Annotated in this window: 82 protein-coding genes, 1 tRNA gene and 1 pseudogene (1 of these 84 running past the window's edge); 32 read left to right on the plus strand and 52 right to left on the minus strand. The window is 45.9% G+C overall.

Going from position 1 to position 115343, the window contains the following annotated elements:
• Positions 1-197 precede the first annotated feature (197 nt).
• The 5 genes from IC229_RS14455 to IC229_RS14475 form a co-directional block, all read right to left on the minus strand.
• Positions 198-6038, minus strand: coding sequence for a putative Ig domain-containing protein (locus IC229_RS14455; protein ID WP_190887705.1), 5841 nt, complete (start codon positions 6036-6038; stop codon positions 198-200).
• Between the two features lie 979 nt (positions 6039-7017).
• Positions 7018-7875 carry an IS982 family transposase gene (locus IC229_RS14460; RefSeq protein ID WP_190887706.1) on the minus strand — a complete coding sequence of 286 codons (858 nt, stop codon included), beginning with the start codon at positions 7873-7875 and terminating at the stop codon, positions 7018-7020.
• A 346-nt stretch (positions 7876-8221) separates the two neighbouring features.
• Entirely contained in the window at positions 8222-8374 is a 153-nt protein-coding gene (locus IC229_RS36110) for an IS3 family transposase (RefSeq protein WP_394355945.1), read from the minus strand.
• The gene (locus IC229_RS14470; protein WP_190887708.1) at positions 8304-9038 is read right to left on the minus strand and encodes an IS3 family transposase; all 735 of its coding nucleotides are present in this window, start codon (positions 9036-9038) and stop codon (positions 8304-8306) included. Before IC229_RS14470 ends, IC229_RS36110 begins: the two co-directional genes overlap by 71 nt.
• 2 nt (positions 9039-9040) lie before the next feature.
• A complete protein-coding gene (locus IC229_RS14475; protein ID WP_190887709.1) occupies positions 9041-9334 on the minus strand; it encodes a transposase in 294 nt (97 codons plus the stop codon).
• 63 nt (positions 9335-9397) lie between these two features.
• Here IC229_RS14475 and IC229_RS14480 point away from each other — a divergent pair, with 63 nt between their 5' ends.
• Complete coding sequence (locus IC229_RS14480) at positions 9398-9808, plus strand: hypothetical protein (RefSeq protein WP_190887710.1); 411 nt, start codon at positions 9398-9400, stop codon at positions 9806-9808.
• 311 nt (positions 9809-10119) lie between these two features.
• Here the strand turns inward: IC229_RS14480 and IC229_RS14485 are convergent, their stop codons facing one another.
• Complete coding sequence (locus tag IC229_RS14485) at positions 10120-10626, minus strand: hypothetical protein (protein WP_190887711.1); 507 nt, start codon at positions 10624-10626, stop codon at positions 10120-10122.
• Between the two features lie 465 nt (positions 10627-11091).
• Here IC229_RS14485 and IC229_RS14490 point away from each other — a divergent pair, with 465 nt between their 5' ends.
• The 4 genes from IC229_RS14490 (at position 11092) to IC229_RS14505 (ending at position 15135) form a co-directional block, all read left to right on the plus strand.
• Positions 11092-11880: a hypothetical protein gene (locus IC229_RS14490; protein ID WP_190887712.1), complete on the plus strand. Its 789-nt coding sequence runs from the start codon at positions 11092-11094 to the stop codon at positions 11878-11880.
• A 160-nt stretch (positions 11881-12040) separates the two neighbouring features.
• Positions 12041-13765 (plus strand): PD-(D/E)XK nuclease domain-containing protein, encoded by a 1725-nt coding sequence (locus tag IC229_RS14495; RefSeq protein WP_190887713.1) that lies wholly within the window; start codon positions 12041-12043, stop codon positions 13763-13765.
• A gap of 192 nt (positions 13766-13957) precedes the next feature.
• A complete protein-coding gene (locus tag IC229_RS14500; RefSeq protein ID WP_190887714.1) occupies positions 13958-14443 on the plus strand; it encodes an SRPBCC family protein in 486 nt (161 codons plus the stop codon).
• 122 nt (positions 14444-14565) lie between these two features.
• Positions 14566-15135, plus strand: coding sequence for a hypothetical protein (locus IC229_RS14505; protein WP_190887715.1), 570 nt, complete (start codon positions 14566-14568; stop codon positions 15133-15135).
• Between the two features lie 70 nt (positions 15136-15205).
• Here IC229_RS14505 and IC229_RS14510 read toward each other — a convergent pair whose 3' ends face one another.
• From IC229_RS14510 to IC229_RS14520, 3 genes are all read right to left on the minus strand, one after another.
• The gene (locus IC229_RS14510) at positions 15206-15505 is read right to left on the minus strand and encodes a hypothetical protein (protein WP_190887716.1); all 300 of its coding nucleotides are present in this window, start codon (positions 15503-15505) and stop codon (positions 15206-15208) included.
• A 160-nt stretch (positions 15506-15665) separates the two neighbouring features.
• A complete protein-coding gene (locus IC229_RS14515) occupies positions 15666-16280 on the minus strand; it encodes an outer membrane beta-barrel protein (RefSeq protein ID WP_190887717.1) in 615 nt (204 codons plus the stop codon).
• Between the two features lie 127 nt (positions 16281-16407).
• Positions 16408-17394, minus strand: coding sequence for a DUF3871 family protein (locus tag IC229_RS14520; protein ID WP_223833997.1), 987 nt, complete (start codon positions 17392-17394; stop codon positions 16408-16410).
• Between the two features lie 814 nt (positions 17395-18208).
• Here IC229_RS14520 and IC229_RS14525 point away from each other — a divergent pair.
• A complete protein-coding gene (locus IC229_RS14525) occupies positions 18209-22495 on the plus strand; it encodes a DUF7619 domain-containing protein (RefSeq protein WP_190887718.1) in 4287 nt (1428 codons plus the stop codon).
• Between the two features lie 694 nt (positions 22496-23189).
• On the opposite strand, the gene IC229_RS14530 is transcribed toward IC229_RS14525, so the two are convergent.
• On the minus strand, positions 23190-25196 hold the full coding sequence (locus tag IC229_RS14530) for a serine hydrolase (RefSeq protein ID WP_190887719.1): 2007 nt from the start codon (positions 25194-25196) through the stop codon (positions 23190-23192).
• A gap of 666 nt (positions 25197-25862) precedes the next feature.
• Positions 25863-27323: a hypothetical protein gene (locus tag IC229_RS14535; RefSeq protein ID WP_190887720.1), complete on the minus strand. Its 1461-nt coding sequence runs from the start codon at positions 27321-27323 to the stop codon at positions 25863-25865.
• 521 nt (positions 27324-27844) lie between these two features.
• On the opposite strand from IC229_RS14535, the gene IC229_RS14540 reads away from it, so the two are divergent.
• Complete coding sequence (locus IC229_RS14540) at positions 27845-33058, plus strand: NHL domain-containing protein (protein WP_190887721.1); 5214 nt, start codon at positions 27845-27847, stop codon at positions 33056-33058.
• Between the two features lie 1067 nt (positions 33059-34125).
• On the opposite strand, the gene IC229_RS14545 is transcribed toward IC229_RS14540, so the two are convergent.
• The 5 genes from IC229_RS14545 to IC229_RS14565 all read right to left on the minus strand — a co-directional run bounded on the left by IC229_RS14545 (position 34126) and on the right by IC229_RS14565 (position 42775).
• On the minus strand, positions 34126-35916 hold the full coding sequence (locus IC229_RS14545) for an autotransporter outer membrane beta-barrel domain-containing protein (RefSeq protein ID WP_223833998.1): 1791 nt from the start codon (positions 35914-35916) through the stop codon (positions 34126-34128).
• A gap of 194 nt (positions 35917-36110) precedes the next feature.
• Positions 36111-37640 carry an autotransporter outer membrane beta-barrel domain-containing protein gene (locus IC229_RS14550; RefSeq protein WP_223833999.1) on the minus strand — a complete coding sequence of 510 codons (1530 nt, stop codon included), beginning with the start codon at positions 37638-37640 and terminating at the stop codon, positions 36111-36113.
• Between the two features lie 2 nt (positions 37641-37642).
• Positions 37643-39235 (minus strand): M12 family metallo-peptidase, encoded by a 1593-nt coding sequence (locus IC229_RS14555; protein WP_190887722.1) that lies wholly within the window; start codon positions 39233-39235, stop codon positions 37643-37645.
• Positions 39236-39489: 254 nt separating this feature from the next.
• Complete coding sequence (locus IC229_RS14560; RefSeq protein WP_190887723.1) at positions 39490-40935, minus strand: hypothetical protein; 1446 nt, start codon at positions 40933-40935, stop codon at positions 39490-39492.
• Positions 40936-41113: 178 nt separating this feature from the next.
• Positions 41114-42775: a hypothetical protein gene (locus tag IC229_RS14565; protein ID WP_190887724.1), complete on the minus strand. Its 1662-nt coding sequence runs from the start codon at positions 42773-42775 to the stop codon at positions 41114-41116.
• 725 nt (positions 42776-43500) lie between these two features.
• Here IC229_RS14565 and IC229_RS14570 point away from each other — a divergent pair.
• Both IC229_RS14570 and IC229_RS14575 read left to right on the plus strand, forming a co-directional pair.
• The gene (locus IC229_RS14570) at positions 43501-45651 is read left to right on the plus strand and encodes a tetratricopeptide repeat-containing sensor histidine kinase (protein WP_190887725.1); all 2151 of its coding nucleotides are present in this window, start codon (positions 43501-43503) and stop codon (positions 45649-45651) included.
• Entirely contained in the window at positions 45623-46255 is a 633-nt protein-coding gene (locus IC229_RS14575; protein ID WP_190887726.1) for a response regulator, read from the plus strand. The genes IC229_RS14570 and IC229_RS14575 overlap by 29 nt, the downstream gene beginning before the upstream one ends.
• 350 nt (positions 46256-46605) lie before the next feature.
• Here the strand turns inward: IC229_RS14575 and IC229_RS14580 are convergent, their stop codons facing one another.
• The 5 genes from IC229_RS14580 to IC229_RS14600 form a co-directional block, all read right to left on the minus strand.
• The gene (locus tag IC229_RS14580) at positions 46606-47784 is read right to left on the minus strand and encodes a TlpA disulfide reductase family protein (RefSeq protein WP_190887727.1); all 1179 of its coding nucleotides are present in this window, start codon (positions 47782-47784) and stop codon (positions 46606-46608) included.
• Positions 47785-49116: 1332 nt separating this feature from the next.
• On the minus strand, positions 49117-50067 hold the full coding sequence (locus IC229_RS14585; protein ID WP_190887728.1) for a VapE domain-containing protein: 951 nt from the start codon (positions 50065-50067) through the stop codon (positions 49117-49119).
• Between the two features lie 320 nt (positions 50068-50387).
• Positions 50388-50837 (minus strand): helix-turn-helix domain-containing protein, encoded by a 450-nt coding sequence (locus tag IC229_RS36115; RefSeq protein ID WP_394355948.1) that lies wholly within the window; start codon positions 50835-50837, stop codon positions 50388-50390.
• A gap of 30 nt (positions 50838-50867) precedes the next feature.
• Positions 50868-51767, minus strand: coding sequence for a hypothetical protein (locus tag IC229_RS14595; RefSeq protein ID WP_190887730.1), 900 nt, complete (start codon positions 51765-51767; stop codon positions 50868-50870).
• A gap of 5 nt (positions 51768-51772) precedes the next feature.
• On the minus strand, positions 51773-52570 hold the full coding sequence (locus IC229_RS14600) for a site-specific integrase (protein ID WP_190887731.1): 798 nt from the start codon (positions 52568-52570) through the stop codon (positions 51773-51775).
• A 225-nt stretch (positions 52571-52795) separates the two neighbouring features.
• On the opposite strand from IC229_RS14600, the gene IC229_RS14605 reads away from it, so the two are divergent.
• On the plus strand, positions 52796-53686 hold the full coding sequence (locus IC229_RS14605) for a hypothetical protein (protein ID WP_190887732.1): 891 nt from the start codon (positions 52796-52798) through the stop codon (positions 53684-53686).
• 192 nt (positions 53687-53878) lie between these two features.
• A pseudogene (locus tag IC229_RS36120) lies at positions 53879-54649 on the plus strand (recombinase family protein); the annotation flags it as partial.
• A gap of 739 nt (positions 54650-55388) precedes the next feature.
• Here IC229_RS36120 and IC229_RS14615 read toward each other — a convergent pair.
• Both IC229_RS14615 and IC229_RS14620 read right to left on the minus strand, forming a co-directional pair.
• A tRNA-Leu gene (locus IC229_RS14615) sits at positions 55389-55475 on the minus strand.
• A gap of 127 nt (positions 55476-55602) precedes the next feature.
• Positions 55603-56841 (minus strand): ABC transporter permease, encoded by a 1239-nt coding sequence (locus IC229_RS14620; protein ID WP_190887733.1) that lies wholly within the window; start codon positions 56839-56841, stop codon positions 55603-55605.
• A 161-nt stretch (positions 56842-57002) separates the two neighbouring features.
• On the opposite strand from IC229_RS14620, the gene IC229_RS14625 reads away from it, so the two are divergent.
• Positions 57003-58265, plus strand: coding sequence for an asparagine synthetase B (locus IC229_RS14625; protein ID WP_190887734.1), 1263 nt, complete (start codon positions 57003-57005; stop codon positions 58263-58265).
• Between the two features lie 59 nt (positions 58266-58324).
• Here the strand turns inward: IC229_RS14625 and IC229_RS14630 are convergent, their stop codons facing one another.
• Complete coding sequence (locus tag IC229_RS14630) at positions 58325-59383, minus strand: DNA/RNA non-specific endonuclease (RefSeq protein ID WP_190887735.1); 1059 nt, start codon at positions 59381-59383, stop codon at positions 58325-58327.
• Positions 59384-59463: 80 nt separating this feature from the next.
• Between IC229_RS14630 and IC229_RS14635 the strand changes: the two genes are divergently transcribed.
• Positions 59464-60723 (plus strand): BaiN/RdsA family NAD(P)/FAD-dependent oxidoreductase, encoded by a 1260-nt coding sequence (locus IC229_RS14635; RefSeq protein ID WP_190887736.1) that lies wholly within the window; start codon positions 59464-59466, stop codon positions 60721-60723.
• On the opposite strand, the gene IC229_RS14640 is transcribed toward IC229_RS14635, so the two are convergent.
• The 9 genes from IC229_RS14640 to corA all read right to left on the minus strand — a co-directional run bounded on the left by IC229_RS14640 (position 60720) and on the right by corA (position 69232).
• Positions 60720-61691, minus strand: coding sequence for a bifunctional riboflavin kinase/FAD synthetase (locus tag IC229_RS14640; RefSeq protein WP_190887737.1), 972 nt, complete (start codon positions 61689-61691; stop codon positions 60720-60722). The genes IC229_RS14635 and IC229_RS14640 overlap by 4 nt on opposite strands.
• A 60-nt stretch (positions 61692-61751) precedes the next feature.
• Positions 61752-62474 (minus strand): tRNA pseudouridine(55) synthase TruB, encoded by a 723-nt coding sequence (gene truB / locus IC229_RS14645; RefSeq protein ID WP_190887738.1) that lies wholly within the window; start codon positions 62472-62474, stop codon positions 61752-61754.
• A gap of 84 nt (positions 62475-62558) precedes the next feature.
• Positions 62559-63404: an undecaprenyl-diphosphate phosphatase gene (locus IC229_RS14650; protein ID WP_190887739.1), complete on the minus strand. Its 846-nt coding sequence runs from the start codon at positions 63402-63404 to the stop codon at positions 62559-62561.
• Between the two features lie 70 nt (positions 63405-63474).
• A complete protein-coding gene (locus IC229_RS14655) occupies positions 63475-63819 on the minus strand; it encodes a DUF3098 domain-containing protein (protein ID WP_190887740.1) in 345 nt (114 codons plus the stop codon).
• A gap of 107 nt (positions 63820-63926) precedes the next feature.
• On the minus strand, positions 63927-64808 hold the full coding sequence (locus IC229_RS14660) for a cell division protein FtsX (protein ID WP_190887741.1): 882 nt from the start codon (positions 64806-64808) through the stop codon (positions 63927-63929).
• Between the two features lie 203 nt (positions 64809-65011).
• Positions 65012-65773 carry a tRNA pseudouridine(38-40) synthase TruA gene (gene truA / locus IC229_RS14665; protein ID WP_190887742.1) on the minus strand — a complete coding sequence of 254 codons (762 nt, stop codon included), beginning with the start codon at positions 65771-65773 and terminating at the stop codon, positions 65012-65014.
• Between the two features lie 79 nt (positions 65774-65852).
• On the minus strand, positions 65853-67196 hold the full coding sequence (locus IC229_RS14670; RefSeq protein WP_190887743.1) for a DUF6600 domain-containing protein: 1344 nt from the start codon (positions 67194-67196) through the stop codon (positions 65853-65855).
• A gap of 178 nt (positions 67197-67374) precedes the next feature.
• The gene (locus IC229_RS14675) at positions 67375-68223 is read right to left on the minus strand and encodes a mechanosensitive ion channel family protein (RefSeq protein WP_317171575.1); all 849 of its coding nucleotides are present in this window, start codon (positions 68221-68223) and stop codon (positions 67375-67377) included.
• 58 nt (positions 68224-68281) lie between these two features.
• The gene (gene corA, locus IC229_RS14680; protein ID WP_190887744.1) at positions 68282-69232 is read right to left on the minus strand and encodes a magnesium/cobalt transporter CorA; all 951 of its coding nucleotides are present in this window, start codon (positions 69230-69232) and stop codon (positions 68282-68284) included.
• Positions 69233-69413: 181 nt separating this feature from the next.
• Between corA and IC229_RS14685 the strand changes: the two genes are divergently transcribed.
• Complete coding sequence (locus IC229_RS14685; protein WP_190887745.1) at positions 69414-70730, plus strand: isochorismate synthase; 1317 nt, start codon at positions 69414-69416, stop codon at positions 70728-70730.
• Between the two features lie 35 nt (positions 70731-70765).
• Here IC229_RS14685 and IC229_RS14690 read toward each other — a convergent pair whose 3' ends face one another.
• Both IC229_RS14690 and IC229_RS14695 read right to left on the minus strand, forming a co-directional pair.
• On the minus strand, positions 70766-70942 hold the full coding sequence (locus IC229_RS14690; protein WP_190887746.1) for a hypothetical protein: 177 nt from the start codon (positions 70940-70942) through the stop codon (positions 70766-70768).
• Positions 70943-71028: 86 nt separating this feature from the next.
• Positions 71029-71289, minus strand: a complete 261-nt coding sequence (locus IC229_RS14695) for an adhesin (protein ID WP_190887747.1) — start codon at positions 71287-71289, stop codon at positions 71029-71031.
• Between the two features lie 214 nt (positions 71290-71503).
• Here IC229_RS14695 and IC229_RS14700 point away from each other — a divergent pair, with 214 nt between their 5' ends.
• Both IC229_RS14700 and IC229_RS14705 read left to right on the plus strand, forming a co-directional pair.
• Positions 71504-72562: a glycoside hydrolase family 130 protein gene (locus tag IC229_RS14700; protein ID WP_190887748.1), complete on the plus strand. Its 1059-nt coding sequence runs from the start codon at positions 71504-71506 to the stop codon at positions 72560-72562.
• A gap of 50 nt (positions 72563-72612) precedes the next feature.
• Positions 72613-75426, plus strand: coding sequence for an ABC transporter permease (locus IC229_RS14705; protein WP_190887749.1), 2814 nt, complete (start codon positions 72613-72615; stop codon positions 75424-75426).
• 5 nt (positions 75427-75431) lie between these two features.
• On the opposite strand, the gene IC229_RS14710 is transcribed toward IC229_RS14705, so the two are convergent.
• Positions 75432-76073 carry a DUF6624 domain-containing protein gene (locus IC229_RS14710; protein ID WP_190887750.1) on the minus strand — a complete coding sequence of 214 codons (642 nt, stop codon included), beginning with the start codon at positions 76071-76073 and terminating at the stop codon, positions 75432-75434.
• Between the two features lie 109 nt (positions 76074-76182).
• Between IC229_RS14710 and IC229_RS14715 the strand changes: the two genes are divergently transcribed.
• Positions 76183-79200, plus strand: a complete 3018-nt coding sequence (locus IC229_RS14715; RefSeq protein WP_190887751.1) for a S9 family peptidase — start codon at positions 76183-76185, stop codon at positions 79198-79200.
• 92 nt (positions 79201-79292) lie between these two features.
• On the plus strand, positions 79293-79670 hold the full coding sequence (locus tag IC229_RS14720) for a pepsin/retropepsin-like aspartic protease family protein (RefSeq protein ID WP_190887752.1): 378 nt from the start codon (positions 79293-79295) through the stop codon (positions 79668-79670).
• 67 nt (positions 79671-79737) lie between these two features.
• On the opposite strand, the gene IC229_RS14725 is transcribed toward IC229_RS14720, so the two are convergent.
• A complete protein-coding gene (locus IC229_RS14725; RefSeq protein ID WP_190887753.1) occupies positions 79738-80130 on the minus strand; it encodes a DUF1573 domain-containing protein in 393 nt (130 codons plus the stop codon).
• Between the two features lie 319 nt (positions 80131-80449).
• On the opposite strand from IC229_RS14725, the gene IC229_RS14730 reads away from it, so the two are divergent.
• The 4 genes from IC229_RS14730 to IC229_RS36125 all read left to right on the plus strand — a co-directional run bounded on the left by IC229_RS14730 (position 80450) and on the right by IC229_RS36125 (position 84387).
• On the plus strand, positions 80450-81739 hold the full coding sequence (locus tag IC229_RS14730) for a sensor histidine kinase (RefSeq protein WP_317171576.1): 1290 nt from the start codon (positions 80450-80452) through the stop codon (positions 81737-81739).
• Positions 81736-82410, plus strand: coding sequence for a response regulator transcription factor (locus tag IC229_RS14735; protein WP_223834000.1), 675 nt, complete (start codon positions 81736-81738; stop codon positions 82408-82410). Before IC229_RS14730 ends, IC229_RS14735 begins: the two co-directional genes overlap by 4 nt.
• A 66-nt stretch (positions 82411-82476) precedes the next feature.
• Complete coding sequence (locus IC229_RS14740; RefSeq protein ID WP_190887755.1) at positions 82477-83592, plus strand: hypothetical protein; 1116 nt, start codon at positions 82477-82479, stop codon at positions 83590-83592.
• Positions 83593-84102: 510 nt separating this feature from the next.
• Complete coding sequence (locus tag IC229_RS36125; protein ID WP_394355949.1) at positions 84103-84387, plus strand: carboxypeptidase-like regulatory domain-containing protein; 285 nt, start codon at positions 84103-84105, stop codon at positions 84385-84387.
• 121 nt (positions 84388-84508) lie between these two features.
• Here the strand turns inward: IC229_RS36125 and IC229_RS14750 are convergent, their stop codons facing one another.
• Positions 84509-85696, minus strand: a complete 1188-nt coding sequence (locus IC229_RS14750) for an alpha/beta hydrolase family protein (RefSeq protein WP_190887756.1) — start codon at positions 85694-85696, stop codon at positions 84509-84511.
• A 416-nt stretch (positions 85697-86112) separates the two neighbouring features.
• Between IC229_RS14750 and IC229_RS14755 the strand changes: the two genes are divergently transcribed.
• From IC229_RS14755 to IC229_RS14780, 6 genes are all read left to right on the plus strand, one after another.
• Positions 86113-86817 carry an OmpA family protein gene (locus IC229_RS14755; RefSeq protein ID WP_190887757.1) on the plus strand — a complete coding sequence of 235 codons (705 nt, stop codon included), beginning with the start codon at positions 86113-86115 and terminating at the stop codon, positions 86815-86817.
• 70 nt (positions 86818-86887) lie between these two features.
• Entirely contained in the window at positions 86888-87100 is a 213-nt protein-coding gene (locus tag IC229_RS14760; RefSeq protein ID WP_190887758.1) for a hypervirulence associated TUDOR domain-containing protein, read from the plus strand.
• A 7-nt stretch (positions 87101-87107) separates the two neighbouring features.
• A complete protein-coding gene (locus tag IC229_RS14765; protein ID WP_190887759.1) occupies positions 87108-87455 on the plus strand; it encodes a DUF3140 domain-containing protein in 348 nt (115 codons plus the stop codon).
• A 108-nt stretch (positions 87456-87563) separates the two neighbouring features.
• A complete protein-coding gene (locus IC229_RS14770) occupies positions 87564-88019 on the plus strand; it encodes a ferritin-like domain-containing protein (protein WP_190887760.1) in 456 nt (151 codons plus the stop codon).
• A gap of 179 nt (positions 88020-88198) precedes the next feature.
• On the plus strand, positions 88199-90328 hold the full coding sequence (gene glgX, locus IC229_RS14775; protein ID WP_190887761.1) for a glycogen debranching protein GlgX: 2130 nt from the start codon (positions 88199-88201) through the stop codon (positions 90326-90328).
• 203 nt (positions 90329-90531) lie between these two features.
• Complete coding sequence (locus tag IC229_RS14780) at positions 90532-90993, plus strand: ligand-binding sensor domain-containing protein (RefSeq protein ID WP_190887762.1); 462 nt, start codon at positions 90532-90534, stop codon at positions 90991-90993.
• An 87-nt stretch (positions 90994-91080) separates the two neighbouring features.
• Here the strand turns inward: IC229_RS14780 and IC229_RS14785 are convergent, their stop codons facing one another.
• The 8 genes from IC229_RS14785 to IC229_RS14820 all read right to left on the minus strand — a co-directional run bounded on the left by IC229_RS14785 (position 91081) and on the right by IC229_RS14820 (position 104502).
• The gene (locus IC229_RS14785; protein WP_190887763.1) at positions 91081-92637 is read right to left on the minus strand and encodes an MBL fold metallo-hydrolase; all 1557 of its coding nucleotides are present in this window, start codon (positions 92635-92637) and stop codon (positions 91081-91083) included.
• A 12-nt stretch (positions 92638-92649) separates the two neighbouring features.
• Positions 92650-94689 carry a gluzincin family metallopeptidase gene (locus IC229_RS14790; protein WP_190887764.1) on the minus strand — a complete coding sequence of 680 codons (2040 nt, stop codon included), beginning with the start codon at positions 94687-94689 and terminating at the stop codon, positions 92650-92652.
• A 260-nt stretch (positions 94690-94949) separates the two neighbouring features.
• Positions 94950-96581, minus strand: a complete 1632-nt coding sequence (locus tag IC229_RS14795) for an ABC-F family ATP-binding cassette domain-containing protein (protein WP_190887765.1) — start codon at positions 96579-96581, stop codon at positions 94950-94952.
• Between the two features lie 115 nt (positions 96582-96696).
• Positions 96697-97914, minus strand: coding sequence for a helix-turn-helix domain-containing protein (locus IC229_RS14800; RefSeq protein WP_190887766.1), 1218 nt, complete (start codon positions 97912-97914; stop codon positions 96697-96699).
• A gap of 88 nt (positions 97915-98002) precedes the next feature.
• Positions 98003-98407 carry a T9SS type A sorting domain-containing protein gene (locus tag IC229_RS14805; protein ID WP_190887767.1) on the minus strand — a complete coding sequence of 135 codons (405 nt, stop codon included), beginning with the start codon at positions 98405-98407 and terminating at the stop codon, positions 98003-98005.
• 869 nt (positions 98408-99276) lie between these two features.
• Complete coding sequence (locus IC229_RS14810; RefSeq protein WP_190887768.1) at positions 99277-99792, minus strand: hypothetical protein; 516 nt, start codon at positions 99790-99792, stop codon at positions 99277-99279.
• A gap of 29 nt (positions 99793-99821) precedes the next feature.
• Positions 99822-101285 (minus strand): SusD/RagB family nutrient-binding outer membrane lipoprotein, encoded by a 1464-nt coding sequence (locus IC229_RS14815; protein WP_190887769.1) that lies wholly within the window; start codon positions 101283-101285, stop codon positions 99822-99824.
• A 22-nt stretch (positions 101286-101307) separates the two neighbouring features.
• Positions 101308-104502: a SusC/RagA family TonB-linked outer membrane protein gene (locus tag IC229_RS14820; protein WP_190887770.1), complete on the minus strand. Its 3195-nt coding sequence runs from the start codon at positions 104500-104502 to the stop codon at positions 101308-101310.
• Positions 104503-104902: 400 nt separating this feature from the next.
• Here IC229_RS14820 and IC229_RS14825 point away from each other — a divergent pair, with 400 nt between their 5' ends.
• Genes IC229_RS14825 through IC229_RS14840 form a run of 4 tightly spaced genes read left to right on the plus strand, consistent with a single transcriptional unit; the run spans position 104903 to position 109190 of the window.
• Complete coding sequence (locus IC229_RS14825; RefSeq protein WP_190887771.1) at positions 104903-106777, plus strand: TM1802 family CRISPR-associated protein; 1875 nt, start codon at positions 104903-104905, stop codon at positions 106775-106777.
• A 2-nt stretch (positions 106778-106779) separates the two neighbouring features.
• Positions 106780-107754, plus strand: a complete 975-nt coding sequence (gene cas7b, locus IC229_RS14830) for a type I-B CRISPR-associated protein Cas7/Csh2 (RefSeq protein WP_190887772.1) — start codon at positions 106780-106782, stop codon at positions 107752-107754.
• The gene (gene cas5b, locus IC229_RS14835; RefSeq protein WP_190887773.1) at positions 107751-108464 is read left to right on the plus strand and encodes a type I-B CRISPR-associated protein Cas5b; all 714 of its coding nucleotides are present in this window, start codon (positions 107751-107753) and stop codon (positions 108462-108464) included. The genes cas7b and cas5b overlap by 4 nt, the downstream gene beginning before the upstream one ends.
• Before the next feature lie 21 nt (positions 108465-108485).
• The gene (locus tag IC229_RS14840; RefSeq protein WP_190887774.1) at positions 108486-109190 is read left to right on the plus strand and encodes a CRISPR-associated endonuclease Cas6; all 705 of its coding nucleotides are present in this window, start codon (positions 108486-108488) and stop codon (positions 109188-109190) included.
• 431 nt (positions 109191-109621) lie between these two features.
• On the opposite strand, the gene IC229_RS14845 is transcribed toward IC229_RS14840, so the two are convergent.
• From IC229_RS14845 to IC229_RS14870, 6 genes are all read right to left on the minus strand, one after another.
• Positions 109622-110335, minus strand: coding sequence for a head GIN domain-containing protein (locus tag IC229_RS14845; RefSeq protein WP_190887775.1), 714 nt, complete (start codon positions 110333-110335; stop codon positions 109622-109624).
• 206 nt (positions 110336-110541) lie between these two features.
• Positions 110542-112335, minus strand: a complete 1794-nt coding sequence (locus IC229_RS14850; RefSeq protein WP_223834001.1) for an STN and carboxypeptidase regulatory-like domain-containing protein — start codon at positions 112333-112335, stop codon at positions 110542-110544.
• 105 nt (positions 112336-112440) lie between these two features.
• Positions 112441-113493, minus strand: coding sequence for a FecR family protein (locus IC229_RS14855; RefSeq protein WP_190887777.1), 1053 nt, complete (start codon positions 113491-113493; stop codon positions 112441-112443).
• Positions 113494-114135, minus strand: a complete 642-nt coding sequence (locus IC229_RS14860; protein WP_317171577.1) for an RNA polymerase sigma-70 factor — start codon at positions 114133-114135, stop codon at positions 113494-113496.
• 211 nt (positions 114136-114346) lie between these two features.
• Complete coding sequence (murI, locus tag IC229_RS14865) at positions 114347-115177, minus strand: glutamate racemase (RefSeq protein WP_190887779.1); 831 nt, start codon at positions 115175-115177, stop codon at positions 114347-114349.
• Positions 115174-115343: the final stretch of an amidohydrolase family protein gene (locus tag IC229_RS14870; protein ID WP_190887780.1), read on the minus strand. Its footprint extends 1255 nt past the window's final position; 170 of the gene's 1425 nt are visible here — the last part of the coding sequence; its start codon lies beyond the right edge, outside the window; the stop codon is at positions 115174-115176. The genes murI and IC229_RS14870 overlap by 4 nt, the downstream gene beginning before the upstream one ends.

Raw genomic sequence — 115343 nt, forward strand, 5'->3', positions numbered from 1 at the left:
GGCCAGCAGCCAGCTTACCTGGGGCTGACTATCGGGGCGGTGGGCTTTTAAGTGAGGAGTTGACTTCATCAGCAAAGCAGGAGTTAATAGAACGTAATTAGTGGTAAGGCTTACGGAGCCAGTATGGGTTGGCGGTGTACTGTAGCTGTAGGAGAACTAGGTTTGATTTGTACGCTACAGTACACGTATTGCAAAGGTTAATTGGCGCCCAGCCTTAACCGACTGCTAGCGCCAAACAAAAGTCGACCGGTGGCACCGTAGATCACCCGCATGGCCTGTGCCTGATACGTAGCTGGCAAACTTACAGCATGGTTGAGTGTTACTACGTCAGTTATCAATGGCACCCGGTCACACGACCACACGCTGGCGTTATTCCAGTCGCCTGCCTTCAGGGTAAACATACTCCCACAGCCGCCTGGATTCACTACGCTTAGAGGCAGAATGGTCGATACTGACCCACCTGCCGGATCGGTTGCCGTAATCGTCACACTGTAGAAAGCGCTGGTCGAGGCCGAAACAGTACCCGTAACGGTAGCAGGAGCAACAAAACTCAATCCCTGTGGCAGGCCAACCACTGATAAGCTGAGGCTGTTGGGCGTCTCGGCATCGGTGAACGTATTAGACGGGATAGTATAACTAAATGCCTGCCCCACTGTGGCCGATTGGGGTGGGATAGAGTTTTCCACTCTCGGATTCCCATTGGCACAAAAAGCCAGCCAGTTGTAACTAAAGGTAGCTTCACCAAGTGTGCCCTGTTGACTAGCTTTGAAGACAATCACCGGATTGTCGGTGTACACGGTTAACTGATACGGCTCATTGATGGCGACAGTCCTAGCTTCATTGACGACCGACAAACTGATGGGCTGACCGTAGGTAGTTTCAAAACTGACCGTGAAGTTGATCCGCCGTTCAAAGTAACTGATATGATTGCAGTCCAGCATCGTTACGCCAGTGATATCGAAACTGCGTTGTTGCACATTCAGCAAAAAGCTGGTAGAAGCCGATAAACCACCCGGATCAGTAGCCACCACTGTCACCGTAAATGGTGAACCTACTGTTGTGGAAGGTATACCGGTGATGGTGTTGGGGGAAACAAAGCTCAGTCCAGCGGGCAAGCCACTTACCGTCAGGGTTAGCGAATTCGGCGTTTCGGCATCGGTGAAGGTGTTAGGCGAAATAGTATAGCTAAATACGTTAGCTGCCACAGCCGATTGTGATGGAATGTTATTAATCAGTGTTGGTGCACAGTTCTGGTAAATCACGTTGGTATTAGCCGTCGATGTACACCCATTCGCTCCAGTGAGCGTCACTGAATACGTACCTGCCACACTGACAGAAATACTGGACGTAGTAGCACCCGTGTTCCAACGTAGTGAACCAGTTCCTATCGCCGATAGACTCACGGTTGGATTAGTGCAAGTTAACGTAGCACTAGAAGGACTAACTGTAAGTGAAGGTGGGGTATTGTTCAGCGTAATGGTAGTTGACGAAACAGCAGTACAGCTGTTGGCTCCGGTCAACGTAACGGAATAGGTACCAGCGTTAGTCACGCTGATTAACGACGTTGTGGCCCCTGTATTCCAGTGATACGTTCCACTTCCGCTTCCTACTGCCGACAGACTTATTGACGTAGTCGAACAGGTCAACGTAGCACCAGTCGGCGTTCCGACAGATGGAATAATACCGACAGTTGGCGGAGTATTATCGAGAGAGATGCTCGTAGAAGCAGAAGCGGTGCAACCATTGGTAGCCGTCAACGTAACGGAATATGATCCGCCAGTAGTAGCACTGATGGTGGACGTAGTGGCCCCCGTACTCCACCGATACGTACCACTGCCAACGGCACTTAAACTTACCACAGGGGTAACGCAGGTCAACGTAGCACTGGTAGGATTGATACTGACTAAAGGCGGTGTCTGATCCAGAATCACCTGGGCGGAAGCGGATACGCTACAACCATTCGCGCCGGTCAACGTAACGGAATACGTGTCAGCAATGGACGTACTGATGACCGGCGTAGCGGCCCCCGTACTCCAGCGATAGTTACCCGTACCAATAGCGGACAGACTCACTACCGGATTGGTACAGGTTAACGTGGCACTCGCCGGTGAAATCGTGAGAGAAGGTGGCGTTTGATCGATACTGATGCTAGCACTGGTCGTCGATGTACACCCATTCGCTCCGGTGAGCGTCACTGAATACGTATCGGCCACACTGACAGAAATACTGGACGTAGTAGCCCCGGTGTTCCAGCGATAGGTACCGCTGCCCACCGCCGACAGACTTACAATTGGACTGGTACAAGTTAACGTAGCGCTGCTAGGGCTGATACTCACTGTAGGTGCAGCGTTATCCTGACCTACCACCACACTCGCACTGGCAGTACAACCGTTCGTACCCGTCAGTGTCACCGAGTAAGTAGTAGCAGTGCTGACGGCAATAGTCTGAGTGATTGCCCCCGTGTTCCACCGATATGTACCACTACCGGTAGCAGATAGACTCACCGACGGACTGGAGCAGGTTAATGTAGTACTGGCAGGAGAAATGCTCACCACAGGAAGAGTCGTATTCTGATCCACCGTTAGGGTAGAACTGCTGGAACAGCCGCTGGCACTGGTAACGGTGAGCGAATAAAGGCCGCCTGCATTCACTAGCGCCGTGCCGGAGGTTGGGTTTTGGTTCACAATACCTGAACCACTAAAGAGGTAGGACGAACCGCCCCCGGCGGTGAGCGTTACGCTGGTCTGAGTACAGGTGATGGTGCCACTGGCAACAAGGCTAGGCGTAGGCAGGGGATTGACACTTAGGCTGAAGGCGGTCGAAGTAACACTACTACAACTATTGGCAACAATTACCGAGTAGCTGCCGGCCTGGGCCGTCGTAACGTTGGGCAGCGTGAGAGTCGCACTCTGCTGGGTAGCGCCCAACGAGATGCCATCTTTATACCACTGGTAGGTAGGACTACTACCACTGACTGAAATGGTCACGGTAACGGTAGCCCCTGCACAGATAGCCGTGCCACTGGGCGGCTGTTGAGTGATACCCAGACTGGCCGACGGAACCTGTAACTCATAAGCGCCCATGTCGATGAGGCCATTCTGGTAGAAACGAGGGTTTCCTGCCAGATCGGTAGATGGAGCACTAACGGCCGTGTAGGCACTGGTGCTGCCGGTGTTGATGGCTGGTGAGCAGGCGTTGAGCTGTGTATTAGTCGTAGACACGAAGGGCGAGACGGTAGTGGTTAGATTGCCTGGTCCACTGACATAACCCGTTACGTCTGGTTCAAAAAGGCTATAGGTTCCCGTTACTGTAGCATTACCTGGAGAGTTATGGATGGAATTGCTTCCTCCATTGTTAAAGAACACACAGTTAGTTAGTTGCGTATTGCTGTTACCAGGAAATGAAGAATATGATCCCTGGCTCCAGATCGCCCCCCCCTGGGCAGCAGAATTGTTGAGAAAGGAACAGTTCGTTAGTTGTGGGTTGGCATTACCCCTATCGAAACCATCATTTGTTATGGCACCACCAATGCTAGTAGAAATATTAGCCACAAAAGAGCAGTTGATAAACTGTGGGCTGCTGCTGGCATTAAAAGCATTCCCAGCATTCCAGATTGCTCCACCACCGTTAGCTGATGAATTGTTCATAAAGGAACAGTTGATGAATTGAGGGCTACTGATACTGGAATTACTACGCGCATAATTGTAGACTGCTCCTCCTCTGTTAGATGCAAAATTATTTAGAAACAAGCAGTTACGGACGATAGGATTGCAAACACCTCCAGCTCCGTTGTTAAACATTCCTCCGCCATCGATACTGGGCTCACTTCCAGCATTGGCATTCCCGCCGGTAATAATAAAGCCATCCAGTACGCCAGTAGTAAGGCCTATGGGGTTAGAAATGACATGGTAACTGTTGTTGGTTAAAGCGCCATCATTGTCAATGTCACCAGATAGAATTGTGCTGTAGCTGGTGGGCTGCCGCTCGGCTAATGTTGGGTTGCCACTGGCTGGAAACCCTCCATAAATGGCAACTCCATTTTTCATCGAAAAACTTATGTTCCGGACAGCAGTTGCCGTAGGCTTGTAGGTGCCAGCCGCCACCCAAACCTGTTCGACACCCACGGCGTTAATCATAGCCTGTACATCGCCACTGGCATTGGCCCAACTAGTACCGCTACCACTGGCCCCAGCTCGTACGTAGCGAATAGGTATAATCTCATGAACAACCAAATTGTAAACCGCGCTGGTACCCACGCAACCGTTGGCGTCGGTGGCCTGCACCGTTATGGAATAGCTGCTATTCTCTGTAGCCGTACCTGATAATGTACCCGTAGTGCTGCTCAGACTTAGTCCAGTTGGCAAAATCCCACTTATCAGACTGTAGCTATAAGGACTACTACCACCCGATGCGGTGAAACTCTGAAAAAAGTTAACTCCCTGAACTGCCGTAGTCGTCGTAGGATTGCTCACCAGTACGTTGGCGGTTAGGCTAGTCACGGTCGTGCTGGTGGTGCTGATACAGCCACTGGCATTGGTCACTGTCACCGAATACGTACCGGGGGTGGTCACGGTTCGCGTGTTGCCGGATCCCGCCAACACCGTCCCGTTACTGTTGACAAAGGTAAACGACGTACCACCCGAAGCCGTCAGTGTTACGTTGGTAAGGGTGCAACTCAGTGGACCATTGTTTGACAAAACTGCGGTGGCTGAGTTATTGACTGTTACGTTGGCTGTTGCGCTGGCTGACTGGCCATTATCGCTGACCGTCAGGGTGAAGTTCTGGCTTCCCGAGCCACTGGTAGTCAGAACTTGGCTGAGTACCGTGGTGGACGTAGTGCCCGTAGTGGTACTGGAGCCATTGGTGAGGGTGAAGTCATAGGCCCCCGTTACGTTGCCAATGGTGGCCGTGAACGTAACCGGACTCCCTGAACATACCGGATCAGGAGTTGCTGCAAAGCTCCCAATAGTAGGCGTTGGTAAAATCGCTTCAGTTGAAGAAGCCAGAACACCCAAAAAGAAAACATCACCGACTGAAGTTGCCGCAACCGTGAACGAATTTGCACCTTGAGTGACACTACCGGTAATATCAATAATGTCTAAGTCGATTCCAGACATACTACCGGCTGTTCCAGTGAGTCGGGGTAAGTCACCTACTACGCTAGCGGCTACGCCATCGGTACTCCGGGTACCGTTAAAAAAGTTATTGGCTGGGTTGAGATCATTCGTTTGTATCGTTCCATTTACAGAAAGTGCATCACCAACGCCCGTATTATCCCCTTCATAAGCAACAATACCTAACCTGACTGTTCCATTAATTACACCTAGGTCCGAATAGGTCGCCGAGTAGGGAGTAGCTGATGATACCCCCTGGAGACCAGCGTTTAGCGATAGTACCCGATATGGTTCTGAACTAGATTCGTAAAACACAACCATCGACCAGCCACCGAAAAGATTTGAGTTATTCAAATTCGCAAGTGCAATACAGGGAACACCCGATACAGTGTATGTACCACTCCCTTCAGCCTGTACGATAGCCGTAATGTCTTTTATCGCCTGGTAGCTATTGTTTGGACCAGTTACGTGATAATCAGAGATTAGACCGTTGTTGGTTGAATTGCCGTATTGAATGCTCACGGAAAAAGGCCCAGTGGGAGGAGCGGATAAAGTACCTGCCCAAACCAAATACGCTTTTTTGACGACTGCTCCGACCGGAATGTTTAGTTGAGCTGCCGTACGGGCGTTGGCTGCCGTAATGCTGGTGTTCGCTTCGGCCTGGCCAGCAGAGGGAGAATCCGAACGCCAGAAGACATCGGGAGACGAGTCGGCAGTGTTAGCGCCAGTTGCTCCTACAGTTCCGGTAAGAGGAGTGGGTGTACCAGCCGCAGCTTCCTGCCCCACCGGGCTGCCAATCAGAATAAAATTTCCTCTGTAGACGTCAGTATACCTCAGTGGAAGGGTTTGTCCATAAGCGCCATATAGAAGACTACAAAAGAGTTGAATTACCAGTAGTCTGTTCAATAAAGTAAAGAAATTCATACGTATTGGTTTTAAGTTGTCTACCTCAACAAAAAAGGTTTAAGCAGTAAATGCTTACATGCACAGACGAGTAACCCGACATTCCAGTTGAACACATAAACGATCTGATTGAGGCCGAAGCGATGAAACCATGTTTAGATTGTGTGGTTGAATCTCCCTATATTTAGATATATCAATGTGTGTAAAAATTGGGTTATACCGAATCCAGAACGTCTGTTGACAGAGTTAACATTGGTTTCTTTCCCAGCGGGTTCAGAAAATAGGCTAACAAATCAGAAGCTTGAGTAGAATTTATTTGATAGGTAAAGGAAACGGAGTCTATCATGTTATGAAGGAAGGATGAAATATACTGAATAAGGTAACACATTATTTACAATAATATCTGAATGGTAATAACACAAAAAGGCTAACATCTACTATAAATACTTACTCACGGCCTTTTATTCGAGCTAGGCTTCGACTCAACATCCCACAATCAGCAACCTTATAATTATAAGGGCATTACCGGCTGGCTTAAGGTAGAAGTGGGTCCGTTTCACTTTGATGGCTATGCCACTTCCACCATAACGGAGAACGATCTGCGCTTTCTGATGTGATTAATTGATTATCAGGAAAACGATACGACTTCGTTTTATTTAAGCCATTTGAATTAGTTACTCTGCCTTCGCCTTTTAGGAACCAGCTAATAGAGCCACTTTTCTTTGAAGGGCCGGGGGAAGTCACTGGTTTTGGGAGGGGGTATTTCTGCCTGGGTTCTCTGTCTTATACGCCTACTACGCATTCATTGAATACAATTCGCATCTTTGTAATACCTACTTAGTTTTCAAGGATCTCATTCCAGGACTAACAGAAGCTTGTGCCATTAAGTGTCCACCGTCCATTCGCCCTAATAAAACTTGTGGACGGACAACGATGGCTATTGTTCCTGATGATGGATTACCATCAGTTAACAAGATAATAGAGAACCTAAGTTGTGTGGTTAGACATAGAACAAAATGTTGTGGGTCATCACAAAACCCACTACTTTGAGCAAAAAGCCCTTCGCCGTCACCGCATGAATACGCCGGGGCCAATGACTCACCAACTGACTGATGTCGGTTTCAACGTGACGACGAGCCTGCTGGCGTAGCCAGTTGGTGCAATAATCATTGTCGCTTTGGCGGGAGTTACTGCGCCGGATGGGTTGAAAAGCTATTCCGGCGGCCTGGGCCAGCAACTCTTCCTGAGCATGATGGTTATAGGCTTTATCAGCATAGACGACACTGTCGGCGGCTAACTCAAAGTTGAGCAGTTCAAAGGCGATCTGGTCATGACAACTGCCCGGTGTAAAATCGAACTCGACAATACGTCCATCAGCCGCCGTGATCAGATGTACTTTGTAGCCATAAAAGTACTCACGCTTACTGGCGTTGTAGCCGCGAAATGCTTCGCCCTGGACTAACTGGCAACGGCTGATGCGGATGTTTTTACAGACAGGCAAGGGGCAGGAGTCAAGAGCAAACTGGGTATTTTCCGTTTTTGCCCACTGGCTCAGCAGCGCCAAAAGCTCGCATAAACGGTCCTGCAACTTATGGACTCGGCGGTTGAATTGAGAACGACTGAGCTTTTGGGTGATGTTGCGAGCGCGTTTCATGGCGCGCATAGCTTGCTGGCAGTTGCCACCATGGTCTAAGCAACCGATTAGGAAGACAAACAATACTTCGGCATCGGTCAACTTGGGCGGCTGGCCGTTGGCGGCAGCGCCCGTGGAGGTAGCATGATTGCAAGTCTTGAGATAGTCGTCTATCATTGCATACACGAAAACATCACGCAGGTCGTCCGTGTCGAAGTGGAGCATGGTCGGTAGTTTAGGTTTGGCGACTCAAAACTATTCAAACCATGCTTTTTTTGTTGGTTCACATCATACCACACAACTTAGGTTAGAGAGTAATATCACGTAGACCAAGACTGCCTCAGGGAGGATTTAATTGGTTAGGGAAAGAGGCGCAAATGGGTGTTTACTACAACCGTATAACTCACTTTGTAAACCTCATAGATACCACTACAGCAGTAAACTCAATGCTGAATTGGGGTGGTCCAGTTTTGCCGGATAGTCAACTATGCAAATTTTGATTAAAAGTTAAGTAATACTGTCTCTCAAATTGTTCAGGGCTCACATAGCCCAGTGATGAGTGCCGCCGTCTTCAATTGTAATAGCATTCAATGTAATCGAATAACTCAATTCGAGCATCTTCTAACGAGCGGAACGCACCGTTCTCCACCAGTTCAGCCTTTAGTCTCGACCAACAAGATTCCGCACCGGCGGCCCGGCATAAAGGCATTGTCATAGGGATCATCTGGCCGACTCATGCTTTGCTGTATTGCGTTGTCAAATAATGTCATTCGGAATGACTTGCCAATATACTGACCACCCCGGTCGGAATGCACAATGGCATTCTTAGTTAATTTTCTGCGCATAAGTGCTTTTTTCAGCGCATCATGCACCAACGATTCTTCCATATGTAGCTCAAGCTGCCATCCAGCGATCAGCCGGGAATATAAATCCATCCAGGCGGCTAAGTAGGCCCAGCCGCCATTGGCTAAGGGCAGATAAGTAATGTCGCCGACTAGTACCTGAGCTGGAGCTGTTGGCAGTGGCATGCCCAGCAATAAGTTAGGACTGAAGGGGCCATTATGGCAGCTGTCAGTTGTTGGAGGCACAAAACTACGCGGTTGAATGGCGACTAAACCTTCCTGGTACATGAGCCGTCGTACCTGATGGCGCCCGACCGAATAGCCCTGCTCTTGTAACTCAGGTGTTAATCGACGACTGCCGTATCGACGACGGTGATCAGCAAAACTATCCTGCATGGCCGTAATGAGCATTCTTTTCTCTTCGGATACTTGATAGCTCCGTCCTTGCCGATAAGCATAGTAAGCACTTCTACTGATATCCAATGTGTTACAAATTAGTTGAATGGGGTGTTGGGTACTCAGTTCAGTAACTAGCTTATACACCACAGTCAGGTCATCCAGCTGAAAATGGCCAATGCTTTTTTTAAGATCTCGCGCTCTTGTTCAACACGACGAAGCTGCTCTCGAAGCCGCTCGTATTCTTCTGTAGACACGGTACTGCCCTGTGGGCTGCTTGCTTTTTCATTCCCTTTCCAACGGTAGAGCAGGTTCTCGGAGATACCCAGTGAACGGGCGACATCAGCTAGGGTCCGATTTCCAGAGGTGGCTAGACGGACAGTTTCTTTTTTGAAATCCTCATCATACTTTCGACGGGATACCGACAGAGTTTGTTTTTTACCCATGATACGACTAAGTTAAGCACTTAGACTGTCCGGCAAAACTGGACCATCTCAGCTGGCAAGCGGATGAAGCAGAACATTGATAAAAGTATCAGAAATCGATTACAGGCCGATTTTGGCTATAATCCGGACACCAACCATATCCGTATCGAAAATCATTACAAATGGCCTGAAAATCGCTTTAAACAGCATCTTACGGTTGCGGATTTAGTAAATGTTGATTTTCAGAATACTGTTAAAGAAGACCTTATTAGAACTTATCAATCTATTGTGAAGACACCGACCTTGCTTTCATCAGTCAACATTAATAAACCTTCAACATCAGACTTGTACTTAATATGTGCGAAAGAAATCGCAATGGCTTATGGAATGAATTTGGAAGTATTATTTAAGCGTAGGCTTCAATCATCTAGCAATAATTCAATATTCAAATCATGGTTTATTCTTAATAGAAAGTTAGTTTCCGCTTTATCTTAAAAAAGAAACAGTAGTATCATCATCTAATTCACGAAATTCAATACCAGTTATACCTTCATTTTTTAAAGCTTGCATTAATGGTAGACTTACAAACTGAATAAGTGATTTATTTTTTATAAAAAAATCATATTTTTCAGCAAAAACATAGTTTTGTATTGATAGATCTTTATCCTTTTTCTTAGAGAAATTTCTCTGTGTATAATAATCATCAATATTTGAGATGCTAAGTTCCTTTGCACTAGCAATTCTTACTTCTTGTTCATCAGCAGATGGCTTATAATCTGCTTTATTAGTAGGTTGACAAGTAGATTCTAAAGAAAAATATTATCCGATTCTTCAGTAATAGTTTGAATTTTATAAGTAGATTCAGCAAAGTCGGGTATACTTTCTTCGCCCATTCTAAAAAGGTAATATCTTAATTTATTGCCTTTATACATTAAAAAAGCCGGATAAAACTTATGGTGCGGTACTTTAAATGATTCGAAAATATTTTTAAACTTTTCGGACACTAATAATCCATCATTAATAATTAGAAAAGTTTTTGACAATGCAGTTGAATAAACATCTAGCAGAATCCAGTCATATTTACGCTTACGATCTGCATATAGTTGTTTTAAAACGAAATAGTCAAACACTGGCACATTATCGGGTAGGTAATATGGTCTAAACTTATTGCTATTTTCCGCTTCGCTGTCATTATCAACCTTATGCAAGAATTCATAACCTTGCATACCTATTTCAAGATAAGCAGAAGGGTAAGTTTTCCTGTTTGTATCACCTTGCCGCCAAAGTTCTTTTTTTATTTGATAGAACATCATCTATATCAACAGTTATCGACTTATTGATTTGAATGGCCTTTTCATATATATCTGCTTAACCTTTAAAGTGATTGAAAACATCAAACTATCAGATAATTTAAAAATGTTTCAGTAAGGTTTCAGTGAAAAGAAAAAATCCCTTGTAAATGACTGATAAACAAATCATTACAAGGGATTAAGGTACCCCTAACCGTCGAAAACTCGAACAAACTAGTGGAAGGATTGCGGAGAATCTATGAACTGAAAGCAGTCATTGAGCCTGAACTTAGCCAATAATCACGGATAGAAAGCGGCGATAATCGGGGCACTCACATAAGTATTGAACCAGTTAGTTTGCCAGGCGGTATTCTGTAGTTCGAAATATTTTGTCACTTTCCAAGATAACTTTATACAACAATAATATATATTACGGACCTATAACGTTCTGTTCACTAAAGAGAAACTTTTACTAATTGACTTACCACGATGGGACATGAGCGCATTAGCCGTTTACCAGGCACTAAGAAATGGCGCAACATCGTGGATGAACTGACCGAGTTCTCATCAAAGAATAATAATGTAGGCTCTCTTGCTGATAAAACCGTCCGAAATGTAGCGGGTCAAATAGAGCGGATGAATCAGGACAAAGGAGTACTCGCCTCTTTTTCATACCTGCTTGTCCTGTTACATGCTTCGAAACAACGCGACCCACATGCTTTCCTACAACAGAATGGTATCTCGCTCTCCCCTTCTTTCTCCCTCTTTGAGTTAGCTCGGTCCATCAAGCAATTCAATCAGGCCAATTGCGATAATACAGAATATGCAACAATAGCATCGCAGGCCCTAATTGATACGGTCAGCACTTGGACTAAACGCGATCAAGAACAGACGGCGCTATTTTTCGGAGGAGAAGCAGATCCTTTTGAGCCTTGGCGGCAAGCAGCTGATGGTGGAGGATTCAGCGAAATATCCCGTATCTACTTTTCTAACTTTCTTGGACGCTATCTAAAGTATTTCCTCGAACGGGAAGCATCAGCATCTTTTAAGAATCTATTCGACCATAGCGACTTCGCCAAACGGCTCGATTCACATTTAAATGAAATATCAAAAAGCGCTTTTGAAACCACTAAAGTAACTCAGCAGTTTGCTGCTGGCTGGTACAATAAGAATGCGGCCAAGCAATTCCCAGACGCATCTGACATTCAAGGATTTGTCGGGTACGCATTAAAAAAGCTGAAGAATAACCTCGTGTTCAATCTCGATGCAGAAGACTGATACACGATACATCATACTTTGCGACGGTGTGGCTTTACCAGAACCGTTGGTTGGCGTATTACCTGATCACCGTATTACACGCCTAGCCAATCGAGAGGGACTACCTGGTCGGAACATGACTGTTAAGATATATGACTTTGCTTCACGGTTGATACCCAGAATGCCAGATCGAACTCGCGATCTTATCGAGATGGCCGCATTTATCTACGCTGCGGACCGGCTCATAACCCGTGGCAGACCTAACCAGGTAGAGTTTGAAAATTGGGCGCGTGAGCTAACATTCTGCATACCTGTGCGTGACTTAACTTATTGGCAACAGGATGAGGTTGTAAAGAGCTTAGCAAGTGCTTTGACTTTTGTGTCGGGTGACAAATCCTATAGTTTCTATTTTACAAAACGTATAAGTACAGATCCACCCACAAGCTTATTTCATGATGCCGATACGGCACCTGACTCGGTTGACCTAAAAAGTGGCTATCCAGTCGCCTTATTCTCGGGAGGATTAGACTTCCTGGCGGGAGTCGTTTCTTTACTGGCGACAACTGATAAAAAGGTTGTCATTACAAGCCACCGATCTAATCCTTCAACAGTCAAGGTTCAAAAGAGAGTCTACGAAGCACTCAACCGCGCCTATCCCGGACGTTTACTTTATCACCCACTTGAATGCAGTCTAACGGGAGTCAGAGCCAGCGAAGAAACTCAGCGAACTCGCTTTTTTCTATACACTGCCGTTGGTTTTGCGCTTGCTCAAGCTTATGGACAGGATGAGTTAAACATCTTTGAGAATGGCATCACCTCGATAAACTTAAGTAAGCGCCAGGATTTGATGAATGGACGAGCCAGTAGAACTACTCATCCCAAAACACTGGGTCTGCTTCAAAAAGTCTTTGCAGGTGTGCTTAATCATCCATTTATAATTAGGCATCCATTCATTCACCTGACGAAAACCGAAGTCGTCTCAGTACTTAAGCAATACAATCAACCCGATTTAATTGGTTCAACTCTTACTTGTACAAAAACATTTGAGAAATTCAATAATCGTACAAGTGCCTCACACTGTGGCTATTGCTCTCAATGCGTTGACCGACGTTTCGCGATGTATGCTGCGAAACTAGAGAAGTATGACACCGTCTACGATTTCGACTTAGCAACTGAAGCGTTTCCAAAAAAAGACGCTCAAACGCATGTCATCGACTATATGCGCCATGCGCATACATTCGCTACAACTCACTTTGATGAATTTTACAACGATTACTTAGATCCTTTATCTGATCTCATCGAATTCATACCAAATGAACACATAGAGGAGGAAGTAACAAATCTGCACCAACTTTATCTTAGACATGCTGGAGCAGTTGAGCGAGCTTATAGACGGATGGTCGATATGCATGATTCTATCTTCAAGCCGCCGTTAGCTAACTCGATTTATGAAGTCGTAAATGCTCGTCGTTTTCAACGTGACCGCGCTGAATGTTTAGCTGCTGACATTGCGCGGATGCTCAATACAACTATACCTATTGCGCTGGCAAGCATAACTGTAGGACATGAAAACGCTCTTAATGACCAAATTCAAGCTTTGTTAAGGCGGGACAGCGAAACCTATGAACGGGAATATCCAGCCGTTCGCTTCTCGTTTGCTACAGTTGTGCCTGACCATTCCTCAACAAGTGCCGATGCTGACCTTTTTATTGAAGCCAAGTTTCTTCGTAAGAAAACTCCCCCTAGTGTAATCACCGATCAGATTGCTGCTGATTTAATGAAGTATCCTGACGGAGCCTATAAGTTGTTTGTGATCTATGACCCCGAACGGCGTATCAAAGAAGATAACCGATTTAAGCGTGATTTTGAAATAAGGAGTAACTGTACAATCTGTATTATTCGTTAACTGGCAGACATCTTTTGAGTCCGTTTTACCGGCACCCAACCCAATGTATTGCTGTTCAATACGTTCGTCTACATAACCTTTCGACTAGACGATTTAACTCTGCTGTGGTTGCAGGTTGATAAAAGTAAACCTCTGATTGACTACTAGCAGTCTATAGTTTAAATGACTAATAAATGCATGAAATAGTAGGGAATGTCTGTTCTGTTGCTCGAGACGGCTATTAAGGCCAAGCCTGAAGTCTGTTATAAACTCTCATTGAGCGTTGATTTGCATCAACTTTCGACCCAGAAAACCGGGGAGCACATTGTGGGTGGTGTTCGGCAAGGCATTATGAGGGTAGGCGACACGGTGACCTGGAAAGCTAAACACTTTGGCGTATGGCAAACGCTAACTACTCAAATCACTGACGAAAAACCCTTTGATCACTTTGTTGACGAGATGCTACAGGGAGCCTTCAAATCCATGAAACACGAGCATTACTTTGTCGAAACGAACTATGGAACGTTGATGAGGGATGTGTTTAGGTTTGAGTCGCCATTGGGCCTGTTAGGTAGGTTCTTCAACCTGATCATCCTTGAGAATTACATGAAGCGCTTTTTACTTGAACGCAATCAGACTATCAGAGAGATTGCCGAATCAGGCCAGTGGAGGAGTTTTATCCCGGACGTCGCTTTATAGTCAGGTTAGCCTCAAACTGACAGACCACACAACTCAATAGGCAGGCTTTTGCTTGAAATTCGCTTGACACATGAATCGCCACGCTTATGAATTGTTATACAAATAAGTAATGCAATAATAAAATGACGTTCCGAGATCTCAGAGATGCCTATCTTAGTTTGCTTGAGGATTCAGCACTTGCAGAGCTCCTTTTAGAAACAGTTGACATTCCATTTCATAGGCGCACGTACATTAGAACCATCTTTGCCAGCATTGAGGGAAGCATCTGGTTAATGAAACAGGTATGTCTGGTCGCGGAAAAATCACCCGATTCCCCTGAAATGCCTGTAAGTGAGTATCTACTGTTATCCGAAACTGATTATTCGCTTAAGAGTAATGGAGATGTAAGACAACAAGCGAAGTTTCTTCCGCTGACCGATAATTTGCAGTTTGTAGCGAAAGTGCTTAACTATCGACATAGTGCAGGTATCAACTTAGGTGTAGGCACAAAGGGATGGGAGAATTTTCAAGAAGCTATCAAGATTCGCAATCGAATTACGCACCCTAAAAGCAGCGATGATTATGCTATAACTGATACCGAAATGCAACTTTGTATAAAGGTAAGCCACTGGTTTAACGACCTAACAAAAACTTTCCTCACTCGTCTGCTGATAAACGCAGGGCTTGATTCTACTAATGAGCAAACTGTTTAGGATAGTCTTCCAGTAATTAATTAAACCTGACCAGGATGGATGCAGTCAATTAAGCGACGGTAAACAAACGTTACAGCCCAGCATCGTAAACACCCTTCTGTAAGTCTTCCTCCAACTCCTGCTGTGTTTCTTCGATTTTACGCTGAATGGCAGGTAGTGGTTCAGGACTCAAATCGGTATCCAGAAGCTCTTGTTTCTCTCGCCCTAGGAGTAGTTTAGCTACCGCATTCAGCAGTGTAAAAAGAATAAGTAAAATTTGGGTTACTAGTTGGGTCTGATAAAGTTGACCAGCGTATATCCTTTGGAGAAGTTGCTTCTCAGAGAGGCTTTCGTACTGCTTAAGCGTACGTAATTGATTAATATAAAGCATATACAAATTTACCCACTAATCCATTGATAATCAATTTTGTACTTTTCTATTAGTACATCATAAACTGCATAAATTTTAGGTATTTTCAGTGACATGTTATACTAAAATAAAAGTATTAAACAGCCGATAAACGAGTACCGGCTGTATACAACGAAACTCACTAAAATCTCATTGATAATCCTAAACCAAATCTATACTGCCGCTTTTCGTAGAACTTATCAATCTTTTTGTTCTGGTCTACATCTGCTGTGGTATTAGCCAGACCAAGGTTGTATTCCACAAAGGCTCCGATATGGTTGGTAATCAGGTAGCGAAAACCAACAGGCAGATACAGAGTTACCCCGTCATAGCTTCGATTCCCCTGACTGGTGGACGGCCCAAAGCCGAAATTACTATCCTCTTTGCCATTCACCATAATCTTCCCTACCGATAAGCCGATGTAAGGATCAAATTGCTGGTAGTCCTCAGCCAGAAAGTAATTCACATGAAAGTTAGCCCGTAGCCCCACAAAAGTCGACCTAAACGTACTGGTATACCCCAACGTTTGGCCTCCTACGGTAATCTGATTACTTAGGGTCTGCCAAGAATGATAACCCTGAAGCCCCACACTAAACGCATCGGAAATAAAGTATTCTGCCGAAGCGGCTAAAGGGGTTCGTCCTTCATCGAAGGTAACGCCAGCATTGATACCGATTGCGCCTTTTTGAGCGAATAAGCCATGCTGAACTAAAACTAAGCCGAGAACTAAAACGGAGGTTATGATTGATTTGAACATGATTGTACGCTTATGTAAAGGTGAGAAAAACAAAGCGCGTAGGTCGTCACTGGTTCGCAAGGAGAGCAATACCAAGTAACGCCTACGCGCTGTAATCGAAGAATTGAATGAATCTGAGTAGAGGAGATTACTGCAAATACCAGTTCCTACCACTACCCTCCTGCACCGCATGAAGCAACGATTGACTAAACTGAAAACTGTTCACATTCCGGTCCAGGAACGTATCGACGTAGCTGCTCTTGACGGCTCCAGTGAACAGATTATACACGTTCCACAAGCTAATCGTCCCGTCCTCACTCCGGCAGAATGATTGATCCCGATAATAATCCCTTGCAATGGTGTTGATCTGCGAATCACCCAGTAGTAGCGGTTCAATCTCTTTTCGCTGTGCTGGGGGTAAATACTGATACAAGCGGCACCGACCAATAAGCTGAGCAAACTGGTGTTCAGTCAGGTAATAGCGAGTCAAATCCTGCATGGCTCTGAGGTGCTGACTGGCTCGGTACTGCTGAAAGAGCCGCTGAATGGATTGGACTAGTTGGCCTACTGATTTCACCCGAACATCAGCCATAAACCCGTCAGTCCAGATGCACAAATTCGTACACACTTTGTTTTGAAAGCCAATGAAGATCTTGAAGTGCTCGTCAGATCCTTTACGATTATGCATACTATCGAGGTTATACGCTTTCACCCCGCCAATGGTTAGGGATAGCGTATTGTCGCCTACTTGCTCTTGTATCGTGGGTATTTCAATTACAAAAGCAGCTCGTTCATAGTAGAGCGTCTTTTCCCACTCTGCGAGGTCTTTAGCGGCCTTATTACGCGCCGATGGTATTCTGCCTTTGATGGGGTGAGAAACCCGCACAGAGGGCTCTAAAATAGCCTCCTGAGGGAAGTAATTAAAGACGGTTTGATAGGCAGCTTCAATGAAATCGGCATGGGAAATCAGCGGCTCGTTGTCCTTGCTGTAGACGGGAATGATGTGCTGCTCACGAATCTCGTGAAGCGAAGTGGGCAGGGTGTTAGCTAAGATAAAGGCATTCTCAGACGAGGTTTCCAGCACTGGGTTAGCTTCGAGTTCTGGTGATGGCAAATAAAGCATGGAGGTTTGCATGATTGTGTTTGATTTAATTGGTTTTGAGAATTGATTAATGAGATGGTAATGGAAGGCCAGATAATGGCTTTCTGAGGGCAATAGCAGTAGCTAAGCAGCTCAAGGGCTGCGGTTTTGGGTTCGCATGAAATGGATTGGTCAAGTGAAACAAAAGGGCAATGAGGAAGCTGTCATCTGCGGGTGGCGGATGAAACGAAGGTCCAAGAAATCAGCGCAACAGAATTCCGGGGTGATGGCAGGCTTAGGAAGGTAAAGCCAGGAAAAGTCGTAGCTATCCAGCGTGATTTATTGCTGGATTAATTCGGAGCGGCTGGCTGATTTTAAGTCGAAGGGGGGGGTATTTTGTTTCTATTCGACCACCGGGGGGACGTCAACTTCCAAATGAGAGGGGTGGAGTCGTTTTAAACGCCTTACTGTCTTATCACACACGTTATAGTTTAGAAGTATAGGGGATATGCTGACAAAAGCTCAAGGATTAAATGTGCTATGATGGTTTATTGTATGAATGAAGACTGGTCCGTCAAGCGAAACCCCGTATTGGTTAAGGGAAAACGGCAGTTGGTCAAGACATAACCCAACCATTCTTTATTTTAACTAACTTCCCACTATTTACGACATTTTTGGCTCTATGCGATTCCTTTTACTTGTTTACTTAGTGGTGTGTCATTTGAAAACCTGGTCTGGCTTTGTCCGACCCAATGCAATCAATCCATCTTATTCATTTATACTACTCTGGTTTATAGCTAGTAACACATTTTGCTTAGCACAAACACTTGATCGAGTTACCTACACTCCATTAGGTAATGTTAGCGATATGGCTTACAGTGATCGATATGGCCTTTTTGTTGTCGGTGAATTTGGGCAGTGGGGTATTAACGCCGGAGCAGCAGCTTTATTAACCCAAACCAATGATACACCTGATAAGGACTTTCCTCGCATTTATGAAAATGTAGTCGATGCCGTTGAGGATGGTGTCAATGGATGGTATATCGCAGGGTCAACATTCACTTCCGTCAATGAATACGATAGTGTAACTTATTCCTATACTGGCCTGATTCACATTGGAGCTAATAAGAGAATTGATCCCAACTTCCGGATTCGAAGTGCTACTGTAGATTGGCAGCGGAGCAGTATTCGAAAGATCGCACGCTGGCGAAATACAATCTTTGTTACTGGCTATCTAAGTTTTTTCAGTGGTCCAGCAACCGCGCTGTTGGCCTTTAACGCCACAACGGGCGAGCAAATCTCCATACCGATTGTCACGACAAGTCTATCTGATAATTATTTAACTAATTGCCTGGTGTATGGTAATAGCTTGTACTTGGCAGGTACTATAACAGGCTTTAATGGCACAGCCATTGAGCGTAGTGTGCTGGCGATTGATTTGACGACCAACACGCTCAAAAATTGGGGTAGTTTTCAAAATAACTCAACGCAAAGCTGGGGAGGAAGTCAGAATATAGTAGCTAGTAGCGGGAAAATGTTGATTGGCACTACCTTAAACGGTTATCGAGGCATTGCCGCTTTTGACACCCTCACGGCCACAGCGCCTATTTGGCAGGCATTTGTGAATGCAAGCGTATTCTGTGCAAATGCTCAGTATATATTCTTTCCTACGTCTAATCCACCTTATGACGGTAGTTTTATTATTCGCTCCCTTGATATCAATACTGGACAAGATAACCCGAACTGGTCATCCTCTGCCTATTCGTTCAAGCGTACCACCTGCACCCAATGCGCCACCAATGCCTTTAATATCGCCTGTACAGCTAATACGGTATATGTACAGGGGAATTTTGATAAGATTAATAATATCATTTCCCAAAAACTGGTTGCCGCTATTACGATTAGCACGAACACGTTGTCAACCTGGCATCCTAAGCCCTCTGAAGGGCTCTCTGGCTTTTATCGAATTTCGGGAAATAGCATTTTGTCGTTAGGCAGTAATGGGGTGTATTATAAAACACAATCTCGAAATAAAGCCGCCCTACTTAATCCGGTTACCGGCGAGTTAGTTAACCGTACGTTTGACTACCTACCCGTTGATAGCGATCTAATTACGGAATATAGATCCATCATTCGAGCGGCTGCTTTTCAAGGTGACACTGTCTGGATCGGTGGTCAGCTAGCCAACCTATGGGGACTTTCGGCGCATTCAATACAACGAGGAGATACCTTGCTGAAAAAGCCCGTGCAATTTTACTCGTTCAATTATGTAGGTAGTGTTCGGCAGGAGTTATTAACGAATATAGTCGATAAACTAATCGCCGTGGATTCAGTGGTCTACGTCGCTGGACACTTTGATAAAATAAATACAACCTATCGGCAGGCCTTAGCCGCAATTTCCCTAAAGGGGAATGTGCAATCCTTTTCGCTAACGGTAAATTCAAATCAAATCAACGACTTTAAAATAGTAGGAGATCTGATTTATCTATGCGGAGGTTTCACAACCGTAAATGGTGTTGCCCGTAAGTATTTGGCTTGCGTGAATCGGTTCACCGGTCAACTAACGAACTGGAACCCGGATCCGGATCAACCAATTACTAGTATTGAGGTGTCAGATCGCCATATTATCTTCTCCGCAGCCGTTTCCCGAGTGGGTTCATTTACCAACACGCAAGGGGGGCGGTTGCGTAACTTTGCCATTGATATGGTTACTGGCCAGGTGGTACGGGCCTGGGGGAATCAAGAGAGCATTTTTACAGCCGTTGTTAACACTCAATATTTATTTACCAGTTTCAATGCCGATGCTCCCTGCGGCACAGGCACGATCGGTCTATCATACTATGATTTGCAGTACGGTAAATATGCCAGAAACTGTATCATTCGGGATCGGTTTACCGCGAGTAAGATGATCTTCGCTGGCCAGCGACTCTTCTTTCTGCCTAAAAAGATTTACTATAATGCTGCTATCGATTTCAATCAAAAACTGATGCAGGTACGCTTTCCTGCTGGCTTCTTCAACGATGAAATAACCATCTTCCCGAAGGTAGGCACAAATGGGGGTGATGTTACCCTAAATTTTTATGGTTATCAATTTGGATATGGTACCAAAATCCGGCTCTTGAAGGCTGGCCAGCCTCCAATTATTGTAGCCGATTCGCTAGTGGGCTTTCCTGAACCGTTTAGTTTACAAGCTATTTTTGATCTTCGCGGTAAAGCGATTGGCAAATGGACGATAGAAATTACGTTGGCCAACGGTCAGAAAAAACTAATAGCTGATGGCTTTGACATTAAGCAGGCCTCCCCAGCGGATGTTGTGGCTAAACTTGTGTTTCCGCCCACGATACGCTTTGGCGCTCCGGCCAAATTTGTGATTAGCGTCCGCAACCGAGGAGAAACAGACGCCCATGGGGTGCCTCTATGGATCTATGTCCCTGATAAAACAACGGTTAAGTTATCCATGAGGGTTATTGGAGATAGCACCTTTAGTCCAGTAGACTCCTTATTTTTCATCCCCATTGACACCCTTAACCGTCAGCCATTTAAAGGGAAAGCGTGTTGGCTTTTTATTCCGCTAGTTAAAGCTGGTGATATCCTGGAAATCACCGGCCAACTTCAATATGTTGGTACTGCCAGCTCATTTAAGATGAATGTGTGGACGGGTGAACCCCTATATGGCTCGCCAATTAAGCCGTATGCTTGGAATTGCATTGGCGCGCTGGCTAAAAACCTTGTAGGTGAAATACTAGCTGAGATTACCAATGCCGATGACGTAAAAGAGTGCATATCGGGTCTATTCGACTTAACGACTGGTTTAATTGACTCAGGTGTAGATGGCAAAAAAGAACGAAAGAAAGGAGAGGCTATTTTGGGCGATATGAGCTGGGTCATTTATAAATATTTTGTGAAGTGTGCCCAGGCGGCTGGCGCTTTTATTCCCGTTACACGGGCCGGTAAAATAGTTTATACTGTAATGAAGGTTTTATTAAAAGCTATTGATGGGCTAGATCGAATTCAGGGAGCGCAGGAAATGGAAAATGCTTGTGAACCAATCGTTCCCCAGGCTAAGCGAGAAAATCCGGTTAATGTGCCTATTGTAAGCGCTCAGGACCCGAATGATAAATTAGGGCCTATCGGTGTGAACGCATCCCATTACATCAGTGCGAAAGACCCCATTAGTTATCTGATTCGATTTGAGAATTATGCTACCGCTACCGCAGATGCCCAATATGTACAAATACTGGATACACTGGATCGTACCAAGTTCGATTTCGCTACGTTTCAATTTGGCTATTTTAATGTAGCGGATACTAATTTTTATGCCCCTCCTGGCCGCAAACACTATGTACGGGATTGGGATTTACGACCCGCCAAAAACTTAATTCTGCGGATGGAAACCGCCTTTAATGATTCAACGGGTATTTTAAAAGCAATGTATACAGCTTTAGATCCACAGACGATGGAGTGGACGACAGACCCCATCCTGGGCTTTCTACCCCCGAATCATAGGGCCCCTGAAGGCGAAGGAGGGATTTTCTTCACAGTTGCTCCAAAGGCCGATCTACCTGATAATACAACTATTGCGAATCGATCATCAATCGTTTTTGATTATAATCCCCCTATTGCGACTCCTGTTTGGAGTAATGCAGTGGATAAAACTATACCGACGAGTCAAGTAGTGCCTTTACCAGCGACTGTACAAAGTAATACATTTACGGTCCAGTGGAGTGGGCAGGATATAGGCTCGGGCGTTCGTCTGTATAATCTTTACGTAGCCACAAATAATGGTGTCTATAAGCTGGTGGCCCAAAATACGACGCTATCCAGTCTAACCTTTACAGGGCAACCAGATTCAACGTACCGTTTTTATACGGTTGCTGTTGATAGCGTTGGAAATGAAGAAGCGACTCCAGTAGCATTCGATACGCAAACTACGGTACGTTTGCCGGGCTTAATTGAATCAATTCAAAATGGGGATTGGAATTCAACAACTACTTGGTCATGTGGTTGTATTCCTGATGTTATGTCTACCGTTACAATTGGCCATATAGTTATAATACCATCCAACAAACAGGTTCGTATCGGAAAAGTAAAATATAAGGCTAATGGCCGAGTGAAATTTGGTGGAGGGGCTGGTTTGCGATTTAGCAGTAACTAAGAAACCCATTGTTATCAAGTATCCGCCTGTCCGCGCTACTTAGTAATTATGGCGGACGAGCAATAGGTAGCAACTATTGAGTCAGGTTTAGTATAGGCTTTCATGGGTTCTAGAATGAGTAGATTGCTTGGTATGCTATAGTTAGTATGAGAGGTAAATAGGTGCATTCCACTACCCTTATCATACACATTTAACCCATTCAAGGATAATAATTAGTGGTTGTGTGGTCTCCGCCACAGAAGAAACTCAATGCTACTTACCTGTGTAATGGAAAGCTATCTATACCTGTGCTGGAGAACCCAAAGCAGGTTATTCAAGTATTGGATCATTAGCTATAGCCGTGATGGATGAAAGCCACTGAAAGCTCTATAAGTGTAACAATTACACTTATAGTTAGGGCTTGAATTGCGTCTAAAATGGAGATACATAGCTACCTCATCTGATCCGCACTTTAAGCGATACTGGTACTATATGGTTCTGGAAATAGGGACTTAAGCTAATTAATCCGTGACGGATAAACCCATAGCTCACCCAATACTCACCGTTTCTGTGACTGTCCGTCCGCCAATTCCATTAAGAGAAGCGGACAGACGGATAAGAAAATCGTTTAGTTCTTTGACATTGAAATTGACTGAGTTGGACTACTCAACGGAAAGTTAATTTAAGAAATTCAATCAGTTTGATGAGCAATCTTCTAGAATAAATCATACTCAGGCCATTGACTAATAAGCGATTGTATTTGCCAACCTAACTGATCCAAATCTATCCAATAATTATCGCCACAATCGATGCATCCGGAATTTGTAATAATAGCCCAAGAAAAACCGTTGTTGGCGCGCACTATTTCTGAAGAGGTTCCTTGTATTGATCCGGTATGCCACCAGTTATTAGACGAATTTACAGACCACCCCAGCGAGTAACCAGCCGTCGCATTATATTTGGTCATCGTATTGATGGTTTCTGGTTTAAGAATATCAGCCTTTCCAGCAAAACCGTCGACACGCGTTAATAATTTTACCAGATCGATGCTGGAGGCAATCAGACCACCGTGCGAGTCCATCCGGGCGACATTAATTCCATATGGATTGTATTTTGAGTTGTAATAAATAACCTCATTGGGTTTACGGGTATTAATTGTGTTGCCTGTAACCTGGATGGTTGAAATCCCTGAAGGTGTAAATATATTCTCTTGTAGGTAATTAATATAACTAGTTCCAGACACCTTTTCGATAATTCGGCCTAATACACAATAGCCAAAGTTAGAATAGGAATACTTAGTACCTGGCGTCGCTAAGAGTGCCCTGGTTCTAACAGTATTGTCAATAACTTGATCTTGCGTAAGATCAAAAGCACTTATACCCATTGGATCATTACTATCATTAGTCGCCAATCCACTAGTATGTTCCAAGATTTGCTTTACTGTGATCGATTCGTATCCGGAAAGATAGGGGGCTGCCCCATACTTGGTTCCAAAAATAGACCCAGCTCCAAAGACTTTACTATCCAGTGAGAGTTTTCCCTCCTCGATTAGTTTCATGATAGCAATCGCCGTAATCGGCTTTGAAACACTGGCAACTCTAAAGAGAGAGTTCACATTAACGGCTTCGTTAGTGCTTTTATCAGCCAAACCATATCCTTTCGAATAGACTAAGCGTTCATTTCTTGTCATTGAAAAGGATAAGCCTGTTACACTATATTGTGTCATAAATTTCTGGAGTAAATTATCGATGGTTTGATCAATACTTATTCCAGTCACTTCATAGTCTTTCGTAGTTTTATCTTCGGCGATGACTCTGTACAGAACAGGTTTGCTAAGATCTATTGCCGATTGCCCACTTGATTGGTTTTGGCCGTTTACTTGAACAGTCGCTTTGTCTGAGATCGTAAACGTTGGCTTAACGTTCTGAATGTTGGTATTAGGTGGCAGAAAAAGGCTAATTTTTTGGGCTGAAATTTTACCAGTAGATTCTATTTCTTTGCTGGAGAAGCTTTTGAAAATAAGCGAAAAATTAAGTAAATCTTTGGCCGCAGATAAGACAGGCACTTGCACAGTTACTGTTGCCGTATAATCAGTACTGCTACCATCCTCTGCCGTCACCCGGTAAGTTAAGGGGGTCGAAAAATCATTCGAGGTCATTCCATTTTCCTGTTTTGCCCCATTCACAGTTACAATGGCTAAAGGGGAAACTGTAAAGGATGCCTTTAAGCCAATAGCTTTCTGACCCACTGGTAAAACCGCGGCAAATTGAGTGCCATTAATTGTAAAAGAAATATCGGAGGGTAACTCTGGATTAGCTGACTTAAGAAATGAGAAAGCAGTGATTAGTTTCTCCCCTGATTTAGCTACTGCCACTTTGACAGAATAATCCACTGTACTACCATCTTCGGCAGTGATCCGGTAAATAACTGGAGATGTAAAATCATTACTGGTCACACCACTTTCTTGACGCATTCCGCCAATAGAAACCGTAGATAGGGGTGAACTACTAAAAGTGGCTTTCAAAGCATTCACCTTCGTACCGGCAGGTAACATAATTGTTACCTGTGAACCTGAAATCATACCAGATACATCCGCAATCAGGGACGGATTAGCGGATTTGGTGAAGGAAAAGCTTAGTAATGCTTTTTGATCCGATTGGACTTCATTCTTTTTGCATGCAGTCGCTAAAGCAAGAAAAAGTAATAAAAGGTAACGAAACATAAGCTGAATTTAATGGAGTGAAACTGTAAGAAATTTACTAGGAAAACTATGAAAAATTCATTCAATCTACAACTGGGGTTTTGGTAAAATGATTAAATGGTAGATTTTGAAGGAGTTAAAAGAAAGCAGTCCATATTGGTCTACGGTAGAAGAGTTGCTACATAGTTTGCTTTTTACTTCTCGAAAACTCTTCCGTTCAGTTCGGATACGTTGGCATTTTAGGTGGCGAACAATTGAGTATTCTATAGGCAGTTAAGCCTTTCATTGGGCGAGGTAGCCAACTCATTCAGCAAAGCCAGGGGTGTGTTTAAAGGAGAGGCCAGTTGTCATGCACACGTGGTTAAAGTGTATGGTTCTCGTTTTCCTGATACCTACTCGGTGTACCGGTGTCTCTTTCCTGGACCAGCAGAAACCTGATTTGTTAAGTGTCCACCGTCTACAACGCCTAGTGAATCTGGTGGACGGAAAAATGAGGGCGTGGTCTTCCCCGTTACGATGAATTGCTGGTCATAAGCCAATATTGTCTGCACTTCGTCATGGAATACTCAGGCATACCAACGCCCTGAAGCATAGAATCGTCAAATGATTTATATGGGAATTTATGGATTAAAGCAAAAAGGCCCACCCCTCAATAGTGGAGCGAGCCTTTGCATGGTCGATTCGCTATTATTTCTTTTCTAGCACCAGTTTCATCAGTCGCTCCAGTTCATCAATACGGTTCTGTTGTTGCTGAACCGATGATTCTAATTGCTCTATTTTCTGCTGTTTGGCTTGATCCGTCTTTTCCAGTTGAATGCTGTACAGCGTCAACTCTTCAATCTTTTCCAGCAATGTAGCATTCATTTTAACCAAGTCAATCCCTTCTTTCACTATGTACTCCGCCGAGGGTACGTTGGGTAAATGGCCATGCACTGAAACGTAATGTTCCACCTCGCTCAATGACGGCAAATGATACGTTGCCGTAAAGACTTTATCGCTCCACTGATTGGTGTTGTCGATACGTAGCCGGTAGCGGGCTAGTACTGTTTCACCCTGCTCATTGACCGTTAGAAACTGATCTGTCGCTCCCTGGTGTATAGAATTAGAGAGGTGTGCAAACTTGATCCGGCCATTGTTGCGCAGATTAATTGTACCTCGCACGTCCAGAGGGAACTGAGGTGAATCGGTACCGATACCTACAGCGATGCTGGTATTAGTAGGGTCGCCTAAAACGATGGCGTTGTTAAGGGCTACCTTGGCGTTGGCTCCAATGGCGACGGTGTTTATCAGACTACCACTGAGTGGCTGGGCCAGGACTCCAATTGCTACGTTAAAATTCCCGACTGTATTGTTTTTCCCTGCTTCGAGTCCTAAATAGACATTATTAGACCCACTACTATTATTGTTTCCTGTATTAAACCCAAAAAAACTGTTTCCTGCCCCGCTAATACTATTGACTGCTGAACTTCCCCCTACATACGTATTGTAGCTACCCGTTGTATTAGTGTTGCCAGCACTCATCCCTACAAACGTATTGTTATTACCCAAATTGATTTGCCCGGCGAAGGCTCCTATGAATGTACCACTAGTAGCAGTTGTGTTATTAGTCCCTGACAAATATCCCATAAATGTATTGTTGCTACCCGTTGTATTGGAAAACCCAGAATATCTTCCAATATTAATATTTGAGTTCCCTGATGTATTATAGTAACCCGCTGCGACTCCTATATACACATTGCTTTCTCCGGTCGTATTACTGTATCCAGAGCCTGTACCCATAAATGAGTTATACGAACCCGTGTTATTTAGGCTTCCCGAAAACGCCCCTACAAACGTGTTTTCCTTACCGCTTGACGTAGCATTTCCTGCCAGATACCCCAGAAATGAATTTTGCGAGCCCGTTGTATTGGCAGCACCCGCGAATCCTCCAATAAATGTTCCATAAGTGGCTGTTGTGTTGTTCACTCCCGCGTTAGTGCCTATCAATACATTATTAGTGCCTGTCATTGTCGTATTACCTGCACCTGGCCCCAATATTGTATTATTGGTGCCAGGTGTAGTTGAGTTAGGGGCGCGTACCACATAATTCGTCTGAGCCACTAACGGACCACTGACTAATACTAAGAGAAATAGGATAATTGCTTTCATGAGGATTGAGGTTTAGTTTTATCAAATCTAACAGACAACTGGTATTCTCCTGATTCACTTTACTTTCCGGTAGGATTTAAGGGGCAAAAATACTACGACCAACAGGAAGGGGGTACGTCAAAAGTTTTACAAAGGGCAGGGGTGTTTTTAGATAGGTCTATCCGTTACACGCATTTCGAAAATTCAGCTTATAATATCCTTTTCTCTTTTTTCCTTCCTTGAGAGGCTACCATAACTCCGTCACAGAAAAATACTGCTTTTTAGTGTTTTTCTTTCAACTTCTCTGGAAATTTTGATGCATGGGTACTGGTAGTGGCTACTATCAATAGCAAATAGGGATGGCTTCAGAAATTACTCAGGTATTTTAGAGCAAATATCCTTAAATTATAGTTTTGCTTGTAAAGTCCGTTTTTAGTAATTTTACTGAATTGTATAAACTCATAGCAGCCTAACAATTAAGGCGTTATTCATTTTAATAGATCATTATCAAATTCCTTTATTTATTCACACCGTTAACTCTTATGAGCATTTCTCTACTTAGTCGCACCATATCGGTGCTTTGTTCGCTTCTTTTTGTAGTCTCTTCCCTCCAGGCTCAGATAATCTCAACAGTGGCTGGTCGTCTAAACACAGGCGACGGCGGGCCGGCTACTCTGGCAACCGTGAATGCGCCGGAAGGCGTAGTAATGGATGCATCGGGGAATGTTTATTTCACCGAATCTCAGGGTAACGTTATACGCAAAATTAATGCGGCTGGGATAATTACAACGATAGCTGGCACAACTGCCGGGCCGGGTTTTTCAGGTGATGGTGGTCCTGCTACCAGCGCTCGGGTCAATTATCCAACCAGTCTGGCTATTGATGCTTCAGGCAATTTATATTTCGCCGATTATTACAACAATCGTATCCGAAAAATCAGTACGTCTGGAATAATCACCACCTTTGCCGGAACAGGAGTTTATAATTATTCAGGTGATGGCGGACAGGCAACAGCCGCTACGTTCAGGGATCCGTACGGTGTTCAGGTTGATGCCAGTGGCAACATTTATATTGCCGAGCGGTATAATCATTGCATCCGCAAAGTAGGCACTAACGGCATTATTACCACTATTGCTGGTACGGGTATTGCAGGTTTTAGTGGAGATGGGGGGCTTGCTAAGTCGGCTCAATTGAGAGATCCTACAGGAATAGCCATAGATGCAAGTGGTAATATATACATTGGAGATCGGGGTAACTGGCGTATTCGTAAGATTAATACATCCGGTATAATCACCACTATTGCCGGAACTGGCACACAGGGTTTAACGGGCGACGGCGGACAAGCCATTAGTGCTCAATTAAGCTTTTTCGCCGCTCCAACGCTGGACGTATCTGGTAACCTTTACTTTGCAGATGCTTATTACAATCGGGTTCGCAAAATCAGTACCAGTGGGATTATTACATCTGTTGCCGGTTCTAACAACAATGGCGGCTATGGGGGCGATGGTGGGGCGGCCACATCAGCGTTATTATTGGGTCCACAGGGTTTGTTTTTGCAGCCTAATGGAGCAATGCTCATTGGGGACCGGAATAATAACCGAATTCGCCAAGTTAATACGTCTGGGATTATAAGTACAATCGCCGGTCCAAACAATGGCGGTTTCGGAGGTGATGGCAACTTAGCAACTTCAGCCAGACTTAATAATCCAGTAGATGTAAAAGGAGATGGCAATGGCAATTTCTATATAGCTGAAACTGCTATTGGGCGGATTCGGAAAGTAGACGTGAATGGTATTATTACATCGGTTGCTGGTACGACGGCAGCCGGTTATTCAGGTGATGGCGGACCAGCAACAGCCGCTAAACTTGCGGTTCCATACGCCATATTGCCCGATGGCAGTGGTAATCTCTACATCGCTGATACGTATAACCACCGCATTCGAAAAGTTGATACGGCTGGAGTCATAACTACGATTGCCGGAACTGGTATAGGCGGTTTCAGTGGTGATAACGGCCCCGCTATTAATGCGCAACTAAAATTTCCCTACAACCTAGCACTTGATAAAGTGGGTAACCTCTATATCGCCGATATAGATAACCACCGCATTCGAAAAGTTAGTACAACCGGGGTAATCATCACCGTTGTGGGTACAGGTATTGCTGGATATGGTGGCGATGGAAGCAGTGCTTTATCGGCTCAACTGAACGCTCCAGTGGGCATTGTCCTTGATACCGCTAATAACCTCTACATTGCCGATTACCTAAATCACCGTATTCGTCGAGTAACACCTGGTGGGATTATTTCAACAATAGCAGGAACGGGTGTACTGGGCTATAGTGGCAGCAATGGGCCAGCTATTTCGGCACAGATAGGCTACCCATTTGGTATTGCAGTTTCAGCTAACGGCGCTATTTATTTCTCAGATATTAATAGTGGGCGAGTGCGTAGAGTAGGTAACGACGGTATCCTGACAGATGTAGCTGGTACTAATATACGTGGTTTCTTAGGCGATGGTGGCCCAGCGAGCCAGGCCCAGCTCAATAATCCATATGGTATTGGGCTTGATGGATATGGTAATCTGCTCATTGCTGACCAGAGGAACGCCCGAATCCGCAAAGTTGCCTGTATTGACCCACCAACTGTAAGTTTAACAGCCAGTTCGACCAATGTTTGTACAGGCGATGTCGTAAGTCTAACAATTGGAGGTTATAACACTAGCAATCTAACGTATCAGGTTTTGGGTAATGTCGCATCAGCCTACGGCAACACTGTTTCAGTTAGTACTGTGGCTGGCCTTAATTCATACACAATTGTGGCTTCGACACCGACGGGTTGTTCAGTAAGCGCATCGATTAAACTCCAAGCTGGAAGTTTATATTCTACCAAATCAGGAAACTGGAATGATCCTTCGGCTTGGTCATGTGGGCGAGTGCCGCTAGCTAAAGACATTCCAACCATTAGCAATAATCATTCGATGTCCCTTACAGGTGTTGGGGTAGCGAAGAATGTACTTTTTAATGGACAATTAAGTTACGGGCCAAATGGAAAACTCTATTTAGGTAGCACCGATTTAGGAAAACTTACGATTGCAGCACGAAAGGATGTTGCCTCGCAAATGATTCCGACCACAGGAGGCACTCTCATTGTGAACAATATTGATCCAACCTTAAATGGACTTAAGATTCAAGTGCCGAATAAAGCGTATACAGCAAATAAAGCCTTTAAGGTATCTTATGCGCCAATTATTAAGCATGATATTGGGCCGGATTTCAACCCACTTACTCCGCTCATTCATATTGAAAACGGAGGAGGATATGCTGATTCGATGATGACGTTGACAATACCGATAAATCTACCGCCGAATCATTATGCAATTGCTATGATGTATAGTAAAGAAAAAGGTTTCGAATTGCTGCCTACTATATCCTCATCCAATACTGAAATAAAAGTAAAGACAAATCATTTGGACTTTGAACAATTATCGACTAAAGGAATAAACTCGCACAACCTGCACGGCAAAGGGGCACAAGCAGCAACGGGCTCAGCAGTGCTAGCAGAGGGGGTCAACATCGCCGTTAGTTCAATCTATTTACCAGACCTTTTTCTTGGAAAAAACCCAACGACCGCTTTTGAGCCTGGCCACGACGACTGGGAATTTATTAACCTTGGCTCATATCCCCAAAAAGCAAGAATTGGAATTTGCTCAGGAATGTCGGTAACAGCTATGTGGTACTATGAAAACATTAAATGGAATTTTAATAATATGGGAGCGGTAAGAAGTCAGCTTTTTGCTAACTCAAATTTTCAAGAAAGGTTTAGTCCAGGAATGCCCCCTTTTGCTGACAATTTATGGATGGACAATCTAAAAGGAATGAGATTTGCAACAGCCGCACAAATTGCAACAGATTTTAGGGTCCGTAACGTCCTAAAAACATTCTCAATAGAGCACAAACTGGAGAATGATAGAGCAATTATGAACGAGTTAAGGTATTTTTTCAGAATAACAAAGCGTCCATTCTATCTAGGGATGAAGAAGGATAACGATGATATTGGCCATGCTGTAGTAGTTTATGGTATAAACGATCAGGGATTGTTAATAGCTGATCCTAACAAGCCAGGCAAAAAAAGTACTACTGTGCCTTATTATCCTGGTCAAGGATTATCTTATCTTACAAGAGCACGAGCAGATAAACCTGTTCATGAGTTTTCTTACTTCTACTGCATTCCTCCTAGCTTTCTTAATTCTGAGAGTAGTTTATATGAAATGTGGCAAAAATCAGAGGCTGGTACCTTAGGAGATGAAGATTTCCCTCCGCAAGTCTTTGCAATAAATAGCGACCCTAATCTCATAATAGAGAAAGATATCGAATTGTCAGTTGCTGGCTCTTTTTCAATAACACAACTTACTGACTGCCCTGACTGTACGATAAATCTACTGAACGAGCTTGGTGATAATTACCCCAGTGTTAATGGCACTTATACACTTCCCCCCGGAAACAATAAAGTAGGATTTTACGTGAAACGCAATGGGGAATGGTACGATTTTAAATGGTTAACCATAAAACTACCATCACCTATTACTACCCACCAAGTTTCTAGCGTAACAGCTACTTCCGCACAAGTAAAGGGTATTATTCAGAATTATTCGGCGGATCATATTATCAAATTCGGTGTATGCTATTCAACTACAGCAACGCAACCAAACCACAACGATATGTTTGCTGGGACCCCAACCGTAGACGCTAGTTCGTCAAATAGCCTAACATATACTTCAAGCTTAACAGAGCTTATTCCTAACAAAAAATACTATGTGAGGACCTGGGCTGTAACAGCGGATTACGAATTAATCTATGGCAATGTATTGTCATTTACTACGTCCAATTCCACTTTATATAGTGATGGCATTACAGTAGCTGGAGGGAATGGGACGGGACAGGCAGCAAACAAACTTGATAGCCCAACTAATGTATTCGTCATAGGGGCAGGCGACATTTATATAGCTGATAATAGAAATGGTCGTATTCAAAAATGGATAGCTGGAGCCTCAAGCGGTACTACAGTAGCTGGAGGAAATCTAGGCGGTATGCCTTTTCCAGAAGACTTATTTGTTACTGAATCAGGTGCAATCTATGTAACTGACTATAACAATCAATCTATTAGTAAATGGATATCTGGAACCACGAGTCGTACAATAGTTGCTGGAGGTAATGGTCAAGGTCCTGATGCCAATCGACTCAGCAACCCAACTGGTGTATTCGTCGACGGCTCTGGGGCGATTTATATAGCTGACAATGGCAATCTCCGTGCTATGAAGTGGTTACCTGGGGCTACAAGCGGCACCATGTTAGCACAAACATTTTCGCATGGCTTATATGACGTTTTTGTAGATGCATCTGGAGCATTATATATACCTGATAATAGAAATTATCGTATTCAGAAATGGCTACCTGGAGCGACAAGTGGAATCACGGTAGCAGGGGGAAATGGTCCAGGCTCTGCTGCCAACACGTTCGACAGGATGACTTGTGTATTTGTTGATGGCTCTGGGGCGATTTATGTTGCTGATATGAACAATCACCGTATTCAGAAATGGTTACCTGGAGCGATAAGTGGAATCACGGTAGCAGGGGGAAATGGAGCAGGTTCCGCCTCCAATCAACTCAACAACCCAACTGGTGTGTTTGTCGATGGAGCAGGGGTTGTTTATGTTGCGGATAGAGACAATCACCGTATTCAGAAGTTCATTCCTCGCTAGAGTCTTTATTTGGCGCTGTTTCAAGTTATCATCAGAATGGAATTTGCCGACTGGTTTTGTAATAATTCTCTAATCGATGTCAGGTACTTCTGGAAGAAGTATTCTTGCGAGACGAAATAGATTACTCTTATATCTGTTAGCCAATGGAGTTGCACTATAGTAATAGTCGGCACTAGACTGGAACAAATCAAAATCTGTATGAGTTGACGGTGCTAATCACGAATCTCGGAGAGACTAAGCTACTGAATTGCGGAGGGGGTACGTAGCTGGCCTTATGGGAGCCTGGGGTGTAATTCAGTCAGGTTCCATCCGTCACGCACATGAATGAAATTCACGGGGTATGGGTCTCGTTATTCGCTACGTCTGATTGGTGTTTCGGGGTGAGATCTTGGGTAGTTCCAGTACCATCAGAGACACAATATTCCTAAGTGTCCGTCTGTCCACAATCCCTAGTAATTCTAGTGGACGGACAACAGATCGTGTCGAGTAATCCTACTCAGCATAGGCTTTCATTGGTTATGGAATGAGCAGATCACTGGGTATGCTATAGTTACTCTGATTGAAAATAGGGACAGATAGGTGTTTTCCGTCACCAGTCTAGTTCAGATCGGTAATCACATGATCTCCTGCACAGAAGAAACCCAATACTACTAATAGCTGGTTTTACCTGTGCTGGAGAATCCCTAGTTCCACATAGTTAGGGATTTTAGCTATTGGATATTTCCGTGACGGAATCAACTTAATGCAGCTTATTCAAGAAACGAAGAGCTAGTTATATCTGTGGCGGAGTTAACCCTTATAAGTGTAACAATTACACTTAACCTAAGGCGCTGTTATAGACCAATTCTGATAATGCTCGTTAAGCGATACTGGTACTATGGGTTCTGGAAATTAGCACGGACTTACGCTGATGAATGCTGTGGCGGAATAATCCATAACCTCCCTCAATCCACAGACTCTCATACTGTCCGTCCGCTAGTTCTACTAAGGGTAATGGACAGACGGACAAGGCAAAAAGAAAGCCCAGTAGTTAGCTGGGCTGTGAAGTGTTAATTAGAAAGCACTAACTATTTCTTCTCCAAAAGCTGTTTGACGAGTTGTTCGAGTTGCACGACTTTGACTTGCTGTTTCTCTAACTCTGCAACCCTATCTTTCAACGTCTGATTTTCCTTCTGTTGACGCTCCACCCTTTTATCTTGCTCAATACTATACAACGTCAACTCCTCTATTTTCTCCAGCAGCTTAGCGTCCGTTTGATGAAGGTCGTTGCCCTTTTCCACCATTTCTTTAGCCGAGGGAACTCCCGGCAGGTGAGAATGAGCTTGAATGTACTGTTCAACTTCAGATAGTGGCTTCATGCTATATCCCTTATCAAACACCTTATCACTCCAATCACTCGTATTCTTCACGGCCACTTTCACTTTCTCAGTTAAGATACCCTCTTCTACAAAGAGCTTATAACCCGATGGGGTACGTGCTACGTTGGTGCCAATGATAACCGCATCGTTCTGAGTACTTTGCAAAAACGAGCCTTTCCGCTGCCATAAGGTTTCACTCACCCCTTCCCGAGTCGAGCTGCTTGTACTCACCAGAATAACATCCCCGTTTTCATTGACCGACAGTACTTTGGTTTGATTCGTCGCTGAAGCGGTGTTCGAGCTCTTCAGGTTAGTGAAGCGCAGACCTGACTGCCCAGAAGTGCCATGGGTAATCTCCAGCTTGTTATTCGGCGCTGTATTGCCAATGCCTACTTTCCAGAGCGGATTGGGAGCCCCTAACACAATCGAATTGTCGGCCGACACCTGAGCCGCCACCCCGATGGCGGTCGAGTTATTGACCACGGCACCTGGTGAGACTGCCGCATTCTGGCCAATGAAGGTGTTACTTTGACCAGCCCCATTGCCGGTGAAGCCAGCCCCATTACCAATGTAGGTATTGTTCTGGCCGGTGATATTGCTGAAGCCCGTTTTATAGCCAATGAACACGTTATTGCTTGCGGTGGTGTTTCTGAAACCGGTTGCAGATCCCATAAATACATTGAAAGAGCCGGTGGTGCAAGCGCTACCAGCTGAATTTCCGGTAAACACATTGTCTTCACCTGTGGTATTGAAGTACCCAGCTTGTGGTCCAGTAAACACGTTATTACTTCCTGTGGTATTGTTGTACCCCGCATAATGTCCAGTAAACACGTTCTTATCACCATCGGTATTATTACCGCCCGCTTCAGCTCCAGTAAATACATTGTAATCACCTTGAGTGTTGAAGTACCCTGCTCCAGCTCCAGTAAATACATTATCGACACCAGTAGTATTGCTGTACCCTGCTGCATTTCCCGTAAACACATTGTCATAACCTATGGTATTGCTGCGCCCCGCACTTCTCCCCACAAACGTATTATAGCTTCCTGTGGTGTTATTTAAACCCGCATAACTTCCCAAAAATGAATTTGCGCCACCATTTACATTCGAATTGCCTGATTGATAACCAACAAATACGTTTTCCTCTCCTGCATCGTTGTTTCTGCCTGCATCACCTCCTAAGAATACATTGCGTCTTCCAATGGTATTTACCGTTCCTGAATTAACGCCGATAAATACATTCAATTCTCCCGATGTATTAGCACTACCAGCAGCATACCCTGAAAATACATTGAAACTACCTGAAGTATTGGCGTTACCTGCTGCATAACCAGTAAACAGATTTGACGACCCACTCATCGTTGTGTTTCCTGCATTTGGACCCAGAATGACGTTGAAATTACTGGGTGTAGGAGAATTTGCCGCTCGAACTACGTAATTAGTCTGCGCTAATACTGGACTACTGACCAATACCAATAGAAATAGGATGAGTGTTTTCATAAGATCAGAAGTTTAGTTTCATCAAAGCTAGTAGATAGAACCTATTGTCTAGATTCACTTTAGTTTCCGGTAGGACTTTAGAAAACAACCGGTTGGATGGAGAGGGCAGGGTAATTTTACTGTGCCAGTTGATTCATTTCGTAAAAAAGCAGACGAGCACAACCCGTTTGCTTTTTAAAAAGAGTAGCCGTTGCTCATTTCTTCTCCAAAACCTGTTTCATTAAGGCTTTGAGCTCAGTCATTTCATCTTTTAATGATTTCACTTCCTGTTGGTGCTTCGCTTTTTCGGATTGGACTTCTTTTTCCAGTTGAATGCTATACAACGTCAGTTCTTCAATCTTTTCCAGAAGTTTAGCATCCATTCTGGCTACGTCAACCCCCTTCTCAACAACTTCCTTCGCAGAGGGTATGCCCGGCAGGTGCTCATGCTTCTGGATATATTGCTCGACCTCAGCCAACGGTTTGAGCGAATAACCAGCTTTGAATACGTAGTCACTCCAGTCCGAGGTGTTCTTCACGGCTACTTTCACTTTCTCAGTCAGGATACCCTGTTCAACGAACAGCTTGTAACCCGCTGGAGTACGTGCTACGTTGGTGCCAATGATAACCGCATCGTTCTGAGTACTTTGCAAAAACGAGCCTTTCCGCTGCCATAAGGTTTCACTCACCCCTTCACGGGTTGAACCATTGGTACTGACCAGAATAACATCCCCGTTCTCATTGACCGACAGTACTTTGGTTTGATTCGTCGCTGAAGCGGTGTTCGAGCTCTTCAGGTTAGTGAAGCGTAGACCCGACTGACCAGCCGTACCGTGGGTAATCTCCAGTTTATTGGCGGGAGCTGTGTTACCAATACCTACTTTCCAAAGTGGATTGGGAACACCCAGAATAATCGAATTGTCGGCTGAAACCTGAGCCGCCACTCCAATGGCAGTTGAGTTATTGACGACGGCTCCCGGTGATACCCCCGCATTTTGGCCGATGAAGGTGTTACTTTGACCAGCCCCATTGCCGGTGAAGCCAGCCCCATTACCGATATAGGTATTGTTCTGGCCGGTGGTATTGCCATAGCCCGAGCCATTGCCAATGAAGGTGTTGCCTCCACCTGAGGTTGTTTGTTGCCCCGATGAGTTGCCGATGAACAGGTTGTAGCTGCCGTTGCTGCTGTAGCCAGCGAGTTGACCCATAAATAGGTTGCCGATGCCACTAGTGTTATTGTAACCTGTCTGGTAACCGATGAAAACGTTGGCACTAGCAGTCGTATTGGAGTAGCCAGCCTGGTACCCTAGAAAGGTATTCTTGGAGCCTTCGGTGTTTTGAAGCCCAGCTGTCTTCCCTAAGAAGACGTTATAGCCTCCTGTCTTATTATAATAACCTGCTTGATAACCAACATATACATTGTCTGGTCCTGAGGTGTTCCCTTCACCGGCTAGGCTACCCAGAAAAGTATTGAAGGAGGCCGTGTTGAGATAGCCAGCATTGGCTCCAAAAAAAGCGTTGAAAACACCCGTAGTGTTTGAACCTCCCGCACTGAATCCCACGAACGTATTATGAGATACACCTGAATTAGCGATGGAATTACCAGCCTGAAAACCAATATATAAGCTGGCATTGCTTGACGTGTGCAGAATACGGTTACCGCCGAATCTTATTGTTTGTCCACTGATAGGCGTCAAACTGGTAACTGAATATAGGACAGCTATTATAAGCAGAGATGATCTCATGGTTAGTTGTTAACGTTAAGAGATGAACTGGAAATAGATAGATTGAGGTCACCATTGATGTTTACTTCTTTGGTGTCTCCGCTGGTATTTAAGTCGACCGTGTGACCTCCACTCACCGTTATATTTCGCATAACGGTTGGTGTTAAGCCACAAGCCCAAGTTGAGGCTGAAGACCAATTGCCTGTTACAATTGACTCCACAATGCCATCGGAAGTGGTAGTTGGTAGGTTGGCACTGGCAATGACACTTAGAATTTTATTGCGGGGAAGTGGGCCAAAGCCTTTCGTAAAATCTTTAGAATTACCTGGTATAATATCACAATAACTCATAATAGTGCCTCCCCCAACAGGTGGAGGACCAGGTGGACAAGGACTTTGCCCCTCAAGGGCTTCAGTGGGAGCACAATTATCAATAGCACCTAAAACGCCTGGAGAAACCTCCCAACCGCACCAATGTGTGTGTTGGGAACCAAGACTATGTCCTAGTTCATGAGTTAGTGCACCGACTTGATACGTATAGGTCGGATAGGGTTGAACAGTATTTGGGGAAATATAAGCGCACATCCCATAGGCATATGGTCTGATAGTGAGTCCTCCTAGGTAGGCTCGACCACCGGCGTCGCTAAATGTTCGACTCGTTAGCACAAAGGCAACCTGCCCAAGAAAATTGTCGTTATTCCCATTCCAATGAATCCGGAATTTATCAAGTAATTCACTTGTATTTGTTGTACTGGATGGAATTGTTGCCCCAGAATATGGGTCAGGAGAATTCCAAATGTATAGTTGACTCAATTGGACATAGATGCCATCATTCCGGAAAAGGGTAATAACTTGATCAAAGAGAAATAACGTTTTAGTTGTTAACTCATTAGTATTTCCGCTATAAAGCTGGTAGAGTGCATAATCAAGCTCTACGTATACCCCAACGTACTTTACACAGGTGGTGGAATTAGTTGTATGAGTCAGTGTATCTTTTGTTGGATTCTCTTTAAGAGGAGTTCTAGCTGGACCACTATTAATCGTGCCACATGCAAAAGTTGGTTTTTGGGTAGTTACAGCATTTTCATTATAGAAAGCATACTCAGTAGCCGATTTTTCATTTCTTTTAGCTAGTACCCTGTTACCTGTTTGATCAGAAATTGTTCCTACTATTGAATTCTCTGAAATGCCCACCATTGCAATGGAATTGGGATTATTTTTTATGATTCCATTATAGTATTGAAACTTGGTAATATCTAAGGTGAAATTAGGGTCAGGTACAGCCGTTACCATCTTGAAGCCGGGGGCGAAAATAGTGGCAGGGACCAATTCTAATTCCAGAGAACCTTCGGCTGTCGGCAAGGAGATTTCTAGTAGCTGGTGTTTCTGACTGCTGATGGATTCAAGAACTGTAGGATTAAGCGTTAGCTGGTGTATAAATTGAGTCGCATCAAGCGCATTAGTAACAGCTTTTGTTGAGCCATTTGCTGTAAATAGATTTGAAAATGAGTCAACTTTACCAGAGGCTTTGGCATTGCTAACGGCTTTGGCAAGAGGCTTTTCTTGCGTCCACCCCACAGAGGGCAGCAGGAATAGGTATATAAATAGTAGTCTCATACGGCTATATTGGATTGGTGAAAAGACTTTAGTGGGGTTCGTTTTATAAATGACTTAAAGTCACCCTACTTCCGATAATAGGACGAATTTGGGTTATCGCTGCTATTACTTTAGGAGTCTATGTACAATTGCTTTACATTAGTAAAGTGCCTTTTTTGTTTACAAACCTGTGGGTATAACCAATGCTGCTCCCGCACTCTTTGCATCAGAAGGGCTTATAAGGGCTGGTTGCTGAGGAGATTAGATACTGCTGGTTATTTCTTCCCCAGAAGTTGTTTGACAAGTTGCTCTAACTGATCGAGCCGGTTCTGTTGTCGTTGATTGATTACTTTTTGCTCCCGATTATCCTTCTCAAGCTGGATGCTATATAGCGTGAGTTCCTCAATCTTCTCCAATAGCTTGGCATCCATTTGGGCCGGATCAACACCTTCCTTTACTACCTGCTCAGCCGAAGGAACCCCCGGTAAGTGGCCGTGTTCCCGAATAAACGAGGCCACAGAAGCTAATGGACGTAGTGAGTACGCTGGCTCAAATACCTTATCACTCCATTGATTCACGTTATCAATACGTAGTCGATGCCTAGCTAGTACGGTTTCTCCGTTCTCGTTGACGGTCAAGAATTGGTCGGTAAAGCCATTCTGGAGGTTGGAGTTGATCAGATGCGTGAATTTAATAGTGCCCGAGTTACGTAGGCGAATAATACCACGAACGTCCAAGGGGAATTGCGGTGAATCGGTGCCGATACCCACGGCGATGCTGGTATTGGTCGGATCTCCTAAGATGATAGCATTGCTTAAGGCAACTGTGGCATTGGTACCGATAGCAATAGCGTTTTGAAGCGTACCACTAACTGGTTGAGTATTGTAGCCAAGCATAATGTTGTTAGTGCCACCAGTGTTATTTTCCCCCGCTTTGGTGCCAATAAATACATTTTTACTGCCGAAATTAGCAAAACCTGCTCGTGAGCCAACGCAAACTATATCACTTGCACTATAACTGGTTGCCCCTGCCCCAGCACCTATATATGTATTGTTTCCGCCAAAGACATTTCCACTGCCAGTACCAGTACCAACAAATGTATTACTCCCCCCAACATCAGTTAAACGACCTGAGTTGTAGCCAATCAAGACATTAGAACCTGCTGCATTTAAATAAGAACCAGCCCCGCTACCTATTACAACATTGTAAGAACTTCTGCTATCAAACGTGGAAGCTCCACTATTATTACCAATGAAGCAATTGTCAGTGCCAGTCGAGTTTTTAAAACCAGCTCTGTTACCAAGAAAAGTATTATTAGATCCTGTTGTATTTGAATAACCTGCTTCTGCCCCAATAAAGGTACCGTTACTTGCTGTCGTACTACTAAGGCCAGAATAAAAACCCATAAAAACATTGTTTTGCCCAGACGTATTGTTATATCCCGAGCCAGGGCCTACGAACGTATTCTGAAATCCTTGGTTATTAGAATAACCCGCAAATGACCCTAAGAAAGTGTTGTCGTATCCGGATGCATTCAAAAAGCCAGCAGAAACCCCGAAGTACGTATTACGCTCACCCGTCATGGTCGTATTGCCTGTACCAGGGCCTACCAGCGTGTTGTTGTTACTGGGGGTGGGTGAATTAGCTGTTTGGGCTACGTAATTATTCTGAGCCATTAGTGGGCCACTGATTAATAGAAAAAGCAGGAAATATGTTCGCATAGAATTATGAAGTTAAGGTTCTGTTTATCAAATCTATGGTAGGTTGTCAGCAGAGAGTGGAAAGATTTAAGATAACGGCTTATCTGAATTCTCTAATTAATGTTCTCCTTTTGGAGCAGGGGGTCACAAAATCCTAAAAGGGAGAATTATCAAACTCAACCTTTAAGAGCTATATATTTTAGTTTATTCCCAACTGTATTTTTCCAGAAGAATTCACGATAAGTTGACCGGAAGGACTATAAATTAGTCGAAGTGCTTGACCGGTATAGCCACTGGGCAACGTTACCACGTGATTTAAGGTGATTTTATCTGTACCTAATGGCAATCGATTGCCAGACCACACGGTTGGATCATTCCAGTTTCCAGCTTTAATAGAATACATATCCGGTGGCAAAACCGCAAAAAGGCCTTTTTGACTGCCATTATCTCCGTAGAAGTAGTACGTGTTTCCGACGGTAATACCGTTATAATTATCGAAAGGGGTACCCGAATTTGGTTGGCTGGCTGTTCCTGGGTTTAAATCCTGAACTAATTGGGTACCACTGGTACTACCATCGGTTTTCCAAAGTTCAACACCGTGACTATCATCCTTAGCAAAGAAATAGGTTATTCCGTTTACTGTTTTAAAATCAGCAGGTCCAGTTTTATAATCGCTCTTTCCTGACCCGGTAGGCCCTGGATTAATATCCTTAAGTAAATAGGTTCCAGTTGAAGTTCCGTCGCTACGCCATAGCTCAGTTCCAGTTTGAGTCGTATGAATTGGAAAGTAAGCGGTGTTTGTAAAACCAAAGTCAGGAACGGTATGAACTTCAAATTCGTAAAATGGAGGACCTTCATTATTTCCACTCGCAAAGTCGGTCAATGGAATAGTTCCGGCAGTAGTACCGTCTGTTCGCCAAAGATTAAAGTTTGGGCTATTTTCTGGCTGTGCTCTGAAATACAGATAATTAGTCGACTTGACGTACTTAAACGTGTTTGCAAATGTCCCTCCGCCTGGGTAGAGCTTTCCACAATGATTGACACTAGCCCCATACTTTAAAACGCTGGCCACGCCATTTTCAACAACCATTAATACAGTTACGTAGATAGTAATGGGGGTAGTTGGTTGCCCACAAGCAGGAAAAGTGTCCGTATAAGGGTATGAGGCAGTATAGATTAATCGCCCGTTCCAAACATACCCTGGTTTAATTATATAACCGCTATTGGCTACTCTTGATGTACCTGATGCTGTTCCATCCGTGCGGTATAGTGTTGTTCGATTACCAAAGCCTGGATCCGTGGGAACAGGCGGGCCAGAAAAATAAAAGTAACCGTCTAAAACCGTTGGTTGCGAATATGTATATCCAGTTATGCCATCACTCACACCAGGTCCTAACTCCGTTACCATCGTCGTTCCTGCCTCTGTACCATCGCTACGCCAGATTTCTGCACCTGTAGCAGAAGTATAATAACTAAAAAGTAGAAGGCCATTCAGGTTAACCATGGAGTCATAAAAACGGCCTTGCGGAAATGCCTTTACCAATACAGTACCCGCAATAGTACCATCCGTTTTCCACAATTCAGTTAGAGAATTAGCCCAGAAAAAGACCACATTCCCAATATTACATCTTCTGAGGCTGTAGTCATCCAGTTTTACACTTGCAACCAGTTGAAAGGTACCTTGGTTAGTACCATCACTGCGCCAAAGTGCCCCATTTACATTAAATAAAACGATATTATTTATTGATTCAAACGGCCCCGCTTGTGTAGTGGAAGTGGAAAAAGCTTTAATTAAAGAAATTTGTGCATCTGAAGTAGTAAATGACAAGCAGCTAAGTAATAATAAATAGAGCTTTTTCATAGAATTTGTCATGCTATCATGGTTAAACCTGGTTAATAACTTAAGTACAACTAGTCAATGCAACTGAAGTACCTATTTTGGTTTCCGTGCCTGTAGGCATAATCAGGGCGGCTCCTACGCTCCTTGCATCAGAAGGGCTTATGAGGACTGGTTGCTGTGGAGGATTGGGACTTGGATCGCTTCTCGACTTTATACAGAAACTTAGTACGAATACTAAAGAAATGACCAGAAGTCGAATAGAAATGGAGTGGATAGATGCCATTGTCATTAAGTAGCTAGATCTAATTGGATCAATAACCTGACAAAGGTATCTGGCTTGTTTCCCGTACACCATACCGCGAAAGCGGTATTTTCTTACGATTAGAAGCTTGCTTTTTTTGCAAATAATATGGCTATGTTTCAACTGTAAAGACCGTATATGTGGCCAGGAAAGCCGTCTGGCTACAGGGATATAGGTTTAAATTACACTTAAGTTTCGACTATTTTATTCTGAGCGATTAATCTACGTCCGTTACCTGGGATTTAAGTTCTAGCTGGCTAAATGACATTACTATTCAAACCTAATATCCTTAGTTAAACCTACGTACAATCCTTTCTAAACAGAAGGTAGATATTTCGACGTAACAATACAGAAGGGCTTTACTAAATATCTTTTATCTTATAAAGGTTGGTAAAGTGGAACAATAAAGAATTTTCACTTTACAAATCTTGTAGCCACGTCAGTCATGAGATTTTTCCTTTTTTTCTTGTTGCTCATACTAATTGGATATGCGTTTCCTGTAGAAGCACAAATAAGCTCATTGCCTGTCCTCTCTTCAGACCGTCGAACAGACAACGAGTACATGGATAGTATAGCAAGAATCGTAAAGCAACGATATCAATTCTTGATAAAACTGCCACAAACTCTGAGAAATGACACGCTTCGTCTTGCAACTTTAAATTATTTAGGTATGCATTATCGACGATGGGGGAATCGATTAGATAGTACGTTATATTTTACCAATCAGCTTATTCAAAAAGCGCACCTAAGTAATAATGTATTATACGAATTGATGGGCAGATTGTTGGTTCTAGAATATAACAAGACTGTCTTGGAAAGGCAGACTCCAGAAGCTCTTCGTGCAAACCTCGAAATCTTGGATGCACTAAATAAAGCTAGTCAAGATGGGAATCAACGATATAATAGTATTCGCTATACTGTTTATTCAAATTTAGGCGATCTATATACTACTTCCAGAGATTATCAAAATGCGCTTCACTACTTTAATTCCATACGAACTCTACTAAAACAAGGTCTTACACCTAACAGAAACAGCTTTCTAATTGATGTGGAGCAGCATTTAGGTGCATTATACCAACAACAAGATAATTTTAAAGATAGTGAAGAACATTATAAGCAAGCCGAATTATTATTAGTCCAAAGTCCATCCCAAGCCGAACATGCCTATGTTTATGATGATTTAGGAGAGCTTTATCTAAAATTTAATCGTTACGAGCAAGCTATTATCTATTCAATTAAAGCAGATTTGATTTGGAGTAAGATAAGGCCTAAGAATGGCTCGCGGAGTTGGGGAATTCTGGCAAAAGCCTATGCGGAAGTTGGGAAGGATGAGCTGGCTCTTGAGTATGCCCAAAAAGTGTTACAATTGCCCAGGGCGATCAACTCTATTCGGGAGCAAGCCTATTTCGCTCTCCACAGAATATATGAACGTCGAAACGACTGGAAGAGCTCAACAATTTACTTTAAAAAATACATTGCTACACGAGACTCAATCATACGTGAACAACGCATCAATGAGCTGATTGCTATTCAGAAACAAGCAGAATTTGACCGTATTAACTTACAGAATACACAGACCCAACAATTACAAGCTCAACGAATTCTAACAATTCAAAAACAGGCCGAGTTAGATCGCTTAAGAGCCAATATCAATGCAGATCAATTAACTCGCAAAGCTCGGTTTAGCGAACAGCGTCGGCAGTTTGAAAGTGAACGGTCAAAAAAGGCTCTAATTATCCAAAAAATAGCACAACAAAAATTACAGCAAGAATTTGATAATCGAGTCTTACTAGAGGAAAATCGTGCTCAGCGAAACTGGATATTATTCAGTACCATTTCGTCTGTGCTATTATTTGGTGTTGTTCTGCTACTACTCTATTCGGCAAGTCTAAGGAAGCAAAAAACTAAAATAGACTTGCGATTTGTAAATGAACAACGAGAGACTAATGCTAAAATCATTAGAGCTCAGGAAGAGGAACGTCAACGTATTGCTGCCGATCTTCACGATGACCTCGGTGGTACATTGGCCACGCTTCGGCGTCGATTAACTGATCTCCGTCAGTACTTTCGTGATCCTCATAGTATTCATGAATTCGATAATCTTCAACCGCTTCTTCATAAAAGCAGTGCCGATCTCCGACGAATTGCTCATAATTTGATGCCCCCTGAATTTGAACGAATTGGCCTACACTACGCACTTGAACAACTTGTCAATAGTCAGCCACTTCAACCCATTCGTTTTAGTTTCTTTATCTCAGGTCGTGAACGTAAATTACCATTAGATATCGAGCTTAACGCTTATCGAATTATATCAGAATTTATTCAGAATATTAATAAACATTCACAAGCCAAGCGGGCTTCTATTCAATTAATTTATCAGGATGACAGGCTGACAATAACTACTGAAGACGATGGTATAGGAAATCGTGCTCTTGATAATAAATCTATAGGGATTGGGTTAAAAACTAGTAATTTACGAGCTGAATATATTGGAGCAACCTTATGGCGGGATATCAGTGAAGCTGGCACTTTTGCTTTCTTAGATATTCCCTATCCGAAGTCAGTATATGCAGGACAATCGAATTCTTTTGATTGATGACCATCGACTTTTCAATGATGGACTGAAAAGTTTACTTAACGAACAAACAGATTTATCTGTTTGCGGGCAAGTGTTCCAAGCCAGCGATGCTTTGCCAACCATTCAGAGTACAAGTCCTCAATTAGTACTGTTAGACATTAACTTGCAAGGTACCAACGGAATCGAATTAGGTAAAATCATCTTGACTAACTTTCCTGGCACTCGAGTGTTGATGCTGACTATGTATAATCAGCCAAAGCTTGTGGATGAAGTGCGGCGAGCTGGTCTTCATGGATATCTGTTAAAAGACGCTACTACCTTCGAACTGCTGAAAGTTATCCGTATGGTATTATCGGGGCATACCTATTTTGAAGTAAGTAATAGTAAAACCGTGGATTCAGCTGAGACATTTGAAGATGACTTTGCGCGTCGGCTGAATCTAACTTTTAGGGAAATAGAAGTCATTTCTTTGATTCGTGAAGGGCTTAATAATGAAGAGATAGCTACGCGAATACATTTAAGTATCCAAACGGTAAAGACGCATCGTAAGAATATTCATATTAAACTCGGCATCACCAAAGCAACTGATTTAGTCCGGTTTGCGGTTCAAAACGGTATTTAGTAGCTGTAATTGCATAGGTACTGTAATTTTTGAATCTAGGAGACTTCCTGGTCTTGATCTTGCTTACAGACTCACACTTTCAATACATTGAAATCTTTACTCTCATCTCAGGGGCGGGGTACGTCACTGGATCTACGAAGGGAAGGGGTTGTTTTGACAGGGTTCCATCCGTCACGCACACATAGCCAATTTACTGGGTATGTGTCGTGTTATTCGCTACGTTTGATTGGCGTAAGCGGAATTACAGGTATTCTAGAACCATCAGAGATACTGTACTGCTGAGTGTCCGTCTGTCCATCTCTCTAGTAAATCACGTGGACGGACAGTTTCGAACTTTAAGGATACTACTGCTAAGGTTTTGTGCTTAGCAATTCAGCCAGCTTTTTGTTCAAGGCATCCGCTTCTAAATTGATACCGATTATTTTCCCGGCTTCATCTAGTAAGTAAACCTGAGGGATGCTGTATATCGCATAATTATCCTTCAACACTTGATCTTTTCGTGCTGATAGCTGAAGTCCTGGTGGGTTTAATTTTCTAAGTGCTTGTAACCAGCGCTGGCGGTCATCATCAATAGAGATGCCGATAACAGCTAATCTTTGACGGCTGTATTTAGCTTCTAATTCCTTCAAGACTGGAAACTGAGCGATACAGGGGCCACACCAGCTAGCCCAGAAATTCAGCAACGTAACCTTCTTACCGACAGTAGCTAAGCGGTGTAGTTTTCCTGTACTATCAGGTAGGCTAAATGCGTAAGCCTGGGTGCCAGTAACTATTTTGGCGCGTTGTTGGGTCTTTTTCTGTAAGGCTTCCTCAAGTCGCTTGAAAGTCGGTGTATTGCCCAACTCGCTCTTGAATTCGGTAAGCATATTAGCGATATAGTCATCACTCATCCCCGACTCTGTAAGCAGGAACAGGTTAAACAGCGTATAAGGCTTTTGGGCGATATAGTCCTTTTGATGAGTGCCAAAATAAATACTTAGGGAATCATTCTGCTTCATCAACTGATTAAACCGTAGGGAGTCCCCTTGCTTTAGTGCATCGCTTCGCTGAGTGTATAAACGAATTAATTGCTCTCGGATCGGATCGACAAACATCGAGTTATAGGCCTGCCATTGCTGATGCAGTTTTGATCCAGTCAGTTGGTAAGTACCATCTTTGGAGAAGCGAACACGCATCGCTGAATGTTCCAAGAATACCGGATATCGTCTGGCAGCCGCATCTACTCGAATAAAGTACAGATTCGGTTCAGCTAGCTTCCCTTTGAATACAAACTGCGTTCCGACTACCTGAGCCGAATCTACCACTTCATTGTTGAGGTTAAGTAAGTGCACTTTTCTTCGTTGGGGCTCATCCCACTGGCCATTCAGGGTATAGGATTCCTTAGGTTTTACCTGGGCACCTGCAAGCGAATAGCTTATACAGAGTAATGCAGCTAGCTGGAATGCTAAAGCCCAGTCGTTTTTTACTCTTTTTACTATAGTCGAAAGCATCGTTCGTGTAACGTAGCTGAGAATCAAGGAGTATTTCATGGTTCACTGGCTGCTAAACTGACCTACGTCAATAAGCCACAAACTCGTGTGATATACCATTTTCCTAGTCTAAGCTGTCAGCTCAAACGCTTTTGATGAGGTGTCCGCTGTCCACCACTCCTTAGTGTATGTGGACGGGCGGACAGTATTCAATGCCTGTTCTGAAAGTAAAATCAACAGCAGCTACCAATAAGTATGAGGAGTTATTGGTAATGGATCCCCTCCGCCACCAGATGAATACCCATCAGGAATAAATACAGATCCATACATTATCGGTCTTTCTCCGTAACAGCAGGAACCCATGCAGTTTAAAGGTGATTAAACAGAGCTAGTTTAAGCTGTGGCGGAGAAAAGCCATTTCTGTGGAGTATGAGTGTAACTTGGCTTATTCCACGATTGGGATCAAGCTACAAACTACCTCCCTACCCCTTATACTAACTGTCCGTCCACTGAATTTCCTAAGGTGTGTGGACGGACGGACAGCACAATGTGGTATCACTTCGTATAGGAAAACACTTTTTCAGCTGCTTAATGATCAGGATGGATAATATGAGCTTTAGCTTGTTTGAGTATGCTATGGATTGTTATGTGGTGAGAAATAGGGAGGTGGTTTGAGGTGGTCCGTTAGGAGTGGTATTAGCTGGGCACATACACGCCAACATAGCTCATTCTTGCTCATTTCAGACATAGCTGAACCAATCTGGCATTATGTTTTCTCCGCCTCACGGAAAGTAGCTAGTGGTGCTTAAGTTGCCCCGACAAATCAAGCGCTCACCAGTGTTATAAGGCTGTAAGTCATCTCTAACGGAATATTTGTGGCTTCATTGGCTACTACTTATACTACCGTATTATGAATTAGCTTCCTTTAGGGTAGGTAGGGTAAGTATATATGAGAAGATCTTATTAAATAATAGTACTAATGCCACTTCGTTCGCCCAGCTTGATTCCATATACGATGAGCTGAGCTGTCTGCGGGGGCTCCTCACTCGTTCAAGGTCACTGCCGTCAAGCTGGTGGCATCAACTCGATACGGCGGTAATAGTCAATGACTGTAGTTAGTTAATGTACCTCCATTTGGTACAATGCTTTGCTGGAGCTATTTCCACCGACAGAGTTTTGCCTGTTTTTACCTACCCAACCTACCCACTCGTAGCGAGAAGCGGGTTTGAATAGTTAGGGCTATTTAAAAGCCTTCTCAAAATGTTGGGATAAATCAGCTTGGCTTGGGTGGCTTTTAGCACATAGAAAACCCCGCCAGTGTGATATTCCTGACGGGGTTTTGCTCGTTTTTACTTACCCAACCTACCTGTTACAGGTTGCCTTCGATGCCTATTACATTCCCAGCGTGAGTTGTGTTCCAACTTTAGGCCGTTCGTTCAGCGCGTATACATACATATCGCCCTTTTTTATTCGATCATAACCCAACTTCTTCAATGCCTTCCCCATCGTAACCTGACGCATTGGTAATCGAACGCCTTTTTCGTTTAGATGATGAATGACCTGCGTCGCATTAAAGTACAACTGCGCGTGTTGGGCATCACCCTTTTCAAAGTGTGTCAAGATAATTTCTTCCTCCACACTAGCTAATTGATACTGTTCGTTATTGGCATTGATCTCTGCGATTTCATCCTGATCGAACCAGTACCGAAAGCCGTTATTGAACAGGTGAAAAGCCTGAGCTAATGCCTTTTCAACTAATACGTGACTGTTTGTCATGATATTCAGCGCTTCGAAGCACAGAAATCGGCGTGAACCAGTCGTATCATTCAAGAACTGAGCGCTGTTTACCGATCCAATAAAGGAAGCTCGTCGTGGCAACACTTCGGTATTATGCCCGTAAGGTCTGCGGACGTTGATCTGCGTTTTCGTAATTAGCTCTTTCAGCGCACCAATCTCCGATTTGTTGAGATTCTCCAACTCGTCCAGATTGATCAATAAACATTCGGCTAATTGAATCAGCGTATCTTTGTTGTCCGGGTTAACCGTACCCGAATAAAGATAAGGTTTTAAATCAGCAGGCACCAGGTTTTCAATCCAGGTAGTTTTCCCAATTCCCTGTTGACCAGATAAGACAATTACTGTCTGGTTAACTACACCATCCTGAACCGCGCAGGCGACAAGGGCCACCAACCATTTACGTAGAGAGGTCCACCATAGTGCTTGTTCTGTAGTGGTTACAGTAGCCGCTAGTGCTCCGATATAATCCGTTTCTCCATCCCATTTGGCTAAACCATTAAAATACGCCACAAACGGATGAAACTCAGGGCAGAAATCAGAATTCAAAATTGATCGCAAAAGCGTCTGATCACATTTCAGTCTACCAACGTTCCGAATTTGACGTAAGATGGAATTTTCGATACGATCCGTAAGTGGCTCAAAGCGATTCGTACGTGGGTTCTTCCATTCTACCAAACCTTTAACAACATTGTATCGCAGTTGATAGTATCGGCTAAGAAATAGTTCCACTAGATTTTGCCTTTCTATACTACTATTATAGCGATGATAATGTGCCTCTAATTCAGCAGTAGATGCCGTCTCAGCAACATATGCTTCATTTTCTACAGCCGAAGGTCTTACTTCGACTGTAGGGATTAATTGACTACTCATATAATATTAAAGTGTTTAAATTTATTATTAGCAATAAAGCGTCGCACATCATCTCCGGGATAATAAATCTTGGAGCGTATCTGGCAGAAATCAATCAGACCCTGATCTCGCCAGTTCTGCAAACATCGACTCGATACTTTCAAGAGTTTCACTAAATCAGAATTTGTGTATAGCTCTATTGGCTTACTTGTCTCTTTGGCCTCATTGATCCGCCGTTCCAAGCGGTCAAGACGATCAACCAATACCTTGTAATCGTCCTGAGTGAAAACTTCTACCTTCATTGTTATAAGCCGAAACGGGGTATTGTTTGTGGTGTTTAGTTCGCTTTGACTTGGTACAAAGCTACGACCTCGAATAGCCGTTCTATGCGCTGTACCGTACGGTATACTGTGCAGATACTGAGAAGAAAAGCACAAAAAAAGGGCCTTATTGGCCCTGAATAACATATTTCCTAAATCACAATCTAACACTATAATCTAAAACTCTTTGTCATTCATATTTACTCCGATAGTCTTTAGTCGTTGAACTACATTGTTTATTGGCTCCTTATTGGCGTCAGCTGGTGGGTGGGCGTTATTGAGTTCTTTATTCTTAAGCGGTTCACCCTTGATATTGAACAACCGATTTGCCTTCTGGAGATCCGTCTTCTTTTCTACAAGCATATCACGCTTAAATAATTTATGAATAAAGAACTTTAGTTGGGCTAAATCACCCGTCCAGATTATTTGACCTTTCATTTCTTTACCAGAAAATGCATCAATAATTTGTTTCTTACTGGTTCTGTCATCTATTAGCTTTTCCTCCAAGAGATAATCATATAGCCTAATAGTCTGTGCGGTTTTACTCCAGTTTAATGTAAATCCATTTACAGATTCAACTTCCTTTTTGGTTCTTTTAGAATCTTTTTTATCAATAATATCAAGCATTTCACTATAACCATTTAAATTAACCATTAGATCATTCATAAACGAGTCATAACGATTGTAAAAGACATGAATAAATTCTCTCCAATAATTACTTTTATTTACTGATTCAATGATTATTTTTTGCTGATTATTAAATTGCCTTACTCTTGCTTCGAGTACAGAGCTTCCATCTTTATTATAAATAAAATATTTTATATCCCACATGGCCAGCATAAAACACTCGTCCAGAATTCTGCCTATCCATTCAATTTTATTTCCATTAGAGAAATTAATTCTTTCTAGCCTAAGCCAAAAAACAGAGTTGAAATGAGGTAATACAAGCGGGCTAACCTTAGATCGTATATATTCAACACTTTCTTTAGAAGGCTGCTCGAAATAATCGAGAATATATTTTATACCCTCCTCATTCGTAAGAAAGTCTAGCTCGTGAAATGGATAGTGTTCAATCATTGCTTTTAATTAAAGACCTTCATAGCTTTATCTAGTTCTTCATTAACAACTTTCGCATAAATCTGGGTTGTTTTCAACGAGGCATGGCCCATTAATTTGGATACATATTCCATCGGTATTCCTTTACGAAGCGCACGGGTAGCAAAGGTATGACGGGATGTATGAAAGCTAATCTCTTTGTTAATTTCAGCAATTGTTGCTAACTTCTTCAGGTTCTTATTAGCATAAGCTGTGTTAGAAGATATGGCATTAAATAAAATACGTTTATCGGTATAATCTACTGATCTGTCGAGGAATGGAAAGATAAAAGCATCGGGGTCTGGGCCTGTTATTGGCTTGTAGAAGTCCAGAATTTCTAATGCACGTTTAGGCAAATTAATAGAGAGCTGATCCCTAGTTTTATAAATTGTGATGACAATGTGAGTGCTGGTAAAGTTTTTCCATCGCAGTTGAAGAAGATCTGATGTGCGTAACCACCCGCATAATAGGCGAACAAATACATCCAGCGATGATTCATGACGTAGCTCTCCCTGGTGCCAGAAACTATCGAATAGCCTTTGAGGAACATGCTGCTTACTAGCCTCCCTCATCCACTGGTTGGCCGTACGCACCTTCAATATGCTCACCTTTGAGCCCTGTGCTATTAAAGCATGTACTTCTGCCGGAGCAGGCTGCTCCGGTTTATGATCAGTTTTGACTGTCACTTGCCTCCTTTTAATAGTCTGATCAGCCTGTACTGAACGCGTAGAGGTTGCATTACCTAATGCCTCTCCCCCTGCGCGGTTATCAATAATTTGCATCATTCTTCTTTAGGTTTGAAGTTAGCTTGTTGTATACTTTATCGAAGTGCTTTATCTGTCGCTTAGGTATTGGCTATTGTCTTAGGACCAGCTGTTCTTGTCGCCAAAATATTCATTACAGTACAGCTAACTCGTTGATACAAAGTAACGAAAAAACTTTCATATATCAAGATATTTTCGTAACTTTGTATCAACAAATAGGAAAATTTACCCCCATGAATTACTACGATGAATACAAACGCCAACCAAAATACGGCCCAAAAGGCGACTTCACTTAGACTGGTGCTTAAGACAGAAGAATATTTACTAAGCGCGATTACGGAGGTGGGATTTGAATCCCGTAACATCAACCGATGGAATGAAGAAGGCAATTTACTCAAGCCTCCCAAAGCCAATACGTGGGCGAAATTCACATTTCTGGATTACGTCTGGATCAAGGTCCTTCTTTTTATGAGCGATTTAGGGGTAGCCAAAAAGAGCATCTCAAAACGGGCGGCTACTCAAAAGGATAACGTAGACAAGATTATTGAGTGTTTAGCAAAAGCGCCCATCGACATGAATCAAGAGCCGATGGATGAATTTGGTGATATTAAGAAACAAGTGGCTTATCAGGCACTCTTGGCCATTGTGGTCGACAGTTTTACGATTAGAAGCCAGTATCAACTTCGGATTGTGAAGGAAGGTATTTGCCAATTATGGCGTGATGGGGAAGTAATTGCCTCTTCTGAAATGGCTGAGCTCGTTGACTCAGACTCATTTGTTCAAATTGCGTTTTCGGACATTTTTGTGGACTTCGTGGCTAGCCAAATACTGTCCGGTAAACATTTGATTTGGAGGAGACTATTAAACAAACCAGAAGCCACTTTAGTCGAGCACCTTAAACCTGTTCCTGACGCGTCGACCCCAAATGGAGTTCAAGCTATGAACGCAGTTGTTGTTCAGCTGACCATCGAAGATGAGGATGGACAGTCCGAAAGCTTACCCATCACACAGGGTGTCACGAAGGAAACGGCCAGACAGCTAGCTAATTACATAGTTCTTGGGGGATACAAAAAGATGACTTATATCATAGATGGCACAACCAGTACTTTTTCGAATTCAGATGATGCGCCTGATTGAATTGGGTTTCATTCGCTTACTATAAAACCAACCAATAGATGATAAGTATAACGATGTGTCGTCATGTCCTCACCCAAAACGGGCTAGAGCTGACTGATGGCCAAGTAGAGTTAGTACGCCAGACACTGATGCAACTGGTTGAAATAGAGTACCAACAATTTAAAGTAAACCAACAGAATAACAGCATACACGATGACAAACAAAGCGATCATATATACCAGGGTCTCGACCGACGATCAAAAGGAGAATGGATTCAGCCTTCAGGACCAGGAAGCGCGACTGCGTAAATACTGCCAGCAAAATGGCATTGAAATTATCCGCCATTATCAGGATGACCACTCAGCAAAGAACTTCAATCGGCCTGCGTTCCAGCAATTCTTGAGCGAATTGAAGGCAAAGGCGATAAAACCAGATTTGTTTCTCTGTGTACGTCCAGACCGCTTCTCACGGAACATGATGGAAAGCTGGAACATGCTCCAGACACTTACATCGTATGGCGTAAAGTTTCAGACATTGGAGAATCATACCGACCTGAATTCACCTGAGGCACTGATTCCGTTTATGCTGAACATGCTGCTACCCCAGGTAGACAACGAACGACGCAGTTTAAACACCAAGTCAGGGATGCGTCAGGCAGCTCGTGAAGGACGTTGGGTGTGGAGAGCCCCTATTGGCTACAAGAATGATTCGGCTAACAAAGCGATTGTGATCAATGAAGCAGTCGCACCGTTGGTGGTGGAAGCTTTCGAGTTATATGGAATGGGGATGTATGCAGCCGAAGAGGTGCGGCTAATGATGCGCAAGAAAGGACTAGCTTGTGGCAAAACAAACTTTCTAGCAATGCTTGAAAACCCATTCTACGCTGGCCATTTCAAGCTTGAAGCTTGGAAAGATCAGCCGGAAGAGATCATTCAAGGCATCCACGAGCCGTTAATCAGCGGAGAACTGTATCAGCGGGTCCAGGACATTCTACATGGAAAGAAACGAAAGCAAATTTCAGTAAGTGCTACCCGTCGGGAAGAATTGGAGTTACGTGGCTTTTTGCAATGCAAATGCTGTGGTAGTAAGCTGACCGGTAGTGCTTCACGGAGTCGTAATGGCGATCGCCACTACTATTACCACTGCCAACATGGCTGTAAGGAGCGATTTCGAGCTGACACTGCTAATCGTGATTTCGTCAAATTCCTCAACGGTATTACTCCGCCGACAGAGCTAATCGAATTGTATCACCTCATCCTACAGGATAAATTCGGAACCGATTTAGGAAAGAAAGAAGTAGAAATTAATAAGCTGGAAAGGCAAATTGAGCAGATAAAGCAACGGCTTTCAACCTTGACCGACAAATATGTCGATGACCTTATCGACGGAGACACCTACGTTCAGAAAAGAGGGGCCTACAATGCTGAACTATCGCTGTTGACCGACTCGCTACGGATGCTGGAAATTCAGGAAGACAGTTTCACAGAGTACCTGTCATATGGCTGTACCTTACTGGGAAACTTACCTAAATATTATGCACAATCGTCGTTAGCTGTACAACAGAAGATAGTCGGTTCGATATTCCCAGGAAAGTTGATTTATGAAGATGGAAATTATCGAACCACGGAAACGAACTACTTTATTGAGTTAATGTGCTCATCTTCAGAGCAAAGCGTAGACAAAAAAGAAGGGCTGGCTACAGATTCATGTAGTCAGCCCGCTTTGGTACCGGGAGCCGGACTCGAACCGGCATGTCCTTACAGACAATGGTGTTTGAGACCATCGCGTCTACCGATTCCGCCATCCCGGCGACAGAATCGTCTCCGTTGCCAGAGATGCGTTTGTCAAACGTGGGTGCAAAAGTAAGGGTTAATGAATAATGTACAATGATTAATGTATAAATTTTCCTACGAACCCCTTAATCACTCCCACTTTCATTATTCGTAACGTAGCGCTTCGATAGGGTCGAGTTTAGATGCGCGAACGGCGGGGTAAATACCCGCAAACAATCCAACAGTTACACAAACCAGCAGGCCCAGCCCCATCCACGCCCAGGGCACAATAAAATTCCCTTTCCCCTCACTTATTAATGACGAAATCAGATTACCGACGCCCAGCCCTAGCAGAATACCTCCTACTCCACCTAGTAGGCAAATAACAATGGCTTCAATCAGAAATTGCTCCCGAATACGCTTCGGAGTAGCACCTAACGATTTTCGAATGCCAATCTCACGGGTTCGTTCTGTAACAGACACCAACATGATATTAAGTAAGGCGATAGACGCCCCCAGCAACGTAATGAAACCGATCCCGAAACCACCAATGCGCAGATAACCGGTAATATCTTCAGTTTCCCTAGCCAGATCGTCGGCCCGTTCAATTTCAAATGAATCAGGCTGGCCGAGCGGGTCCCGACGTATCAACCGCATTACGCCACGTGCCTCGCCAACCGCTTCGTCCTGACTCGACACGCTGGGAACAGATGCGGTAATATCGAAGGTTAGTTTCTGATTACCAGCTAGTGCGCGGGCATTATCAAGCGGAATTAGAATCATACGATCTTCACCACCACCCGCAAAACCGCCTTTTTTAGCCAGTACACCCACAACAATATATTGCGTACCCGACACCCGAATTGCCTGATTGAGGGGATTGATTTTTTTCTCAAACAACGTATTGGCAATTTCACTCCCGATAATCGCTACGTTCCGTGCGGAGCTCAGGTCGTTCGTTATCAGGTTACGTCCGCTCTGAAGGGTAAATCCTTTAACGGCCAGATACGCATCGTCGCCCCCGATTAGTAATACGTTCGGATTTGTTTTCTTCGACCCGAATTTGGCCTGAGCTGCACCACTTACCGCCGATGATACGGTGATGGTAGCCCCGTACGGGAATCGCCGTTTGAATTGCACAGCATCAAAATAATCGATAGGTGCATCCTGACGCTGAACACGCCCACCCCGCCGGAAAGCATCCTGGCGGGCCACAATACTAAACGTATTAGCTCCCAGCCCCTCAAAACTGCTGTTTACAGAATTCTGAATTCCGTCGATGGCTGTCAGAATACCTACCAGCGACGTAATACCGATGGCAATAATCAGTGATGTGAGAATAGTACGTAATTGATTGCCCGCAATCGAACGTAACCCTTCCCGTATGTTTTCGATGAGGTTCATGTTTCAAAGAGTGAAAGAGCGAATGAGTGAAAGAGCGAAAGGCTAACGCGAACTTTTTTCGCTCTTTCACTCATTCGCTCTTTCACTCTTTATTCTCGCACAATATTTGCGTATATTTCGTTATAGCAAAACTACCACAAGCATTCTTATTCGGAAAACCAATGAAACGGCTGCTGTTACCGCTTATACTAATTCTCAGCCTGACACATCAGGTCTGGGCTTCTAAAATTCTGATTCCTATGGACGATGCCCAGAAGAATCACCTGAAGGCGTACGGCATTGCGTTCTGGGTGCTGAAAGTGCATGATACCGAAATCGACTGGTTGCTTAATTACCGGGGCGGGTCGTTTTTGTTACCACAAACCCAGGCATTCATCAACGAGATGGTGATACGTGGTGTTAGTTATGAAGTCATTTCTGATGCACAATCAGCCCAGATTTTATCGGAAATTGCCGCAGCTGATGCCAATATGGATGCGGTAAAACTCCAGAAACCACCCAAAGTAGCCGTTTATTCCCCAAAAACAAAACAGCCCTGGGATGATGCCGTCACGATGGTGATGACTTACGCCGAAATCCCTTACGACATCGTGTTCGATGAGGAAGTAATGAATGGGAAACTGCCTGAATACGATTGGCTGCATTTGCATCACGAAGATTTTACCGGGCAATACGGTAAGTTTTTCCACTTTAAAGACCAGCCCTGGTACATTGCTCAGAAGCGCGAAGCAGAAACCATCGCGCATAAATACGGCTTCAACAAAGTGCCCCAACTGAAGCGGGCCGTTTCTCAGAAAATTCGTGAATTTGTGCTTGGCGGTGGCTATCTGTTCGCTATGTGCAATGCCACCGATACGTACGACATCGCGCTGGCTTCACAAAACACCGATATTGTCGATAGTTTTTACGATGGCGACCCTGCCGATCCAAATGCAAATAGTAAACTGGATTTTAGTCAAACGTTTGCCTTCCGAAATTTCCAGGTTTACACGAATCCGTACCTGATTGAATTCTCCAATATCGACAACCAGCCCGAAGAACGCGGCTTGAGCGAGCACAATGACTATTTTACCCTGTTTCAATTTTCGGCCAAGTACGATCCCATTCCAACCATGCTGACGCAGAATCACCTGAATGTCATCAAAGGATTTATGGGGCAGACAACTGCGTTTAAGAAAAATCTCATTAAACCTGAAGTGGTTATTATGGCTGAAAATCGGTCGGTGAGCGAAGCGCGTTACATTCACTCGCCCTATGGCCGGGGCTTTTTTACGTTCTACGGCGGTCACGACCCCGAAGATTATCGGCACGAAATCGGTGAAGAACCAACCGATCTCAATTTGCATCCAAATTCAGCAGGCTATCGCCTGATTTTGAATAACATACTTTTCCCAGCCGCGAAAAAGAAGAAACAAAAGACGTAGTGGTTAGCCAACGTGTTACGTTGGTATGCAGGCGTTTGACAAAAACGCCTTTATAGTGGTCAGTTATCAAACCAGGCGTCTACCATTTCGCCACGACTGCGGCTTTCAAGTTGTCGCTCAAGATCATCGGGAATTTTTGGGAAGAAGTCGAGACCCGTTAGCTGTTCGATGAGATCGACCGAAACCACAAACTCCCGAATCGATTTATCTGATCCTTCATTATCCAGCAGAAAGCCAATCATCCGGATTTGCGGTTTGTTGCAGTACAACAGCACTTTATAAAATTTCTCCGGTACACTTACTTCGTTGGTCTTGCCGATAGTTGCCAAACCGGGTTTCAAAACCGGTCCGGTCACTACGTATAATCCATGATCACGTCTGGCCCAGGAACGTACCTGATTCTCCAGATCGCTCCAGATGCCCCGGTTGAAATCGGGGACCTGGGGCGTAATGTTGCTCATAAAAAACGTTTCGCGCATGATACGTTGCGAAAACTTGAAATCAGCAGCGGGTGCCAGATGCCCTCTGTCGTAACCAGAACGCGTATAATCAGACGTAACAGCCGTACCGTTCGCTACGGCCGGGTCGGGTTTAAACTGCTCGAATTTGCGATCAGCATCGCCTTTTGTTTCATAGTCCAGCAGTGGGTAGGCAACCCAGGAAGCATCTTTATATTGGTCCACATAACGTAGCGTGTACCCTTCATGCCGGATAATTTCATCACCCGACTTCACCAGCGGCAAGAGGAAATCAACCTGTTTCTCAAAATCAAACCTGTCGTTTTTGGGTGAATTTCCCGACGATTTACCGCCATTATTATCGCTGGCCACGCTCTCGTCCGATGCTTCACTTTCCGTTTCGTCATTCTTCTTTCCCGATGAGTTATCCTGCGGTTCAGGCGCTTTATACGGGTTATCGCCCGGCGCCGACTTCGATTTTCCCAAACCAACAATTTCCCGAACATCATTCCAGAACGCCACTACCGGCTTGGTTTTTCCACCGTAATGCAGAAATAAACCAATCAGGAAAAAGACAAACAGGAGTACGAGCGTATTGCCGCGTAACCGGAAGCCCCGGCGATGGTAGTTTTTAGGCGAAAATTGCGGTTTGAGGAGCATACAACAAAGGTAAAATAAAGTTCCAGATTGGCTGGCGCGAAAACTTGGAACCCGGAAAAGCTCTCCCCTGTTCAAAACCTATGTCATCGCTGCATCTCGTAGTTATTGGTGGTGGAGCCGCCGGATTTTTTGGAGCCATTACGGCCGCCGAAAATTTCCCCGATGCGACCATCACTATTCTTGAAAAATCACGTACTGTACTGAATAAAGTACGTATTTCCGGTGGAGGACGCTGCAACGTAACGCACGCCTGTTTCGACAATCGGCAACTGGTCAAACACTATCCTCGGGGCGAAAAACCGCTACGTTCCCTGCTCAACCAGTTCGATGCGACCGCTACGGTACGTTGGTTTGAAGAAAGGGGCGTTACGTTAAAAACCGAAGCCGATGGGCGCATGTTTCCCAGCACCAATACGTCCGATACCATTGTCGATTGTTTATTGACCAGAGCCCGTCAGCTGGGCATTCGTATCCAAACAAGCGCGGGCGTTACGTCCCTCTCCTATTCAACGGAACGTAACGGAGACACAAAATGGAACGTAGCACTAAATAACGACGAGACTATTACAGCAAACCGTGTTCTGATTGCGACAGGTGGCTATCCGCAGCCAACTTCGTACGCATGGATGCCTGAACAGAATGAAGCTCTTATTTCGCCGGTCCCTTCGCTGTTTACGTTCAACGTACCAGATAGCCCTTTGCTTTCCTTAGCAGGTGTTTCGGTAACTGATGCTGCCGTATACGTAGTGGGTACGAAACAGGAGCAACGCGGCCCATTGCTCCTTACTCATTGGGGATTCAGCGGTCCAGTGGTGCTACGTCTATCAGCATGGGCTGCTCGCGATCTAGCCACTCTGGACTACCGATTCACGCTACGTATCAATTGGACTCCTACGTTGAACGATAATCAGTTACGTAACGTATTACAGGATTTTCGGCAGCAGAATGGTAAGCGGCAGGTAAGCTCTCAAAATCCGTTTGGGCTACCTTCGCGGCTCTGGCAGGCACTGATTACTGACGTAGAAATCACCGAAACGCAACGCTGGGCCGACCTACCCGCCAAACCTCTGAACCGGCTGATCGAGCGACTTACCAACAGTCAGTTTCAGGTGGTAGGTAAAAGTACATTCAAGGATGAATTCGTTACCTGCGGAGGTATTTCCTTCGACAGTCTACACCCACAAACGCTGGAAAGCAAAGCCCAACCCGGCTTATTTTTCGCAGGCGAAGTGCTAAATGTCGATGGCATTACTGGCGGCTTCAACTTCCAAAGCGCCTGGACTACCGGATACGTAGCGGGGAAGAATATGGGGGTAGAGTCGGCAGTCAATAGCCGCTAGTTGTTTTTATCTAACGACTGTTGCCTATCGACTGATGACGAAATTTCTAACACACCCCTCGCCGTTTCTTCGTCGAGCTTCAGTTGGGCTACAAGTGCCGTTAGACCATCGAATTTTTGTTCGGGGCGTAAAAACTCCTTGAATTTCAGCGTCATGTGTTCGCCGTAGATGTCTTTGTCGAAATCAAAAATGTAGGTTTCGATGGTCTGATTGACACCGGCAACTGTTGGCCGAAATCCAATGTTGAGCATCCCTCCTAGCGTCTGTCCAGCATATTCAACCTCAACGGCATAAACCCCATTGGCCGGCACCAGTTTGGATGTATCATCAACCTGCATATTAGCCGTTGGGAAACCAATGGTACGTCCAAGTTGGCGTCCTTTTACGATGGTACCAGTTAATGTATACGGGCGTCCCAAAAAGCGATTCGCTATCGTTACATTTCCCTGACTGAGCGCAGCCCGAATTTTAGAAGAGCTTACACCGACAGCTTCTACGTCTTGTCGTGGTATTTCTTCCACTTCAAACCCGTATTCCTGCTGGTGTGCCCGAATGTATTCGAAGCCACCTTCGCGGTCTCGCCCGAAACGATGATCGTAGCCAATGACGAGCTTTTTGGTACCGATTTTATCCAGCAAAATCTGACGGATGTACTCCTCGGAAGTGAGTTGCGAGAACGAGCGCGTAAACGGAATAATAAGCAGATTATCGACGCCAGCCTGATCAATAAGTTCGATTTTTTCGTCGAGCGTGGTTAGTAGTTTCAGATTCTGACTATCGTTCGATACCACGGTACGTGGGTGTGGCCAGTACGTAATGAGCACTGATTCGCCATTGCTGGCTTTGGCAACTTCCGTTAATCGGGCTAAAATCGTTTGATGCCCTAGATGGACTCCGTCGAACGTACCGCTGGTTACCACGGCATTCGTTAACGGCTGAATATCGTTCAGACTTCTATAAATAATCATTTTTTAGTCGACAGCCAGGAGTCTTAGTCGATAGTTAAAAGTCGCAATACGTAGTATTTTTCACTGCTGACTATCGACTGAGGATTGGCGACTATTCTCCCGGCACAGTTCAATAAATTCATCAAGGGTATGCGCCTGTTCAATATGAAACTCGCCGATACGTGTCCGACGTAGTGAACTCATATAAGCTCCATTATTGAGCAATAAACCCAAGTCGCGCACCAGACTGCGAATATAGGTGCCTTTGGAACAAACAATGCGAAAATCTACTTCAGGAAACCTGCTCGCATTAACCTCGAACACCGATACGTTAACCTGCCGGGCTTTGATACCGCCCTCAACCCGGTCGGCGGTTTCACCACGCCGGGCTTTTTCGTAAAGTCGTTCGCCATTGACACGTACCGCCGAATAAATGGGGGGCACCTGCAAGATATCGCCGGTTAGTTGCCGAGCGGCTTCCTGGATTTGCCCAACCATTACGTCCGACGTATCAAACTCTGCATCAAAAGCGGTTTCGAGGTCTACGGAAGGAGTCGTTTTTCCAAGAACCAACGTACCGGTATATTCTTTTTCCTGCGCCTGATACTGGTCAATCTGCTTGGTCATTTTACCGGTGCAAAGAATCAGCAGACCCGTAGCTAGTGGGTCGAGCGTACCGGCGTGACCAATTTTTTTAAATTTACAGGCGTACTTCAGCTTATTCGCTACGTCGAAAGATGTCCAGGTAAGTGGCTTATCGATAAGAATGAGTTGACCGGGGTCAGGTGAATTTTGTTGTGTCACAGCGATACGCAGAGAAGCACAAAGATACACAGAGACTCTCAGCGCAACTTTGTGCTTCTCTGCGTATCGCTGTGTTATACCTTTTTATAAAACGTCTAACTTAACTCCGGCCGCCATCAGGCCCAGCAATAGGAGGCCAACAGCAATTCGGTAGTAGCCAAACACTTTGAAGCCATAGCGATTCAGAAATCCGACAAAACCACGTATCGCCAGCATACCGACGATAAAGGCAATGACGTTACCAATAAGAAGCGTCTGATAATCGGCGGGTTGAAGGAGTTTATAGGTTTTGAGGAGTTTGTAGCCTGAAGCAGCCGCCATCGTCGGAACGGCCAGAAAGAACGAAAACTCAGCCGACTGCGCCCGCGTTAAGCCCTGAAACATACCACCAATAATGGTAGCCGCCGATCGGGAAACACCCGGAACCATAGCGATACATTGGAAGAAACCGATACGTAACGCATCAGGCACTGTAACATCGCCATCTTTTGGCTGTCGGTTCACAATCATATCGATGAAAACCAAGATAATACCGCCAACCAGCAATGAAATTGCCACGACTACTACGTTCTCAAGCAGTGAATCAATAAAGTCGTTGAGGAGAAATCCGATAATCGCAGCAGGTAGAAACGCAATCAGGATTTTACTGTAGAAATCGGCCATGGGCTGCAAATGAGTTGGCACGGATTTCAAATAAGTTGGAACTACGAAATTACCTGCACGGGCATTAGTCAGAAAACGGCGATGGTATAGTACCAGCACCGATAGAATGCAGCCAAACTGAACGTCGACCGTGTATAATTTCGTGAATTCATTACCGGCGATACCCGCCAGTGAGGAGTAGATAATCATGTGTCCGGTAGAGGAAACCGGCAAAAATTCAGTCAGACCTTCGATAATGGCCAGCGCAATCGCGTGAATTAAATCCATCTAGAGGAGTTATAAAGTTGTATGGTTGTAAAGTTATAGACCCGGCCTATAACTTTACAACCATACAACTTTATAACAATTCGTTTTTAGGCTTGGTAAGTATGGCAAAAAATTCGAGAACAAAGCCCCCCATCACCACTATCGGACCGAGGGTAAGTCCCATAAAACCAAAGCCAAATTCTTCTTTATCGAGACTCATGATAAAGAAACCAGCCAGAATAGTACCAATACCGATCAGCATTAGTACGTAATTCTGCCGACTGAACGGCAGCTCTGTGGCACCGGTTGAGCGGGTCGCTTCGGTCGCTGTGCGAGTCGAAGTCGATTTCGGTGTAGCCACTGGAGCGGCCACCGTTTTCTTGGCGGGTTCATCACGCGTCAGCGTGGCCGAGCCATATTGCTTATCTTTTGCCATGTTCTTCTTAAGTTAGAATGTCTAATGAACAATGTCTAATGAATAATGGCCTTCAAAAAACCCATTTTATTCATCTACGCTCTACATTATTCATTTTAAATTATTCATTAATAAAGCTCATCCAGCGTTAGACCCAGATAACGGTTAACAGCCTGAAACGTACTCAGAAAGCCAATCAAAACACCAAGTCCGACAATAGCCGCCATCAGAATGGCAATCTTTTCAACATCCTGAAACATCGCCAGTTCGGGCAAATTGCTAATGGCCAGTTGAAGACCAATCAACAGCATTCCCACTGCAATAACGCCAGCCAGCAAACCCTGCCACATGCCCCGCAACAGAAATGGTCGGGTTATGAATCCATTCGTTGCGCCCACCAGTTGCATACTCCGAATAAGCATCCGCTGCGAATGAAGAGCCAGGCGAATGGTGTTATTCATCAGGATAACAATAATGATCAGCAGAATAATGGCAAAGGCCGACATGACGACGTAAATTTTCGTAATGTTTTTGTTGATGCTGTCTACCAGATTTTCCTGATAAACAACCTCAAACACACCGTTAATCTGCTCTAAATCCTGTTTTACTTCCTGCAATTTGGCTTCTTCGAAATACCCTTCGTTGAGTTTTAGTCGGAAGCTGTCGTGCAACGGGTTTTCACCCAGAAACTTCGAAAAATCCTCTTTGGTTTCGGCAATAAACTCTTTGGCGGCCTCTTCCTTCGTGACTAATTTAATTTGCGGTTCGCTATTGGTTTGCAGAATATAAGGCCGACTCCCAATGGTTTCCTGTAAGTCTTTTATCTTCTTATTACCCAAGTCTTTATCCAGAAATGCTCGTATTTCGTAATTCTCGCGGATATACGTAACGAGCTTCTTGGAATGAAGCGCCAGTACTGCACAAAAACCAATCAAAAACAAAGCCAGCGTCAGACTAAACAAAATCATGCCGCTGGGATACGTACCAACTTTCTTTTTTGTACGAGCCATTCAGGGGTTCGTGTTATGTGACAAAAATAATGGTTTCAACCGGTGAACGGTCCAATTTAAGAAATTTTAAGTGAAAGGTCAGAGGGCATGGGGCGAAGGACAGCGGGTTAGCTGAGAAGTTGAATGCAAAATAGGTATTCATCGTAGTATCTGACTGCCTTCTCAACCCCATGCCTCCAACCCTTAATTCTCTGCCTCTAACCTTATGCCCTATGCTCCATCACTTCCGCCGGATACCCCACTTCCACCAGGTATAAGCCATTGGCGGGAGCGGCTCGGCCGGCTGCGTTGCGGTCTTTGGCTAAAATGATCTGTTCAAACTGTTCAAGGTTCATGCGCCCCTGCCCTATTTCGAGCAACGTACCGACAATGGTACGTACCATGCCCCAAAGAAAACGATTGGCCTGGATATGAAACGTCAGGTCATCGTCGTTTATGCGCTCCCAGTACGTAAAATCGATTCGACAGTGAAAGTGGTTGACGTTGGCCCGCGCCTTACTGAAGCTCTGAAAATCCGTGTATTGACGTAACATCTTACAGGCTTCATTCATGATTTCATGATTGAGGTGAGGCCGAAAATGATACGTCAGGCCATTCTGGAACGCATCTTTCTGCCGACTAACGTAGTACTGATAGTATCTGTAAATAGCCGAAAATCGGGCGTGATGGTTTGCCTGAACTGGGAAAATCCTGTGAATGGCGATGTCTTCGGGCAGGATACAGTTTAGTGAATAAATGAAAGATTCGGACTGATTTATTGGCTCTTCGACCTCAAAATGAGCAAATTGCTGTTTCGCATGAACGCCCGAATCGGTACGTCCACTACCCACTACGTAGATGGGGCGGCCCAGTCGCTGGGTGAGTGCCGCTTCGAGCGTGGTTTGTATACTGATGCCATTTGCCTGTGTCTGCCAGCCGTGGTAAGCCGTTCCTCGATACGAGAGTTCAATAAAATAACGTACCATCGGGTAAAAGTACCACCAAAACAAACACCACACACCTGATTGGGCGTGTGGTGTTTGTTTTGCAAACGGAGACTGTTATCTATCTAGGTCCGCGCCGACCGCCCGGATTAAACCCTTCGTGCGACCGACCACCTTGTTCCGTGCTACGTTGCTGAAACCGCTGACCCTGACCTTGCCCTTCCTGCGACCGTTGCTGGAAAGCTTCGCTACGTCCACCTTGCCTTGGCTGGCTAGGCTGGCTGTTCATCTGCGGTTGGGGCTGACTTTCACTACGTTCGAATGTCCGGTTTCGTTGGAATCCGCCCCCTTGTTGAAAACCACGTGAGTTCCATCCTCCCGATGGTGCTTCTCGCGGACCATTATCAATTTGGGGGGTGTTAGTTTCTGGTGCAAAACTCCGCCCCCTACTCGACTCAAACCGGTTTGGTTGAGATGGAGCAGTATTATTTATATTCGGCACTGTTCTGTTTCCAACGTTACCACTTGGGTCGCCCGAAAAAGGCTGACTATATTCCCGACTTGACCCATCCCGGCTGTAACCCCGATTTGGCGCAATTGGCGAGCGTTCGTACGTCCGGTTGGGTACATTATTGTCTCCCAAATTACCACGGTTGTAAGCCGTACTGCCGTCATAATTCGGCCGGGGGTTAGGATTATTATAACGGTCGTTACGTCCATAATCGCGGCTGTACGAGTTACCGGGACGATAAAAACCTACGGAACCATTGCCAACCACCGAGCGGCCGGGGCGATCCATATGGTCAACCCGGTAAACCGGCACCGAACTACGGGTAACGCGCTCAATATCACCCCTTGGCGGCCCATACGCATATGCTCGGTTATTGGTCCGGTAGTAGTTATTGATGTAAGTCGTATTGTGATACACATTCACAATCTGCGGACGTGGCACGCAATAACTATACAGTCGTGGGCTGGTGATGTAAATCTGCGGAACAAAGGTCCAATAGGGAGCCGGAATATTAATGTTGACATTAATGCCCCAGCCGGGAGCAAGCGGGGCCCAGCCATAATAGCCACCACCCGAACGCCACGTAACCCAGGCCGGTCCCCAGTCTTGACCTGGAACCCAAAGCCAGCCACCGTAGGCGGGGTCGTAAATCCAGCGGCCGTAATGAAACGGCGCCCATCCCCAAGCATAATCCGATACCCAAGTGTTTCCGTACTCAGTAACAACCCAGTGACCACCAGTGCCATAGGGCTGAAAATCAGGGCCTGCGTTAGGAAGCCACACATCACCGTAACCGGGATATTGCATCCATTGCCCATAAGGAGCTAATTCGTCATAAAACGACTCAAGAGGTACCGTTACCCCTGGTTGGGCCAACGTTTTCTGGGAAAACAGTGCTCCAGACAGGAACAACACAACCAGACCAAGCCGTTTTATAGTTTTCAGGATAGTCATGACGTTAATCGATTAGGTGCAGGTTCCACCCTCTCAACCCTTAGATTTATAAACCTGCCAAACGTTTAACGGACAAATCAATAAATATCGTCTTTTCTGAAAAATTGCTCGTCTACCTTTTCAAATGTCTGTTACATGTTGTTTTCGGCAAGGCTGAAGTTCGGTCCGTGCTACGTTACTAAGCCTCGTTCGTAATAAACATCTTAGGTTTGGGTGCCTCGATACCGTCTTTGGCAAATTGCCGGGCTATGTTTTCGAGCATATAATAATACGTTTCCCAATACGTATCGCTCTTTGTCCAGACTCGTACGTCATAATCGCGGGAGTTTGCATTCAATTTGGCAATCAATACGTCATGCTGCCGATTATTGAGGGCGTAGGGGCAGGTCGAAACTACTTTAAGAATGGCAGATTTGGTCGCATCCAGATCATTCTGGCTACCAACGTTATACACCTGATCGACCCGAATTACCCCTTTAGTCGAGATGTTCATAATGGGCGATGTCGACAGCGTGCCGTTGGGGAGGATAATCGTCTTATTATCGAGGGTTAACAGCGTTGTATCAAAAATGCGAATGGCTTCAACATGTCCCGTAAATCCCTGAGCACTAATTAAATCGCTGACGCGAAAAGGTTTGAAGATCAAAATCAGTACCCCTCCGGCAAAGTTAGCCAGACTACCCTGAAGAGCCAGCCCAACCGCCAGACCAGCCGCACCAATAATCGCCACAAATGACGTGGTCTGCACACCGAGTGTGCTGGCAATACTCAGCAACAGTAGAACCCGAAGCAATCCGTTCACCAGCGATAACAAAAATGGCTGTACATCGCGGTCGACATGGCGCTTGGTCATGGTGGAGGACAGCAATTTAGTTATCCAGCCAATGACCCACAAACCGACGACAAGCGTTAACGCGGCCAGCAGCACACGGCCACTATAAAGTGTCAGAAATGTTACGACCTGGGTATAAAAAAGTTCGAGTCGGGCCTGCGCCTGTTCCATAGCATCGGGAGTTAGCTTTCCCATCAGACGCGACACACCGGAAGAAGTAACTCATTGTCAGCGAACAACCAGCTCTTTTACTTTATAGCCACTTCTTCCGCCGGAAAAACCAGAGTGTTCCCACAACCGAAAAAACCATTAGCATTAGCGCCAGTACGTATCCATATTTCCAATGCAGTTCGGGCATTGCATCGAAGTTCATCCCGTAGATGCTGGCGATGAGCGTCGGAGGCAGCAACACAATCGAAACGACCGTGAAAATTTTCACAATTCGGTTTTGTTCCAGGTCAATCAAACCGAGGTAGGTGTTTTGCAGAAATTCGAGCCGTTCGAAAATGAAGTTCGTATGATCGATGAGCGAGCTGATGTCTTTAATGACAGTTCGGAGCCGTTGCTGCTCCTGCTCATTAAACCAACCATCGGAACGTATCATGGCCGAAATAACGCGCTGTTTATCAACTGCGCTCTCCCGAATCGACATAGTTAACTCCTGATAATCGTTGATGCTAAGCAGCATTTCCCGGTCGAGGTTGGCGTCGAGGTCAAGCATGCGGTTGATGGCCTTGATTTCACCCGATACCAGCTCAACTAAATCGGCATCGTAATCAATTCTTGACTCAAAAATGGAGATAAGAATCTGCGCGCCATCGCTAAATACCGCCCGGCGCGATTTGATACGTTTAACTGTATCGGCAAAGGATTTCAGGTCGGCGTTGCGATACGTAAATAACGTATCATCTTTCAGAATAAAACTCACCGGCACCGTTACGTAGCGATGCTCAGGATCAGGAACCAGAAAGTTGGAGTTGGCAATCAGATAGTCATCTTCTTCGATATAGCGCGATGAGCTTTCAATTTCCAATTGTTCCTGCTGACTCAGGAAATCGACGTCAAATTTTTCTTCAACGCTCTTAATTTCGGCGGGGCTGGCATTTTGCAAATCCACCCAAAGGGTTCGTTCGGTATCGGAAAACGAATCAATGTCGCGGATTTTGCGGACGGCGGTTTCGTCTTGCTGAAAGATTCGAATCATATACGTAGCACGGACTGAATTTCGGGCCGCAAGTTCGTAGAAAACCGTCGGACTGCCACGTACCGCACAATCATTTCCCGGAACCAGGCCCAGGCAAATAACCTTTTTCCAATTCTGCGCACAAAATCAGTATAAATTCTGTTATTCGGGTAGGCTGTCCTAGTCCGGGCAGTTATTCGCTATGCAGTCTGATACGTTAAGAAATCGCACTTCATTTAACCATACATCTGAAAATCAGCCCAAAGCCATTGACCTTTGGGACGCAGCACTCACCACCGGATTTCCAGCCGCCTTGTGGCGATTACCCAACCAGCAGGAAAAACATCTACTAGTTTCGTTCGATGAAAAATTACCCCGCGTATCAGCCGATTTAGACGAACTGCCCGCTGGTTTTCTGATTAGTCCTTTCGATAATCTTGCCAAAAATGCGCCGGTAGAGGCCCAACTCTCGGAACATCTGGACACATCGGATTACGTGCCACAAACTCTTTTTCTACGAGCTGATATTCAGGCTATTGTTGACGAAAATGCGATGTTCGTTTCTGACCATAACCGACAACGGGAGGAGGTGAGCGAACAAGCCCGGCAATTCTGGAAAGCCGTTAGAATACATCAGAATACCGACAAATCGACATCGCCAGTACGTGCTACGTTGCTTGATGACCCGGATGCACAAGCCAACTACGAACGTAACGTAGCGGAAGCCATAGCGGCCATGCAGCGGGGTGATTTCCGAAAAGTGGTTCTGTCACGCACGAAGCAGTTGGTGTTTTCCAGTGCTCCTAACGCAATTACGTTATTCGATAAACTTTGTCAGCAGTATCCAACGGCCTTCGTGTCAGCCGTTTCCATTCCCGAAAAAGGGCAGATATGGATTAGTGCTACGCCCGAACGATTGGTAAGTGTTGATGCAAACGGAATTTTTCGGACGGCGGCACTGGCTGGTACGCAATCGGCATTTAATCCCGATGGCACGGCGAAACGTCCACCTGAGGCCATGTGGTCACAGAAAGAAATTGAAGAGCAGGCCTTAGTGTGCCGCTACATCATTGAATGCTTTAAGAAAATCCGGTTGCGGGAATACCTAGAGGAAGGGCCCAAAAGTATTATTGCTGGAAACCTGATGCACCTCGGCACTACGTTCACCGTCGATACGCAGGCAGTACGTTACCCGCAGCTTGGCACAGTTATGCTCCGGCTGTTGCATCCAACTTCCGCCGTTTGTGGTATGCCCCGCGATGTAGCCTTTGATTTTATTCGACGGCATGAAACTCACGACCGCGAGTTCTACAGTGGTTTTCTGGGTCCTGTCAACATCGACGACCAGCAGTCTGGCCCGGCGAGTCATATTTTTGTACACATCCGCTGTATGAAACTCGAAGGCAAACAGGCAACGCTCTTCGCCGGTGCCGGCCTTACTGAACATTCTAATCCCGAACGCGAATGGCATGAAACCGACATGAAATGCCAGACGCTATTATCAGTAATGAGTAAATGACCGGGCCGCCGGCCCGGTCATTTACTCATTGAATTTTACGCTCCCTCGGCAGGGTCGTTTGGGGCACGGGAACCTTCTTCATCGGTACGTCCGCCTGCTTCGCTGGCTGCTGATGACTGCGTCTCAGAATCGGGGGCCGTACCACCATCTTCTGCATTTTCGGTTGTTATCAGCGGTTCCTCCGTCGGAAGTTGCTCGTTAGGCTGTGTCATGGTGTTGCTCATAAAACGTTGATACTACGTTGGCAGCTTAGGCTGCCAACGTTTTCTAGTAGCGAATTGACAGGATGAAGCCACGCTTATTCCATGCTATCGTCGTCCAGATCGTCTTCGATATCATCGTCGTCCAGATCTTCCAGATCGTCTTCGTCGAATTCTTCTTCGATGTCATCGATATCTTCCAGATCTTCGGCGCCGTAACCACTACCGGCTCCCGTACCTAGTTCATCAAATTCGGCATCTTCATCGGCGAAGTCATCTTCCTCGTCGTCGAAGGTATCTGGATCAGGGTTCAACATCAGCACGTCTTCATCCTGATCAAACGTTGGCTGGTAAATCATGAGTATTTAAGGATAAAAGTTAGTTCACTCGTCATAACGCGGCTCTTTCCCCGAAGGTTTTGCCTGCCCCAAACTTATTCAATAAATGTTTTAAAACGCAAACCCTTGTAAATTTTATGTGTTACAATCTTGGCAACAGTACGTCATCACTCCTATTACCAGCCATTCTATCCAAAACGACTAACACAACCGGTACGTAGAACTACTCCAATTCATGAAAAACTACCAACTCAAACGTCTGTCTGATCAACCTATTCTGCAAACAAGTGATGTAAAGCCAAGTATTGATGGATTCGACGTATTGGGTGCTTTCAACCCGGGCGCCTGCATCGTCAACAACGAAGTTATTCTTTTGTTACGTGTGGCCGAAGCCCCGGGAGCCAGGCCAGGCTTTGTAAAAGTACCACTTTTGGAAGAACAAAATGGCGTACCTACACTGATAATCAAAGAGTTTCCGGAGCCTGAAGAAGATTTCGACCCGCGTGTGGTTACGATTGAGGGAAAGGCCTATCTGACTTCTCTCAGTCACCTGCGGCTGGCACGTAGTAAAGATGGTATTCACTTTACGGTTGACGAAAAGCCGTTTTTGTTTCCGGCTCGTATGGACGAATCGTATGGCATTGAAGATGCCCGTATTACGTTCCTGGACGGAAAATACTGGATTACGTATACGGCCGTGTCCGAACATGGCCCCGGTGTTGGACTGGCTGTTACTACCGATTTTTTGGATGTCGAACGTATCGGTATGATTTTACCGCCACCCAATAAAGACGTAGCGCTCTTTCCTGAAAAAATAAATGGCAAATACGTACTATTTCACCGGCCTATGGTGTCTGACATTGGCAGGCCGTCTATTTGGCTGGCGGAATCGATTGACGGTGAACACTGGGGCAACAACCGCTACCTGTTTGGCGGGCGAGGAGCCAATAACCCCCGTTTTGCCTGGGAAGGCGGTAAAATTGGCGGAGGCCCCGAACCGATGCTGACCGACGAAGGCTGGTTGCTTTGCTACCACGGCGCCGACGAAACTCACGCCTATTCACTCGCTTTGGCGCTGCTGGATAAAACCGATCCGACTAGTATTCTGGACCGTTCGGACCTCCCTCTTCTATCGCCTGAGCTACCCTGGGAGCGCGAAGGTTTCTTTCCGAACGTAGTGTTTTCGAACGGCTGGGTGCGGTGGCCGGAAGGCAGCGACAAAGCGGGCCAAATCTGGGTTTACTACGGTGCCGCCGACGACGGCGTTGGATTAGCGGAGTTGGTGCAGAGCTAATTTTGGTAAAGCCCCGACAGGCTCCGGCTGTCGGATACATTATAAGCACGATGAATCCACTTCTTTCAATCGCCCGCTTCGAAATTACGTATCAACTGCGGCAACCTTCCTTTTATGCGTTTGCGCTGCTCATTACCGGGCAAGGTATCTGGTATTCGTTCCAGATCGAGAAAATGTACGCTTATATTGAGAGCACCGTTACGTCTTACCTGATTCTGTCGTCGTTAGGTGTCATTCTGGCGGTGGTTGCTACGTTGCTGGCGGGTCAATCACTGACAAAAGATTTAGAATACAACACCACTCCTTATCTGTACACATTTCCCATTACCAGCCGTATGCATTTCGCCGGGCGATTTATGGGAACGTACGCTACGGCCTTGCTGCTGGCCCTTTTTTATCTGATTGGCATTCTACTTTACTCATTGATTTATAGCCAGGTTACGTTAGCATTATGGCTGACTCTACTCGACGGTTTTGTGAGGCTGATTGCGCAGAATATCTTAATCGCCGTCAGTATTACGTTTTCGTTGACGGTCTTTCTACGTAGCATTTGGGGAGCTTACATCGGTTTATTTCTGATTGTGCTTTACTTTTTGCTGACTGAAACGCACACGGATACTTCGGCAACTGATGATATCTGGCTGCTACTGGACCCATTTGGCGTTGGCATGGCCCGGGAATCGGTTGAAAGTACAGCGATCAGTGATGCCTCATCGGGGCTGCTTAGTTTTTCTGATATGTTTCTGATTAATCGGATTTTATGGCTTGGCGTAGCGCTGGGTTTTCTCGCTTATGCCGAAAATACGTTTTCGTTCGAGTTCTTTACGGCTGGCAAAGTCACAATAGTCCGATCAAAAATCCGGTCAGAAGAGCGATCAACTAAACCTGTTCAGAAACAATACGTTCCCGCCGATGTTCAGCTACGTTTTGGTGGCTGGCAAAACTGGCGAACGCTACGTAGCTTAACCCGTTTTGAGTTTGTCGGTCTGATACGTCAGCCAGTTTTTCTGATTCCGGTTGGGCTGCTGATCATCCTGTCGGTGTTTTTGGTAACCGTTTTGAACCATAACCCGGATTTTCCTGAGCTACCAACCACCGCCCGGATGACGGCGCTACGTCTCCCAATGGGCTTCTTTATTAGCATATTTCTTCTCGTAATGACGGTAGAACTGCTGTTTCGGGAACGTATCACCGGAATCTGGCCCATTTACGATGCGTTGCCTTTGCCCAATTTTGTCATTCTGTCGGCCAAATTACTGGCTCTGATGGGTATGGCTGCTCTGCTGACGTTAGTGCTGTTTCTGACAGGTGTGGGCCTACAGTTAAGCAATGGTTTCTACGACATCGACTGGAGCCGCTACGTTGCTGATTTAGGTCTGGACGGCTTTGCCCGTTATTGTCAACTCATTGCACTCGGCGCGCTGGTTACTACGTTGGTTAATCACCGGATTATGAGCCATGTTATGAATCTGGTAATTTTTGCCGGGCTGGCTTTTACGTATCAATTTCAGGAAGCTGTTCAACTAAGGTATCTCTATAGTTTTTTGCCCGGTTCCGCTCACTATTCCGACCTGATTGGGTATGGATCAATGGAACCGCTACGTTGGCAACTTCATCTGATGTGGTGGAGCGTAGCAGGAATTTTCGTAATACTATTTCTGATAACCTGGAACCGGGGCGTTGTTAACAGCCTGCCCGAACGCGTACGGCACTGGCACACACAATTTCGCCGACCTTATGGATTTGCGCTACTCGCGTCGGGTCTGTTTCTGATTTTAGCGATGTGGCAAACACAGCAAGCCACAACGCTACGTCCCAAAGTTGCCATTCACTACGTAACAAAATCAACCGTTCGTCAATCCAAATCAGGACACCCAGTTAAAATTCATATTCAATACCATCATCCGTACCAGGTTCAGCATATGGTACGTATCATTGAGAACGCCCTTTCAGAAGGCGAACAATTGTTTGGTGCCTATCCGCATACTGAATTATCCCTCATTGAAACGCCTGTCGGAACTGCCGACGTAGCGTCAAAACCCGGCCAGATTTTTATTGTCGAGAACCAGGGCTGGATCGCCAATAACCGCCAACCTGACCGACTCGATTACCTTGATTATCTGGTTTCGCGGGAGGTCTTTAAACAATGGCTGGTTCATGGATTGCCCATAAATGCACCCAGTGATGGTTTTGTGAAGCAAAGTTTGGCCGAATACCTGTCGTTGCAGAATGTAAATAGGCACTACAGTCCCGAACGCTTCAGACAGCGGCTGGCCCAGCGAACGGCTTTATATGCGCAAAGCCGCCTGCATCAGTCTAAAGCAGAACCCACGCTGCTGGAATCGAAAGGCAACGACGGCGTTGAACGCGGTCGGGCTGCACTCGTATTAACCAGTATCGGCGAGGTGTGGGGCGATAAACCGCTTAGTGCAACCATCAGTCAGTTTTACAACAAGGCCGTTAAAGAACCTCATTCTGCCACGGCCAGTGCGTTTTCGGCTGAATTAAATCGACAGTTACCCGATTCGTTACGTTACCTCAATACGTATCTTCAGGAACGGCTGTGGTTCGATTTTAAGATCAGTCGGGTTGCTAATCTCGCTAACGGATTGACTGTCGAAATCATTACCAGCAAATGGCGGGAAACGCCAGACGGTCAGCGACAAAGGATACCGATCAATGATTACGTGCCGTTGGCCGTTCTTGATCAGAATGGTCACCAATTGTACCGGCAACTCGTTCATCCTCATCCGGACGACCGCTTTGTTTATCTGCCACCGTTACCGCACGCCCGTCAGGTAATCATCGATCCGATGGGTGTCTGGCCGGAACCGAATAAACGGGACAATGCTAAACTTTTTTAGCCGGCTCAGTTCATTACGTAGGTTTTCCGCACTGCTTCTATAGTGAGGGAAGGCTCGTAGGCAGCATTGAGACGATTGGCGTTTTCTTCAACCGTTAACGTAAAACCGGCCTGTTTACGTCGCTCGTTCACCGATTTGGCATCACTGATGGGCCACACGAAGCAGCGCTGTTGTTTGGTCGTGACAAGCTGACGGCATGAGGCCTGCGTGCCGTACAGCTGTGGTTTTCCGTCATACATCAGCGAGCGGTCAAGCATCATGGCGTAAAGCGAAAACGGCAATTCTTCATCCTCGGCCGCCTTTTTTATGACAGGCAGATACGTCGGTATTTTGTTTGAATGCTGAATAACGTAGAACACCGTTTCGTTAGACGGCTTACCCACCAGCGATTTACCGGGATATCCGTGCTGCTTCACAATCGCTTCGACACGTACTAAATTGCTGGAATCGATCTTCGACTGCTCAGCCCAGAGTGCCCCAGCCAAATGCTTTCTGTCAATTTTATACACCGCGCTCAGACTGTCGGTCAGAGGCTGATTATTACTTATTTTCGTAAGCCACTCCCGATTACGCTGATCCAGCACATACATGCTATCTAATTCCCGTTTCAGCGTAGCAGTTGTTTGCGCGAAGGAACAAACAGTCACTAGGCTAAGGATAAATAGTATTAATCCCATTTTAGTAAATCTATATCCGTTTTGTAACCTCATGTTTTCGGTATTTTTAGTAGTTTAGAAGGTCTTAACTTCCTTCTTTATGAACCGCTTTCATCAACTTTTTCTCTTTCTACTGGCCTCAACGCCTTTACTTGCCCAGGTACAGAAACGTCCATTAACCGCAGCCGATTATGATCGCTGGCAAAGTGTTCGTGCCGAAAAGCTGTCGGACGACGGGCGCTGGATCGCTTACCAGATTGACCTTCAGGACGGCGACGGTCGGTTGGAAGTTGCCTCTAACGAAAACAACTCGTCGACACCTCGCTATGTTTTCCCTCGGGGTTATATGGCGCAGTTTACACCCGACAGTAAGTACCTGATAATGCGCCTGAAAGTGCCCGTTGCCGACGTGCGAAAGGCCAAATTGAAAAAGAAAAAGTCAGACGAAATGCCCAAGGATAGCTTGCTGGCGTTGAATCTGGCAACCGGTAAATCCACAAAATTGCCAAACGTAAAGTCGTTTGTTTTCGGAAAAGAATCCGGTTCGTGGCTCGCCGTTTTGCAGGAACGTAAGGACGAATCTGGCAAACCAGTTCCTAGATCTGCTGTTCAGACTCAGAAAGACACCCTTCCCGTATCACCCCCGGTTTCGACAACCAACGTAGCAACGCGCAAAGGCGTAACAAAAAAGCCGAAAGGCGATGATCTTACATTGTTGAACCTGGCCGATGGTACGCGAAAAACGGTTCGTTACGTCTCTAACGTAGCCATGTCATCCAACGGGCAGAAACTGTTTTATAGCAAAGAGTCGGCAAATGATACGCTGAAAACTGGCGATAATGCCGTGCCAGGCGTATTTCTGTTCAACACGACTACCGGACAAACGATGCTGGTCGATACGAGCAGCAAACGAAAAATCTACAAAGGGTTGGCCATCGACAAAACGGGGCAACAATTAGCCTGGATGGCTTCGGCCGACAGCGCCGGTTCCGATGTTAAGTTGTTCTCGCTGTACTATAAAAACCTGATGCCGACCGCTCCCGCCAAAAAAGGGAAACAGACAAAAACGCCTGTGGCTGAGGCACCTTTCAACGTTATCGCCGATACGTCGACAGCAGGCCTACCCAAAGGCTGGTCGGTGAATGAGTACCGCGAACCAAAATTTGCCGACGACGGCAAACGATTGTATTTCGCTACGTCACCCATTCCGCCCAAACCCACCAAAGATACGTTGACACCTGATGATGAGAAGGTAAAAATGGACATCTGGACCTGGACCGACAGTCGACTGCAACCCATGCAGCAACGGCGACTGAAGGAAGAAAAAGAACGGGGTTTTCTGGCTATTTACGACCCATCGTTGGGCAAAGTGATTCCGCTGGCCAGCCGCGAAGTGCCAACTGTTACGTTCGATGAGAAAACCAATTCGCGCTATTTACTGGGTTTGAGCGATTTACCGTATCAGGTACAAGCCTCCTGGGATCCTGGCCACACTGACCTTTATCTGGTTGATACACAATCAGGTGAAAAGAAACGTATCGCCAACGACATCATGGCGTCGCAGCCGAAATTATCGCCGGGCGGAAAATATGCCTACTGGTTCGATGAACGTGATTCGCTCTGGCGGGCCTGGTCGATAGCCGATGGCAAACGTATCGACCTGACGCGGGGGTTACCCAGCAAATTTTTCGATGAAGAACACGATACGCCTAACTTACCTGGTTCATACGGCTCGGCAGGCTGGACAACCGGCGACCGCTACGTATGGTTGTACGACCGCTACGACATCTGGCAAATCGACCCGACTGGTCGTGAAAAACCGGTTACCGTTACCGCTGGCTGGGGTCGTAAAAACAACGTCCGGCTCCGACGCGCCGAGTTATCCGAAGATGAATCGTCTTTCCGCTTTGCACCCGAAAAAGCCATCGATCCGAAAGACGAAGTATTTCTGACAGGTATCTGGGAAAGCGACAAAACAACCGGTATCCTGAAAAGCAAAAACGGCCTTACGGCGTCTGAACCGGCGGTATTGACACGTAGCAATCACCGATATTTTGGTCTTAGCAAAGCGAAAAATGCTCCTACCCTAACGTATTACCGGGGTAATTTCCAGGAGCCGATCAACCTGTTTAAAACGGATACTACGTTGGCAAAACCCGTTCAATTGACGCACACCAATCCACAGCAGGACAGCATTCGCTGGGGCAGTGTCGAACTGGTGAAATGGACGGGAACGAATGGTATTAAACTCGAAGGGCTGCTCTTCAAACCCGAAGGTTTCGACCGCGACGGCGGCCCGGCCAAAAAGAAGTATCCCATGCTGACGTACTTCTACGAACGTAACGCCGAAACCCTCAACGATTACCGCGCACCATCTCCGAGTCGGTCAACTATCAATATTTCTTACTGCGTGTCGAACGGCTACCTCGTGTTCATCCCTGATATCGTGTACACAACCGGTCAGCCCGGTCCGAACGCCTACGATTGTATTGTTCCCGGTGTATTGAGTCTGCTCGACAAGGGCTTTGTTGACCGCGACCGGCTGGGGATTCAGGGGCAAAGCTGGGGTGGCTACCAAACGGCCTACATCATTACCCGAACCAATTTGTTCCGCGCAGCCGAAGCGGGGGCTCCCGTAGCCAACATGACGTCGGCTTATGGCGGTATTCGCTGGGAAACAGGAATTAGTCGGGCGTTTCAGTACGAGAAAACGCAGAGCCGGATTGGTGGTACGTTGTGGGAGAAGCCTATGAATTACATCGAAAACTCGCCACTATTCTTCGCCAATCGCATCCAGACACCCCTTATGATGACGCATAACGACGCTGATGGAGCCGTTCCCTGGTATCAGGGCATTGAGTTGTTTTCGGCGCTACGTCGGTTAAATAAACCCGTCTGGATGTTAGTCTACAACGGCGAAGGGCATAACCTGACGCAACGTCACAACGCGAAAGACCTTAGCATTCGCTTGTATCAGTACTTCGATTATTACCTCAAAGACGCGCCCATGCCCGTCTGGATGAAAGAAGGACGTAGTGCTGTTGAAAAAGATCGGGGCGAAATGAAATACGGGTTGTCTGTAGAGCCGCAACATATTTCAAGTAGCGGCTCAAATTGAATTAATGAGTAATGTATAATTCGGCTGGTATCCCTGCCCTTCATTATGTATTACTCGTTATTCTATGTAACTTTAAGGAAACAAATTACCACATGTCCATTATCAAGAAACCCTTACTTTACGCAGGCTCGCAGGGAGAGAAACATTTGTATACGCTTTTCGACAGCGGAGCCAATCTTTCATGCATTCATCCTGACCATGTTCCAGAATTGGCTCACTTAGAAAGTTTGGGTCGAGTCCGACGCGTATATACTGCCGCAGAAGGGCATTATATTGAGATAAAACATCGAGTTGCGCTGGATTTTTACCTGGAAGACGTATTGCTGTCAGATGAATTTCTAGTGGTTCCGGGCTTGAGCGAAGAGGCAATCATGGGAGCGGCCACTATGCAGAAATGGCGTATAAAACTGGATTTTGAACATGATGCAGTGCATGTTGACCCTAAAGTGGCTAAAATGCAGTTGATTTAAAAAGCAGATAAATCCATACAAACGAACAAACACCAGAGCCGGGCCTACATGCCCGGCTCTGAGGCTTTTACTGAGCCGAAGCAGCGTCTTTTACTACTTCACCTTTGAAGTTCAGAACCACCGTTCCGCCTTCTGCATTTGATTCAACTGTTACGGTTTTGTTGAAGGCGCCTATTGCAGCCGCGTTAAATGTCGCCTTGATCACACCCGACTGACCAGGCAGAACAGCCGCTTTGGGATAATCGACACCGGTACAGCCACACGAGCCCTGCGCCCGATTGATGACTAATGGCATTTCACCTTTGTTCGTGAATGCAAACTCCACAGTTACCGGTTTTCCCTGAGTAATACGTCCGAAATCATGCGTTGCATTCTTCCAGTTGAAGAGAGCGGCAGGGACAGTCATCGCCATCGAAATTGCCAATACAATAAGTGAACCGAAAAACAAAGTACGTTTCATAATCAGATGATTTTGGTAAGGTTTATGCTATCGTTCACCCGAACGACGATGCAAACCTATCGCCATCGCCCAAATACCTTTGTTAATCACCTCCTAACGTTTGTTAATGAGTTGTTAATGATTTGTGTATGCACCTTGAACAGCTAATTTTGATGACTAAAAGAGCAAATCGGAACGCTGAACCGGAATGAAAGAGCGAAAGAGCGAAATAGGTACAAGGACCAGAGCAAAAAAAGCAACGTCAGCGTTTTCGCTCTTTCATTCTTTTGCTCTTTCCCAGTTAAAGAATTCCCGTCTCCGCATACTAGTCGTCCTATCCGTGCTATCCATTGTGGGCATCCTGGCTGTGCAGGCGGTTTGGGTACGTAATGCCTATGCGCTACGTGAACGGCAGTTTCGACAGACGGCGTTTATTGCCTTGCAGGACGTAGCAGACGAGGTGGCCCAACTTAACCGGTTTACACTCAATCGATATGCCGTTACGCAGATTTCCGCCGACTATTTTATTGTCAATACCGACGCCCCAATCGACCCTGCTACGTTAGAAGGTTTCATCCAGAAATCGTTGCAGGCACATAACCTGATTACTGATTATGAGTACGGTATCTACAATTGCGAAACCGACCGCATGGTTTATGGAGCTTATGTAAGTACCAGCCCCACGCTTAAAAATCGTAGTCATCTGCCGAAATTTTCGCGCTATACGTATTATTTCGGAATTCGCTTTCCGAATCAGTCGGCTTTTGTGGCCGGGCAGTTGAGTGGCTGGCTTTGGTCGACAATAGCCGTGTTGCTGGTGGTCATTTTCTTTGGATATACGTTAAGTGTCGTATTGAAACAACGTCGGCTCACCGAAGTGCAGCGCGATTTCATCAACAACATCACCCACGAATTACAGACGCCCGTTTCGACGATACGTATCGCGGCTGATGTGCTCCAATCGGAAGGCATAACACAACAACCTGATCGTCTGAAACAATACGCCCGCGTTATTCTGGAGGAAAGCCGGCGGTTGCAGAAGCAGGTCAGCAACGTACTGCAACTAGCTCGCTCTGAACGTACTGGTTTCGTATTGGACGTAGCAGAGGTCGATTTGCACAACGTAATGACAACGGCTGCCACTACGTTCGGCCCGTCGGTTCAGCTAGATCTTACCGCCACCGACGCCCATATTCAGGCCGACCGCTATCACCTCGAAACGGCGTTGAACAACCTGATTGATAATGGCCTGAAATATTGTATTCAATCGCCCTGCGTAGTGCTGCACACCCATATCGAAAACAATCAACTTATCTGGTCGGTACGGGATAATGGAATTGGCATCGCTCCGGAGCATCAGAAGGCAGTTTTCCAGCAGTTTTTCCGGGTTACTTCGGGTCATGCTCATGACGTAAAAGGGTTTGGCCTGGGCTTGTACTACGTTCGACAGGTCGTTCGGGCGCACGGCTGGAAGCTCACACTCACTAGTGCACTTGGTCAGGGAAGTATGTTTACGGTTGTTACAAAGAGCGAAAGAGTGAATGAGCGAAAGAGCGTAAAGCTACTCACGACTTCAACATCCTTTGTGGCACTCTTTCACTCATTCACTCTTTCGCTCTTTACACTTTGATTCCTGCACACATTCTGTTCGTTGAAGACGACGTTAACCTGGGGTTTGTGATTCGCGATACGCTCGAAAATGTACCGTTCGCGGTTACGCATTGCACCAATGGCCCTGATGCCTGGACGGCTTTTCAGTCGGCTCAATTTGACGTTTGTCTGCTGGACGTAATGCTACCTCAGAGCGACGGTTTTACGCTGGCGCGTCAGATTCGGGCGGTCGATACGCAGGTACCGATTCTGTTTTTGAGCGCGCTGGCGAACAAAGATGACCGGCTTCAGGGACTTCGACTGGGTGCCGACGATTACCTCACAAAGCCATTCAGTATTGAAGAACTTATTCTGAAAATCAACGTATTTCTCCGTCGCACTACGTCGAATGGTACTACGTCCAATCTGCCCATTTCTCCCCTACTCGACCGTCAGAATTTGACCCTCACCGTAAACGGGCAGGAGCAACTGTTAACGCATCGCGAAGCCGACGTACTGGCCTATTTGCTCGAACGGCCTAATACACTCGTCCGTCGTGACGAACTGTTACGTGCTGTCTGGGGCGATGATGATTACTTCATGGGACGTAGTCTCGATGTGTTTATTTCGAGGCTTCGGAAGCGGCTCGTCCATCATCCGAACGTCCGTATAGAAAATGTACACGGGGTAGGATTTATTTTAAGAGAGTAATCACCGAAGTTTGCACTCTGCTACGTTGGTCAATAGGCACCGACAGGCTCTCGAAATCAAACTATTATGACGTATCGATTATCTGCTATTACGTTTCTTATTGCCCTGCTTGCTCTGGGCTGCAAAACCAACAAGCTTCCTACTGGCACCAAGCCCACCACCGCCAGTATTACTGAAGAAGGATTTCTGACCTGTTTCGCGCCGGGCACGGCTCTAAACAATCAACCTGTTTGGTGTGAGGCTTCGGCCGTTTTGTTCGACGGAAAAAATCTACTCATCGCCAACGATAAAGATATGCCATCGGGGCAAAGCCCGGTACTTATGACATCAGTTGCCAAACTCGCCGATTCAACACAACTACCCGTAACAGTGGCTCCGTCTGCGTTTTCGGCCAGTCGGAAATACGAAGATTTTACCCAAACACCCGACCGGCGTTTTGTGCTGATTACCACCGCTTTCGACCGAACAAAACCTGGTAGTCATGACTGGGACAACTACAATACCATTCTATATTGGAAAACGGGGGATGAGCAACACCCGAACGTATTAGCCCCCGACGAGACCAGTCGTACGTCCATTGCTTACCGGCAACGTATCGCCCAAGTGCTGGCAAACAACGAATTTCCGGGCGCAATGCCCTATTTCAAGATAGAAGGGTTGGCCGCTACAGATCGTCAGTTGTTGTTCGGCATTCGCGAAGAAGGAAAATCGTACGAAAGCTTTACGTATCGGGCAAAAATTATCAGTGTATCGTATTGGACGGAAAAAAGGGGCGATGTGGAACGTATCAGGCTAAAGGACGACTGGAGAATTATCAATGATTTCGATATCGCCCGGGCCGATCCGACGCTGCCAAAACCGCTGGCTTTATCGAGTCTTGAGTACGATGGGCAACGTAAGTGTTTCTGGATGCTGACATCTCAGGAAGCTAACGGCCAACTGGATGCCTATTTGTGGTCCATCACGCCAGAAGACCTTTACGCTAATCGACCGTTTACCCTTATACGTAACGAACAGGGGCAGCCGGTACACACGCCTGGTCATAAAGCCGAAGACGTAACGCCTTTAGACCAAAATCGTCTCCTTCTCATTAGCGACGACGACCGCGTTCGTACCACAATAAAAGGGCAAATCCGCCAACCAAACCAGGCAGCTTATACGATTCTAAATATTCAGCATTGAAATTGGATGGAGCTAATTGAATTTGAGTGCTTTTATTAAATTTGTATAAACATGGTATGTTTTGGCCCACAAGAAGCTGACTTATGAAATCACAAGGCTTTTCGCTAAACGTTGAAAACCCTTGTTCATCAAGTTGGGATTCAATGGTGCATACTCAACACCGAAAATACTGTTCAAATTGTGCTAAAACTGTTATCGACTTTATAATCTTAACTGATGAAGAAATTATTGATATAATTCATAATCCAAATAGTAAAATTTGCGGGGTTTAGGAAAGAATCAATTATATCGATTATTTAGACAAAAAAACCGTTTAAAGTTAAACACTAGGATTTACAAGCTGCTGGCTGGACTTGTCTTTTTTCCTTTCAGGAACAACTAAATGCCCAAAATTAAACTAGTATAAATACCCAAACGGAACTTAACAAATCGTTATTTAGCACGAGAAATGACGTAAATACAGAACGTACGGCGCTTAATGACAGTTTAAAAAATACTGTTTCAGGGAAAATTCTGGACGCAGAAACCAACGAGCCACTTGCTGGTGTAATTGTCACCCTTAGAAAGGGAAATAACAGTACAACCACAGATAAAAACGGATTATTTACATTAAATATTCCTGAAAATTCATTAACTGATTTAATGGCCTTTGGAATTAGCTTTGTTGGATATATTTACCAAGAGTATGAATTTAAACGACAAGATTTACCAATTCACAAAGATCAAATTTTTCTACACGGTGACATTACATTATTAGGAGAAGTTGTAATTATAAAACAGAAGCGAAAGTGGTAGCAACGAAAAAATAAAAATTGCGATTAACATCGCTACCTTAGTAGTTCAATAAAAAGAAGCCGTTAAAATTAGTAACGGCTTCTTTTTATAACGCATTTTCGAAAAAGGCGCGAAACTCTTCTTATTGAATCGACCCAAAGAAAGCATACGTACCCGTAACATACTCCAGCAGACCTGAACCATGATTGGCACCTGGCATCGTTTTCAGCTCTACATTGGTAGCTCCCCGCTTTTGCATAGCGTCATAGGTATTTTTTGAGTTCAGGTAGGAAACAATATCGTCGTCATCGCCATGATATAACTGCGTACGGGTACGGGGTTTCCAGTCGTGAATATCGTTGTCCTGAACAGCCGCCAGAAACTCTTTGTCGGTGCCCTGGTTGATAGCTTGCTTAAACGTATCGGTAAAAGTCGTATTCAGACTAACATTTATGCGCGCATCTTTTCCCTGCGAAGCCACCTGTGAAGCATATGGTTCCTTAAAATAATACGTCATCGGTCGGTTCAGCCCGTACATACGGTTGTACGTCAGTAATACCCACAGATAAAGCTGGTTATTGTAATAGCCAGTCGTTTCATTCAGAATCTGCCGCATGAATGCGGGCATATCGTACGGGCCGGCGCCACAACTCGATGCCACCAGATTGAACTCATTACCTGTTTCTTCTTCGATTTTTTTCTGTAACGCCATCGTCGCATACCCGCCTTCCGAGTAGCCAGTGATGTATAATCGATTATTCCAGTTGACATTACTATCAGTCAGGAAATTACGAGCAGCCCGCAACATATCGAGCGATGCCGTCGCCAAGCCATTTCGGTTGATGTACGTATGTGGAACGTCTTTCGAAGCCCCATATCCAATATAATCCGGAGCCACGATGATGTATCCCTGCGAGGCAAAGACCGACCCAAACAGATAAGCCTCACTGCCAGATTTATAATTCGAAGGCGCATCGTTTTCGCTCACAATCGTACCATGTTGTGTACTGATCATCGACATGGGCGCGGTTCCGTCAGGAACGAGAATTGCACCTGACGCCTTGATAGATTTACCGGCCGCATCCGTAGTCGTGTAGTCGAGTCGGTATACTTTAATACCGTTTCGGATGAAAATCTGCAAAAACGAATAGGAACCCGCATAGCGAGCTTTTAGCTGACTAGCCGAATATTCGCCGATCAGTGAGCTATTGACCAGGGTACGTACAGGCGTAACGGTCTCAGTCTCACTTAAAGTCTTGCAACCCGTTGGCGCAACGAGCAACGTAACAGCAATAAAAAGGAGAAGAAAGATTGATTTAGCAGTCAACATTCTGTGAAGATTTATCCATAAGATAGGTATAGTAATAACGTAAACCGCTCCGTTTTCGTTTGCCTGAATCAGCGTTTGCCCTCTGAATTAAAGAGGCAGAAAATGGGGTAAATCTCTTTCTGAACGCTGTCCTGCTCGCAAGTTTTTGGCTATTTCAAGTTCCTGATATCCAATTACTGTTTAACGACGCTTTTTGTGGAACAGGTTCCACAGATTAGGCATCTAGTTTCCCGCTTACTCTATCAGATTACTTCCTCTGTTACGTATTAATAAAAGCTATTTAGCTAAGACGATTTCTAAATAATTCATTACATATCAACCTGTTACGTGTTCAACTTTTTGTTTTCTCGATTCAGTCCGTTCAGTCTGGTATAAGGTTTGGGCGAACTCAGGTAGTAACAAACATTCACAAAACTATGAATCGTGTATTGAAATCAGTGGGAACGAAGACGCTGGCCGCACTTACAGCAACGACTCTTCTATTTAGCCATGACGTATCTGCACAAAAGCGTGGACTTAATAAAACAGAAAAAGGAGCCATAGTTGGAGCCAGTGGTGGCGCTGTAATTGGCGGTATGATTGGTAAATCAAAAGGTAAAACAGCGCTGGGTGCCATTTTAGGAGCTAGTGTTGGTGGAGCCGCCGGGGCCGTTATTGGTCGCCGGATGGACAAACGGGCCGAAGAGTTAAAACGCCAGATGCCTGATGCTCAGGTTGAACGTGTTGGCGAAGGTATTAAGGTATCGTTGGGTTCTGATATTCTGTTCGACGTAGACTCCTACGCACTTAAAGCTGAGACGCGGAAACAATTGACCGATTTTGCGGCAACGCTTAATAAAGAAAAAGACACCGACATCCGGATTGAAGGTCACGCCGATGCTACAGGTTCTGAGGAACACAATCTGAAATTATCGAAGAACCGGGCTAACTCAGTGGCCGAATTTTTGGAAACACAGGGTGTAAAAGCCTCTCGTGTCGATGAGAAGGGATACGGCGAATTACAACCGGTTGCTGACAACGCAACAGATGTAGGACGTCGGAAAAATCGTCGGGTTGACATTGCCATTTTTGCGAATGACAAAATGAAACGCGACGCTAAAGATGGTAAGCTCGGTGAGTAATTTTTTGCAACCTGTTGTAAACACTATGTGTCTACAACAGGTTGCTCTACTTAATACAGACTAATTAAAAATGGCTACGGTGAAGAAAGGCGATAAAGTTGAATGGCACTATGGTCGTGGGAAAGGGGAAGGAACAGTCGCTGAAGTACATCCTGAAACCATTACACGCAAGGTTCAGGGCGCTACCGTTAAACGGAAAGGCTCTGAGAAGGAACCAGCTCTGGTTCTTAAACAAGGTGACAAACGAATTGTGAAATCGGCCAGTGAAGTCACTAAAAAATGACAACCTTATGGAAACGGCAGTTATTGATGAGAAAGAAAAAAAGGCTATTCGCGCTGAATTTACGAAGGTAGTAAACATGTCGGTGGCCCAACTTGAGAAATGGCTCAAATCGGAAGAGTCAAAATCGGTTGGCCAGCGAAAAGATGGCGATAGTGAATCGATTGGTCATAAATCAGGAAAACACATCATCTCTTTTCTCAAAAAGAACGTCCATGAGTTGACCGATGACGACTATGACCATATGGAAAAAGTCATCAGTTACATCAAACGGCATAGCGCTCAGCGTCCTGACCACGTTGCGGGTTCGAACTGGGCCTATTCCTTGAAAAATTGGGGACATGACCCCGAAAAATAAGACTTTCTGATTTACTCAACACTCCATTAAATGAATAATGAATAATTATCTGCCTGATAATCAAACAACAGCGAAATAATAATTATTCACTCTTTTAAAAGAAACGTTATGAATGTGAAAGAAACACGGGGCGAAATCCTCGACCAGCTCAACCGGTTGCTCACCATTAATCAGGACGCTAAGGAAGGTTACGAAAAAGCTTCCGAAAGCGTAGAGGACAGTGAATTAAAAAGCTTATTTCTGACCCAATCGGCCCAACGGGCTGAATTTGCGCAGGAACTAGACCGCGAAATTCGGGCATTGGGCGGAGAACCCAGCGATAATACCAGTATTGCCGCCGATCTCCACAGAGCATGGATTTCAATAAAAACCGCTTTTTCCAGCGACGATGATAAAGCTACCGTTCAGGAATGCCACCGAGGTGATAAAGAAGCCCTGAATACATATAACAGCGTGTTACAGGAAACAGATCTTAGCGCCAGCACTCGCGAACTCTTACTGCGACATAAGCAAAGCATTGATACGGCCAATTCAACAATGGCCCGTCTGGCCTTGGTAGTGTAGTGAATGGTGGGATTGGAAAGCCTGTCTCCTCTGGGGGCAGGCTTTTTTGTTGCTGTCAAATCAAAAACAATACGCTTCCAAATCGATTTAGTTATATAGGATAGCCTCCCGTATGGCCCTTTAACGTAACACGTTCAACAACGTAACAGACCACCAGACTGGTCGTAAATTGATAGACAATGAGTAAACCATCTAACGCAACATTATCACCCCGATCTATCCAAACCAAACAAGGAAAACCATATCCGCTCGGCGCTACGTATGACGGTGAAGGCGTCAACTTCGCTCTATTCAGCGAAAACGCTACGTCCGTTTCGTTGTGTCTTTTCGATACCGAAAATCCAGGTCAGCAGATCGCCCAGTTTCCAATTGCCGAACGTACTGATTTTGTGTGGCATATCTATCTGGAAGGCTTTCAGCCGGGTCAGTTGTATGGATACCGGGTCGATGGCCCCTACGAACCACAGAACGGGCACTTTTTTAACCCGAATAAAGTCTTGCTCGACCCTTACGCTCGTGCCATCAACGCCCCGGTAAATCACAATGACGCCTGGCTGGGTTACGATCGCCATGAGCCAACTACCGACGAGGAGGGTGCGCGTGAATACCTGACGATGAATCAGGAAGACAGTGGTCCGAGCATGCCCAAAAGTGTAGTCGTCGATACGTCGTTCGATTGGGAAGATGATACTGCACCGGACGTACCCCTCCATCGTTCCGTGATTTATGAGATGCACGTAAAAGGGTTTTCGCATCAGCATCCCACGATCGACAAACGTATCAAAGGCACTTATGCGGCTATCGGTACGTCCGAAAGCGTCGATTACCTTACAAAATTGGGTGTAACCGCCGTCGAATTGTTACCAGTTCATCAGTTCACCGACGAAAGTTACTGGGGCTACAACAGCATTGGTTTTTTCGCGCCCCAGAACACGTATTCATCGTCGGGAATGAACGGCGAACAGGTTTTGGAGTTCAAGCAGATGGTCAAAAATCTGCACAAAGCGGGTATCGAGGTCATTCTGGACGTAGTGTATAATCACACCGCCGAAGGTAACCAGCTTGGCCCCACGCTTTCGTTTAAGGGTATCGATAATCGAATTTACTACCATCAGGTTGGCGACAATCCAGAGTACTATATGGATTATACGGGCACGGGCAATACGTTCAACCTAAGCCACCCGCGTGTGTTGCAACTGGTGATGGATAGCCTGCGGTACTGGGTAACGGATATGCACGTGGATGGTTTCCGATTCGATTTGGCGTCGGCACTGATACGTACCGACGAGGAAGTTGGGCGCGTTTCGTCATTTCTGGATACCATTTCACAAGACCCAATCCTGCAACGGGTGAAGCTCATTGCCGAACCCTGGGACATTCACTCGTATCATGTGGGCGGTTTTCCAGTAGGCTGGTCGGAGTGGAACGGCAAGTATCGCGATACGCTACGTTCGTTCTGGAAAGGTGACGAAGGTAAAGCCAACGAAACAGCGCTACGTCTGCTCGGCAGCCCCGATCTTTACGCCGGCGACGGTCGTTCGCCAGCCAATAGCATCAACCTGATTACGGCGCATGATGGCTTCACGCTCAACGATTTAGTCAGTTATAACGACAAGCATAACGAAGCGAATGGCGAAGACAACCGCGACGGCTCCAACGATAATCTAAGCTGGAACTGTGGCGTTGAAGGCCCAACCGACGACCCCGCCATTATTGACCTGCGCGAACGCCAGAAGCGGAATTTCCTGACCACGATGCTACTCAGTCAGGGAACACCCATGATTGTGATGGGCGACGAATATGGGCGAACACAGGGTGGCAACAATAATGGCTACAATCAGGACAGCGAAATCAGTTGGATGAACTGGCACTGGAACGAGCGCGAACAAGCTTTGTTTGAGTTCACCAGTCAGTTGACCGCGCTACGTCGTGACATTCCGATATTGAGTCGGCGTCGGTTTTTTGGCAACGAACAGGTGGCGTATTTACTCCCCGATGGTGGCGAAATGACGGGACATGACCTTGAAAACCCGCATACGCATTGCCTTGCCTTATTTATAGACGGAATGCGCGTAACGGAACAAACCGAAGACGGTCAGGATATTGGCGACGAACAATTACTCTGGATTCTCAACGCCTATTGGGAAGAAATTCCATTTATGTTACCCAAAATTGGTCGAAAAAAATCGACATGGAAAGTCGTGGTTGATACGTCCACGGGGCAGGTAAATCCCGACCATTCAGAAGCACCAGGCGGCAAAACATTCAACGTAGCACCACGTTCGTCGATGCTGCTCCGACTGACGTAGCGATATGTTACGTAGCATGTGAACGTAGTACGTTCTTATAAACGAAAAGGGTAATCAGAAACAAATTCTGGCTACCCTTTTTTGTATGGTAACGTATCAGTACGTTTATTGGCCGCTGTTAGAAGGTAGAAAGAAATTATCGTCCACTTTTCCTGTCGTCGCTCATCATCGTTCTAAATCGTTTCAATTCTGATCCTCAGTTAATGGGCATCCGTACCTTTCTTCACCTGATTTTCTGCATTGGTCAGTGGGCGGTTTTCTGCGCAGTGGGTTGGGGGCAACCAACCAATTACAGAACGATTGGTCGGTTTGATCATTTATCGGCCGAACAGGGGCTTTCGCAGAACTGGGTACTTTGCATCTGGCAGGATCGGGATGGCTTTCTTTGGCTGGGAACTCGGGACGGGCTGAATAAGTACGATGGCTATTCATTCACAGTTTATAAACCTGACCCCGCCGACCCAGATAACACCTTCAGACACAACGTAATCACCGACATTTACGAAGACCGGGCTGGCCGAATGTGGGTTACTACGTTAGGTGGTGGCCTTCATCAATTCGACCGACGTAGCGGAAAAGCAATTGCCTATCGAATAGACCCTACCCGCATCTCCCTTCGCAACGTAATGTTTTCCATCACCGAAGACGCGGACGGACATCTGTGATGCATTATAGGTGAAAGATGGAAAGGGGCAATCTGATAGACTACCCCTTTTTTGTGATGAACCGATTTTACGACAACGAATGCTCGTTTATGCCTTCACCTTGACTTGAAGAAAAAGGTCCTCGGTAGTCAACGCATCATTAAAGTCGGCTTTTTCGGCGCTGTTCATTAACTGCTCACGGGATTCCAGAATTTTCTCATGCAGAGACTTTTTACCCGAATCCTGCCCAACCATAAGTTCGTTCTCATTCATGATGACAAGCCGCCCTTTAGTACGTCTTAGCAGATCGGTAATCAGGTCCCGATTTGGCATGGTGTTTTTCCAGCCATCACTAATAATGTCATAGTCGAGCGTTGCCATGGCTGTCAGGTCAGGGTGTGTCATCATTTCGACACCCTGCCGCTTGGCGGTTCCATTGTGACTCAGGTGGTGCGCTACCTTGTAGAAAACCGTTCGGTTTAATAGGTCTTCGGTCAGTGGCTTTATGCCATCTTTTCCTTTTATGGGCCATTTTATATCCTTATGCCAGCTTTCCCAGCTGCCAAATTCAGCATCGCCGGGAAACAGCATCACCCGCCCGCTGTCAATAAATTCAATAGCCAACGCTAAACTCAGATTATTGGTGGCGCTGTTCATCCGCAGGGCCAGTGATCCAGCACTATTAAGCCATTCATGGTCGATGGAGCGCCAGTTATCTCTTGTGTAGGCCTCTGGCTTTTCATCTTTTATGTACGTATCATCGAACGGCAATACACTACCCGACGACTGCGGCTCAACCAGGTTTAGCATAGCTGTGGCGAAAGCATCGTTGTCTGTCAGGCTATTATTGTGACTGTGGCTAAAGGTTTCTCCGTCTTTACCCGATTCTTTTTTAATGGCTTCGATAGTTGTTGGCGGCCCTAATACGTAAAACCGAAGTCCTTCAACCACATTATCGATAATTTGGCCAGGATGCAGGTAGGTAATATTATTATTGGCTATTTCCTTTTTAACAACGCGCATCCCTTCAAGATCACCTGTATATACGCCCGCCCGCGCCGAGAAATGCAGGTCAGCAAACTGATTGACAGCGTCAGCATAATTGTATTGAAAGGCTACCAGTCCATTAGGTTTTGAGTCTGCTTCTATTTTTTGTTCGTCGCTGCCGAAACGTTCCTTCAGGGCTTGTGCCGTTGCGTTTAATGCTTTTTTCCGTTGGCCGTATTCGTCCTTCCACTGCTTTACCTTCTCCGTCAGTACGTCTCCGGGCTGTGCGGGATTATCGTTCTCCGTCCATCCCATCCATATCTTGTTAACAACGAAGTTCTTCGAGTTTTTAACTGTATTAACAAACAAATCACTGCATGCATCAAAGCCATACACATGGTCTTTATGCTCGTGTGTAACAACCAGCAGATCAATCGTTGGTACGTTATCTTCTCTGTCTTCGGCAACGTATTCTTTCAAGTGAGCAATAAATTTCGTCAACTGTTCTTTCGCCCCCTGCCAGGTCCCACAGTCGATCATCATCGTAAAGATGTTGTCTTTTTTCTTGTTTTCACCCGTAAAGAACTTCACGATAAAACAATCGCCGGTGCCCATTCGATACATCCGTACATCGGCATGGGTAATCTTTTTTGAAGATGGTTTTGGTTGCTTAGCCATGGTTCTTTCGTATTAATGATTGTGCAGGAATGCAAATGGCTCGCCATGCGTAAGGGCATTTTTAAAGTATAGACTGTAGTCAGTCATGCCCATTATTCCTATACCATGTTGATACTGGTATTGCTGCTCAATCCGTGCCTTATCCATTTTCCGGGTTTTCAGATCAATCTGCCGACTCTGCGGAAGGTAGGCCATCCGTGCTGTGTCGAGCAGCGGCTTAGCGATGGCGTAGCGTAATGCCAGGGTATCAAGATCGAAAATGAGCGTACAGCCGCCACGTAGCACGAAGGCTTCCCGGACTTTTGTTCGTCGGCTGGGGTCGAAGTGCTTTTCTTTGACAGGGGCGTCTACGTCAAAAATACCCTGCTTCAATTTCACGCCGGAGCGCTGCAATAGGGAGAACACAATTTGGTTAACCTGTTTACCCTGTGGACCAATTCTCGACACTAATCGCAGGTTTTGCACTTCAAAAGCTGGATCGTTCGGATTTGATCGGGAAGCATTAATGCCAAAGTCTTTCCAGTCGCCACTAAACACTAAACCCGTCAGTTTCTCAAACTCGCCATCGTTATCAAACTTCCCAAAAATCCGGTCGTGAAGCCCTTCAATATCGTTATCCTCATCGCCCCCCATGTATTTTTGGGTTATCGTATACGTCTCTTTCCGATCCTTCACATACATCACATCATTGCGATACTTACGCAGAAAGTCTGTCAGAATCCCAAACAGGGGATTCTGGCTTTCGCGTGGATGGGCCTCGAACTGCAAACTTTCAACGCTCAACGTCTTGATACCTTTGGGGTAAATACCGCGCCGACGAAATGCATCGATAAAGGCCAGTCGATAGTTTCGGCTGTCATCGGCTACCAGATCGACATCAGCGGTAATAATGGCCCGTAGGTAGTCACCGAACGTAATATCGACTGGGGGACAATAGTCCAGCGCCCGGATGCACATCTGTAATACCTGGTCGGCGGATTTGGCGGCTTCGTCGGCTAATCGGTTTACCAGGTCGACGGGCAACTCACCGGCCGTCAGTATACCCGTGCCATTAGAGGCAATCCGCAACAAATCAGCTATGCGGCTTTTATAGATGTTTATGAAAGCTTCAAAAACTGCGGCCACCAGAATACTGCCCCTGGCATGAGGTTCCAGTATGGTCCGGTACTCCTCAGGCAGAGGTGTTTTCGGCCTCCACTGCCCTGTTTTTTCGTCTACTTCGCCAATAGCATCGCGCAGGCTGCCATAGTTGCCAATAGCCGACCCAAACTGCTGGGCCAGTTGACCGAGTATATTTTGATCGGCCAGATTACCCCGCGTTTTCTGAATTTGATTTTTCAGTACGTCAGGAAAGGTAAAATGCTGAAACAGAGCAACAATATCAGAGAAAGCTTCGTGAAACGCTAGTACGTCGGGGTTGGTCGGCTCGTTATAATTCCGTTGCATTCCATCCAGAATAGCGTGCGTTGTTTCATGGGCGATGATATCGTGGCTTAGGCAGGTAAATACCAGCGACGCAGGCATCTGAATACTTTCGTTAGCCGGAGCAGATGAAAAATATCCGAACAATAACGCCTTCTTCCTGGGGCTATAGTAGGCATTAGCTTCGCGCAGGGCGTGGGGATAAATGCGCAGGCGGGCTACATAGTCTTCAAATCCATTGGCACCGGGCCGACGTGTAGCCCACAGGATTCTACGTCCCAGAGCCCGCTCGAAATTAGTTATGGTTGTCATCACAACGGCATACACCATCTGCTGATGAAATTGTGGATTTCCTTCACTGGGGTCGAGCCCGTCCTGCGCCAGAATGTATTCGTTGTTTAAATCGACAGGTAAATAGGATTTTTGTACAGTAGGGTCATAGTCAATCACCTCTACGTATTCGCCAACGGGGCCAACATCCAACGTACCACTGTCTGCTGTTTTCCGGTCTTCCCATGGCACTTTATAAACGATAGTGCTGATAGGGGCCGTCTCCATCTGTAAGGCCAGAGCAGGATCGAAGGCGTATCCTCTCAATTTTCGAAAAGGCGGTCGTGGAGTCGATGTCATACAGAAATCAGGTTAGCGTATTTAGCCAAAACGTATCACTTTGCGGGCAGTAAGCAAAGTAAGAACTTGTTCGTGTACATGTATAATTTTCACGCTGAACTTTCAGACTAAGGTAGGAGACGTATTCATACATATGTACGTGAAATTCCCCCATATTTTAACCGGACATTTCCGGGCGCTTTTAAGCCATAGCTACAACAAAAAGCCGCGCCTAGATTCAACTAGCGCGGCTTTTTGTTTAGCCTATGTCTCTTTATGAATTACGCCACAGCTTCGTACAGTTCTTCGCGTTGCGTTTTCACCCGCGCATCCACAATGAACTCGTCATAAGTCATCAGTTTGTCGATGATACCCGCCGGTGTAATTTCAATAATGCGGTTGGCAATAGTGTGTACAAACTGGTGGTCATGCGACGTAAATAGAATCGGGCCTTTGAAATCAATCAATCCATTGTTGAGCGATTCGATTGATTCGAGGTCAAGGTGGTTGGTGGGTTCATCGAGCATCAATACGTTCGCACCCGAGAGCATCATCTTCGAGAGCATACAGCGCACTTTTTCACCCCCACTCAACACGGTCGCTTTCTTGAGCGATTCCTCACCCGAAAACAGCATCCGGCCCAAAAATCCCCGGATAAAGCTTTCGTCTTTTTCGGTCGAATACTGACGTAGCCAATCGACTAGATTCAAATCAGTCTGGAAGAATTTATCTTTTTCGGCGTCAGTCGGGAAGTACGACATCGTAATGGTGATGCCCCATTTGAACGTACCGGAATCCGCTTTCCGTTCGCCCGCCAGAATGTCCATCAGGGCCGAAACAGCCAGCCCATCGCGACTATACAGGAAAATTTTATCTTTCCGGTTCACGGTAAAGGACAGATTCTCAAACAGCTTCGTACCGTCTTCAGCCGTATACGTAAGGTTTTCGACTGTCAGAATCTGGTCGCCAGGTTCGCGCTCAGGCTTGAAATTGACGTACGGATACTTCCGAGACGATGGCTGAATATCATCAATAGTCAATTTTTCGAGCAGTTTGGCGCGACTGGTGGCCTGTTTCGATTTCGAGGCATTGGCCGAAAAACGACGGATAAACTCTTCCAGTTCTTTCCGTTTGTCTTCCGTTTTCTTATTCTGGTCCTGCCGTTGCTTCAAGGCCAACTGGCTCGATTCGTACCAGAACGAGTAGTTACCGGCAAACAGCTTCACTTTGCTGAAATCGATATCGACAATCTGTGTACAAACCTGATCGAGGAAGTGGCGGTCGTGTGATACCACGATAACGGTATTGTCGAAATTGGCCAGAAAGTTTTCGAGCCAGATACTCGACTCTACGTCGAGGTTGTTCGTCGGTTCGTCAAGCAGCAGAATATCGGGATTACCAAACAGTGCCTGCGCTAGCAGCACCCGCACTTTTTCGGAGCCGTTGAGGTCGGCCATCTGAGCGTAGTGCATAGCTTCTTTAATGCCCAATCCAGACAGCAGGGCAGCCGCGTCGGATTCAGCGTCCCAACCGTTCATTTCGGCAAATTCGGCTTCCAGTTCGGCCGCCCGCTCACCGTCGGCGTCGGTGAAATCGGTCTTTGCATACAGCTCGTCTTTTTCAAGAGAAATGTCATAAAGCCGCTTGTTGCCCATGATAACCGTCTGTAATACCGGAAATTCATCGTAGGCCGACTGATTCTGGTTCAGCACCGACATCCGCTCACCGGGAGAAATGCTCACACTACCCGTCTGCGGCTCAATTTCGCCCGATAAAATTTTAAGAAATGTTGATTTCCCCGCGCCGTTCGCGCCAATCACGCCGTAACAGTTACCGGGGGTAAATTTTATATTAACGTCGTCAAAAAGTACCCGCTTACCATAGCGGAGAGAGACGTTTTGAACCGATACCATATCTTGCTTTTTCGTTCAGAATGAACCGCAAAGATACGAAATTTTAGCGGGAAAGACCTTCGGCGTGTTATATAGTAGAGACAAGGCATGCCTTGTCTCTACAACAACCCTACAATCAAACATTATCAACCGATTTGGGGCAGCCGTAGCCTGAACTCTCCTGCACGGAACGACGAAATTCACTGGGCGTCAAACCTGTTACGTTCTTAAATGCTTTGTTGAATGACACTTTGTTATTGAAACCAACCTGATAGGCCACTTCAATAATATTTAACTGCTGCCGGGGAAACTGCCTCAATAACTCCCTTGCTTCCTCCACACGTAGCGAATTGACGTACTCAAAAAAGTTCATGCCCAATTGTTCGTTGAGCACCTGCGAAAGGTGATGGCGGCTGATGTTGATACGTTCAGCGACAGTATCCAGTCGCAACTCATTATCGTGATAGAGCTTTTCAGTGATCATAATCTCCTGAAGCTGCCGCGCAAACCGATTCGCCAGATGCGACGACAAACCCGAGTGCCGATAACGCATCTCAGGCTCAGTCGATTCCTGTATATCCAGCGAAAGCCGTCTTGGATCATCAAACGGTAACTCTCCAATCGGTGTGGGTTGGTTTCCAGAATCCATAGGAGGAGGCTGGCTATTCTGGAAAATCGTTGGCTGAACGTAGGCTAGGTAAGCGACAAGGCCAATAAAAAATACCATACTGAATGAAATACCATAATCCCAGGAGCGATTGAAAAAGGACAACTGAACCAGGGCGTAGTACGACCAGTTTGCCAATACAAAACCTACGTAGCATAGGCTAGTCCACCGCGCCCATTTAGCCACTTCCCCCAGGGATTTAAATAAAGGGAGAATACGTAAAATAGCAATGGCATACAGCGACAAATGGGCCATTATAAGCCAGGGAAGGACGTTATAGAACCAATGAGCTATCTGGAAATCGGAAGCAGGATAGATTGAACGTAGCAGCGTCAATATCAGATGTATTCCCATGCCTACGATATAAGGCAGCGCATGAAGGAGCTGCAATCGAGCCGAGACTGGCTGATGTAATAACTCTTTGAGATACAGATAAAACAGGCCTCCGAACAGAAAAAAAAGCATTACGGCCGGCCGGCTGAGGAAGGGAAAATATTGAATGTAATTACTCCAGTAGAGGACGTAGTAGAATAATACCAATGAAAACAGAACAAGTATGGCCGCAACGTATCGGATTTGATGCCGTTGCGGGCCAGCCTGTTTTAACAGAAAGGGCGTCAGAAATATCCCCAATAAAGCCATGAGCCCAAAGGCTGTTGTCCACTGGTCAAGGTCTGGTTGGTTCATTACCGATAAGCGAAAAGTAAGCCATTAACAATATGATACGTGTCCTGTAGAAAGAGATAGTTTATTGTCATTAGACCATCCACAGCCCTTATAAAACCGTTAAGGTTCGGGTTATCGGGGTTGGCTTCGGGGTCAGGAGTTTAATTTCCCTCAGTTCTACCTCCAATCCATTCGACACCTTTATTATATAGTCGCCATCTTTCAGATCGCTCACATCAAGCCGGAATCGTGCGGTGGTATCACGCTCCTGCATTATTTTCTCAAAATACAGTTTACCAGCAGCGTCAGCGAGTTGTAGATTAACCTGGCCGCCAAGCTCTTTATTGACGTTGATGTTCAGCTTACCCCCTGCCGATATGTACGTACTCATCTGAAAATGAGCAAGTTTGGTCGGGCGATCTCGTCTACCCGACTGCTTGTCGGAACGGTCAGTGGTAGAATCACCAGGAGTCAAAGTAAAGGTCATTAGCAGCGATAAGAGGAGAGTGTTCATAGGTAGATTGCTGTAGCACGTTTAGGAGATTGAGTTCATTTTGTAATTCTCTGTAATAAAGACACGCTAATAAGACAGAGTTGTACTTTTTTATGTGAAAGGTTATTATAGTCCAAGAACGGTAAAGGCTTCTTTAAAAAGCAACATTTTGAGCCTAAGAATAACTTTATATCAGGTGATTATTTTCTATTTTGTATAAGTTATCCATTCAAACAATAATAAACTAAATAGTTATCGCATTTTTCATTAAATCGTAGTGTTATTTGCGAATTTATTTATGTATAATGCAGAATTTATTATTTGCTATCTATCGTATTATATATACTCACAAATCCTAGAGCTATTCGTTAACAATTAAAAGTACTTTGAATACCATTAAACATTAATACATACACTGATGTTCGGTAACACAAACACAAAATACCTATTGACTATCAAAAGATTAAGTCAATAGGTATTTTATTCATCAGTTTAGGTCAAGAAATAATTTTGGTTGATGGCTACTGAAATTTATAATAAAATCATTGGCAATAAATACGTACTTGAATTAATAGAAAATGTTGTATTGATTTTTGATTAATAATTATTAACTATTTTCCACGAAATTTCACCCAATAAATAGTCAGGGTATTGTTAATTATAAATAACAATACCAAACTTTTATGTAGGTACTATTTGTCCTAAATGCTCACATAGCATTATTTAGAAAATATCCAGACAGAAATCTTTCGCTTGCTTCATTGTGGAAAATCATCTGAATGAGCAATGACACTATTATTCATCAAGATGATTTCCCGAATAGTATGCGTTTTCACCAGTACTCAATACAAGTATCCAATCCACGCGATTTGCGAAACTATCAGCTTAAATCAGTTTACGATACGTACCCGAACTGGCGTCGGTACGATCTCGGTACCATTATCGAGTGTTACCAGAAACAGAAACGCGATCTCCGTGAAATTTGGCAGGGCAACTGGTGCTGTTACCACTGTCGGGTACTTCTGCTTGAAATTGGCAATGGTTGTCGTGAAAACCGCTGTGGTTCCACTACCCGCAATTGGTGCCGAATTATAAGCCGTCGTAGACGTAGCAGCATTCAGCGTTGCTACGTTAATGCCCGTAGCTCCACCCACTACCTTTGTGATTTCTTTAATGGTACGTCCACTAGTTGCTGGAATCGACAGGGTAAACTGAATATTTCCACCAGCCGCCAGCGACGTAGTAACGTATGGATTAAATCCGTAAGTGGTTGCCCCCGGATACGTTACCGGCACATCCGGCCGGTTATCACGTACCAATTCACTGTAAATCAGATCGTCTTTGCATGATAAGCCGCTACCCGCCAACAGCGCCAGCAACAGACTTTTCAGAATATATTGTTTCATGATATTGCCAGGTTAAATCTGTAAAACGATTAGTCAACATCCCACCAGACCCGTACATTGGATTGCAGCGCTGGATTGGGGAAATTGGGATTCCGCTGAATCTCCCGGTTGATATACACCGCCCGAACGGGTCGGGTACCATCAACGCCGGCTGCGTTCTGAGAAGGCTGCAACGCTGGATATCCCGTCCGCCGATACTCATTCCAGAGTTCAATCCCATTACCAGTGAAAGCAATGTATTTCTGCGTGATAATCTGGGCAATTTTCTGCTCCGTCGTTCCGGTCAACGTAGCAACTGTTGGGTTAGCGGTCAGATAGGCCGTAATCTGGGCGGGTGTTAAACCAGCCAGCGTCATCGACGCCGTAATGCCTTCTGTATAAAGCGCCTGAGGATCGCCGGGAGTGCCTAGTCGAAGGGCGGCTTCGGCCAGAATAAACGCCCGCTGGAAGTTCGTGACTAACCGCACCGGCCCTTCACCATTATTGCCCGTTACGTAGCGGTTGTAGCGCGACCAACTAGTAACCGGCTGGGGCAGCGTTCCCCGAAAACCGTTGTCGATGGTGACGTAGTTGGCGGCCGGTTTGGTAAAGAAAACCGGCAGGCGCGGGTCGTTCAGGCTATTCAGCAGATTGAGATAGCGTGTACTTAAAATAAGCTCATCCCGAAAGGTGCTAACATTGGTATATATATGCCGTGGGTCCTGGCTCCCCACACTCGACCCAAACGTGAAATTCAAATCGCCACTGTTGGAATTGATGTAGTTATTTCCAGTTATCACTTCATTAATGACACTGGTGGCCAAAGCCGGCTCCTTACGGCTGATGGTCATCGCGAACTTGAGCAGCAACGTATTACCTGCCCGACGCCATTTCGCCAGATCGCCCCCGTAAAACAAATCCTCGGCACCCGGACGAAGGGCAGACGTAGCATCCAGGTCGCGGATACCTTCGCGAACCAGATCGAACAAACTCTGAATTTTAGCCGTGGCGTTACCTTTGTAAATATCCTCCTGCTTGTCTAGCCGAGGAGCCGTAAAAGCTTCGCCCTGGAGAGCCTCCGAATACGGTACGTCGCCCCAGAAATCCGTAACCAGACTAAACCCATACGCTTTTATGATTTTAGCAATTCCGGAGTAGGCTTTCGAGTTTGACGCGTCAGCCAGTTCGATCAGTTTTTGCGCATTAACCAAACCTCCACCGTATATGTCGAAGCGCCATTCATTCTCAAAATCAGCGCCATTGGTCTGGTAAATATCATAGTTCTGAGGATTGCCGCCCGCACCCGACAGTTGCTGAGCAACGACCGAACTAAAGCGATTCAACTCGTTGGCATTCACGAAGGCTATTGCTGCCTGCGAACTGGGCAACAACACCGCTGGTGTAACCGAAGTCGGGTTATTCGGCGTTACGTTAACGTCCATGAATTTACTACAGGCACCCAGCCCCAGAAAAAGTGGAATGAGTACATAACTTTTATACAGAATACGTTTCATGTGTCTGTTGAAAAAGAAGTGATTAGAACGTGAGTCGGATATTCCCACCGTAATTCCGGGTGTTTGGTGGCCCATTGACGTCCAGGCCCTGAATGTTACCCGCTCCCTGCGTATTAATCTCAGGATCAGCTGGATAGCCGGGGGCGTAGAAATACAGATTGCGACCGCTGACGCCTACCGAAATTGAGCCAAATGGCGTTTTACCCAGCAGGCTTTTGGGCAGCGTGTAGTTCAGGGCTACTTCCCGCAGTCGGTACACCGTAGCATCGAACACAGCCGATTCAGCGGCCAGCCCCCCCAACGCTAAGTTCCAGTACACCTGCGAGCTGAGCTGAATATTGTTTGGCCGGAACGTACCGTCGGCATTCTGAATCACGCCGGGCAGGGCTCGCGGTTGATCGCGCTCAACGCCCGTTACGTAGAGGGTACCATTAGCCCGTGCATCGGTCAGGCTGAAAGAGTACAATTGTCCCCCCTGGCGCGTATCGACCAGCACCGATAAGGCAAGTCCCTTGTAGGAGAACGTATTGGTCAGACCCGCGATGTAGCGCGGTTGCGGGTTGGCAATCACCGAGTTAGCCAGTGCTGGTGCAAACTGTCCCGACGTACCATTAATGACGAATTGGCCAACGTATTGTCCGGTCGGGTCGTAATAAAGCCCACCGGGGTTTGTATTCTGCACCCGAGGATTAGCCGATCCTACAATCACTCCATAAGGCAACCCTTCGACAATAGACGGGTTGATTCCCGTAAACGCATTCGCACCGGAACCCACCAGGTTCGTGGCCGAACTGGTAATATTCGAGGAAATGATGTTGGTAGCAATCGATACAACTTTGTTCCGAATGAGCGTATAGTTCAACGTAGCATCCCATTTGAAACCGCCTGCGCGCACGGGTGTAGCCGTCAGAAGAAGTTCTACTCCCCGGTTACGCAAGTCTCCTACGTTGGTCGTACGCGTATCGTAACCCGTTGAATTGGAGATTGCTACATTGAAAATCTGGTTAATACTCCGGGAGTCGAAATAAGAGGCATCAATACTCAGGCGATTCTTGAAGAAACCTAAATTGACACCGACCTCGTATGACGTAACAAATTCCGGCGTCAGGTTATTATTGCCAATGCGGCTGCTGACCGAAAAACCAGGTGTACTACCACCAGCGACCTGTAGCGGAAACGTAATACTGGCTGAGTTATTTCCGAACGTAGAGCCAACAAATACCGAGTTCAGCAGATAGGGGTCGGCATCGCGGCCTACCCGTGCAATACTGGCCCGCACTTTGGCATAAGACAGTACGTTCGAATTGATCTTGAAGGCATCGGAAGGCACGAAACTTACCGATGCCGCCGGATAGAAGTATGTATTGCTTGTGCTGGGCAGCGTTGACGACTGATCGGCCCGGCCCGATAATTCCAGAAACACGTAATTGTTATAGTTCAGCGACAATTGTCCGTAATAACCCACCAGCCGCCGAACGGTGCTGAATTCACCGGTTCCCGTATTAGCCGTAAAGACAGTGGCATTACCTACATTGTAAAAACCTGGAATGGTCAGTGAAGAAGCATCGACCAGTACCTCCTGAGACTTGCGCTGGTTAACATTATTACCCAGCAACAGGTTGGCATTCAGCCCTTCCATAAATAAATTATCCTTACGGGCCGAAATGATGAGGTCGCCGTTTAGCTCGCTTCTGAAGAAGTTGTTCTGCTGAACCTCGCCCGCAGGTGCACGTCCAGCCCCAATAGGCAGAATCAGTTTCCGGCGGTCGGTATACGTATCACCAGTGACCCGATATGATACGTTGAGCCACTTGGTGATATCGTAACCGATCTGAAAATTGCCGAAGAATCGGTCCACCTGACTGTCGAGCCGCTCATTGTTGACGCTCCATTGCGGATTATTGGCAGTTGTCGAATAGAAAATGCTACGTCCGTTCGCATCCTGATATGGCTCATTCGTCAGGTCGTAACTACGTGGTATGCGCGTAATCTGCCCAAAAGCACTGGCTCCATTTCCGCCCGGAATGGCCGACGACACGGTTTGTACGTACGTAGCAGTTCCACTAATCCGTACGCCATTCTGCAAGCGTGATTCGCCACCGAGTTGAATGTTGGTGCGGTTAAATTTCGAATTCTGAATAACTCCGTTCTGTAACGTATTGCCGATAGCCAGAATGTAGTTGCGGTTGGCATCGCCGGAAGCAATGTTCACCGAATTCTGAAGAATGCTACCCTGCCGATAGAAGTCCTGAACGTTGTTGGGATACGCCTGATAGGGCACAACCAACCCCTGAGTATTGGTTACCGACGTAAGACCGGATATAAAAGAAGGTCCCCAGGAGTTGGGCGAATTGGCCGTGTAAATGTTGTTGGCTCCCTGCCCGTACTCATTCTGGAATCGGGGCACGCTGCCATAAACATTCTGAATGTTATACGACGAATTGACCGTTATTTCGGTTTTGTTATTCTGATTACGTCCCGACTTGGTAGTAATCACAATGGCTCCCGCCGATGCCCGCGACCCATACAAAACAGCCGCAGCAGGCCCTTTCAATACGTTCACCGATTCAATGCTTTCGGGATTCAGATCGGCCAGACGGTTGGAGGGCTGGGTACCAAAAAGCGTGTTCTGGGTTAGGTTAACGTCGTTGCTGAAAATGATTCCATCAACCACAATCAACGGCTGATTACTACCTGTAAATGAAGTAGTTCCCCGAATGTTAATGTTAGTCGAAGCGCCCGGTGCCCCGCTGGAACTGATGATGTTTACCCCAGCCAGTTTGCCCTGTAGCGCGTTCAGCAGGTTGGGTTCGGAACGTTGCGACAGAAGGTTACCACTCACCTCCTGCGTAGCGTACCCCAGCGATCGTTTGTCACGCTCGATACCCTGAGCCGTTACCACAATCTCGTTTAGATTTTGCGCCCCACTGACCAGTGCAACGTTGATAGTGGTCCGATTTCCAATGGTTACTTCCTGACTGTTGTAGCCAATGTAGCTGAAGATCAATTGCGCTCCCTGTTGTACACCGAGTTGATAATTACCATCAGAATTGGTTGTGGTTCCCCGGTTTGTTCCTTTTACCTGGACGCTCACGCCTGGCAACGCTAAACCGTCTTCGGATGACGTGACGCGCCCGCTCACGGACACGTCCTGTGCAATTGCCCGGCCGCAAAACAGCCCTATGAGCAGGCAACTGCAAATACATAAGTTTCTCATGCTTGAGTAGAAGTTGACGACATGATGAAGTTGAAAAATTGATTGTCCTTCGCCTGATGGCTGGCGGATCTGGGTAGGGATAATCAGACGTCTATTGGCCTGATGTGTCCATCTGCGATTTCGCGTGACATCAAACGTTATCGTCAAATGACCGAATCCTAATGCTGAAATTGGTTAATCCCTATAAAGATTATCGTTTTTGTTAGGTGTCGAACCTCGTTGTTGGGTTGGCTGTTAGCTTCGATTTTAGCGCGTTAAACGGGCAGAGATACGATTCAGATAATGTTGAGCGCACTTTAAAGAACAAATGAGGTAATGTTTATCGGTATTATCCGATTTATTGAATCCACCCTGTATACTGCTACCCTATTCGGGAAAGACAGCCGCTAAATGGATCAATATGATTAAGTCTTTGTATACGGCCGGCAAACTGCTTGCCCAGTTGGATGACTACAAAGCGTATTTCCATCCCTGGTCCAATCCGTTTCCAAATCTGCGTACTGAAGCCCGTGTCGTTTCGGCCGAAATCCTGAATGGGCATTTGCTACCAGGCCTGACCGTTGAAGCATTCAACCCGGCTCTTGTGGATAAATACCTGTTTCGGGAAGCGAAAGCCAATGCTACCAACCTGGTTCCTACCTTCTATCTACACCTTCAACCAACCATCGACGGGCAACGGGAAAGCATTCGGACGATGGTGAAAAAGATTCGGCAGTCCGTAAAAAAATACAATCACGATTTTATCAACGACGAACAGATTGACCAGATCGAGCGACAGCTTCAACGTTTTTCCTTCGATCCGGCGCTACGTTATCTGTTCACCATTAAAATCGACGGGCACTTTTTTGGCGAGTACGCGCATTTTCGGGAGCTTTTTGTGGTCGATAAAACGCCCTACGCTACGTATTGGCGAAAATCGTCGGCTACGGATAAAGTATGCGCCGTAAGCTACGAGCCAGCGCCCGAAGTATGGGGGCGAGTTAATACGTTGGGGTTCACCGTCGAACGGGCTTCTTTCTCACGTAACGGTTTCAACGGAACAGAATCCTACAAAATGTTTCCGGTTGCGCCCGACGTAGCAAAAACGCTCGAAGGAGCCAAACGGCTGGTGTTTGACCGGCTGACGCGCTCATTCTTCGGCCTGAACTACTTCGTGATGCCCCGTTTTCTTCAACCCGTTTCGGATGCACAGGCCAGTGCCTTCTGGGCCGAGTTCTTTTTGCAATATAAACTGACTGTCAGCTCACCAGATCGCTCAACTGCTACGTTCATCAACCATGAATCCATTCTCAGCGCTATCGGTAACACCGACGTATTGAACCAAAGTCCGGTTAGTTATTCGGTATTTTTTTACGAAGAAAATCAGGCGCAGTTTGCCATCAGGCTTCATATCGCAGACATTTTGCCCACACGAATCAAGCAAATCCTTACTGTTAAAACATCGGTCGAGACCTGCTATCGGGCCTTAATGGGCAACGTATCGACGGAAGATGGTCATTACGAACGGTTTGGCGTTACGTTGGCTTTTATCAAAGATTATTTCGCCGATCAGGTTTCCGGTAAAGGACGTAGCAAATGGGCCTTCCGACCGTATTTCTTCCGCATCGTCGAAGCCGTTTTTTACCAACAGTCACTCGACCGTGAACAACTGCTTCGGGCATTTATGGCAAGCATCCGGTCCGCGTTTCAACTAGATGGCGAGCTGCCTGATTCATTCAGTCGCCACGTGCGTCATACGTTTGTGCTTCTTCGGTTTTTTCACCAACTAAAACTCTTTTCTTTTTCCGGCATGGAACCCACTCACCTGGAGCCCGTTGGGCTTTTACCCGAATCCTTTGACCAACAACATCCTGATTTACTGACACATCCGTTACGTCGGGCGGCTTTTTATCTCGGCTGCGAAGTAGCTATGCTGCTGGCCCGGCAGAAAAGTTTTTACCGCTCGGAGCCGTTCCGTCAGCATCTCAACGGTCTCAACCTCGACGTAATCCAACTGCGTAAAATCCACCTGAAACTGACGGCCAAAATGGGCGAATATGCCAATACCGCCGTGTATGACAGACGACATATTTTCGCGTCGGAGCTGGCACATATTGCCCAGCTCGACGCCTACATCGGCCCCGCCCTGCTCCTGGCCGACGATTCGCTCTCCAGAACTGATATTTCGTATGCGTTTGCCGTGGGTATGACCATGCAGAAGGTTTTCGCTGGTCAGCAAACCCGCGTCAGCCGGTCACGGAACAATAATCAGGTGCCTCACTATCCTGCAGCATAACAATGGCTATCATTCAGCAACGTAGTGAGATTTTGTTTTTGTACGATGCCAAATACTGTAATCCCAATGGCGACCCGTTAGATGCCAATCGCCCGCGCATTGACGAAGAATCGGGCCGATGTCTGGTTACCGATGTGCGACTGAAACGTACCATTCGGAATTACTTACTCGAAAACGGTTATAACGGCGAACCCGGTAGCAAAGGCGACATTTTCGTTCGGGAAGTGGGTGGCAAACCCGTAACGGGCACCGAGCGGGCGAAAGCTTATGCCAATCGGGAAGAGTATTTGCAGAAATTTATCGACGTCCGATTATTCGGGGGTGTATCGGCCCCGAAAGCGGCCTCAAAAGAAACAAAAAGGAAAGCCCCCGAACCGGAAATGGACAGCGACGAAACAGAGCGCGAACCGACCGATATGGAAGATCCCGTTGATGTGAGCAAATTATTCCATTTTACGGGACCGGTTCAGTTTGGGATGGGTCGGTCACTCAACCGGGTGCAGGAAAATTTCACCAAGGGAACGGGCGCGTTTACCACCAAAGAGTCGTCGATTCAGAAAACGTTCCGCGAAGAATACACCATTACGTATGGCTTGATTGCGTTTCATGGCGTTATCAACGAACAGGCAGCTAAGTACGTCGGCACCACCGACGACGATATCTTTAACATGACCGACGCAATCTGGCAGGGCACCAAAAATCTGCTCACCCGCTCCAAAAAAGGGCATATGCCACGGCTGCTGGTCAAAATCGATTACCGTAATAATTTCTTTATTGGTGACCTTATTGAACGTATCAGTCTCCAGCCAGAAGCCGGTAAACGGGAAGACGCCTATCAGGACATTAGCGATTTCACGGTTGATACGTCATTATTGGTCAATGCGTTACGTAAATATGCTGATCGCATTCAACGAGTTACCGTTGAACAGGACGACCGCATCCGGTTGTCGGAACCCATTCCGACCTTCATGCAATGAGCCGCCACGTCCTGATCTTCGACATCTGGGGTGATTATGCTCATTTCAAAAAAATCTATGTAACAACCTCAGCGGTTTCGTATGCCATACCGCCCAAAACGTCGCTCTACGGTTATATCGGGGCTGTTCTGGGTCTATCGAAAATCGACAACTCCTATTTGACGGCCTTTGCCGACAAACAGTGCTTAATTGGCTTGTCGGTGCTCAAACCCATCGTGATGAAACGGTTGGGCACCAATTTGCGGCCCGGCCTGAACCGGACGGCCAATAACCCCAAGCCGACGATGATGGAATATGTTTATCAGCCGAAGTATCGAATCTATGTTTCGCACCAGCACCGCTTCATTCAGGACGCGCTACGTCGGGCTTTACAGCAACATCAGCCGGTCTTTAGTCCGTCGCTTGGGTTAGCCAGCTTGGTATCAAATTTCGCGTGGGTGGGTGAAGTAACTGTTGAAAGTGTCCGGTCTGATGGTCCTATTTCTGTACATTCGGTTATTCCACGCAGCTATTTGGTTGCCTTAGATGATAAGGCCCTGTTTGCAGGTCAGATGGAGTTGATTGAACAAAGTCTATTCGCCATCGAGATGAATACAGACCGTGACGTTACCGAGCGCGACGACATACTACTGGAACGTAATGGCAAACCGATTCAGGCGCTCGTTACGGAGTATTATCCAATTCTTGGCGCGAACATTATTCTCTTTTGACCAACAGTCTTACTACGTATCATGGCTTCGCAGACCCGAATTCCGATTACCACCATTACGTTTCCGGAAATAGCCCTGCCCACCCGCGATGCGCACAAGCTACGTGGCTATTTCGGTACGTTATTCCGTGAACATTCGCCCTTGCTGCACAATCATCTCATTGCTCAGGCTACAGCCGCCGACAGCCCCCACCGATTTCGGTACGCCTATCCATTAGTACAGTACAAAGTGCTGGAACACATACCAACCCTGGTCGGCATGGCCGAAGGAGCTGAATTACTCGCCAAATTATTTCTGCAAATACGGGAGTTGACGATTGATGAAACACATTTCCCGGTATTGAATAAACACATTCGGCACGAGCAAGCCGTGATCGGGATGGTAGATGAACTCGTAAGCTACCGTTTTCAGACGTTGTGGATGGCCCTTAATCAAACGAATTATCAGGACTACCGTCGCTATACGAAGGCGGAGCAGTTGGCGCAGCTAAAACGGGTCATAACGAGTCAGATTCTCGCTACATTTCGAGAATTCGGCCTTTGGGTAGCCCCTCACGAACAAATACAGGTGCAACTGTCGATTGATGAGCGCACAACACGTTTTAAAAATCAGCCTATGGTCGCGTTCACAGGAGGATTTCTCGCCAACATTGTGCTTCCCAATGGTGTAGGTTTAGGCAAGGCAGTATCCCGCGGATTTGGCTCTATCCAACGGGTTGAGGGATAATCGCGGCTGTTGCGTTTTTGTCATTCTGAGGCACGAAGAATCTTAAAGTATCCTTATCTGAGAGTGAGGAACGTTTAAGATTCTTCCTGCGTCAGAATGACAAAAACGCACATTTAAAAACTAGTTTCTAAATGAAAAATCCACCCAAAAAGCAGGATTGAAACTAGATAGGAAATTATTTGGCCTCCCTGATCACCAGATTTTACGGAAAGAATGGCATTCTTCTGACCAGTCCTGATCTGTTATGCAACAACAAAGACTAATGAACGTCTTTATAGCATCTCCTCGCAAAGCAGGATTGAAACATGTCCATTTACGCTCTTAAGACTGGAATTTCTGAGTCATTATCCCGGAAAAAGTAGGATTGAAAAAACTCGTTATGACCCTGTGTAAATAGCACATAGTCATAACGAGTGACTCAGTGTTCCTTATTATTCTCTTTCAACACTGCTGGCTCCGCTTGTCCGCTGATTTACCTTTGGAGCGCCCATATACCGGACCTTACTGGCACCACTGGCGTCAACTACCAGATTATCCGTTACGTTAACATTAGCTTTACTCGCTCCACTGGCATTAATGTTCCCGCTACTGGCCGGGTAACCGAACCCCTGTAACGACGACGCACCCGATAACTCAGCCGATATTCCTTTGCCACTTCCCGTAATACGTAGTGTTGAAGCGCCTGATAGATCGACAGTCATTTGTGTTGCCTGTACAGTGAATTGCCCTTCCGAAGCGCCCGACAACGTAACGTCCAGATTATCCAGACCCGAAAATCCAGTTACGGTCGAGCGGGTAGCACCCGAAAATTCGACACCACGTAGCGTGGGCATTGTAATCGTAAAATTGGTCTGGTATTTCCGGTTTCGGGAATTGCGATATTGCGCGTGAAGCGTTCCACCCCGAACGTAGACGTCCAGATCATCCAGATTGCGTCGGTCACCATCGGCAGTAACGTTGAACGTAGCGCCCTGTTTCACAGTAATCCCAAAAGCACTACCCATATCAAGGCGGTCGAAGTTGGATAATGAATAGGTTTGGTCGTCGGGTTGATAGGGACCAACATCTTCGCGTTTGAGCGAACATCCCGCAAGGGTAAATAGGAAAGCAATAAGAATGAAGCAGAAAATACGTGTGTGTATCATGGTTGTATGTGTTGTTTATGGTTTGAGCGTAGCGTTCACTACGTTATTTACACCAATGACACCTACAAATCAGTTCCCCCCTACGCCCAACAGAAAGATTTTTCTTATTTATCGTAACAAATAGTTTAACCAACGTATTGCTGACACCTGGGGCTTCGACAGGCTCAGCAATACGTTAGTTAAACCCCTCATTAAGACATTATACGTTATTTACCGTAACGTAATCCGACATGGAAGCCAAGCCAGCCCCAATAACGGTTCCCAAATACATCGTTACGTTCAGAAAGGATTGGAATAGACGGCTTCAGAAATGGCCGCGCATAATCATCTTTGGTGAAATACCAGTTGACCGATGGCCCGAATGCCAGTGCTACGTGTGAAGTAAGTTTGGTTTCAAACAACGTACTGAAACGCAGTTGACTATTCCATTCTTCAGATGGTCGATCGAAGTAAAAATGGTGGTGATACGTTCCTTCCAGACTCAGCAACGTTCTGGGCGACAGACCAAAAGCGGTACCGAGCCCATAACCCGCCGTCATGCGGGGACTCCCTTCCCGCTCGAAGCTATAGCCCGCCGTCAGAATATTGTAGAGTCGACGAACGCCGGTACGTAGTGATACGTTGAGGAGATTCAATTCGTCGGTGCCGGCTTCAATACGGAAAAAGCCGCCTTTCCGGACGTAACTAATCAGGCCAATTGGCACGCCCCCCAGCGAATCTGCTACGTTGATCAAGCCAATCTGACTGCCTTTCGTTACAGTTCGGGCGCGGTTCAGAATTCCGGCAATCTGCCAGCCGACTACGTCCTGATGCGCATAATTGATTAATCCCACAACCTGCACACCACGTACTGATTTCGTAGCAATATTCAGCAATCCAGCTACTTGCGCGCCCTGTACATCCCCCCGGGCGAAATTGATCAGGCCCGCCATCTGCAATCCCTTCACCGAATCGATTACGGTATTGATCAAGCCAGCCGCCTGCACACCACGTACCGACTGGTTGGTATGATTGAATAAGCCACCAAGCTGAACGCCAGTCACTTTTCCACCTATTACGTTCGCTAATCCAGCCGCCTGAAACCCCTCAACATTGGTACGAACGATGTTCATCAACCCGCCTAGTTCAAAGGCGCGGGTACCGAAGGAGTAACCAACCAGCATATTCACCGAAAACCGATTGCTGATACGTCCGCTCAGTCGCAAATTAGTCCCGATGGTTGGCAGGAACGACACTTGCCAGTCACGGTAGAGGGTATCTCGGTTGAGGTTGATGTCGTGAATGGCCTGCTGCGCCGACACAAACAGTTTTGTAACCCCCGCCATCCCCCGATCAACAACCGATTCCGTTTGTTTCTCCGTTGTATCGACCGCTGGCAACGGTGTTTCAACGGGCACCATGGCTAACGATGCTTCAGCCGTTCGGGTGGTATCTTCTGTAACCCGAACAGGCAGCGGCTCCACTACCGACAGCGGAATTGGCTGAGGTCGCATACGAATGCTCACCGAATGCGGGGTGCGGGAACGAATAATGACGGTTTCGCCCAGATAATCCTGTTTACGAACGTCCAGACGTAGCGAAGGTCGGCTGGTCGGCAGCCGAAGTTGATAGTAGCCAAACGGGTTGCTAACGGTTGACGCCAGCGTCGTTTTCTCGAAAATACTGGCCTGAGCGATACGTTGGCCCGTTTGTTCGTCAAGAACGTAGCCGTCTACCAGAAAATTTTTGGGTGTCTCGTCGGTTACGTCAACTCGAACCAGAATGATGTGGTTACCCCGCGATTTGACCGTTACCTGGCGTTGAAATAATCGATTGAGTACTTCCCGAACCGGCGTGTTCACCAGTCGAAGGGTTACCAACGTAGCACCATCGATACGTACCGGATTATAGGAAAATTCAAAACGACCCGCCTGGCTAATCTGCCGCAGCGCACTTTCCATTTTCTCGTTTCGGATATCCACCGAAATAATACGGTCGAGTGGCGGGACTGACTGAGCCATGAGGCTGGTGCTCAGCAGTAAGAAGAATAAATTGATTAAATAACGCATGAATGTCATTTCCAGATGGTTTTTATAGAAGACATCCATCTGCTACGTTCCCCCTATTTACTGGCACCCATCGCCGTCTAAAATAATCTGTTTACCCTGATAACGAACACGTAACGTGAGCGTTTCGGCCGTTACGTTCAATACGTCTTCCAGCGCCATATTGTCGAAACGGGTTTTCAGGAGGCAGTTGCCGAGGGTAGCATTTGCCAGACGAACGTCGGCGTTGTAAAACTGATTTATGGTCTGTACTACGTTCCGCAACGGCTCATTATCAAAAACTAACTGGCCCGTTTTATAGGCAAACGTATTGGGCGTTACGGCTAACGTCCGACGTAACGTATCCGCTTTTGCGTCAAACGTAGCCTGCTGATTGGGGGTAAGCAGCACCGATTTTCGTGGGCCCGCAAAACGTACTTTGCCGGTCTCAACCGCTACGTTCACGTTGGCGTCGTAAGCACGCACATTGAACGACGTACCAAGTACCTGCACCACAGTCGATTGCGCCTGAATCCGAAACGGGTGTTCAGCATTGGGCGTTACGTCGAAAAAGGCTTCGCCAGTGAGTGTTACGTCGCGTGTATCGCCTGTGAAGGCAGTTGGGTAACGTAGCGTAGATTGGCGATTTAGTACAATTTGAGTTCCATCGGGTAAGGTTTTACGTACCTGTTTATCGGCGGCAACCAGAACACTTATTTGTTCGGCTGCGTATCGCTGGCTCATGTGCTGAAGTCGGTAGACCATCCAGCCCAGACTCATGATCAATACGAGTACAGCAGCAATCCGAACCAACGTTTCCCGCCAGTTTATAGACTTTTCATTCCGCGTAACTGAAAGCGGCTTGATAATAGTATCCGGTTCGGCTGACGTATCATTCCCCCTCATTTTCTGGCGCACTTTGTTCCAGGCGGCATCCGTATCGACCGGCTTCGCGCTGACACGTGAAGCCTCCCAGATACGTTCGAATTTGGCGAAATCATCATGCGTTGGTTCCTGTAAACCAGCCTTTTGGCTGATGAGCCACTCCCGTACCCGCGCCGATTCGACTGGGTCGGTTTCGCCCGCCAGAAACTTGCCCAGCAAGGCATCGTCAATGGGTTGTTGGTCAGCCATTTAATTAATGAAAAATGAAAAATGAAGAATAAAGAATAGGGGGAGCAACCGGTTCACATTGTCCATTATCCATTCTACATTATTCATTATAAGTATAACCGGAAGATAGTCACTTAATTCGGTACGTAAGATACGTAATGCTTTTCCAATCTGATTTTCAACTGTTTTAATTGAAATTCCTAAGCGTTCCGCTATTTCGTTGTACGTTAATTCCTCAAATCGGCTAAGTGTAAACGCCAGCCGACATTGTTCGGGCAATTTCTGAATGGCTCGCTGCAACTGATTCGCCAATTCATCTCCTATCAGTGCCTGAGCCGGCGAATCCGCCATGACTTCACCTCTATATTCGACGTATTCGCGGTGTTCGTTGCGAACGGCTGCGTGTTTAAGTCGATTCAGGCAGCGATTATGCACGGCTCTGAATAAATATGATTTTAGCGATACCGTAATAATCAACCCGTTACGTTTCTCCCAAAGGGCCAGAAACATCGCCTGTACTTCTTCTTCAGCATCGTCGGCATCAGGCAGCAACTGACGGGCATAGCGACACAACGACGCATAATGTTGTCGGAATACAGCTTCAAAATCGCGTTCGCTACCTGCCCGGATAGCGGCAATGACATCCTGCTCGATTGGGGGCACGAGTTGAGTAGTATAGATGGAAGGAGTGTGCAAAGCTATCATTTTCGCCGAACATCCGCTTGCTCAACTGCATGACAGTTCAGAATTGATTTACCCCTATGGGTGCTTAAATTTTATTTTTTAGCCGCAAAGAGCATTGAAGTTTTCGCAAAGTTTCGCGGAGCTCTCTGCGGCTCTTTGCGAAAACTTCAGCGCTCTTTGCGGTTAAAAATTACAATGCCAGATGCTGAGAATGAACGGGTTCAACGTAAAAAACTGTCGCCTGTCTATCAAAAGTTTCCGTTGAATCGGTGGTAAGGAACGTGCGCTGACCATGTTTGCTGCACTGGGTTTCCAACTCAGGATGACGTAACAAGTAGTCGGCCAGACTGTCGGCCACGATACGTCCCTGACTCAGAATGGTTGTATTGGCAGGAGACATCTGCCTGATTTTTTCGATCAGCAACGGGTAATGTGTACAAGCCAGCAGCAACGTATCAATGCTGGAAGATTGCGACATCAGGTGGTCGATGTGTTGCTTCACGAAATAATCAGCTCCGGGATGATCATACTCGCCATTTTCGACCAGTGGCACCCACATCGGGCAGGCTTCCTGATAGACTTTTACATCCGGGAAAAACTTCTCTATCTCAATCAGATACGATTCCGACGTAACGGTTCCTTTCGTCGCTAAAACGCCCACTTGCCCGGTTTTAGAATAGCTCCCAATGACTTCTGCAGTAGGGCGGATAACGCCTAATACGCGTCTGTCAGGAGCAATTTTTGGTAAGTCAAGTTGCTGAATATTACGTAGCGCTTTGGCTGAAGCCGTATTACAAGCCAAAATCACCAGCCGACAACCACGGTCGAACAAGTGCTGGACGCATTCGAGGGTGTAGTGATAAACCGTATCGAACGAGCGCGTACCGTAGGGCGTTCGGGCATTATCGCCCAAATAAACGTAATCGTATTGGGGAAGTTTCTGAACGATTTCACGTAGCACCGTCAGGCCACCGTAACCTGAATCGAAAACACCAATGGGTTGCACAGATTCTGCATTCATGGCGTACTGACCTTCTTTTTGACATCGGCCAGCATGGCGTCCAACGCCTTACGGTCATAGACAGTTCCCCGCAAAATAACCGTGTTTATGGCTTGCGTAGCGTCAATATTTTCTACTGGATTTCGGTCGAGCAGAACGATATCGGCGCTTTTACCGGCGGCAATTT

Origin of the sequence: Spirosoma profusum, from assembly GCF_014699005.1 — a bacterium.
Lineage (GTDB): Bacteria > Bacteroidota > Bacteroidia > Cytophagales > Spirosomataceae > Spirosoma > Spirosoma profusum.

What these genes read in the sequence shown, in the direction of transcription:
- IC229_RS14740 (WP_190887755.1), top strand. Translation starts at nt 82,477, where the DNA reads ATGACGTATCGATTATCTGCTATTACGTTTCTTATTGCCCTGCTTGCT.
- IC229_RS14685 (WP_190887745.1), top strand. Translation starts at nt 69,414, where the DNA reads ATGCAGTCTGATACGTTAAGAAATCGCACTTCATTTAACCATACATCT.
- IC229_RS14525 (WP_190887718.1), top strand. Translation starts at nt 18,209, where the DNA reads ATGGCTTACAGTGATCGATATGGCCTTTTTGTTGTCGGTGAATTTGGG.
- IC229_RS14515 (WP_190887717.1), bottom strand. Translation starts at nt 16,280, where the DNA reads ATGTTCAAATCAATCATAACCTCCGTTTTAGTTCTCGGCTTAGTTTTA.
- IC229_RS14530 (WP_190887719.1), bottom strand. Translation starts at nt 25,196, where the DNA reads ATGTTTCGTTACCTTTTATTACTTTTTCTTGCTTTAGCGACTGCATGC.
- IC229_RS14520 (WP_223833997.1), bottom strand. Translation starts at nt 17,394, where the DNA reads ATGCAAACCTCCATGCTTTATTTGCCATCACCAGAACTCGAAGCTAAC.
- IC229_RS14855 (WP_190887777.1), bottom strand. Translation starts at nt 113,493, where the DNA reads ATGGCTGACCAACAACCCATTGACGATGCCTTGCTGGGCAAGTTTCTG.
- IC229_RS14650 (WP_190887739.1), bottom strand. Translation starts at nt 63,404, where the DNA reads ATGGATTTAATTCACGCGATTGCGCTGGCCATTATCGAAGGTCTGACT.
- IC229_RS14695 (WP_190887747.1), bottom strand. Translation starts at nt 71,289, where the DNA reads ATGATTTACCAGCCAACGTTTGATCAGGATGAAGACGTGCTGATGTTG.
- IC229_RS14690 (WP_190887746.1), bottom strand. Translation starts at nt 70,942, where the DNA reads ATGACACAGCCTAACGAGCAACTTCCGACGGAGGAACCGCTGATAACA.
- IC229_RS14635 (WP_190887736.1), top strand. Translation starts at nt 59,464, where the DNA reads ATGTCATCGCTGCATCTCGTAGTTATTGGTGGTGGAGCCGCCGGATTT.
- IC229_RS14475 (WP_190887709.1), bottom strand. Translation starts at nt 9,334, where the DNA reads ATGGGTAAAAAACAAACTCTGTCGGTATCCCGTCGAAAGTATGATGAG.
- IC229_RS14795 (WP_190887765.1), bottom strand. Translation starts at nt 96,581, where the DNA reads ATGGTATCGGTTCAAAACGTCTCTCTCCGCTATGGTAAGCGGGTACTT.
- IC229_RS14850 (WP_223834001.1), bottom strand. Translation starts at nt 112,335, where the DNA reads ATGGCTCAGTCAGTCCCGCCACTCGACCGTATTATTTCGGTGGATATC.
- IC229_RS14510 (WP_190887716.1), bottom strand. Translation starts at nt 15,505, where the DNA reads ATGCTTTATATTAATCAATTACGTACGCTTAAGCAGTACGAAAGCCTC.
- IC229_RS14595 (WP_190887730.1), bottom strand. Translation starts at nt 51,767, where the DNA reads ATGATTGAACACTATCCATTTCACGAGCTAGACTTTCTTACGAATGAG.
- IC229_RS14825 (WP_190887771.1), top strand. Translation starts at nt 104,903, where the DNA reads ATGATTAAGTCTTTGTATACGGCCGGCAAACTGCTTGCCCAGTTGGAT.
- cas5b (WP_190887773.1), top strand. Translation starts at nt 107,751, where the DNA reads ATGAGCCGCCACGTCCTGATCTTCGACATCTGGGGTGATTATGCTCAT.
- IC229_RS14630 (WP_190887735.1), bottom strand. Translation starts at nt 59,383, where the DNA reads ATGCTCCTCAAACCGCAATTTTCGCCTAAAAACTACCATCGCCGGGGC.
- IC229_RS14500 (WP_190887714.1), top strand. Translation starts at nt 13,958, where the DNA reads ATGTCTGTTCTGTTGCTCGAGACGGCTATTAAGGCCAAGCCTGAAGTC.
- IC229_RS14750 (WP_190887756.1), bottom strand. Translation starts at nt 85,696, where the DNA reads ATGTTGACTGCTAAATCAATCTTTCTTCTCCTTTTTATTGCTGTTACG.
- IC229_RS14580 (WP_190887727.1), bottom strand. Translation starts at nt 47,784, where the DNA reads ATGAAATACTCCTTGATTCTCAGCTACGTTACACGAACGATGCTTTCG.
- IC229_RS14770 (WP_190887760.1), top strand. Translation starts at nt 87,564, where the DNA reads ATGAATGTGAAAGAAACACGGGGCGAAATCCTCGACCAGCTCAACCGG.
- IC229_RS14805 (WP_190887767.1), bottom strand. Translation starts at nt 98,407, where the DNA reads ATGAACACTCTCCTCTTATCGCTGCTAATGACCTTTACTTTGACTCCT.
- IC229_RS14780 (WP_190887762.1), top strand. Translation starts at nt 90,532, where the DNA reads ATGGGCATCCGTACCTTTCTTCACCTGATTTTCTGCATTGGTCAGTGG.
- IC229_RS14720 (WP_190887752.1), top strand. Translation starts at nt 79,293, where the DNA reads ATGTCCATTATCAAGAAACCCTTACTTTACGCAGGCTCGCAGGGAGAG.
- IC229_RS14640 (WP_190887737.1), bottom strand. Translation starts at nt 61,691, where the DNA reads ATGATTATTTATAGAAGTCTGAACGATATTCAGCCGTTAACGAATGCC.
- IC229_RS14655 (WP_190887740.1), bottom strand. Translation starts at nt 63,819, where the DNA reads ATGGCAAAAGATAAGCAATATGGCTCGGCCACGCTGACGCGTGATGAA.
- IC229_RS14565 (WP_190887724.1), bottom strand. Translation starts at nt 42,775, where the DNA reads ATGAAAAAGCTCTATTTATTATTACTTAGCTGCTTGTCATTTACTACT.
- truA (WP_190887742.1), bottom strand. Translation starts at nt 65,773, where the DNA reads ATGGTACGTTATTTTATTGAACTCTCGTATCGAGGAACGGCTTACCAC.
- IC229_RS14725 (WP_190887753.1), bottom strand. Translation starts at nt 80,130, where the DNA reads ATGAAACGTACTTTGTTTTTCGGTTCACTTATTGTATTGGCAATTTCG.
- IC229_RS14490 (WP_190887712.1), top strand. Translation starts at nt 11,092, where the DNA reads ATGGGACATGAGCGCATTAGCCGTTTACCAGGCACTAAGAAATGGCGC.
- IC229_RS14755 (WP_190887757.1), top strand. Translation starts at nt 86,113, where the DNA reads ATGAATCGTGTATTGAAATCAGTGGGAACGAAGACGCTGGCCGCACTT.
- IC229_RS14460 (WP_190887706.1), bottom strand. Translation starts at nt 7,875, where the DNA reads ATGCTCCACTTCGACACGGACGACCTGCGTGATGTTTTCGTGTATGCA.
- IC229_RS14505 (WP_190887715.1), top strand. Translation starts at nt 14,566, where the DNA reads ATGACGTTCCGAGATCTCAGAGATGCCTATCTTAGTTTGCTTGAGGAT.
- IC229_RS36115 (WP_394355948.1), bottom strand. Translation starts at nt 50,837, where the DNA reads ATGTTATTCAGGGCCAATAAGGCCCTTTTTTTGTGCTTTTCTTCTCAG.
- IC229_RS14700 (WP_190887748.1), top strand. Translation starts at nt 71,504, where the DNA reads ATGAAAAACTACCAACTCAAACGTCTGTCTGATCAACCTATTCTGCAA.
- IC229_RS14815 (WP_190887769.1), bottom strand. Translation starts at nt 101,285, where the DNA reads ATGAAACGTATTCTGTATAAAAGTTATGTACTCATTCCACTTTTTCTG.
- IC229_RS14800 (WP_190887766.1), bottom strand. Translation starts at nt 97,914, where the DNA reads ATGAACCAACCAGACCTTGACCAGTGGACAACAGCCTTTGGGCTCATG.
- IC229_RS14550 (WP_223833999.1), bottom strand. Translation starts at nt 37,640, where the DNA reads ATGAGATCATCTCTGCTTATAATAGCTGTCCTATATTCAGTTACCAGT.
- IC229_RS14570 (WP_190887725.1), top strand. Translation starts at nt 43,501, where the DNA reads ATGAGATTTTTCCTTTTTTTCTTGTTGCTCATACTAATTGGATATGCG.
- corA (WP_190887744.1), bottom strand. Translation starts at nt 69,232, where the DNA reads ATGATTCGAATCTTTCAGCAAGACGAAACCGCCGTCCGCAAAATCCGC.
- IC229_RS14560 (WP_190887723.1), bottom strand. Translation starts at nt 40,935, where the DNA reads ATGCGAACATATTTCCTGCTTTTTCTATTAATCAGTGGCCCACTAATG.
- IC229_RS14545 (WP_223833998.1), bottom strand. Translation starts at nt 35,916, where the DNA reads ATGAAAACACTCATCCTATTTCTATTGGTATTGGTCAGTAGTCCAGTA.
- IC229_RS36110 (WP_394355945.1), bottom strand. Translation starts at nt 8,374, where the DNA reads ATGATCCCTATGACAATGCCTTTATGCCGGGCCGCCGGTGCGGAATCT.
- IC229_RS14455 (WP_190887705.1), bottom strand. Translation starts at nt 6,038, where the DNA reads ATGAATTTCTTTACTTTATTGAACAGACTACTGGTAATTCAACTCTTT.
- IC229_RS14705 (WP_190887749.1), top strand. Translation starts at nt 72,613, where the DNA reads ATGAATCCACTTCTTTCAATCGCCCGCTTCGAAATTACGTATCAACTG.
- IC229_RS14555 (WP_190887722.1), bottom strand. Translation starts at nt 39,235, where the DNA reads ATGAGACTACTATTTATATACCTATTCCTGCTGCCCTCTGTGGGGTGG.
- IC229_RS14840 (WP_190887774.1), top strand. Translation starts at nt 108,486, where the DNA reads ATGGCTTCGCAGACCCGAATTCCGATTACCACCATTACGTTTCCGGAA.
- IC229_RS14540 (WP_190887721.1), top strand. Translation starts at nt 27,845, where the DNA reads ATGAGCATTTCTCTACTTAGTCGCACCATATCGGTGCTTTGTTCGCTT.
- IC229_RS14620 (WP_190887733.1), bottom strand. Translation starts at nt 56,841, where the DNA reads ATGAACCTCATCGAAAACATACGGGAAGGGTTACGTTCGATTGCGGGC.
- IC229_RS14810 (WP_190887768.1), bottom strand. Translation starts at nt 99,792, where the DNA reads ATGAAACAATATATTCTGAAAAGTCTGTTGCTGGCGCTGTTGGCGGGT.
- IC229_RS14765 (WP_190887759.1), top strand. Translation starts at nt 87,108, where the DNA reads ATGGAAACGGCAGTTATTGATGAGAAAGAAAAAAAGGCTATTCGCGCT.
- IC229_RS14660 (WP_190887741.1), bottom strand. Translation starts at nt 64,808, where the DNA reads ATGGCTCGTACAAAAAAGAAAGTTGGTACGTATCCCAGCGGCATGATT.
- IC229_RS14625 (WP_190887734.1), top strand. Translation starts at nt 57,003, where the DNA reads ATGAAACGGCTGCTGTTACCGCTTATACTAATTCTCAGCCTGACACAT.
- IC229_RS14845 (WP_190887775.1), bottom strand. Translation starts at nt 110,335, where the DNA reads ATGATACACACACGTATTTTCTGCTTCATTCTTATTGCTTTCCTATTT.
- IC229_RS14575 (WP_190887726.1), top strand. Translation starts at nt 45,623, where the DNA reads ATGCAGGACAATCGAATTCTTTTGATTGATGACCATCGACTTTTCAAT.
- IC229_RS14790 (WP_190887764.1), bottom strand. Translation starts at nt 94,689, where the DNA reads ATGACATCGACTCCACGACCGCCTTTTCGAAAATTGAGAGGATACGCC.
- IC229_RS14535 (WP_190887720.1), bottom strand. Translation starts at nt 27,323, where the DNA reads ATGAAAGCAATTATCCTATTTCTCTTAGTATTAGTCAGTGGTCCGTTA.
- IC229_RS14675 (WP_317171575.1), bottom strand. Translation starts at nt 68,223, where the DNA reads ATGGGAAAGCTAACTCCCGATGCTATGGAACAGGCGCAGGCCCGACTC.
- IC229_RS14715 (WP_190887751.1), top strand. Translation starts at nt 76,183, where the DNA reads ATGAACCGCTTTCATCAACTTTTTCTCTTTCTACTGGCCTCAACGCCT.
- cas7b (WP_190887772.1), top strand. Translation starts at nt 106,780, where the DNA reads ATGGCTATCATTCAGCAACGTAGTGAGATTTTGTTTTTGTACGATGCC.
- IC229_RS14485 (WP_190887711.1), bottom strand. Translation starts at nt 10,626, where the DNA reads ATGATGTTCTATCAAATAAAAAAAGAACTTTGGCGGCAAGGTGATACA.
- IC229_RS14760 (WP_190887758.1), top strand. Translation starts at nt 86,888, where the DNA reads ATGGCTACGGTGAAGAAAGGCGATAAAGTTGAATGGCACTATGGTCGT.
- IC229_RS14495 (WP_190887713.1), top strand. Translation starts at nt 12,041, where the DNA reads ATGCCAGATCGAACTCGCGATCTTATCGAGATGGCCGCATTTATCTAC.
- IC229_RS14670 (WP_190887743.1), bottom strand. Translation starts at nt 67,196, where the DNA reads ATGACTATCCTGAAAACTATAAAACGGCTTGGTCTGGTTGTGTTGTTC.
- IC229_RS14480 (WP_190887710.1), top strand. Translation starts at nt 9,398, where the DNA reads ATGAAGCAGAACATTGATAAAAGTATCAGAAATCGATTACAGGCCGAT.
- IC229_RS14605 (WP_190887732.1), top strand. Translation starts at nt 52,796, where the DNA reads ATGAATACAAACGCCAACCAAAATACGGCCCAAAAGGCGACTTCACTT.
- IC229_RS14785 (WP_190887763.1), bottom strand. Translation starts at nt 92,637, where the DNA reads ATGGCTAAGCAACCAAAACCATCTTCAAAAAAGATTACCCATGCCGAT.
- murI (WP_190887779.1), bottom strand. Translation starts at nt 115,177, where the DNA reads ATGAATGCAGAATCTGTGCAACCCATTGGTGTTTTCGATTCAGGTTAC.
- IC229_RS14600 (WP_190887731.1), bottom strand. Translation starts at nt 52,570, where the DNA reads ATGATGCAAATTATTGATAACCGCGCAGGGGGAGAGGCATTAGGTAAT.
- IC229_RS14820 (WP_190887770.1), bottom strand. Translation starts at nt 104,502, where the DNA reads ATGAGAAACTTATGTATTTGCAGTTGCCTGCTCATAGGGCTGTTTTGC.
- glgX (WP_190887761.1), top strand. Translation starts at nt 88,199, where the DNA reads ATGAGTAAACCATCTAACGCAACATTATCACCCCGATCTATCCAAACC.